Consider the following 109,744-nt stretch of genomic DNA (forward strand, 5'->3'; position numbering starts at 1 on the left):
CGGGGTTGGGGGGGGGCGGGTGGCGCGGGGGGGGGGAGCGCGGCCGCCGCCGTACGGAGGGTGGGGAGCCGTCAGGCGCCCATCGCGTGCAGGCCGCCGTCCACGTGGACGATCTCGCCGGTGGTCTTCGGGAACCAGTCGGACAGCAGGGCCACGATGGCCTTGCCCGTCGGCTCCGGGTCACTCATGTCCCATTCCATCGGGGAGCGGTGGTTCCAGACGTCCGCCAGCTCACCGAAGCCCGGGATGGACTTCGCGGCCATGGAGCCGATCGGACCGGCCGAGACCAGGTTGCAGCGGATCTTCTCCTTGCCCAGGTCGCGGGCGAGGTAGCGGCTGGTGGCCTCCAGCGCGGCCTTGGCCGGGCCCATCCAGTCGTACTGCGGCCAGGCGAACTGCGCGTCGAAGGTGAGGCCGACGACGGCCGCGCCCTCCGCCGGGAACAGCGGCTTGCAGGCCATGGTCAGCGACTTGAGCGAGAACGCGGAGACGTGCATCGCGGTGGCCACCGACTCGAACGGCGTGTTGAGGAAGTTGCCGCCGAGGGCGTCCTGCGGCGCGAAGCCGATCGAGTGCAGGACCCCGTCGAGGCCGCCGAGCTCCTCGCGGACGAGGCCTTCGAGGCGGGCCAGGTGCTCGTCGTTGGTGACGTCGAGTTCGATCACCTTCACCGGCTTGGGCAGCTTCTTGGCGATGCGTTCGGTCAGCGACGGCCGCGGCCACGCGGTGAGGATGACCTCGGCGCCCTGCTCCTGGGCCAGCCGGGCGGCGTGGAAGGCGATGGAGGACTCCATCAGCACTCCGGTGATGAGGACGCGCTTGCCCTCGAGAATTCCGCTCATGGTGATCAGTGACCCATGCCCAATCCGCCGTCAACGGGAATGACGGCTCCGGTGATGTACGCGGCGTCGTCGGACGCCAGGAAGCTCACGGCTGCCGCGATCTCCTCGGGCCGCGCGTAGCGGCCCAGGGGCACCTGGCCCACGATGCCCGCGCGCTGCTCGTCGGTGAGCACCTTCGTCATGTCGGTGTCCACGAAACCGGGGGCGACCACGTTGAAGGTGATGTTGCGCGAGCCCAGCTCACGGGCGAGCGAGCGGGCGAAGCCCACCAGCGCGGCCTTGGAGGCCGCGTAGTTGGCCTGTCCCGCCGAGCCCAGCAGGCCCACGACCGAGGAGATCAGGACGACGCGGCCCTTCTTGGCACGGAGCATGCCACGGTTCGCGCGCTTGACCACACGGAAGGTGCCGGTGAGGTTCGTGTCCACGACCGAGGCGAAGTCCTCCTCGGACATGCGCATCAGCAGCGTGTCCTTGGTGATGCCGGCGTTGGCCACCAGCACCTCGACCGCTCCGTGGGCGTCCTCGATCTCCTTGTAGGCCTGCTCCACCTGCTCGGAATCGGTAATGTCGCAACGGACCGCCAGAACGCCGAGGGAGGTGAGCGCCTCCGGCGGCTCGCCCGAGCGGTACGTGATCGCGACCTTGTCTCCGGCTTCCGCGAAGGCACGGGCGATGGCGAGGCCGATGCCCCGGTTTCCTCCGGTGACGAGAACCGAGCGGCTCAACGGATCACCCTTTCGCTAGCGGTCTGAATACCAAAAACCTATAGGCCGTACCCCCTGTACGGAGAATCGGGCTCCGACAGGGCCTGGCGACCCGCTCTGTCGATTCCCTACAGAAACATGTAGGTACTTGAGCTCCGATCGCGACATGATCGGGGCGACCGGCCCCGACCCCGGGAGGACTTCCGTGCCCCATACCATCGACGCGGCCTTCACCGCGCTGCCCCTGCGGGCGCTCGCCGACGCGGCGCTCGCCCGGGCGCGTGCGCTGGGCGCCGAGCATGCCGACTTCCGGCTGGAGCGGATCCGCAGCGCCTCCTGGCGGCTGCGGGACGCCAAGCCCTCCGGCGGCTCCGACACCACCGACCTCGGGTTCGCGGTCCGGGTGGTGCACGGCGGCAGCTGGGGGTTCGCCTCCGGTGTCGACCTGACCATGGACGCCGCCGCGAAGGTGGCCTCGCAGGCCGTGGCCATGGCGAAGCTGTCCGCCCAGGTGATCAGGGCCGCGGGATCGGACGAGCGGGTGGAGCTGGCCGGCGAGCCGGTGCACTCCGACAAGACCTGGGTCTCCGCCTACGACGTGGACCCTTTTGCGGTCCCCGACGCGGAGAAGGCGGCGCTGCTCGCCGACTGGAGCGCCCGGCTGCTGGCGGCCGACGGGGTGGCGCACGTGGACGCCTCCTTCCTCGCCGTCCACGAGAACAAGTTCTACGCCGACACCGCGGGCACCTCGACCACGCAGCAGCGGGTGCGCGTGCACCCGCAGCTCACCGCGGTCGCCGTGGACGCCACCACCGGCGAGTTCGACTCGATGCGCACCATCGCCCCGCCCGCGGGGCGCGGCTGGGAGTACCTGACCGGTACCGGCTGGGACTGGAACGACGAGCTGGAGCGGATCCCCGGTCTGCTCGCCGAGAAGATGCGGGCCCCGAGCGTCGAGGCCGGCCGCTACGACCTCGTGGTGGACCCCTCCAACCTGTGGCTCACGATCCACGAGTCCATCGGCCACGCCACCGAGCTGGACCGGGCGCTGGGCTACGAGGCGGCGTACGCGGGGACCTCCTTCGCCACCTTCGACCAGCTGGGCAAGCTGAAGTACGGCTCGTCGATCATGAACGTGACGGGTGACCGCACCGCGGAGCACGGACTGGCCACGGTCGGCTTCGACGACGAGGGCGTCGCGGCGCAGAGCTGGGACCTGGTCAAGGACGGCACCCTGGTCGGCTACCAGCTGGACCGGCGGATCGCGAAGCTGACCGGCCTCGGGCGCTCCAACGGCTGCGCGTACGCCGACTCCCCCGGGCACGTGCCCGTCCAGCGGATGGCGAACGTCTCGCTGCGGCCCGACCCGGGCGGTCTGTCCACCGAGGACCTGATCGGTGGGGTGGAGCGCGGCATCTACGTGGTCGGCGACCGCTCCTGGTCGATCGACATGCAGCGCTACAACTTCCAGTTCACGGGGCAGCGGTTCTTCCGGATCGAGAACGGCCGGCTGGCCGGGCAGCTGCGCGACGTCGCGTACCAGGCGACGACCACCGACTTCTGGGGCTCGATGGAGAAGGTCGGCGGCCCGCAGACCTACGTCCTGGGCGGCGCCTTCAACTGCGGCAAGGCCCAGCCGGGGCAGGTCGCGGCGGTCTCGCACGGCTGCCCGTCCGCGCTGTTCCGCGACGTGAACATCCTCAACACCACGCAGGAGGCCGGACGCTGATGTCGACCCGAACCAAGCCCCACGAGATCGTCGAGCGGGCGCTGGAGCTCTCCACCGCCGACGGCTGCGTGGTCATCGCGGACGAGGAGTCCAGCGCCAACCTGCGCTGGGCCGGCAACGCGCTCACCACCAACGGCGTCACCCGCGGCCGGACCCTGACCGTCATCGCGACGGTCGACGGCAAGGAGGGCACGGCCTCGGGGGTCGTCTCGCGCTCCGCCGTCACCGCCGCGGACCTGGAGCCGCTGGTACGGGCCGCCGAGGCGGCCGCCCGCGGGGCCGGTCCGGCCGAGGACGCGCAGCCGCTGGTGACCGGGACCCCGGCCTCGCCGGACTTCGCCGACGCTCCGGCCGAGACCTCCTCGGCGGTGTTCGCGGACTTCGCGCCGGCCCTCGGCGAGGCCTTCGCCCGGGCCCGGGCGGGCGGCCGGGAGCTGTACGGGTTCGCCCACCACGAGCTGGTCTCCACGTACGTCGGCACCTCCACGGGCCTGCGGCTGCGCCACGACCAGCCCAACGGCACGCTGGAGCTCAACGCGAAGTCCCCGGACCGGCAGCGCTCGGCCTGGGCCGGCCGCGCCACCCGGGACTTCAAGGACGTGGACCCGACCGTGCTGGACGCGGAGCTGGCCGTCCGCCTGGGGTGGGCCGAGCGGAAGGTCGAGCTGCCCGCCGGGCGGTACGAGACCCTGCTGCCGCCGACGGCTGTGGCCGATCTGCTGATCTACCAGATGTGGTCGGCGGCCGCCCGCGACGCGGTGGAGGGCCGGACGGTCTTCGCCAAGCCGGGGGGCGGCACCCGGGTCGGCGAGCGCTTGTCGCGGCTGCCGCTGACGCTGCGCAGCGACCCGAACGCGCCAGGCCTGGAGTCCGCGCCGTTCGTGATCGCGCACAGCTCGGGCGACGACGCCTCGGTGTTCGACAACGGTCTGCCGGTCCCGGCGACCGAGTGGATCCGGGACGGCGAGCTGGCCCGGCTGACGACGACCCGGCACAGCGCCGCGCTGACCGGCCTGCCGCTGTCCCCGGCCTTCGGGAACCTGGTCCTGGACGGGGGCGGTGACAAGTCGCTGGAGGAGCTGGTGGCGGGCACCGAACGGGGCCTGCTGCTGACCTGCCTCTGGTACATCCGCGAGGTGGACCCGGCCACGCTGCTGCTCACGGGTCTGACCCGGGACGGCGTCTACCTGGTGGAGAACGGGCAGGTCGTCGGCGAGGTCAACAACTTCCGGTTCAACGAGTCCCCGGTGGACCTGCTGTCGCGGGCCTCGGAGGCGGGGCGGACGGAGAAGACGCTGCCGCGCGAATGGGGCGACTGGTTCACCCGGGCCGCAATGCCCGCCCTGCGCATCCCGGACTTCAACATGAGCTCGGTCAGCAAGGGCGTCTGACCCACCTAGACTGAGCCACGGCAATTCAAGGCATCGAAGGAGTCGAGAGACCGTGACGGACATCGTCGACGAACTGAAGTGGCGCGGGCTGTTCGCCCAGTCCACCGACGAAGAAGCGCTGCGCAAGGCGTTCGCGGACGGTCCGGTCACGTTCTATTGCGGCTTCGACCCGACGGCGGCCTCGCTGCACGTCGGTCACCTGGTCCAGGTGCTGACCGTACGCCGGCTCCAGCAGGCCGGGCACCGGCCGCTGGCGCTGGTCGGCGGGGCCACCGGGCAGATCGGCGACCCGCGGCCGACGGCCGAGCGGACGCTGAACGACCCGGAGACCGTCGCGAACTGGGTGACCCGGCTGCGCACCCAGATCGAGCCGTTCCTGTCCTTCGAGGGCGAGAACGCGGCGGTCATGGTGAACAACCTCGACTGGACGGCGGGCCTCTCCGCCATCGAGTTCCTCCGGGACATCGGCAAGCACTTCCGCGTCAACAAGATGCTGACGAAGGACTCGGTCGCCCGCCGACTGGAGTCCGACCAGGGCATCAGCTACACCGAGTTCAGCTACCAGCTGCTCCAGGGCATGGACTTCCTGGAGCTGTACCGGCGCTACGGCTGCGTACTGCAGCAGGGCGGCTCCGACCAGTGGGGCAACCTGACGGCCGGTCTCGACCTGATCCACCGGCTGGAGCCGGGCGCGGTCGTGCACGCGCTGGCGACGCCGCTGATGGTCAAGGCGGACGGCACGAAGTTCGGCAAGTCCGAGAGCGGCGCCGTCTGGCTCGACCCGGAGATGACGACGCCGTACGCGTTCTACCAGTTCTGGCTGAACGTGGACGACCGCGACATCTCCACCTACATGCGCATCCTGTCGTTCCGGAGCCGTGAGGAGCTGGAGGCGCTGGAGGCGCAGACCGCCGAGCGGCCGCAGGCGCGTGCCGCGCAGCGGGCGCTGGCGGAGGAGCTGACGACGCTGGTGCACGGCGCCGGCCAGTGCGCCGCCGTGATCGCCGCGTCGAAGGCGCTGTTCGGCCAGGGCGAGCTGGCGGAGCTGGACGAGGCCACGCTGGCCGCGGCCCTCTCCGAGCTGCCGCACGCCCGGGTAGCCGGGCTCGGCCAGGTCGTGGACCTGTTCGCGGAGACCGGACTGGTCGCCAGCAAGTCGGCCGGCCGCCGGACCGTGAAGGAGGGCGGTGCCTACGTGAACAACGTCAAGGTCACCGCCGAGGACGCGGTCCCGGCCGCGGAGGACCTGCTGCACGGGCGCTGGCTGGTGCTGCGCCGCGGGAAGAAGAACCTCGCCGCGGTGGAGGTCACGGGCGCCTGACGCCCGGGACGCGCCGCGGGTACGGCGGAGGGGCCGGTTCGGACACGTGGTCCGGCCGACCCCTCCGTCGCGCCCCGGCCACCCGCGCGGGCGGGTCCGGGTCCGCCGGGGTCCCTCAGGTCGTGTGCCGCTTGTTGCCGCGGACCGCGTTGTAGAGCAGGTCGCCGAGGCCGACGATGAGGACCGCTCCGGCCAGTTGCAGCAGGTGCCGGATCCAGTCGATGCCCTTGGTGTCGTTGACGCCGATCCAGGTGGCGACGGCGTTGCCGAGGACGGCGCCGAGGATGCCGAAGATCGTGGTCAGCCAGAGGGGCTGGTGCTGCTTGCCCGGCAGGATGGCCCGGGCAATCAGGCCCAGCACGAAACCGACGATGATCGCCCACAACCAACTCATGTCGAGCCTCCTCCTGGCGCGTTGTGCGCACGTGCGCCCAGTCTCGGGCAGGAGCGTGTACGACGCATTTCGGACAGGGCCGTCAGGGGGCACCCCCTCTCCCCACGTCGGGAGGGGCGGCGTACGGTGGGAGGGTCCGGACCGGGAGCGTCCGGCGGGTGATCGGGTGGTGGAGCATGGAGCGGACCAGGCGGCGGAAGCGGAACGGGGCCGAGGTCTTCCGGATCACCGGTGCCCGGATGGGGCTCGCCGAGGACGTGCGGGGACGCCAGCGCCGGTACGTGATCTCGATGGTCGTCCGGACCCTGTCGGTCATCGCGACGGTGGTGTTGTGGAACGTCCAGCGTCCCGTGGCGATCGTGACGCTCGTCGCCGGCGCGCTGCTGCCGTACGTCGCCGTGGTCATCGCCAACGCGGGCCGCGAGTCGACGCCGTCGCTGCCGTCGCACTTCGTTCCGGCCCCTGTGCGCCCCGCACTGGACGCCGGAAAGCTCACGAACGGCTCGGATCAATCGTGAAGTTCCGGTGCACCGCACCGGGTCCTGCGTGACATACTGCCTACGCGCTCCGCATCCCCCGTCGGAGCGACGGACCGACGCCGGGCAGCTCCCCCCGTGGCTGCTCGGCGTCGCCTTTCCGTTCTAGGGTTGAGCCGTGAACTTCCCCAGCTTTTCCGGCCCTGGATCCTCCGGCCCCGAGGCCGACTCCCCCACCTGCTCCGCCAAGGGCTGCCGCGACGCGGCCGTCTGGGTCCTGGCGTGGAACAACCCGAAGCTGCACGCGCCGGAGCGGCGCAAGACGTGGCTGGCCTGCGAGGAGCACCGCGAGCACCTGTCCCAGTTCCTGGGGGTGCGCGGTTTCCTCAAGGACGTCGTGAACCTCGACGAGTGGGTGCAGCCGGAGGGCTCGGAGCGGGCCTGACCCGGTCGGGCCCGACCCGCCCGGGGTTCGTCCGCCCGGGATTCGTCCGCCCGGAGCTCAGCCGCCGATCGCCGACATCGGGCGGTCGGGCTGCAGGAAGGACGGGTCGTCCAGACCGGAACCGGCCTTCTTCCCCCACATCGCGACCTTCCACAGCCGGGCGATCTCCTCGTCCGGGGCGCCCGAGCGCAGGGCGGCCCGCAGGTCGGACTCCTCGGTGGCGAACAGGCACGTACGGACCTGGCCGTCGGCCGTGAGCCGGGTGCGGTCGCAGGCGCCGCAGAAGGGCCGGGTGACCGAGGCGATGACGCCGACGGTGGCCGGGCCGCCGTCGACGACCCAGCGCTCGGCCGGGGCGGAGCCGCGTTCGTCGGCGCCCTCCTCGGTGAGCGTGAAGCGGGTGCGCAGGGACCGCAGGATGTCCCCGGCGGTGATCATGCCGTCGCGCTTCCAGCCGTGCTGGGCGTCGAGCGGCATCTGCTCGATGAAGCGAAGCTCGTACTCGTGTTCGACGGCCCAGGCCAGCAGGTCGGGGGCCTCGTCGTCGTTGAGGCCGGGCATCAGCACCGCGTTGACCTTCACCGGGGTGAGGCCGGCCTCGCGGGCGGCGGCCATGCCGTCGATGACGTCCTTGTGCCGGTCCCGACGGGTGAGGGTCTTGAAGACCTCGGGCCGCAAGGTGTCCAGGGAGACGTTCACCCGGTCCAGGCCCGCGGCCTTGAGGGCCTGCGCGGTGCGCTTGAGGCCGATGCCGTTGGTGGTGAGCGACATCCGGGGGCGCGGCTCCATGGCCGCGCACTGCTCGACGATCCCGACCAGGCCGGGCCGCAGCAGCGGCTCGCCGCCGGTGAAGCGGACTTCGGTGATGCCGAGCCGGGTGACCGCGATGCGGATCAGCCGGACGATCTCGTCGTCGCTCAGCAGGTCGGACTTTCCGAGCCACTGCAGGCCCTCTTCGGGCATGCAGTACGTGCAGCGGAGATTGCACCGGTCGGTGAGCGATACGCGCAGGTCGGTGGCCACGCGGCCGTAGGTGTCGAGAAGCACTGTGGGCCCCCTCCCCTGTCCAGGTTCAGTAGGGTTCGCGCAGCTGAGGACGTACCGCGCGCGCTGTGTTTCGAGCCTACGCGACTCCGGTGGCCCACAGGGGTGCCCGAAAGAACGAGAGGCGCCGCGGCCGCGTCGTAGGGACGTACGACGCGGCCACGCTGGGTGTTCGTACGATCTCAGTGCGCCCCTGTTCCGGTGAGCGAGCGGACCTCCAGCTCGGCGAACTTCTGGGCGTCGGCCTTCTCCTTGGACAGGACGGTTCCCAGCCAGCCCAGCAGGAAGCCGAGCGGGATGGAGATGAGACCGGGGTTCTCCAGGGGGAACCAGTAGAAGTCGGCGTCCTTGAACATCGAGGTGGGCTTCCCGGAGACGACCGGGGAGAACAGCACCAGGCCGACGGCCGAGATCAGGCCGCCGTAGATGGACCAGAGGGCGCCCTGGGTGGTGAAGCGCTTCCAGAAGAGGCTGTAGAGGATCGTCGGCAGGTTGGCGGAGGCGGCGACCGCGAAGGCGAGCGCGACCAGGCCGGCCACGTTCAGGTCGCGGGCGAGGGCGCCCAGCCCGATGGCGACGGCGCCGATCACGACGGTGGACCAGCGGGCGGCGCGCACCTCCTCCTTCTCGGTGGCCTTGCCCTTGCGGATGACGTTGACGTAGAGGTCGTGGGCGAAGGACGAGGAGGAGGCGAGGGTGAGGCCGGCGACCACGGCGAGGATGGTGGCGAAGGCGACCGCCGAGATCACGGCGAGCAGGACGGCGCCGCCGGTGGAGCCGGCTCCGCCGCCGATCTCCTGGGCGAGCAGGGGCGCCGCGGTGTTGCCCGCCTTGTTCGACGCCAGGATGTCGGCCCGGTTGAGCAGGGCGGCGGCGCCGAAGCCGAGGGCGATGGTCATCAGGTAGAAGGCGCCGATGATCCCGATGGCCCAGTTGACGGACTTGCGGGCGGCCTTGGCCGTCGGGACGGTGTAGAAGCGGATCAGGATGTGCGGGAGTCCGGCGGTGCCGAGGACCAGGGCGAGGCCCAGCGAGATGAAGTCGAGTTTCGTCGTGGAGTCCTGGCCGTACTTCAGGCCCGGTTCGAGGAACGTGGCGCCCTGTCCGCTGTTCTCCGCGGCCTTGCCCAGCAGCTCGGAGACGTTGAAGTTGAACTTGACCAGCACGAGCACCGTGATGAGCAGGGCGCCCGCGATCAGCAGCACCGCCTTGATCATCTGCACCCAGGTGGTGCCCTTCATGCCGCCGATGGTCACGTAGACGATCATCAGGACGCCGACCAGCGCGACCACGGCCACCTTGCCGCCGTCGCTGGTGATGCCGAGGAGCAGCGAGACGAGCACGCCCGCGCCGGCCATCTGGGCGAGCAGGTAGAAGATCGAGACCACGATGGTGGAGGTGCCGGCGGCGGTCCGTACGGGGCGCTGGCGCATCCGGTACGCGAGGACGTCGCCCATCGTGTAGCGGCCGGAGTTGCGCAGCGGCTCGGCGACGAGGAGCAGGGCCACCAGCCAGGCGACGAGGAAGCCGATGGAGTACAGGAAGCCGTCGTAGCCGAAGAGGGCGATGGCTCCGGCGATGCCGAGGAACGACGCGGCGGACATGTAGTCGCCGGAGATGGCGAGGCCGTTCTGGAAGCCGGTGAACTGGCGGCCGCCCGCGTAGAAGTCGGCGGCGCTCTTGGTCTGGCGGCCGGCCCACACGGTGATGATCAGCGTGGCGACGACGAACAGGCCGAACAGGGTGATGATCAGCGGCCGGTGCTCGGTGGCGCCCGCGGCGGTCGTGGTCAGGTGGAGGGCGCTGCTCATTCTCCGGCCTCCATACGGGACTTGATCGCGAGGGCCTTGGGGTCGAGGCGGCTGGCGGCGTGCCGCGAGTACAGCCACGCGATCAGGAAGGTCGTGGCGAACTGGGCGAGGCCGAGCACGAGGCCGACGTTGATGTTCCCGACGAGCTTGGTGCCCATGAAGTCGGCCGCGTAGCTGCAGAGCAGGACGTACAGCAGGTACCAGGCGATGAATGCCACGGTGAGCGGGAAGGCGAACGAGCGGAAGGAGCGCCGCAGTTCCGCGAACTCGGCGCTGTCCTGGACGCGCGTGAACTCCTCGGCCGTGGGACCCGTCCGGGACGTGTCCTCGGCCTCCGGTGGTGGCGCTGCTGCTTCGGTGGTCACGGGGGGCTCTCCTTGCGGCGCGGGTGCGGTCGGGACGACGGACAAAACAACCTCCGTGGGGGGACGGTGGCGCCGATCCCCCCGGTCGACGGCACGGCCGGCGCGGCGGGACGGTTCAACGCCTTCTGCTTCTTTGCAGACTGATTTCTCGAACTGATGGCACAGAAGGGAACAGCGGTACTAGGTTTCTGTGTCATGAACCCGTCCGGCGCAACCGCGTCAGGGCGGCTTTTTCACGGATGATGTGGAGAACCCATGGCGCATCTGGGGTCGCGTACCGCCCGGAAGCACGGCCGTCTGGCCGTTCCGGTCGGCCTGGCGCTCACCGCCTCGCTCGCCTTCCTGCCCGCGATAGCCGCCTCCGCGGCCCCGCTGGGCAACACGGCGGGCGCCGCGGCGGCTTCGAAGCCCGACACCTCCGGGCCCAAGCTGTCGTACGTGGCGAACCTGACCTCGTACGGCACGGTGAAGCAGGCGAAGAAGGCCATCGAGCGGGCCGGCGGCACGGTGGTGACGTCCCATCCGCAGATCGGGGTCGTCGTCGCCCACTCCCAGAACCCGGAGTTCGCCCAGCAGCTGCGCGCCCAGCGCAGCCTCTTCGTGTCGGTCGGCGCCACCCGTACGGCCCCGCTGACGACGGTGCAGACCACCGAGGAGGGCACCACGCAGCGACTGAGCACGGCGGACGCCGCCAAGGCCGCGGCGCAGGCCGCGCCGGGGCAGGAGCCGCTGGAGTCCAACCAGTGGGACCTGCGAGCGATCAAGGCCGACGAGGCTCACAAGATCAACGATGGCAGCCGGAACGTCACGGTGGGCGTCATCGACACGGGTGTGGACGACACCCACCCGGATCTCGCGGCGAACTTCTCCAAGGAGCAGTCCGCCAACTGTGTCGGCGGCGTCGCGGACACCTCCGAGGGCGCGTGGCGTCCGTACGTCGACGGCAGCGACCACGGCACGCACGTGGCCGGCACCATCGCCGCCCCGCGCAACGGCGTCGGCGTCAGCGGTGTCGCGCCGGGCGTGCAGATCGCCGCGATCAAGGTGAGCGAGCCGGCGACCAGCCTGTTCTACACCGAGGCGGTCGTCTGCGGCTTCATGTTCGCCGCGGAGAAGGGGATCGAGGTGACCAACAACAGCTACTACGTCGACCCCTGGTACTTCAACTGCAAGACCGACGACGACCAGAAGGCGCTGGTGGAGGCCCTCAGCCGGGCGAGCAAGTACGCCGAGCGCAAGGGCGTGCTGCACGTGGCGGCGGCAGGCAACGAGAACTACGACCTGTCGGCCGACTCGATCACCGACGAGACCAGCCCGAACGACACCACCCCGGTGCCGCGCACCATCGACCCGCGCGTCTGCCTCGACGTCCCGACGCAGCTGCCGGGCGTCGTGACGGTGACCGCGACCGGTGACAAGGGCTTCAAGTCCTACTACTCCAGCTACGGCCTGGGAGTCGCGGACGTCTCGGCCCCCGGCGGCGACAAGTGGCAGGTCCCGGCCACCCCGGACGCCAACGGCCGCATCCTGTCCACCGTCCCCGGCGGCTACGGCTACAAGCAGGGCACCTCCATGGCGACCCCGCACGTCGCGGGCGTCGCGGCGCTGCTGAAGAGCGCGCACCCGAAGGCCACGCCGTCGCAGCTCCAGACGATGCTCAAGGGCCAGGCCACCAAGACGGCCTGCCCGGCGCAGGTCTACGACGCCACGGGCGTCCTGATCGACGCCACCACCTGCGAGAGCAAGTGGGGTCAGACGGGCTACTACGGCCACGGCGTGGTCGACGCGCTGAAGGCAGTCAAGTAGCGCGTAGCACGCGCGGCGGTACCCGGTACGTGAGAGGGCCGGGCGGGGGTCACCCCGCCCGGCCCTCCCGCACGTCCGGCGTGATCCCACACGTCCGGCGTGCTCGCGCGTCCCGGCGGCGCCCGCGGCGGGGGCGTGCTCGCGCGTCCCGGCGGCGCGGCCGGCGGCGTCAGGCCTTGATCAGGACCTTCAGCGCGGAGCGGTCGTCCATCGCGCGGTACCCGTCCGGGACCCCGTCCAGGGTCACCGCCCGGTCGAAGACCGGAGCCGGGTCGATCGCGCCGCTGAGCACGTCCTCCAGCAGCTCCGGGATGTACGCGCGGACGGGGGCGACGCCGCCGCGCAGGGTGATGTTGCGGTCGAACATCAGGCCGAGGTCGAGGCCGGTGCCGCTGCCGTGCGGGACGCCGACGTAGCCGACCGCCCCGCCGTCGCGGGTGATGTTCACGGCGGTGCGCATGGACTGCTCGGTGCCGACCGCCTCGATGACCGCGTGGGCGCCCCGGCCGCCGGTGAGCTCGCGCACGGCCGCCTCGGCGGCCTCGCCGCGCTCGGCGACGACGTCGGTGGCCCCGAAGAGCTTGGCGATGTCCGTACGGGCGGTGTGCCGGCCCAGCGCGATGATCCGCTCGGCGCCCAGGCGCCTGGCGGCGAGGACCCCGCACAGGCCGACCGCGCCGTCGCCGACGACGGCGACCGTGGCACCGGGGCGCACGCCCGCGCCCAGCGCGGCGTGGTGCCCGGTGCCCAGGACGTCGGAGAGCGCGAGCAGCCCGGTCAGCAGGTGGTCGTCGGAGGCGGCCGCGGCGGGCAGCTTCACCAGGGTGCCGTCGGCGTGCGGTACGCGGACGGCTTCGCCCTGGCCGCCGTCGTGGCCGACCGAGCCCCAGAAGCCGCCGTGCTCGCAGGACGTGTACAGGCCCTCGGCGCAGAAGTCGCAGGTGCCGTCGGACCACATGAAGGGCGCGACGACCAGGTCGCCCGCGCGCAGGCCGGACACGGCCCGGCCGGTCTCCTCCACGACGCCGAGGAACTCGTGGCCGATGCGCTGCCCCGGCTGGCGCGCGGCCTCGCCCCGGTAGGCCCAGAGGTCGCTGCCGCAGATGCAGGAGCGCAGGACGCGGACGACGGCGTCCTCGGGACGCTGGATCGCGGCGTCGGGCACCTCCTCCACGCGGATGTCGTGCGGGGCGTGGATGACGGTGGCGCGCATGGTGGTGCAGTCCTCCGGCTCGGGGGGTCAGTCCTGTATGACTTCCCTACGGTACGCCCGCCCCGCGGCCAGGACGCCCGTGGCCAGCAGGTACTGGGCGGCCAGGTAGGTGGCCATGATCCAGAAGTCCGGGCGGGGCAGCTGCGGCCACTCGGCGACCCCGGTGGCGATGAGCGTGTCGGAGAGCAGGAACAGCGCACCGCCGAGTCCGGCCCGCAGGCCGAGGGTGCTGGAGCGCAGCGCCATGGCGGTGAGCAGCAGGCTGTACCCGGCGACGGGGATGCGCAGGCCGGCGGGGAGGTCGCCCCACATCAGGCCGACGGTCCCGAGGAGGGCGAGCGCGTACCCGCCCGCCAGCAGCGGGTTCGCCGGCCGCCGGCCGAAGAGCACGAGGTAGCAGACGTGCCCGGCGGCGAAGGAGCCCATGCCGACGAGGAAGGCCGGCTCCGCGTCGAAGAGCAGCGCCAGGTCCCCGCCCCATCCGAACAGCAGGGCCGCGACCAGCAGCCGGGGTGCGCCGCGGGTGAGCGCGTACGCGACGAGCAGCGGCATCAGCAGCGGCTTGAAGATCAGGTGCCCGGGGTCCCAGCCGATGAGCAGGGAGCCGAGGTCGGCGGCGGTGGCGAGGGCCAACCCGGCGAGGGCGGCCCGGCCGAGCCGGTCCCGTCCGGCGGGCGCCCGGCCGGCGGCCCAGGAGGGGGCGGGCCGGCCGGCCGACTCTGCGGTGCTCACGCGGTGGTCTCCCGTACGGGCTGGGGGGCGGCGTCGGTCACGGGGGCGGTCGCGGAGGCCGGGGCGGGGGTCTGCGGGGGCGCGGCCCGCGTGGCGGGGGCCTCGGGGGCCGGGGCGGAGGCCTGCCGGGCCGCGGCCGGGGCCGGCTGCCAGCCGGGACCGCGGAAGACCCGGCCGGCGCGCTCGCTCCAGCTGCCGGCGGCGCGTACGTCACGGGCGATGGCGGCGTACTCGTGGGTGGCCACGCGCAGCGGGTTGTGGGTGTCGATGTTCTTGGTGAGGCCGTAGACGGGCCGGTCGGTCTCCCCCACCCAGGACCCGAACATCCGGTCCCAGATGATCAGGATGCCACCGTAGTTGCGGTCCAGGTAGCCGCCCTGCGAGGCGTGGTGGACACGGTGGTGGGAGGGGGTGTTGAAGACGTACTCGTAGGGCCGCGGCAGCTTCCCGATGCGCTCGGTGTGGACCCAGAACTGGTAGAGCAGGTTGAGTCCGTAGCAGAACGGGATCGCCGCCGGGTGCACGCCGAGGGCCACCATGGGCAGGTAGAACCACCAGGTGGTGGCGCTGGTCCAGGGCTGGCGCAGGGCGGTGGTGAGGTTGAACCGCTTGCTGCTGTGGTGGACCACGTGGCAGGCCCACAGGATGCGGATGACGTGGTGGAGGCGGTGCTGCCAGTAGTACAGGAAGTCCTGGGCGAGCAGCATCAGCAGGGCGGTCCACCACAGGAACGGCACGCGCAGCGGGGTCAGTTCGTAGACCGCGGTGAAGACCGCGACGACCGGGATCTTCCAGAGCAGGTCGAATCCGATGCTGCCGAGCCCCATGGTGATGCTCGTGGCGGCGTCCTTGGTGTCGTAGCCGGCGGCATCCTCGTCCGGACGGAGCCGGTAGCTCACCACCTCGATGACGGTGAGCAGCACGAAGGCTGGTATGGACCACAGCACGACATCGGGCAGGTTCGGCATGACCGCACCATAGAGGCGGCCTCACGGGCGCCGCTAGGGGTTGTTACCGATCGGTATCCATCGGTGTTACCGACGGTTCACCGGACGGCGCGGCAGCACGGGTCCCCGGCGCCGCCCCGGGCCGGGCCGGACCGCCGGAGCGGCTCCGCTACCTGAGCTGAGCCGCCCCGGCGGCGGTCGCCGGTCACCACACGCGGACCGAGCCTCCGCGGGCGAAGGCCGGGCTAGTGGCCCGCGCGGGGATCTCGGTCAGCGGTTCGGCGATCTCCGAGACCAGCGGGCCGTGCTCGGCGGCCAGCGCGTCCAGGAGGGCGAGGTCGAAGCCGTAGACGCGGGCCGCGTTGCCGCCGACCATCGCCGCGACCTCCTCGCGCGGCAGGCCCGCGTACGCGATGCGCAGGCCCTCTCGGGAGAACGGGGCGGTGCCCTCGTCGTGGGGGTAGTCGCTGCCCCACATGATCTTGTCGAGGCCGATCCGGTCCCGCAGCGGGACCTCGTGGGGGCGCATGAAGCTCGCGCCCACGAAGCAGTTGTCCCGCCACACCTCGCTCGGGCCCTTGCCCATGGAGTCGGCGAGGCCCGCGCCGAACTTGGACTCGGCCGTGGCCGAGGCCGCGACCAGGCGGCCGTGGTAGTAGTCCAGCATCTGCATCACGCCCGGGATCCAGCCGGAGCCCTGCTCCGTCAGGACCAGCTTGAGGCCCGGGTGGCGGCGGAAGGCGCCGCCGAAGATGAGGTGCCACAGGGCCCGGTGCGAGAACCAGGTCGTCTCCACCATGAAGACGGCCCGCGCGGCCGGTTCGTCGCCCAGCGGCGGGGACGCCGAGCCCCCGTGGTGGTTGACCGGTACGTCCAGCTCGTCGCAGACCGCCCAGATCGGGTCGTACGCGGCCGAGTAGAGCTCCGGGACCCCGCTGCCGGGCGGGGCGCCCGGCAGCAGGACGCCGCCCGTCAGGCCGGCCTCCTTCGTGCGGCGGATCTCCTTCACGGCCTCCCCGACGTCGTTCAGCAGGATCTGCGCCACGCCCGCCCGCCGGCCCGGGGCGTCCGCGCAGAAGTCCGCCAGCCAGCGGTTGTGGGCCTGGAGCCCGGCCCAGCGCAGGGTGAACTCCCCGGCCGTCGGGGGCTGGGCCATCAGCGAGGCGTTGGGGAAGAACGGCGGGATGGTGTTGGGGAAGAGGACCTCCGCCACGATCCCGTCGGCCTCCATCTCGGCCAGCCGGCGCCGGGAGTTCCAGTTGCGGTCCGCCGTGTCCGCGAGCAGGTCCTCGTACGGGTTGGTGTACGCGGCCGCCCAGGCGTCGAACTCGTCGTGGTGGCGCTTCTCCAGGTACGGCTTGTAGTCCAGCAGGTCGGCGCCCGCGTGGCAGTCCGCCGAAATGACGGTGTAGCGGTCCGCCGCGCTCACGGGTTCACCCCCAGCACGGGGAAGTCGTGCTGGGTCAGCCAGTGCCGGCCCACCTCCCGGGAGCGGGACCAGGAGGCCTCCACCGCGCCCTGGTCGGCGGGCTGTCCCAGGTCGGCCGGGGTGGGGCCGATCCGGCGGGCGATCGGGGCGAGCGCGTCCGTGTCGAAGCCGAAGACCTCCGCGGCCGCCAGACCGAGCATGCGCCGGGTCTCGGCGACCGGGATGTCGTGGAACGTGTTCCGCAGCCAGGCCCGGGTGTTCGGCCAGGTGCCCTCGGGGTGCGGGAAGTCCGAGCCCCACAGGATGTTGTCCACGCCGATCTCGTAGCGCTGTGCCAGCTCCCGCCGCTTGGTGTTCGTGGCGCAGACGAACACCTGCCGGTCCAGGTACTCACTGGGCGGGCGCTTCAGCTCCTCGAACGGCGAGAGCTTCTTGCCGCCGTGGGCACCGAGGTAGAGGCGGTCCATGAACCACAGCTGGTTCGGCAGCCACCAGCAGCCCGACTCCGCGACGCCGAACATGAGGCCCGGGTGCCGCTCGAAGACGCCCGACCAGAGCAGGAACCACAGCGGGCGGGCAGGCCACCAGGTGACCTCGGAGACGAAGATGCCCAGGTGGTCGCCGTACTCGTGGCGCGGCGAGGAGCCGGAGTGGGTGACGACCGGCATCCGCGTCTCGGCCGCCGCCGCCCACACCGGGTCGTAACGGCGGTCGTGGTAGGGCGCCTTGTCGACCCACATCGCGGGGATCATCAGCGCGCCCAGCCCGGACTCCCTGGCCCGGTGGATCTCCGCGACGACCGTGTCCGGTTCCCCCGTGATGGGCAGCAGGGCGACGCCGCAGTGGCGCGCCGCGTTCTTGCCGGCCCCGGCGCCGACGAACTCGGCCAGCCACCGGTTGTGCGCCTGGGCGCCCGCCATGCCGAGTTCGGGGTCCAGGTCGCCGGAGAGGCCGAGACCCACCCCGAAGGGGGCCGCGGTCTGGCTGTCGACGGCGTCCGCGTCGGGGAAGACGACCTCGGCCGCCACGCCGTCGCCGTCGAGTTCCTTCAGCCGCTGTCCGATGTCCCAGCCGCCCTTGAGTCCTTCCTCGTGGTCGCGGAACCACTTCTCCGCGAAGGCCTCGTTGCGCACGCCGAGGCGGGTGGCCTCCTCGCGGCGGGCGTCGCGCTGGCCCAGGAACTCGTCGAACCGGCGGTGGAAGCGGGAGTCGAGGTAGGGGCGGTACTGCTCGGTCGGCAGGCCCGCGTGGCAGTCGGAGGAGATGATCAGGTACGGGTCTTCACTGGTGTCGTCAGGCACGGCGGGCCCCTCAGTCGAGGATGAAGCTTTCCAGGTAGGCGGGGTTGGCGCGGTCGAGCATCGACTGCGACCGGGCGCGGATCTGCCGGTCGCTGTGCGCGCTCGCCGGGAGCATCCAGAAGCGGTCGGCGCGGATGCCGTCGACGACGTGCTCGGCGACCTCCTCGACGGGGGTGAACTCCACCGCGTGCCCGGCGCGCTCCATGGCGGCCTCGTACTGGTCGAGGCTGCGGTACGGGGTCTTGCGCGGGCGTTCCTTCGCGTAGCGCTCGGGCCGGTTGCGGTGGGACTCCCACAGGCCGGTGCGCAGCATGTGCGGTCCGGGGAAGAGGACGGAGGCGCCGATGGCCGCGCCCTCCGCCCTGAGGTGGGCGTACAGCGACTCGGTCATGGTGACCACGGCCGCCTTGGTGACGGCGTACACGGAGGCGGTGGGCAGCGGGGCGATGCCGCCGTCACCGGAGGAGGTGTTGACGACGTGGCCGGGGTCGCCGGCCGCGATCATGCGGGGGACGAAGGCCTGGATGCCGTGGAAGACGCCCCAGACGTTGACGGAGAAGGCCCATTTCCAGTCGTTGGGCTCGTGTTCCCACATCCGGCCCTCGGCGCCGGACCCGACGCCCGCGTTGTTGCAGAGGACGTGGACGGCGCCGAAGGCCTCGTACGCGGCGTCCGCGAGGGAGAGGACCGCATCGCGGTCGCTGACGTCGACGGCCTGGGCCAGCACCTCGGCCCCGTCCGCGGCGAGTTCGCCGGCGGCCTTGCGCAGGGCGCCCGCCTCTACGTCGGCGAGGACGACCTTCAGGCCCTCGGCGGCGAAGCGGCGGGCCATCGCGAGGCCGATGCCGCTCGCGGCGCCGGTGACGACGGCCACCTGTCCGGGTTCGAGCCGCATCTCAGACGCTCCCCTCGGGCGGGCCGTCGAGGATCTGCAGGGGGTCGTCGTAGCGCTGGTGGATGTACGGGAGCAGGGCCTGCGCGCTGACCCGTTCGACGACCCGGCCCCGCTGGTCGGTGGTCTTCTCGCCGATGGTGATCTCCACGATCCGCAGGACGGGGAGGTCGGCCACGGGGTCGAACATCGACTCCCGGAGCACCACGTCACCCGTGATGTGCTCCAGTTTGCGGACCTTCTCGTTGCGCGTGCAGTGGACGAGGACCGGGTCGGCGTCGAAGCCCGAACCGTCCACAGCGGGCGAGAACTTGAAGTAGAAGTCGGTCTTGCGGGTCGGCTCGGGCAGCGGCAGCGCGCGGTCCACCGCCCCGCGGACCTCGACGAACGCGATGCCGTGGCGGGCGAGCGCGGCCCGGACCACGAGGCCGTCGCGTTCCACGGTGACCTCACCCAGCTTCTTCGGCTCGCCGAAGACCTCGCGCCCGCCGATCAGGGCGCGCTCGTGCGTCATCGGCATGACCAGCGGGTACCAGCCGTCGACCCCGCCGTGCCGGGCGGCGACGGCCACCGAGCCCGCGCCGAGCGGGTAGCCGGTCAGGTCGACCTTGCTGATGTTGGCCCGCACCAGGGGCCGGTCGGCCGGCCCCAGCGGGGGCGGAAGGACCGCCGCCACCACGTCGGGGTCGCTCTCCCAGACCGCCACCACGCCCGTGGACCAGATGTCGGGGAGCTTGGAGCTCTTCTCGCGCGACGCCGCGATCTCGGCCTTGGTCCGCGCTCCGTACCGTACGCGTGCCATCTCTCGCACCACCCTTCGGTCGGTTCTGTAACACAGTTACACCGCCGCCGATGAAGGGTAAATAGCCTTGCACGCAGCAGAACTGACGGATCAACAGATGGGCGAAACGGGAATGGCCAGAAGCACACTGACCCGAGCGGAGGTCCTGGACGCCGCCGCGTTCCTGGTCAGACAGCACGGTCCGGCCTCCCTCACCATGCGGGGGCTCGCCGCCGAGCTGGGCACCGCGGTGACGTCCATCTACTGGCACGTGGGCAACCGCGAGTCCCTGCTGGACGCCCTCGTGGAGCGGACCGTCGAGGAGATGGGCGCGATCCGTCCGGCCGGGCGCACCCCCGGTGCCCGCATCCTGTCGGTGGCCCGGATCCTGCGCCGCGAACTGCGGGCCCGGCCGCACCTGATCGCGATGGTCCACGAACGCGGTCTCACCGAGCGGATGTTCCTGCCCGCGCAGCAGGCCCTCGTCCACGAGGTGCACGCCGCCGGACTGCGCGGTGCCCGGGCGGCCGACGCGGTGCGCGTGATCCAGTTCCAGGCCGTCGGCTTCCTGCTGGTCGAGCGCAACCGCGAGCGCTCCCCCGCCCAGTCCCCCGCCGAGAGCGACCTCTGGGACCCGGCCGCCGCGCCCCGTGATCCCGCCCTCGCCCGGGCCCTGGCCCGCCCGGCCGATCCGGAGCGGATCTTCCTGCTCTCGGTGCGGTCCCTGGTCACGGCGCTGCTTCCGGAGGCCGCCGGGCCGTCCCGCCGGGCCGCCGGGCCCTGCCGTTGATTCGCTGGGCACGCTCCGGCGCCCGTGGTGGTATCCGCGGCGCGGCTTCCCGTGGACCCGTGGCCGGTCGGTGTTCCTCGCGCCGGTGGACACGAGGTGGTGCCGACCGGTGCGCGCGGCTCGGTGTACCGGCTGCTGCCGGGCCCGTTGACGGCCGCGGGCTCGAACAACTCGCCGCGGGCGACCCGGTCGCCGCCCTGGGCCGAGCGCCGCCCGGCGCCCGCGCGCACCCGCCGCGGCCACCGCTGTCGGTCGGGGCCGATATCCTCTGTGACCATGCTCGACGACCGTACGACCGCAGACACGATGTGGCCGACCGCGTACCCACAGGGGTACGCGGTCGTCGACGTGGAGACCACCGGGCTCGCTCGCGACGACCGGATAGTCTCCGCCGCCGTCTACCGGCTCGACGCGCAGGGCAATGTCGAGGACCACTGGTACACCCTGGTCAACCCGCAGCGGGACCCCGGGCCCGTGTGGATCCACGGCCTGACCAGCGACCTGCTCCAGGACGCCCCGCTCTTCGGGGACATCGCCGAGGAGTTCGCCGGCCGGCTCGCGGACCGGGTGCTGGTCGCGCACAACGCCATCTTCGACTGGCAGATGATCGCCCGGGAGTACGCGCGGGCCGCCGGCGCCGCGCCGGTCCGTCAGCGGCTGTGCACCATCGCCCTGTCGAAGGAGCTCGCCCTGCCGCTCCCCAACCACAAGCTGGAGTCGCTGGCCGCGCACTTCGGCGTGGTCCAGCAGCGTGCCCACCACGCGCTCGACGACGCCCGGGTGCTCGCGGAGGCCTTCCGCCCCTCGCTGCACGCGGCCGCGCGGGGCGGCGTACGGCTGCCCCTGCTGGAGTGCCGGCCGCTGACGGAGTGGTCGGACTCCCCGGCCGCGCCGCGGATCGGACACCAGGCCTCGTACGGGGGCGGCAGCTGGCGCGCCTCGCGCAGGCGGCCGCCGTGCCCGCACCCGAACCCGGGGCGCTTCGAGGACGGCAAGCCGCTGAAGCAGGGCATGAGGGTCGCCTTCTCCGGGGACACCTCGGTGGACCGGGACCTGTTGGAGGACCGCGCCGTCGAGGCGGGGCTGCACGTGGCGACGAGCGTGTCGAGGCTCACCAGCCTGCTGGTGACGAACGACCCCGACTCGGCGACCTCCAAGACCCTCAAGGCACAGTCCTTCGGCACCCCGGTCGTCGACGAGGCGGCCTTCACCCAGCTGCTGCGCGACGTGGCCGCCGCCGAGGACTGAGGACCGGCGCGCGGCGGGCGGGCCCGCCCGGGCCGCGCGTTGCTCCGGCCGGGTGCAGGCACGGCGACTCACCCCGGTGGATCTTGTTCCGACCGGCCGCCGTGCGCAGCATTCGGCGCATGGCACGTTGTGAGGTCTGCGGAAACGATTACGGCATGTCGTTCGAGGTGCACGCGCAGGGCGCCGTGCACGTCTTCGACTGCTTCGCCTGCGCCATCCACCGCATGGCGCCCATCTGCGAGCACTGCCGGGTCCAGATCATCGGGCAGGGCGTCGAGGTCGAGGACCAGTGGTTCTGCGGGGCGCACTGCGCCCGTGCGGAGGGGAAGGTGGGCGTCGTCGACCGCGTCTGACCCCCCTCGTCCCGGGCGGTGTCCGCCGCCGCTCCCGGCACCGCGTCCCCCCGCGCCCCGACCCCGGACGGCCACCCGGCCGCCGGGGTCCCTCCGGCTGGGGGTACCGTCGTGGGCGTGTACCGCTTTGTGCTGACCCGGCAGTGGGTGTGCCTGACCCTCGTCGCCCTGGCCTTCATCCCCGCGACGATCAAGCTGGGGTTCTGGCAGTTCCACCGCCATGAGCACCGGGTCGCGCAGAACGAGCTCATCGAGGCGAACCTGCGGGACGAGCCGGTGCCCGTGACCGAGGTCACCTCTCCCGGCCACCGGGTCCCCCGCGCGGACTTCTGGCGCGCCGTCACCGCGACCGGTACGTACGACACCGCGCACGAGGTGGTCGTGCGGATGCGGACCGACGGGGACGACAAGGTCGGCTTCCACGTCCTGACCCCGCTCGTCCTCGCCGACGGCCGGGCCGTCCTGGTCAACCGGGGCTGGGTACCGGGCGGCGACGACCCCCGCGCGTACCCGCCGGTGCCGGCCGCCCCCGCGGGCGAGGTGACGCTCACCGGCCGGCTGAAGGCCGACGAGACGAGCGGCAGCAGCGGGATCAAGGACCGCAAGGGCCTCCCGGACCGCCAGGTCATGCTCATCAACAGCACCCGGCAGGCGGAGTACCTGGGCCGCCCGGTCCTCGGCGGCTACATGGAACTCACCGGCCCGGCCCCCGCGGACGGCGGCCCCCGGATGATCGGCGACCCCGACCACGACTCCATCGGCCCCCACATGGCGTACGCCGTCCAGTGGTGGCTGTTCACCGCCGCGGTTCCGGTGGGCTGGGTGATCCTCGTACGGCGCGAGAAGCGCGACCTCGACGAGCAGGCCGCCCGATCCGCCGAGCGGGAGCCCGCGACGGCGTAGCGTGTCGGCATGGATCTTGGACTGAAGGACCGTGTCTACGTCGTCACCGGGGCCACGCGCGGCCTCGGCTATGCCTCCGCCCGTGAACTGGCCGCCGACGGCGCGAAAGTGCTGCTCACCGGCCGTGACGAGAAGCGGGCGGCCGACGCCGCCGCCTCGCTCGGCCCGAACGCGGCCGGAGTCGCCGCCGACAACTCCGACCCGGCGGCGGCGCGACGGCTCGTCGCCACGGCGCGCGAGCGCTTCGGCCGCTTCGACGGCATCCTGATCAGCGTCGGCGGCCCGGCCACGGGCAGCGCGGCCGACACCACCGACGAACAGTGGTCGGCGGCCTTCGAGTCGGTCTTCCTGGGCGCGGTCCGCCTCGCGCGGACGGCCGCCGCCGAGCTGGGCGAGGGCGGGGTCATCGGCTTCGTCCTGTCCGGTTCGGTCCACGAACCGATCCCCGGGCTGACCCTCTCCAACGGCCTGCGCCCGGGCCTGGCGGGCTTCGCGAAGTCCCTGTCCGTCGAGCTCGGTCCGCGCGGCATCCGTGTCGTGGGCCTGCTCCCGGCGCGCATCGACACCGACCGGGTGCGCGAGCTCGACGCGCTCTCCGGCGACGCGGACGCCGCGCGGGCGGGGAACGAGTCCCGCATCCCGCTGCGGCGCTACGGGACCCCGGAGGAGTTCGGCCGCACGGCGGCGTTCCTGCTGTCCCCCGCCGCGTCCTACCTGACGGGCGTCATGCTGCCGGTCGACGGGGGCGCGCGGCACGGCTTCTGACGAACCTTCCGGGCGGCGCTACCGGGCGGGACTTCCGTGCGGGCGTCCGCAGCGCCGTCCGGGGCCGGCCACACGGCCGTGGGCCGGGCCCGCGGTGTTCGCCGGGCCCGGCCCACTCCGTCACGGGGTCCGGTTCACGTCACCCGCCGGGCCCGGTGGGACGTGACCTTCAGGCGGGCCTCCGCCGGCAGCGCCGGAAGCCCCGCCGAGGTGCGGGCATTGGCCAGGACCGGGCCGGCCAGTGCGGCGAGGGCGTCGGCCGGGACCGCGTACGGCTCGAGTTCCAGCGCGACCCGCAGCGCGGGCGATCCGCGCCGGCGGCGCAGCGCCACCCGGCAGCGGGCGACGCCGTCGAGGGCGCCGGCCTCCGCGGCCACCGCCTCCTCCAGCGCCCGGCCCCGCACCACGGCGAAGGCCCCGTCCCCGGTGTCGACGGCCAGGGTCTGCAGGCGCGAGCGCCTCAGCTGGGCCAGCAGCCACCACAGGGCCAGCAGCACGCACAGCCCGAGCCCGGCGGCCACCGCCCACCAGTACCAGCCCTCGCCGTGCCCGTACCGCTGCCGGGTGGCGGCGGTCAGCAGCGGCGCGTGCCGACCGCCGAACGGCCACGATCCCGTCAGCACCGCGGCTCCGGCCGCCATCAGGGCCAGCCCGAGCAGCCCCAGCACGATCCGGTTCACCACCTTGAGCACGCCCCGCTCACCTCCCGACCCGTACGCGCGTCCGCGGCGGGCGCGCGAGACCCAGTTCCCCGATGCCGACCGCGAGCACCGCGTCCAGGTCGGCCCGTACGTCGTCCAGCTCCCGGAAGTGCGAGGTGGCCCGGACCCCGATGCGGGAGCGGCCCACCTTCACCCGGACCGACCGCACCCCGGACACCTCCATGGCCCGGTCCCGCAGCACCTGGGCCGCGTCCTTGCGGCCGAGCGCGGCCCGTACGCCCGTGGCCGGGTCCGGGTCGGGGGTGCGCATCGGCAGGATCGACCGGAGCCCGGGGGCGAGGGCCAGCACCAGGAGCAGCAGCCCGGCCGCGGCCAGCACGGCGCCGCCGGCGATCACGGCCGGATCGGCCGGGGCGTGCCGTTCGAGCTGGTGGGCGAGATCACGGCGCCAGCTCATCCCGGGGCGGTGGACCCGTACGGCGATCAGGTCGTACAGGAGCAGGCCCGCCGCGCCCAGTACCACGCAGGCGGTGAGGGCGGCCGGGACGCGCCGCGCGGAACGCAGCCGGGCCGAGGGGGCGGTGCCGTCGGGCGGCGGCGGAGCGGTCACCGCAGCCGCCGGTCCCGCCCGGCGGGGAGCCGGGTGTGCGCGGAGTGCAGGTGCTCGACGTCGATGTCCACCTCGGGCACGGACATCGACGCGCACTCCTCGACCCGCCGGGCGACCTGGCTGCGCACGGCCGCGCACTGCGCGGCGAGGTCGGAGGGGTAGTCCAGCTCCAGGCTGATGCGGACCCGGGCGATGTCGTGGTGCACCGTGACGGTGGCGTGCGGGGCCGCCCCGGGCGCCGCCGGCCGGCCCGGCCGCGTCGCGAGCGCCTCCCGGGCGGCCTGGGCGGCGATCTTCGCGACGACCCGGTCGGCGATGCGGGTGGCGCCCCGGTCCGCGGGGTCCACCCCCGGCGCGGTGGTCTTGGGCGTGCTCATCCCGGCCTCACCTGCCCCGGTCGTCGCGCCCGCGACCCTGCCCGTGCCCCCGGGGGCGGAGCAGGTCGGCCGCCTCCAGGTCCCCGTCGAGGAACCGGCCCAGGACGAATCCGATGGCGCCGAGGGCGGCCACCAGTAGGAAGGCCCCGAAGCCGCCGAAATACCCGGCGAACCCCAGTGCCATGCCGGCCAGCAGGCCGACGACCGCCATGCTCATGCGGGTTCCTCTCGGCGGAGCGAAGTGGGGAGGGGGTGGGGTACCGCCTAGTGGAGCCGGGACTCCGGTTCCTCGTCTTCCTCGTCGGGCAGTTTGACGTCGCTGACGGCGATGTTGACCTCCACCACCTCCAGGCCGGTCATCCGCTCGACCGCGGAGATGACGTTCTCACGGACGGCCCGGGCCACGTCGCGGATCGACACGCCGTACTCGACGACGATCTCCAGGTCGAGGGCGGTCTGGACCTCGCCGACCTCCGCCTTCACCCCGCGGCTCACGCCGGCCTTGGCTCCCCCGGGCACCCGGTCGCGCACGGCCCCGAACGTACGGGAGAGGCCGGTACCGCTGCCCATGGCGTGGACCCCGACCACCTCGCGCGCGGCCAGTCCGGCGATCTTCTCGACCACCCCGTCGGCGACGGTCGTACGGCCCCGGTCACCGGGCTCCCGTGCGTGTCCCCCTGCTACGGATTCAGTCATCGCTTGTCCTTAGAAGTGGAAGCTTGGACTCCCGACCACGGTAGGCGGGCACCCCCAACAACGCACCGGGGACTACGCCGGTCGGCCGCAGCCGGTCACGGAGCACGTGCCCCGCACCGGTCCGGACATGCCGCCGCCCCGCCCCCGGGCGGGGGGCGGGGCGGTGAGGCCGACCGGCGGGGCAGCTGCCCGGATCAGTCCGAGAGGCCCGCCAGGTCGCGCAGGCGGCGTGCCTGGGCGGCGCGCTCGGCGGCGCGCTGCTCGTCGTACGGGCGGGAGGGGGCGTCGCGGAGCAGGGCCTTGGTCTCGATCACGGCGTCCCGGGGCGGGGCCAGCAGCGCGGTCGTGAGGTCCTGGACGGCGGCGTCGAGTTCGTCAGCAGGGACGACGAGGTTGGCGAGGCCGATCCGCTCGGCCTCCTCGGCGTGCACGAAGCGGCCCGTGGCGCAGATCTCCAGCGCGCGGGCGTAGCCCACGAGGGAGGTCAGGGGCTGGGTTCCGGTCAGGTCGGGAACCAGGCCCAGGCTGGTCTCGCGCATGGCGAACTGCACGTCGTCCGCGACGACGCGCAGATCGCACGCGAGAGCGAGCTGGAAGCCGGCGCCGATCGCGTGCCCCTGCACCGCGGCGACGGAGACGATGTCAGTGCGCCGCCACCAGGTGAACGCCTCCTGGTACTCGGCGATGGTGGAGTCGAGCAGTTCGTCCGAACCGCGTGCCAGATCGAGGAAGGACGGCTCGCCCTCGAAACCCTCGGGGGTGAACGCCTGCCGGTCGAGCCCGGCGGAGAAGGACTGTCCCTCGCCGCGCAGCACGACGACCCGGACGGTGCCCGGCAACGACCTTCCGGCCTCGGCCAATGCCCGCCAGAGCGCGGGGGACTGGGCGTTTCGCTTGGCCGGATTGGTCAGTGTCACCGTGGCGACCGTGTCGTCGACGGTGAGTCGTACGCCGTCCTTGTCGAGCAGAGCCATCTGTATGCCTCCGGTGTGCAGTTCGGCCGCAAGCCCGGCCCAAGTGACTGCACAGTAACCACCCAGCCGACCGGAGGGCCGACCGGGGGTCACCGAAGGAACCGCTGGTTCAGTGGAGCGGTGGAGCGTCGGAACGGATGGGACCGGGGGGAATCAGGCCGTGGCGGCCTTCTTGCCGCGTGTCGCGCCTCCGCGACCGCGCAGCGAGACCCCGGACTCACTGAGCATCCGGTGGACGAATCCGTAGGACCGGCCGGTCTCTTCGGCCAGCGCCCGGATACTCGCACCGGAGTCGTACTTCTTCTTCAGGTCTGCCGCGAGCTTGTCGCGCGCGGCGCCGGTTACCCGGCTGCCCTTCTTCAGAGTCTCGGCCACCCGTGCCTCCTCGTGGGAAGTGCGCTCTGGACTTCTCATGATCACCCCTCCCACGCTTCCTGGCCACCCATTCCGCAAGGTCGGTACGACCGCATTTCCCGAGGGGTGGACACGCGAGCGGAACGGAATCTTCACTTCCGCTGCATGACCTCCGTCACACTTCGCAGCTCCCGCCGAAAAGCACCAGGTCAGGGGCCGGGCGAGGGAAAGCGGAAGGCCCCGGCCGCGCACCTGCAGAAGTGCGGCCGGGGCCGTCGAACGACGCGCGACGGTACGAGACCGCCTCACTCAGATGATGGATCACCGCTGAGCCGAATGATCCATAAGGGATTCGATCAGAAGCGGAACCCCGATCGGGCGCCGGGTCAGGCGAGGGAGACGAGGTCGCGGTAGTCCGGTCCCCAGAGGTCCTCGACGCCGTCCGGGAGCAGGATGATCCGCTCCGGCTCCAGCGCCTCGACGGCGCCCTCGTCGTGCGTGACGAGGATGACGGCGCCCTTGTAGGTGCGCAGCGCGCCCAGGATCTCCTCGCGGCTGGCCGGGTCGAGGTTGTTCGTGGGCTCGTCGAGGAGCAGCACGTTCGCCGAGGAGACGACCAGCGTGGCCAGGGCCAGCCGGGTCTTCTCGCCGCCCGAGAGCACTCCGGCGGGCTTGTCCACGTCGTCGCCGGAGAACAGGAAGGATCCGAGCGTCTTGCGGACGGCGACCAGGTCCAGGTCGGGGGCGGAGGAGCGCATGTTCTCCAGGACCGTGCGCTCCGGGTCCAGGGTCTCGTGCTCCTGGGCGTAGTAGCCGAGCTTGAGGCCGTGGCCCGGGGTGACCTGGCCGGTGTCGGGCTTCTCCGTGCCGGACAGCAGGCGCAGGAGGGTGGTCTTGCCGGCGCCGTTGAGGCCGAGGATGACGACGCGGGAGCCCTTGTCGATGGCCAGGTCGACGTCGGTGAAGATCTCCAGCGAGCCGTACGACTTCGAGAGGCCCTCGGCGGTCAGCGGGGTCTTGCCGCAGGGCGCCGGGTCGGGGAAGCGCAGCTTGGCGACCTTGTCGGAGACGCGGACGGCGTCCAGGCCCGCGAGCAGCCGGTCGGCGCGCTTGGCCATGTTCTGGGCGGCGACGGTCTTGGTCGCCTTGGCCCGCATCTTGTCGGCCTGCGAGTTCAGGGCCGCGGCCTTCTTCTCGGCGTTCTGGCGCTCGCGCTTGCGGCGCTTCTCGTCGGCCTCGCGCTGCTGCTGGTAGAGCTTCCAGCCCATGTTGTAGACGTCGATCTGGGAGCGGTTGGCGTCCAGGTAGAAGACCTTGTTCACGACGGTCTCGACCAGGTCGACGTCGTGGGAGATCACGATGAAGCCGCCGCGGTAGTTCTTCAGGTAGTCCCGGAGCCAGACGATCGAGTCGGCGTCGAGGTGGTTGGTGGGCTCGTCGAGGAGCAGCGTGTCGGCATCCGAGAAGAGGATCCGGGCGAGCTCGACCCGGCGGCGCTGGCCGCCCGAGAGGGTGTGCAGCGGCTGGCCGAGGACCCGGTCGGGCAGGCCGAGGGCGGCCGAGATGGTCGCGGCCTCCGACTCGGCGGCGTACCCGCCCTTGGTCAGGAACTCGGTCTCCTGGCGCTCGTACTGGCGCATCGCCTTGTCGCGGGTGCCGCCGGAGCCGGTGGCGATCCGCTCCTCGTTCATCCGCATCTTCTTGATGAGGACGTCGAGGCCGCGGGCCGACAGGATGCGGTCGCGGGCCAGGGTGTCGAGGTCGCCGGTGCGCGGGTCCTGCGGGAGGTAGCCGACCTCGCCCGAGCGGGCGATGGAACCCGCGGCGGGCTGTCCCTCACCGGCGAGGCACTTGGTGAGGGTGGTCTTGCCGGCTCCGTTGCGGCCGACGAGGCCGATGCGGTCGCCCTTGGCGATGCGGAACGAGGCGGACTCGATGAGGACGCGGGCGCCGGCGCGCAGCTCGACGCCGGTGGCGGTGATCACGGAAATACTCCAGGGCGGTGTGGACGGCGGAAGGGGGGCAGGACGCGATGCTTCGACGCCGCTAATCCGCGAGGAGATTTGCCATGAGGACCATTCTACCGGGGGTCCGCAACTACTTTCCGGGCATGCGGACGGGGGACGCCGGCTCCCCCGCGTCCCCCGTTCGGCCCAGCGAGCGCACCGGTCGGCCGGAGCGCACATCAGGATGAACGGGTTGATACTCGCCGCAGGGCGGACACGTGGATGAGGGCGGTGCGGGATGCAGTTCGACGACAACGCCAATCTGGACACTTCCGAGGTCAGCGATGTGCGCGGCAGCCGCATCCCCGGCGGGAGGGCCACGGTCGGCGGCGGCATCGTCGGCATCATCGCGCTGATCATGGGCCTGCTCTTCGGCGTGGGCCCCGAGCAGCTGGGGCTGTCCTCCGGGAACGAGGAGCCGGACCCGGCCGCCTCCTCCGTCAACCAGGTGCAGCAGGCCTGCCGGACGGGGCAGGACGCGAACGCGCGGGAGGACTGCCGGCTGGTCGCGGTGGTCAACAGCACGCAGGACTTCTGGAGGCAGGAGTTCACCCGGCGCGGCGGGCAGTACAGCCCGGCGCAGACGGTCTTCTTCTCCGGCCGCGTGGGCACGGCCTGCGGGACGGCCACCTCCGCGGTCGGCCCCTTCTACTGTCCCGCGGACCGGAAGGTCTACCTGGACCTGAGCTTCTTCCAGGAGCTGCGGACGAAGTTCGGCGCGAGCGGCGGCCCCTTCGCCCAGGCGTACGTCGTCGCCCACGAGTACGGGCACCACATCCAGAACCTGACCGGCACGCTCCAGCGGTCGCAGGACGGGCAGCAGGGTGCGAACAGCAACGCGGTGAAGGTGGAACTGCAGGCGGACTGCTACGCGGGGGTGTGGGCGCGCAACGCGACGAAGACCCCGGACGAGTCCACGGGCCGCCCGCTGATCACCAGCCTGACCGACCAGGACATCAAGGACGGCCTGAACGCGGCGGCCGCGGTCGGCGACGACCGGATCCAGGAGAAGATCCAGGGCCGGGTGACCCCGGAGTCCTGGACGCATGGATCGGCCGAGCAGCGCCAGCAGTGGTTCTACCAGGGCTACCGCACCGGGGACATGGCCCAGTGCAACACCTTCCGCTGACCGTCGGCGGCGCCTGCCATGCTGTGCCGTGGGTCACTTTCACGGCCGATGACATGCACCAGCGAGAGGGAGTGATCGTCATGGCAGGCGTTCCGTCGATCTGTCCGACCCTGCTGTACCGCGACGCCAAGGCGGCGATCCGGCAGCTGACGGAGGCGTTCGGGTTCCACCAGGTCGCCGTGTACGAGGGGGACGACGGCTCGGTGGCGCACGCCGAGCTGTCGTACGGCAGCGGCATCGTGATGCTCGGCAGCAAGGGCCGGGGCGGGCTCTTCGACAAGGCCATGGAGGAGGCCGGCCCCGCCGGGGTCTACGTCGTGGTCGACGACGTGGACGGCCACCACCGGCGGGCCGTCGAGCACGGCGTGGAGATCCTGATGGAGCCCACCGACCAGGACTACGGCTCGCGGGACTACATGGCCCGGGACGCCGAGGGCAACGTCTGGAGCTTCGGGACGTACGCGCCGCAGGCCTGAGGCCGGCGGCGCGTCCGCGGTGTCACTCGCCGCCGGTGTGCACCTGGAACGCGGCCCGGCGGACCGCTTTGGCGAGCGCCGGGTCGGGGTGGGCCGCGGCCAGCGCCACCAGGACCTGCACGGTGCGCGGGTGGCCGACCGCGCGGACCTCGTCCAGCAGCCGGGGGACGGTGGTCCGTACGGCGGAGTCGAGGTGGCGGGCCAGCAGGTCCGCCTCCCCGTGGTCGGCGATGGCGGCCGCGGTGTCCACCCAGAGCCAGGTCGACTCCTCGGCGGTGAGCACGTGTTGCGCCTCGTCCGGGTCGACCCCGTCGTGCTCGGCGAGCCAGAGCAGGGCGTACGGCCGCAGGGCGGCCTCGCGGACCGCGGCGCGGACCTCGGGCTCCGCGGGGGCCCCGACCACGCGCAGCGCCTCGAAGGCGAGCCCGCGCAGCAGCGCGTCCTCGCCGCGGGCGGCGTGCAGGAGTTCGCTGACCGCGTGGCCGACGGGCCGGGCGGCGAGCCAGGCCTGGTACTCGGCGCGGGCCGGCCCCGGGGTGAGGCGGGCGCAGCCGTGCAGCATGGCGGCGGCGGACTGCTCGATGTTCCCGGCGGGGCTCTGCGCGGCGACGCAGATCTGCTCCAGCTTGACCCAGACGGCCCAGCTCCCCAGCGGGGTGAGGGTGGCCCGCGCGGGGCCCAGCGTGACGGCGTCCACGGCGGCGAGGCCGCCGAGCGCCCAGCGCAGCAGCCTGGCGAGCGGGAACGGTCGGGTCTCGGTGGCGGGCACCGGGGCGGGTCCGGGGACCCGGTCGGCCGGTGCGGAGGCGGACTCGGCGCCGTACGGAACCTCGCACCGCTCGCCGCGCAGCTCGGTGACGCGCTGCCCGAGCAGGTCCAGGAGGTCGGGCACGGTCACCGGGCCGGCCGACAGCTGCAGCAGGGAGAGCAGCTGGGGCATCGCCTCGACGACTTCGGCGACCACCGCGGGGGCGATGTCGGCGGGGGCGGGGTGGACCAGCGACCAGGCGTCGAAGAGCGCGACCCAGCCGCGCAGCACGGCGGTGTCGTCGCGGTCCCAGGCGCGCAGCCGCCAGCCGGGCCGGGCGTGGCCGCCGTGCACCTCGACGAGGCCGGCGAGCCGGGCGCGGTCCCAGCCGACCCGGATCTGGCCGTGGGTCAGGTTCAGTTCCGCGGCGGCGCGTTCGACGTCGGAGGCCGGCAGCGCGCCCGCGGGTGCGGGGCGGCCGCCGTCGCCGGCTCCGAGGTTGCGCTCGGCCCAGCGGGTCAGGCGTACGGCGTCGACGAGCGAGGCCCTGGCCCGGTTCGCGAGGTCCGCCGTGGCGGGCGTACCGGCCGGGGGCCGCGGGGTGGTTCTGGTCCGTCGGTCGGTCACCGCCTTGCGGGCCGTGGCGACGGAACGCGGGGAGACGAGTCGGAGTCTGGAGTCGCGAGCCAACTGCTCATCAGGCTTTCGGGACGTCACGGAAGCAGTCTCGCCCGTGACGGGCCGAAAGCCCAAACGGAACCGGCGGTTACCGCTGCTCACCGGGGAACAGACCGGGACAACCCACCCCCTGGAACCCGGCCGCCACCGGGCCTTCACATGACGGAAACCCCCGCGGGCGCGCTCACATGAGCGGAGTGAGGAAGCGGCGCAGAACCTCTTCGTAGCCGGTCGGGTCCGCGTTCCACATCGCCCCGTGCCCGGCCCCGGTCACGGTGTGCAGGGTGACGAGGTCGGGGCGGGCGGCGGCGAGCCGCCGGGAGGGCCCCCAGGGTGCGAGCGTGTCGTCCGGGCCGTGGAAGACCAGGACCGGGACGCGCAGCGCGCCGGGGTCGGCGCCGGGCGGCGGCCGGTCGGCGCCCAGCCCCGCGCGGCTCTCGGCGGCCCGCACCGCCAGCGGCAGCACCGCGGCCGGGATACGGCGCGCGGCCGCCAGCGAGCGCAGCGTCGCGCGCCGGTCGAGGACGGGCGAGTCGAGCACCAGCCCGGAGATCCGGTCCGCGAGCGCCGAACGCTCGGCGGCGCGCAGCGCCATGGTGGCCCCGGTGGACCAGCCGTGCAGGATCACGCGGCGGGCTCCGTAGCGCAGGGCGTAGCGGATGGCGGCGTCCAGGTCCCGCCATTCCGATTCGCCGAGGTGTCCGAGACCGTCGGGCGGGGCGGGCGCGCCGAGGTCGCCGCGGTAGGCGAGGTCGAGGACGGGCAACCGGTGGCGGTGCAGGAAGGGGATGACCACCATCGGGTGTTCGCGGCTGCTGCCGAGCCCGTGCGCGGTGATGACCCAGGTGTCCCGGGCCGCGGGCACGAACCAGGCGGGCAGGGCGCCCAGCTCCCCCGGGATGTCCACGTCGGCGTGGTCGAGCCCGAGGGCGGTGCGCGGGTTGCCGAGGTGGACCTGGGGGGTGAGGGTGACCCGGGTTCCGGGGGCGAGGCTGCCGTGGGTGACGGCGACGAGCCGGCGGACCACGGTGTCGGGGCCGTGCGGGGCGTCGGGCAGGACGGGGCCGACGACCGCGTGCACCCCGGGGGCGTCCAGGCCGTACGTGCCGGGGCGCAGGGAGCCGAGGGAGCGGGTCAGCTCGACCCGGCCGGGGGCCGTGGAGTGCACGCTGAGCCGGGGACCGCCGGGCAGGGGGCACCCCGGTTCGGGGCGCAGGGCCGCGCCGGCGGCGTAGCGGCCGGCCGCTACCGCGGCCGCGCCGGCGCCCAGGAGCGTCGTGGTGACGGCCGCTGCCGTCGCTGTGGCGGTTCGCACCGCTCCAGTGTCGGCGCGCGGGTCCCGGCGGGCCACCGGAGGGGACCGCTCCGCGGGAGGCGGCGAGCTCGGCTCGCGGGGACCGGAAGCGGAGTGAGCTAGCTCTCCTTCCGGTGACGGGAGGGACTGCCGGGGCAGGCGGCCCTGTTGGCGGAGGGACGCATTCACCCGGCTTTGACGTGCATTAATCGCTACATCTACGGCAGAACCCGGACGAAGGTCCCGATCGGGTGGCGCACCAGTACACCGCCCCGCCCGGGTCAGTTCACCTTCCGTTCATCCAGGTTGCCTACGGTCGCCGAGCCACTGACGTCAAACAGAAGCCTGGGTAAATGGAGCACATAACGCTTCTCCTCGGGATCGTGATCATCACCGCTCTCGTGTTCGACTTCACGAACGGTTTTCACGACACGGCCAACGCGATGGCCACCACCATCTCGACCGGCGCCCTCAAGCCCAAGACGGCGGTGGCCATGTCCGCCGTACTCAACCTCGTCGGCGCGTTCATGTCCGTCGAGGTCGCCAAGACGATCTCCAAGGGCCTGGTCAACGAAGAAGGCATCCAGCCAGAGGTGATCTTCGCCGCCCTGGTCGGAGCCATCCTCTGGAACCTCGTCACCTGGCTGGTCGGCCTGCCCTCCAGCTCCTCCCACGCCCTGATGGGCGGCCTGATCGGTGCCGCGGTGGCCTCGGCCGGCATGGGCGCGGTCAACGGCAGCGTCGTCGTCACCAAGGTGCTCATCCCCGCGATCGCCGCCCCCCTGGTGGCCGGCCTGGCCGCGCTGCTGGCGGCGAAGATCACCTACAAGCTCGGCAACAAGGTCGGTGAGAAGACCTCCGCGAAGGGCTACCGCGCCGGACAGATCGCCTCGGCCGGCCTCGTCTCCCTCGCGCACGGCACCAACGACGCGCAGAAGACGATGGGCATCATCACGCTGGCGCTCATCGCCGGCAACGCGCTGCCCGCCGGCGCCAACCCGCCGGTCTGGGTCATCGTCTCCGCCGGCCTGGCCATCGCGATGGGCACCTACCTGGGCGGCTGGCGCATCATCCGCACCATGGGCAAGGGCCTGACCGACCTCCAGCCGCAGCAGGGCTTCGCAGCCCAGACCTCCGCGGCGAGCGTCATCCTGGCCTCCTCGACCCTCGGCTTCTCCCTCTCCACCACCCACGCGTGCTCCGGCGCGGTCATGGGTGCGGGCCTGGGACGCAAGGGCGGCGTGGTCCGCTGGTCCACCGCCACCCGCATGTTCATCGCCTGGGGCCTGACCCTGCCGGCCGCCGCCCTGGTCGCCGCCGGAGCCGAGCTCGTCATGCGGACCGGTGACATCGGCATCGCCGCCGTCACGGTCTTCCTGGTCGCCTCCTGCATCGCCATCTGGCTCATCTCCCGCCGTCAGGTCGTCGACCACCACAACGTCAACGAGGTGGAACCGGCCGGCGCCCCGGCGCCGGAGGCGGGCGTCGTGACCACGGCCATGGCCGCCGTCACCGTCCCGCCGACCACCGCCGCCGCCGCGGCCATGGCCGACGACGACCTCCGGGCCACCATCCCGGCCGCGACGACGACCCCGGCGGCTCCGGCCGCCGCGGTCTGACCGAGACCTGCAGAGGAACGGCAGTATGAAGATCGACTGGGAAGCCCTCGGCTCCGTCTTCGGGGTCAGCCTCTCCGCCACCGTCGCCCTCGTGGCCCTCTTCACCCTGGGCCTGGTGGGCCTGTCCAAGCACGAGGCCGCCACCGAGCAGGGCGGCAGCGCCACCCTGGCCCGCAGCGGGGCGTACGCCTGCTTCGCGCTCGTCACGGCGGCCGTGGCGTACGGGATCTACCTGATCGTGGCCTGAGACACACGGCGCGCGGGCTCCCTCCGGGTTTCACCCGGGGGGAGCTTTCGCATGACCGGCCCCGCGCCCGCCGTACGCCCGGCGCGGGCGGCACCGTACCCCGTCCGCGGCCCCGCCGCAGGTCAACGGCGAGTTGACGGGCCTTCGCGGTGCGTGGTGGACTGCCCGAGCCATTACGGCGGCATGGAGAGGAAGCCGGTGCGAATCCGGCGCGGTCCCGCCACTGTCACCGGAGCACTCGACCGAGTGCGACCCGGGAGCCAGGAACTCTCGCCGCCGGTCACGTCGAACCAGGGCGCGGACCCTGAGTGAGGACATGCCTTCCACCATGCGTGCCGACCGCGTCTTCGCGTACGGCGCCGCGGCGGGCCTGATCGGCGACCGGATCCTCGGGGATCCCCGCCGCGGGCACCCCGTGGCCGCCTTCGGACGGGCCGCCGCCGCCGTCGAGCGCGCCCTGTGGCGCGACGACCGCGCCCGGGGCGTCCTGCACACCCTGGTGTGCGCGGGGGGCGCGACCGCCGTCGGCGTGCTCGGCGCCCGCGCCGTGCGCTCCCGGCCCGCGGCCGCCCGTATCGCCCTGACCGCCGCCGCCACCTGGGCCGTCGTGGGCGGCACCTCGCTGGGCCGGGAGGCCCGCACCATCGGCGGGTCGCTGGCCGCCGGGGACGGCGAGGCGGCCCGGAAGCGGCTGCCGCACCTGTGCGGGCGCGATCCGCAGGCCCTGGACGAGCAGGAGATGGCCCGGGCCGTCGTGGAGTCCGTCGCCGAGAACACCTCCGACGCGGTCGTCGGGGCCCTGGTGTGGGGCGCCGTCGCCGGGGTCCCCGGCCTGCTGGCCTTCCGCGCCGTGAACACCCTGGACGCGATGGTCGGCCACAGGTCCCCCCGCCACCTGCGCTACGGCTGGGCCTCCGCCCGGCTCGACGACGTGGCGGGCTGGCCCGGCGCCCGGCTGACCGCGCTCGCCGCCGTCCTGGCCGGCCCCGACCGGCGGGGGGCCGTACGGGCCTGGCGCGCGGACGCGGCCCGGCACCCCAGCCCGAACGCCGGCCCCGTCGAGTCCTCCTTCGCGGGGGCGCTCGGCGTGCGCCTGGGCGGCACCCTGGCGTACGGCGGCCGCGTCGAGCACCGGGCCGTGCTGAACGGCGCGGCCGGACGTCCCGTCGAGGTCGCCGACATCGAGCGGGCGGTACGGCTGTCGCGGAACGTGACCTGGCTGGCACTGGGGGCCTGCGTGGCCGCCCGGACGCTGGCCGCGCGCGCCTCCCGCGGCGCCCTCCTCCCCCGCATCCCCCGTACGAGGAAAGGACGCCCGTGAGCGGCGCGAAGCGCGGCGGCGGACTACTGGTCGCCGGTACGACGTCGGACGCGGGCAAGAGCGTGGTCACGGCGGGCATCTGCCGCTGGCTGGCCCGCACCGGCGTGAAGGTGGCGCCCTTCAAGGCGCAGAACATGTCGCTGAACTCCTTCGTCACCCGGGAGGGCGCCGAGATCGGGCGCGCCCAGGCGATGCAGGCCCAGGCGGCCCGCGTGGAGCCGACCGCGCTGATGAACCCGGTGCTGCTCAAACCGGGCAGTGACCAGAGCAGCCAGGTGGTGCTGCTGGGCAGGCCGGTGGGCGAGATGAGCGCCCGCGGGTTCTTCGGGACGGCCGGGGGCGCCGCCCCCGGGGCGGCGCCGCAGGGCGGCCGGCGGGAACAGCTGCTCGGCGTCGTCACGGACTGCCTGGAACAGCTGCGGGGCACGTACGACGCCGTGATCTGCGAGGGCGCGGGCAGTCCGGCGGAGATCAACCTGCGCCGGACCGACATCGTGAACATGGGGATCGCCCGGGCCGCGCGGTTCCCGGTGGTCGTGGTCGGGGACATCGACCGGGGCGGGGTCTTCGCGTCCTTCTTCGGGACGACGGCGCTGCTGTCCCCGGAGGACCAGTCGCTGATCGCGGGGTACCTGGTGAACAAGTTCCGCGGCGACGTGTCGCTGCTGGAGCCCGGCATGGAGATGCTCCGCGGCCTCACGGGCCGGGGGACGTACGGGGTGCTGCCCTTCCGGCACGGCCTCGGCATCGACGAGGAGGACGGGCTGCGGGTCTCGCTGCGCGGCGCCGTCCGCGAGTCCGTGGTGGCGCCGCCGGTCGGCGAGGACGTGCTGCGGGTCGCGGTGTGCGCGGTGCCGTTGATGTCCAACTTCACCGACGTCGACGCGCTCGCCGCCGAGCCGGGGGTCGTGGTGCGGTTCGTGGACCGGGCCGAGGAGCTGGCCGACGCGGACCTGGTCGTCGTACCCGGCACGCGCGGCACGGTGAAGGCGCTGGCCTGGCTGCGCGAGCGCGGTCTCGCCGACGCGCTGGCGCGGCGGGCCGCCGCGGGCCGGCCGGTGCTGGGAATCTGCGGCGGGTTCCAGGTGCTCGGCGAGCACATCGAGGACGAGGTCGAATCGCGGGCCGGCGCGGTCGACGGCCTCGGCCTGCTGCCCGTACGCGTCCGCTTCGAGCGGGAGAAGACCCTCGCCCGGCCGACGGGCACCGCGCTCGGCGAGCCGGTCGAGGGGTACGAGATCCACCACGGCGTGGCCGAGGTGCTGGGCGGGGAGCCGTTCCTGGACGGGTGCCGGGTCGGGTCCGTGTGGGGGACCCACTGGCACGGCTCGCTGGAGTCGGACGGCTTCCGCCGGGCGTTCCTGCGCGAGGTCGCGGCGGCCGCCGGGCGGCGCTTCGTCCCCGCGCCGGACACCTCGTTCGGGGTGCTGCGCGAGGAACAGCTCGACCTGCTGGGCGACCTGATCGAGGAACACGCCGACACCGGCGCGCTGCTGCGGCTGATCGAGGACGGCGCCCCGGCGGGGCTGCCGTTCCTGCCGCCGGGCGCACCGTGACGGGCCCGGGCGCCGGCGCGCCCGGCACGGCGGCGGTCCGCGCCCTCACGCTCCCTGTGCCGCACATATCCCTAGAAGGAGTGAGCAACCGATGAGCACGCCCTATCCGTTCACCGCAGTGGTCGGCCAGAACGACCTGCGGCTGGCGCTCCTGCTCAATGCCGTGAGCCCGGCGGTCGGCGGCGTGCTCGTGCGCGGCGAGAAGGGGACCGCCAAGTCCACCGCCGTGCGTGCGCTGTCAGCGCTGCTGCCTCAGGTCGACGTCGTGTCCGGGTGCCGGTTCTCGTGCGCGCCCGCCGCGCCGGACCCGGCCTGCCCGGACGGCCCCCACGGACAGGCCCCCGGCGGCGTCCGGCCCGCACGGATGGTGGAACTGCCGGTGGGCGCCTCCGAGGACCGGCTCGTCGGCGCCCTCGACATCGAACGGGCCCTCTCCGACGGCGTGAAGGCCTTCGAGCCGGGCCTGCTGGCCGACGCCCACCGCGGCATCCTGTACGTGGACGAGGTCAACCTCCTCCACGACCACCTGATCGACCTGCTGCTGGACGCGGCCGCGATGGGCGCCTCGTACGTCGAGCGCGAGGGCGTCTCGGTCCGCCACGCCGCCCGCTTCCTGCTGGTCGGGACCATGAACCCGGAGGAGGGCGAGCTCCGCCCGCAGCTCCTGGACCGGTTCGGTCTGACGGTGGAGGTCGCCGCCTCCCGGGAGCCCGCCCAGCGCGTCGAGGTGGTGCGCCGCCGGCTCGCGTACGAGGACGATCCCGCGGGCTTCGCGGACCGCTGGGCCGGGGACGAGCACGAGGTCCGGGCCCGCGTGGTGGCGGCGCGGTCGCTGCTGCCGAAGGTGGTGCTCGGGGACGGCTCCCTGCTCCAGATCGCGGCGACGTGCGCCGGCTTCGAGGTCGACGGCATGCGCGCCGACATCGTGATGGCGCGGACCGCGACCGCGCTGGCCGCCTGGGCCGGCCGGACCGAGGTGCGCAAGGAGGACGTGCGGCAGGCCGCCCTGCTGGCCCTCCCCCACCGCCGGCGCCGCAACCCCTTCGACGCGCCGGGCCTGGACGAGGAGAAGCTGGACCGCATCCTGGACGGCTTCCCGGACGACGAGCCGGATCCGGAGCCGCAGGGCCCGGACGACGGCGCCCCGCAGGACGGCGGCCCCGACGACGGAGGCCCGGACGACGGAGGCTCCGACAACGGCGGCCCCGACGGCGGCGGCGGGCTCCCCCCGCGGGACGGCGGCCCCGACGCGCCCGAGCGGCAGCAGCACCCCGAGGACGGCCGGCCCCAGGAGACGGCCGGGGAGCAGGACGCCCCCGAGGGCCCGCAGCCGTCCGGGGCGGCCGAGGCCGCGCCCGAGCAGGCCGCGGTGCGCGCCGCCGAGCCGTTCCGCACCAAGGTGCTGAGCGTGCCGGGCCTAGGCGAGGGCGCGGCCGGGCGGCGCTCGCGCGCCCGCACCGCCCACGGCCGTACCACCGGCGCCCGGCGCCCTCGCGGCCAGCTGACCAAGCTGCACCTGGCGGCGACCGTGCACGCGGCGGCCCCGCACCAGAAGGCCCGCGGGCGCAGCGGGCGCGGCCTGGTGATCCGCAAGGACGACCTGCGGCAGGCGACCCGGGAGGGCCGCGAGGGGAACCTCGTCCTCTTCCTCGTCGACGCCTCCGGCTCCATGGCCGCCCGGCAGCGGATGAGCGCGGTCAAGGGCGCCGTGCTGTCGCTGCTGCTGGACGCCTACCAGCGCCGCGACAAGGTCGGCCTGATCACCTTCCGGGGCTCCGGCGCCGAGCTGGCGCTGCCGCCGACCTCCTCGGTCGACTCGGCCGCCGCGAGGCTGGAGCAGCTGCCGACCGGGGGCCGCACCCCACTGGCCGCCGGTCTGCTGAAGGCCCGTGAGGTGCTGCGGATCGAGCGGCTGCGGGACCCCTCGCGGAGGCCGCTGCTGGTCGTGGTCACCGACGGGCGGGCCACCTCGGCGGGCGGGCTCGGCGGCGGGCTGCCGGGGGACACGCCCCGCGAGCTGTCGGGCCGTGCCGCCCGGCTGCTGGCGGCCGAGGGCCTCACCTCCGTGGTCGTGGACTGCGAGTCCGGACCGGTCCGGCTGGGGCTGGCGGGGGTGCTGGCCGCGGACCTCGCGGCGCCCGCCGTGACCCTGGACGGGCTGCGGGCCGACTCGCTGGCCGGGCTCGTGAAGGACGTGCGTACCGCCGTGACCACCACCTCATCACCGCAGAACCGCAACAGGAGGGCCGCGTAATGCCGCAGGGACAGCCGTCCGTCGTTCCGGACGACGGACTCACGACGCGCCAGCGCCGCAACCGCCCGCTCGTCTTCGTCCACACCGGCCCCGGCAAGGGCAAGTCGACGGCGGCCTTCGGGCTGGCGCTGCGCGCCTGGAACCAGGGCTGGCCGATCGGGGTGTTCCAGTTCGTCAAGTCGGCGAAGTGGAAGGTCGGCGAGGAGAACGCGCTCAAGGTGCTCGGCGCCTCCGGCGAGGGCGGCTCCGTCGTCTGGCACAAGATGGGCGAGGGCTGGTCCTGGGTGCAGCGCGACGCCCAGCTCGACAACGAGCAGGCGGCCAGGGAGGGCTGGGAGCAGGTCAAGCGCGATCTGGCCGCCGAGACGCACAAGCTGTACGTCCTCGACGAGTTCGCGTACCCGATGCACTGGGGCTGGATCGACGTCGACGAGGTCATCGAGGTGCTGCGCAGCCGCCCCGGTGCCCAGCACGTGGTCATCACGGGGCGCAACGCACCGCAGAAGCTGGTCGAGTTCGCGGACCTGGTCACCGAGATGACCAAGGTCAAGCATCCGATGGACGCCGGCCAGAAGGGCCAGAAGGGCATCGAGTGGTGACGTCCCTCGGCATACCGCGGCTGGTCGTCGCCGCTCCGTCCTCCGGGAGCGGCAAGACCACCGTCACCACGGGCCTGATGGCCGCCTTCGCGGAGCGCGGCCTCGCCGTGTCCCCGCACAAGGCCGGGCCCGACTACATCGACCCCGGGTACCACGCGCTGGCCACCGGCCGGCCGGGGCGGAACCTGGACGCGTTCATGTGCGGGCCGGACCTGGTCGCGCCGCTGTTCGCGCACGGGGCCGCCGGGTGCGACCTCGCGGTCGTCGAAGGCGTGATGGGGCTCTACGACGGCGCCGCCGGGCGGGGCGAGCTGGCGTCCACGGCGCAGGTCGCGAAGCTGCTGCGGGCGCCGGTGGTGCTGGTCGTCGACGCGTCCTCGCAGTCGCGGTCGGTGGCGGCGCTCGTGCACGGCTTCGCCTCCTTCGACCCGCAGGTGCGCCTGGGCGGCGTGATCCTCAACAAGGTCGGCTCCGACCGGCACGAGGTGATGCTGCGGGAGGCGCTGGAGGAGGCCGGGATGCCGGTGCTCGGCGTGCTGCGCCGGGCCCCGCAGGTGGCCGCGCCCTCGCGGCACCTGGGGCTGGTCCCGGTCGCCGAGCGGCGGGCCGACGCCCTGGCCTCGGTGGCGGCGCTGGCGGAGCAGGTGCGCCGGGGCTGTGACCTGGACGCCCTGATGGCCCTGGCCCGGACGGCCCCGCCGCTGCACTGCCAGCCCTGGTCGCCGTCGGCCGCCCTGGCGGGTGCGGGGGGCGGCTCGGCGCGACCGGCGGACGGCTCGGCGCGACCGGCGGACGGCTCGGTGAGCGCTGCCGGACCGGCGGAGGCCGTCCCCGGGCTCCCCGGCGGGCGGCCGGTCGTCGCCGTCGCGGGCGGTCCGGCGTTCACCTTCTCGTACGCCGAGCACGCGGAGTTGCTTGCCGCGGCGGGTGCCGAGGTCGTCACCTTCGATCCGCTGCGGGACGAGGAGCTCCCCGAGGGCACCGGCGGTCTGGTGATCGGCGGCGGCTTCCCCGAGGTGTACGCGCCCGAACTGTCCGCCAACGAGGCGCTGCGCCGGTCGGTGGCGGCCTTCGCCGCGGCGGGCGGCCCGGTGGCCGCCGAGTGCGCCGGGCTGCTGTACCTGGGGCGGTCGCTGGACGGGAAGCCCATGTGCGGGGTGCTCGACGCCGACGCCCGGATGTCGGAGCGCCTCACCCTGGGCTACCGCGAGGCGGTGGCGGTGTCCGACAGCGCGCTCGCGGCGGCCGGGACCCGGCTGCGCGGGCACGAGTTCCACCGGACGGTGATCGAGCCGGGTGCCGGCGCCGCTCCCGCGTGGGGGTTCACGCACCCGGAGCGCCGGGTCGAGGGCTTCGTGCAGCAGGGCGTGCACGCCAGTTACCTGCACACGCACTGGGCGGCGGAGCCGTCCGTCGCCCGCCGCTTCGCGCGGGCGGCCGCGGGCCGGCCGTGAGCTCACTCCGCGAGGCCGACCACCAGCCAGATCCCGGCCACCCCGCCCACCGTGCACATCAGCGTGGACAGGGCGGGGTGTTCGTGGTGCGCCTCGGGCAGGATCTCGGCGGCGGCCAGGTACAGCAGGACCCCGCCGAAGAACCCGAGGTACGCGCCGAGCGTTTCCTCCGGAAGGGTGAACAGCAGGGTGGACGCCGCGCCCACGACCGGGGCCAGGGCGTCCGCGAAGAGCATCGTCACCGCCTTGCGGCGGTCGTTCCCGTACAGGCTGGTGAGCGTGTACGTGTTGAACCCGTCGGCGAAGTCGTGGGTGATGACGGCCAGCGCCACGGCGACGCCCATGCCCCCGCCGACCTGGAACGCCGCGCCCAGCGCGACCCCGTCGGCGAGGCTGTGGCCGACCATCGCGGCGGCCGCCGTGAGCCCCACCTCGGGTGTGCGGGCCCCGTTCCGGGCGCCGTGCGAGGCCCGGCGTACGGCCAGCACGCGTTCCACGACGTGCGCGACGAGGAAACCGGCCACGAAGAGCAGCAGGGCGAGCGGGACGCCGAAGACCTCGTCGCCCGCCGCGTGCAGGGCCTCCGGGAGCAGGTCCAGGCCGACGACGCCGAGCATCAGCCCGCCGGCCAGGCCCAGTACGAGGTGTCGGCGGTCGGTGACGCGCTGCGCCGTCCATCCGCCCGCCAGGGTCATCAGGAACGCGCCCAACGCGACGATCACGGCCATGTCCCCCTGGATACCGACTCCCGGCCCCGCGCGCACGTCCGCGCCCAGGTACCGGGGGGCGGCCGGTTGACGAACGGACGGCGGCGGGCGAGGTTCGGGGGGTGCGCGGTGGACGGTTCCGGGTGGTGCCCGGGTGACGGTGACGACGGAGGGAGGCTTCCCGGTGGGTGAGTACGCGACGCGGTTGGTGGTCGGGGTCGGCGGACGCGCGGGGGTCTCCGTGGCGGAGGTCTGCGCGCTGGTCGAGGAGACGCTGCGGGGGGCCGGTCTGGCCGCCGCGGCGGTGACGGCGCTGGCCACGGTGGAGTCGAAGGCGGACGAGGCGGGGATCGTCGGCGCGGCGAAACGTTTCGGCGTGCCGCTCATCGGCTACTCCGCCGAAGTACTGGCCGAGGTCCCGGTGCCGCACCCCTCGGAGGCGGCGCGCGCGGCCGCCGGAACCCCGTCGGTGGCGGAGGCCGCGGCGCTGGCGGGGGGCGGACACCTCCTCGTGCCCAAGCGCCGGTCGGTGGCGGCGACCTGCGCGGTGGCCACGGCGCAGGGGCACGACCTGCGCCACCACGGCGATGCGGAGGTGCGGGACGCGGACGCCGCGCTGGTGGACCTCGCGGTCAACGTACGGGCGCACACTCCCCCGGAGTGGCTCACGCGGCGGATCGCGGCGTCCCTCGGGGATCTCGCGGCGTACCCCGACGGCCGGGCGGCCCGCGCGGCCGTCGCGGACCGGCACGGGCTGCCGGTCGAGCGGGTGCTGCTGACGGCCGGGGCGGCGGAGGCGTTCGTGCTGATCGCGCGGGCCCTGGACGCCGTGCGGCCGGTGGTGGTGCATCCGCAGTTCACCGAGCCGGAGTCGGCCCTGCGGGACGCGGGCCACCGGGTCGAGCGGGTCGTGCTGCGGGCGGAGGACGGGTTCCGCCTGGACCCGGCGGCGGTGCCCGAGGACGCGGACCTGGTGGTGGTCGGCAATCCGACGAACCCGACCTCCGTGCTGCACCCGGCGGACACCCTGGCCGCACTGGCGCGGCCGGGCCGCCTCCTGGTGGTGGACGAGGCGTTCATGGACGCGGTCCCGGGCGAGCGGGAGGCCCTGGCCGGACGGATGGACCTGCCGGGCCTGGTGGTGCTGCGGAGCCTGACGAAGACCTGGGGGCTGGCCGGGCTGCGGATCGGCTACGTCCTGGCCGAGCCCGCGGTGATCGCGAAGCTGGCGGCCGCGCAGCCGCTGTGGCCGGTGTCGACCCCGGCGCTGGTGGCCGCCGAGGCCTGCGTGGCCCCGGCGGCACTGGCCGAGGCGGAGGAGGCGGCGCGGCAGGTCGCGGTGGACCGGGCGCACCTGCTGGCCGGGCTCGCGGAGTTCGAGGAGATCACCATCACGGGAGTGGCGCAGGGGCCGTTCGTCCTGATCCGGGTGGACGGTGCCGCGGAGGTCCGCCTCCGGCTGCGCGCCCTCGGGTTCGCGGTCCGGCGCGGGGACACCTTCCCCGGGCTGGACCGCTCCTGGCTGCGGCTGGCGGTCCGCGACCGGGTGACGACGGGCCGGCTGCTCCAGGCCCTGGACCACGCGCTGGCCCTCACCGGCGGCCGCTGACCCCGGGGCGGACCTCCCGCCACCGCCGCGCGCCCGCGGTCCCCGTACGGGCGGCGTACCCTGACGCCGGAGCGCAGGGGGCGGCGACGAGCCCCGCGGCGGACGGACGCACCGGGGGTCGGACATGAAGGCAACCGTCGGGATCTGCGCGGCACTGGCCGCACTGGCCGTGGTGGGCGGCGGCGTCTACGCCGCGCCCCGGCTGCTGGACCGCGGCGGTGCGCCCGCCGCGCAGCAGCGGCTCCAGGACGGGGCGGGGCGGGGCGGCGACGCGTCCGAGACGCCGTCCCCGCGGGCGCCGGCCGCCCCGGCGGGTCGGCCGTTCACCCTGGTGGCGACCGGCGACATCATCCCGTACCCGTCGATCATCCAGCGGGCGGCCGACGACGCGGGCACGGCCGGGGGGTACGACTTCCGCCCGATCCTCGCCGGGGTCAAACCCCTCGTCTCCGCGGCCGACCTGGCGATATGCCACCACGAGATACCGTACGGGCGGCCCGGCGGACCGTACACGGGCTACCCGCTCTTCAAGGCCCCGCACCAACTGGCCGACGCCCTCGGGGACGCGGGCTACGACAGCTGTTCCACGGCCTCGAACCACACCCTGGACGACGGCTTCGAGGGCCTCGCCCGCACCCTGGAGCACCTCGACCGCGCCGGGGTCCCGCACGTCGGTTCGGCCCGCAGCGCCCAGGAGGCCGCCGCGCCGGCCGTGATGTCGGCCGGCGGCGCCAAGGTGGCGCAGCTGTCGTACACGTACGGCACGAACGGCATCCCCCTCCCCCCGGACAAGCCGTGGGCGGTGAACCTCGTCGACCGGGACAGGATCGTCGCCGACGCCCGCGCCGCCCGGGCCGGGGGTGCGAACGTGGTGGTGCTGAGCGTCCACTGGGGCACCGAGTGGCAGACGGCCCCCGACCAGCAACAGCGTGAGCTGGCGCAGGCGCTGACCGCGTCCCGCGGCGCCGACGGGCTCCCCGACATCGATCTGGTCCTGGGCACCCACAACCACGTGCCGCAGCCCTACGAGAAGATCAACGGCATCTGGGTGGTCTTCGGCATGGGCGACCAGGTCGCCAGCTTCGTGCCAGCGGACAAGCTGCGCGGCAACCAGTCCTCGGTGCCCCGGTTCACCTTCGCCCCGGCGGCGGACCGCCCGGGTCGCTGGGAGGTGGTCAAGGCCGAGTACCTGACGCAGTTCTCGGACACGGGGCCGCCGTTCCGCGTCGTCTGCGCGTCCTGCGCGGCGGCCGACACCGGGCTCGGGGCGGCCAAGCGCGCCGAGTACGCGCGGATCGACCGGCAGGTCACGGAGGCCGTGCTGTCGCGCGGCGCGGCGGGACAGGGGCTGGAGCACGCCACCCGCTGAGCCCCCACCCGTGGCGGCCGTGCCCCTGCCTCCTGCCCCGCCCGGAACCGGTAGCCCCTCCGCCCCGGCTCCGGCTTCCCCCGGCTCCGGCTTCCCCCGGTTCCGCCGGGCGCATCCCGTTGAGCACTCCCCTCCGGGTGCTCCTCGGGACGGCGCTCCCCTAGGGGGTCACGAGGTCCTGCGCCGCCGGGTCAGGACCAGGGCGCCCCCGCCGATGCCGAGCAGGACCAGGGCGGCGCCCGCGACGTACGGGGCCGTCGAACCGCCGCCGGTCTCGGCCAGGTTGGCGCCGGTGGTGACGGTGCCGGTCCGGGTGTCCGCGACCGCCTGCGGCCTCACGTCGGGCTTCCCCTCCGGCTTCGGCGGGATCGGGGCGGGCGCCGGCGGGGACGTGCAGTGCGCCTCGGCGAGCACGATCTCGCCCTGCACCTCGGCCACGTTCAGGTTCAGCGGGTTGACCGAGATCGTGAGCCGGAGCGCCGACGCGGCCGCCGCGTCGGAGGTGGTCTCGGTGCCGGACAGCTCCATGGTGACCAGGCCCATGCCCGGGACCTCGACCTTGGTCGGCCCGCCGGCGGACAGGGTGACCTTCTTGCCGAGCGCGGTGACCTTGCCGAGGACGTTCGCGCTCGCCACGGGCTTCCTGCCCGCCTCGCAGACGGCCTTGGAGGTGACCTGCTCCACCTCGACGAGCGAGAGGGCCGGCAGCCCCGGCACGTGCACCCGGGCCTTGGCGAGGTTGACCTCGGCCTCGGCCTTGTTCTTGTCCGCGGTCGCCTCGGACGTGGCCACGTCGGCGCGGAGCACGCTGACCGGGGCGCCTCCCTCGACGCCGTCCAGGGTGACGGTCAGCGCCGTCTTCTGCGCCGGGGCGGCCGGGGCGGTGACCTCGTTGAGCGTCGTTTTCAGGGGGATGTCGACGGTCTTGTCGAGCAGGCCCACGTCCAGGCCGGCCCGCAGGACGACGGCTCCGGCCTTGCCCGCTCCCCCGGGCCCCGCGCCGCCGCCTCCCGTGGCGGAGGCGGGGGGAGCGGCGAGCAGGGCGACGGCTCCCGTCGCGAGCAGGACGACCGCGGGCATGCGGAGGGTGTTGCTGTTCAAGGTGGTGGAACCCCCGGGGAGATGGGTGCCGTCGCGGCGCCAATGGGGGACATCGCACGCGCCGACGGCTTCGACCCTCGGAATCTTTACGCACTGTGGGTGAACGGGCGGCAACCTGACGTCAGTTCACCCCAATGGGTGGTTTCCACGCATACATTCGATTTTCCACGCCCCAGGAGGAACGCGAGTGCGCTCTTTTCGCAGGCGCCCCGGCACGGGGAGCCTCGCGGGCGTGCACAACGACGCCGGAGCCCCCGATGTCACGCCCCGTCAACGCGGCGCCACCGGCCCCGGGGTCCGGTCCGCCCCCCGGCCCGCACCACCCCCGGCCCGGAACCCGGACCCGGACACCGGTCCGCGGGCGGCCTCAGGCGCGGACCGTGCCGTTCACCACGACCCGCAGCGGCCGCGCGAGCGCGCGCACGTCGGCCCGCGGGTCCTCGGCGTACACCACGAGGTCCGCCGGCGCCCCCTCGACCAGGCCGGGCCGGCCGAGCCACGCACGGGCGGCCCAGGTGGTGGCCGAGAGCGCCTCCAGCGGCGGGATGCCGGCCTTGACCAGCTCGGCCACCTCCGCCGCGACCAGCCCGTGCGGCAGCGAGCCGCCCGCGTCCGTGCCGACGTACACGGGAACCCCTGCGTCATAGGCCGCCCGGACGGTGTCGTACCGGCGCTCGTGCAGCCGTCGCATGTGCGCCGACCAGCGCGGGAACTTCGCCTCGCCGCCCGCCGCCATCTTCGGGAACGTCGCGATATTCACCAGGGTCGGGACGATCGCGACGCCGCGCTCCGCGAACAGCGGGACGGTGTCCTCGGTGAGCCCGGTGGCGTGCTCGACGCAGTCGATGCCCGCCTCGACCAGGTCCCGCAGCGAGTCCTCCGCGAAGCAGTGCGCGGTGACGCGGGCGCCGAGCCGGTGCGCCTCGGCGATGGCCGCCTCGACCTCCGCGCGGGGCCAGCAGGCCGTCAGGTCGCCCGCCTCGCGGTCGATCCAGTCCCCCACCAGCTTCACCCAGCCGTCGCCCCGCAGCGCCTCCCGGCCGACGTACTCGACGAGGTCGGCCGGCTCGATCTCGTGGGCGTAGTTGCGGATGTAGCGGCGGGTGCGCGCGATGTGGCGACCCGCCCTGATGATCTTCGGGAGGTCCTCGCGGCCGTCGATCCAGCGGGTGTCCGAGGGCGATCCCGCGTCGCGGATCAGCAGGGTGCCCGCGTCCCGGTCGGTGAGTGCCTGGCGCTCGGCCGTCCCGGCGTCGACCGGGCCGTGGGAGTCGAGCCCGACGTGGCAGTGCGCGTCGACCAGGCCGGGCAGGGCCCAGCCGGTCACCGTGGTGATCTCGCGGGCGGTCGGCGGGCGTTCCCAGGAGATCCGCCCGCCGACCACCCAGAGCTCGTCGCGGACGTCGTCGGGGCCGACGAGCACCCGCCCCTTCACGTGCAACACCGCGACGTCCCGCGGGACGTCGGCATCTGTGTCGGTGTCGGTCACATCGGCATCGGTCATGTCGGCACTGTACGTGCGTGCTCGGTACGCTCTCCCGGTACATCCGGACGACCCCGGACGAGCCCGGACGAAGAGAGCGCCGCCGTGACCCACCCCCTCCTGGACTTCCCGCCGCTGACCGCGGAGCGCTTCGCGTCGATCGAGCGTCGGGTCGCCGAACTCCTCTCCACCCGGCAGGACGTGGTGATCACCCAGGGCGAGGCGCTGCTGCCCCTTGAGGGGTGCATCCGGTCGGGAGCACGGCCCGGTTCGACGGCGCTGAACGTCGTGACCGGCCCGTACGGGACCACCTTCGGCAACTGGCTGCGCGACTGCGGGGCCACGGTGGTGGACCTGGAGGTGCCCTTCGACACCGCGGTGACGGCCGGGCAGGTGGCGGCGGCGCTCGCCGAACGCCCGGAGATCGACTTCGTCTCCCTCATCCACGCCGAGGCGGCCACCGGCAACACCAACCCGGTCGCGGAGATCGGCGAGGCCGTACGGGCCCACGGCGCGCTGTTCATGCTCGACGCGGTGGCGTCGGTGGGCGCCGAACCGCTGCTCCCGGACGCGTGGGGCGTCGACCTGTGCGTGATCGGCGCGCAGAAGGCGATGGGCGGCCCGGCGGGGGTCTCGGCGGTGTCGGTGTCGGAGCGCGCCTGGGCCCGCTTCGCGGAGAACCCGGCGGCCCCGCGCCGCTCGTACCTGTCCCTCCTGGACTGGAAGGAGCGCTGGATCGACGGCGGTCGCACGGCGCTGCTCCACGCTCCGGCGCAGCTGGAGATGCTGGCCCTGGAGGCCTGCCTGGACCGGATCACCGCCGAGGGCCTCCCCGTGGTGGAGGCCCGCCACGCTGCCGCGGCCGCGGCGACCCGGGTGGGCGCGGCGGCCCTGGGCCTCGCCCCGTTCGTGGGCCGGGCGGCGGAGGCGGCCCCGGTGGCCACCACCCTGCGCGTCCCGGACGCCTCGCTGGTGGCGGCCAAGGCGCTGGCCGCCGATCCGGCGGCCCCGCTCGCCGCCGGGGGCGGCGCGCTGGCGAAGGAGATGGTCCGGGTCAACCACTACGGACGGGCGGCCTCGCTGCCGGTGGTGCGCAGCGCGCTGGCCGCCCTCGCGACGGCTCTGGGCGTCGAGCCGGGCCCGGCGCTCGACGCGGCGGGCGCGGCGTGGGAGGCGGCCCTGCGCTGACCCGCGGGGTCGGCGCGGACGGCGGGCGGCCGGGCGGCGGCTCCGCGGGCGCACGCCCCGGTGCCGGCCCGTCAGGACAGGGCGTCGAGCAGCCGGTCCACGTCGGCCTCGGTGGTGTAGAGGTGGAACGAGGCCCGCAGGGCGCCCGCGCGGGCGGCGGTGGCGATGCCGGCCGCCTGGAGGGCGGGCAGGCGGTCGGCGAGGCCCGGAACGGAGACGATGGCGGCGTCGCCGGGCACCGGTTCGTGGCCCAGCCGGGCGAGCCCGGACCGGTAGCGGGCGGCCAGGGCGGTGTCGTGCGCGTGCACCGCCCCGATGCCGACGCCCTCCAGCAGCGCCAGCGAGGGCTCGGCCGCGTGGTAGGCGAGGAAGGCCGGGGACTCGTCGAACTTCCTTGCGCCGTGGGCCAGTTCCGGCATCGGCCCGTACGTGGCGTCCCACATGGACTCGGCCGCGACCCAGCCGGCGTGCAGCGGGGTCAGGGTGTGCTCGGCGTCCTCCGAGACGGTCAGGTAGGAGGCTCCGCGGGCGCCGAGCAGCCACTTGTACACCCCGCCGGACCAGTTCGCTGACGAGGCCAACGAGCACCAGGACCACGGCGAGCACCAGGCCGTGTCAACCAAAACTGACGCTATCTGGTAGCACCCTTTCCGCCCGCTGACCCAACGGCAGAGGTGCGCGGTACCGGCCCCGACTCGGGGATATCGCCCGCAGAGTTCCGAGGTTCGAGCCCTCGGGCGGGCACTAGTCGATGACGTGCATCCCACGTACCGGCTCGCAGTACGTCTGTCCGTTGCTGTCGACCAGCGCGGTTCGGCTGTACGCCTCCCACTGGAGACCAAGACCGCACGTTTGGCAGCGTCCGGCAAAACGGCGGTAGCCCGGAGCGGGCTCGGCTGCCTCATTGGTTGTTGTCATCCGACCAACGTAAGACACGACACTGACAGGGAGCCGCATGCGCTGTATCGACTGCACTGAGCCCGCGACATATCGGGGCCGCTGCAAGACGCACCACGGGGCCTACGAGGACCGGATTACGGTCCGTACACGACGAGCCCGGAGCCGACACCGTGCGGCCCGCTATGACGCTGCTGCGCGACTCCGTCGACTCGTGACGGACCGGGGCTCGGGATGGTGTGACTGGTGCCTGAACGACTTCCCCGCTTCCGGGGTGGACGTGGACCACGTGCGTCCGCTGTCCCTCGGTGGCGAGGACGTAGACGGCAACGTGCAAGTGCTGTGCCACGGCTGCCACGGGCTCAAGACGCGTACAGAGTTCGGGGCCGCTGTTCCGTCGCGCTGAGGCGTCCTACTGGTGCGCCCACCACGTGGCAACGGTGCCTGCGGCTGTGGCTACCAGCGAGACGAGCCACACGGGCACGCGCTGAACGGTCAAGTGCAGTCCGCCGCAGCGGATTTCGAGTGCTGGAAGCGAGGTGGTGGCTTTCGTGCTGCGGCTCATCTTGTCGTCCTCCCTCTTGGCGTCGCCCTGTTGGCGTCGCTGCCCTCTGGCTCCTGTCGCGCGCCATTGCGTGACGCAGGTGTTGAAGGAAGAATGAGGAAGCACCGCAACGCCACGGCCGGTTCCGCTCAGAGCTATGCCGTTACGTGAGGCACCCGAGAGCCTATGGACAGTTTTGGTACGACTGGTCCGGGGGCTCGGGTACAGCTGGGCCGGAACGCCTGGGCACTGTGCAGGTAGGAGCGCTGGAGGTATCCGAACGGCACGGACCTGCATCGACGTGAGCTCGGCAGAATGGTCGAAGGCGGCGACGGAGCGCATGTGTTCGGTAAGCCGGAGGCGTTGCTGCCCCCGAGGACTATCGCGCTGATCACGTCATCGGGCTATCGCGCTTGCCGGTGACGTCGCGGCGGACGACGACCTGCGGGTGGATCACGACGTGGATGCAGTGGCCCTGACTGCACTGCTCATTGCGCCAAGGGTCAGGAGGACGTACACGCCAATGGTTGGCCACCTTCGTACCGGGTGAGCCTCACCTTTGTGGTTCCTCCGACGATCTCGACGACGGAGTGGCTGGAGGTCCAGCCGTTCTCCTCCCCGTGGGGGTGCGCACTCACATGTTCGCCGTGCCCCGTAGATCCCGCCCCCGCGCTCTGTCCCGGGTGCACCAGTCCGCCATGAGCCGGCGAGCGCTGCGGCTAGCGGGTCGTCCACCATGTTGCAGCGGCGCCGCTGGCTGTGGTGATCAGTCCGACGAGCCAACCGGGGATGCGTTGCACGGTCAAGTGCAGCCCACCGAAGCGCAGTTCGAGCACGGGGCGGCTCGTGGTCTCTGGATTCATGCCTCAAGTGAAGCACCGCCTACCCCCTATGCGTCATGCGCCGCATCTGTACAAAGCCGAGAGTCGCAACTTGACACTCTGGATAAGCGAGCCTCTCACCTTGTGTTTTTCGTCGGCTGTTACCGCCCCAACCTCACGAGTGCTGCCCGAGCTCATGACGTACCACCGACAAAGAAGCTCACGTGACGTCGAACGTGCGCGTGTACGTCCCCTGACCCTGCCTAGGAGGTGTCCCCCATGCCGCGTAAGCCCCGCCCCCCATGCTCGGTACCCGACTGTCCTGAGCTCACCCGAGCCGGCGGACGCTGTGCCGCTCATGAGCGCGAGGCGAACGCGGACCGTGCTTCACGGGGTGGCGCTGTCTATGACACACGCTGGCAGCGCATGCGCAGGGCCTACCTGTACCGGCATCCGTGGTGCGTGCTGTGTGGCCGCCTGGCCAACGTGGCGGACCATTACCCTTTGTCCCGGCGCGAGTTGATTGCACGGGGCGACGCGAACCCGGACGGGCCGAACCATCTGCGTCCGCTGTGCATCGCGTGCCACAACCGCGAGACCGCACGCAATCAACCGGGCGGGTTCGCTGCGGAAGCACGTTCACGGCGCGAATCGCGCGAGGCTCCGCCGTTCTGACCAGGGGGGTACCCCCGACCCCTCCCACGCCCGAGCGGCAGGGAGGGAAAAAGTTAGCGTGGCTAAACAAGTCGTTTCTGTGGGCTACCCCTGTCGTGCTCCGCGAATCAGCAGCGTGCCAATCCGGCGCTTACCGGTGGCGGGGGCCGGTAGCACCACGGCCGTCACGTCCTCAAACCCGTATCCCTTGAACATGGAGGCCCACGTTTCCGGCGGATAGTCCCAACGCTTGACCACCGCGGGGTCTTCATCCGGACCGCGTGGGATGTACGACGCCTGGCAGCCGTAGCAGCCATCAACGGCCGGATGCTGCGACATGGCGAAGACCCCACCCGGTGCGAGCCGACTGTGAACGGCGGGAAGCATCAGCCCGGGATCGGTGAAGTAGGCGGCGCCGAAGACGGAGTAGACCGCATCGAAGCTCACGGGCGAGTCCGCGAGGAAGGCCAGCGCCTCGCTCTGGTGCAGCTCCATACCGCCTACGTCGTCCCAGCGCTGCCGGGCCTTGCCGAGCTGTGCGGGCGACAGGTCCACCCCTACCGCGCGCATCCCCAGAGTGGCCATGTGGGCCAGGTTCCCGCCCGATCCGCACCCCAGGTCGAGCACACGGCTACCAGGCTCCGCGTCAAGCACTTCGGCGCCCGGTCCGTGGTCGGCATGCTGAGTCCAGTTGAACCATGTGGTCTCGCCCTTGGCATTCGTCGCGCGCCGTTGGGGCTTGCTCTGCGAATAGGTGTCCCACGCAGCACTACGGGTGTCTGCCACTTCGCTTCCGTTCTTGCTCATGGGCACAGCCGCCCGGCGTGAGGAACCGGGCGGCTGGCCGACTGGGGTGCGGTGGTGCTACTTCACCGACCTCGATCTCCGGGCCTGGGTGCTGTCCCCCACGGGCCGGCATTTGATGTTGCCTCTGCGCACAGGTCGGAACGACGACGTTCCGGGCGTCGTCCGGGCGTCACTCGGAGGGACGTCAATGACACCCCCAGGGGCGTCAAACCGGTGTCATTGGCAAGCGGTTAGGTCTAGCTTTGACGGTCATGACGACGACCGCAATCGTGCCGAATGATGTGCTGCGGGCCGTGCGTATCGGCCTGCGCTTAAGCCAAGACGACTTCGCCAAAGCCCTGCGCCGGGCGGGGCAGGAACTCGGGGAACCCAACGAGGCGTCAAAGCGGTTGGTGCAGCGCTGGGAATCGGGTACGAGCAAGACACCTCGGGGCGTGTACTCCAGGGCGCTGGAGCGGGTCACAGGGCGCCCGGTGGAGGCACTGGGGTTCACCTTGCCGGTACCCATGGCGAGAGTCACCACAGACAAGGCAGGAGGGCACGACATGGACGCTGGAGCAGGTGGGGTTGCCTCTGCCGCCGTAAGCGCTCAGACAGCCGCACAGGCGGGCGACGGGACGTTCGCGGGAGTGTGGCTCAGCCGGTACGAGTTCTACTCGTCCAGCCGGGGCGAGACGTACGAGGGGAAGCACTACGTCGTTCTCGTCCAGCACGGGAACCGGCTGACCGCGCAGAGTCTGCCGGGGGCGTCCAGCAACCCGGACAGCCCGCTCACCCTGGACCTGACCGTGGACCGGAACGTGGTCACCGGGTCGTGGGTCGAGCAGACCGCAGCGGATGGGTACTACAACGGCGCCCGGTACCACGGCGCCATTCAGTTGCTGGTCGAGCCGACCGGGCGGCGCATGGCCGGTAAGTGGGTCGGGTTCGGGAAGGACTTCGACGTGAACACCGGACCCTGGGAACTGCGCCTGGTCGACCGGTCCACCAGCAAGGCGACGTTGGAGCGGTACAGCAGCCCGCCGGAGTAGGAACCGCCCCGCTCCACAGCCCCGTCATCCTGCTTCTCCGCGGGGTGGCGGGGCCTTCTGCTGCCCTCAACTGCCAAGCCATAGACGCAGGTCAGAGCCTCGCGGTAACCTGTGGTTCCGTTGGTTCACGGGCAGGCGATGTCGCTCCAGATCTCGACGCGCATGATCCTTCTTCTCTCCGGGGTCGGAACGGGATGAAACAGTTCCCCCTTCAACGACCTGAGAGTACGTCCCATTCCCCGGTTCGTTCCCCGGTCGGCGGGGTCACCGCGAGCCACAGGACGCGGTGGGAACCCGAGGCGGCGGGCTCCGGTTCCGGGAGCCAGCCCCTGCGGGCGTAGAAGGCCCGGGCGCGCAGGTTGTGTTCGTAGACCTCCAGCCGGACCCTGGCCGCCCCGGCCCGGCGCCAGGCGTCGAGGCAGGCCGCGTGCAGGGCGGACCCGGTGCCCCGGCGCCAGTGGTCCGGGTCGACGTGGAGCTGGGTGAGGGTGGTCTCGCCGTCCGCGGTGCGGAACGCGGCGACGCCGGTGACGCGCCCGTCCCGCTCGGCGCAGAGCACGCTGCCGTCGGCCGCCGACCGGGCGACGGCGCGGGACCAGCCCTCGCGGGTCCGCGCGAGCTCGGCCGCGCCGCCGTAGGCCTCCTCGGGGAGGCGGCCCTGGTAATAGGTGGCCCGCGCCCGGCTGTGGAGGGCGGCTATGGCGTCGAGGTCGGCGGGTCGCGCGGTCCTGATCATGGAATGACCGACGCGCCGGGAACCGCGAAGGTTCCCGGCGCGCCGGCCGTGCGGTCCGCGTGGCCCCTACTTCAGCCACGCCTCCATCATCTTCTGCGCGATGGGGGCGGCGAGCTTGCCGCCGCCGATCTCGGAGCGGTCGGTGTCCGAGTTCTCGATCACGACCGCGACGGCGATCTGCTTGCCGTTCAGCTTTCCGTACGAGGTGAACCAGGCCAGCGGCGAGAGGCTGTTGTTGACGCCGCGCTGGGCGGTGCCCGTCTTGCCGCCCACCTCGGCGCCGCTCACCTGGGCGGGCCTGCCGCCGCCCTCGCTGACCACCGTCTTCATCGCGTCCCGCAGCATCGAGGCGGTCTTGGCCTTCATGACCTGCTCGGACTTCGGGTCCTTGAAGCTCTCCAGGACGTTGCCGTTGGCGTCGGTGACCTGGGAGACCATGTGCGGCGCGACGAGCTTGCCGCCGTTCTCGACGGCGGCCGTGACCATGGCCATCTGGAGCGGGGTGGCCTGGACGTCGAACTGGCCGATGCCCGTCTGCGCGACCTGGTCGATGGACATCTTCGCCTTGGGGTACGAGCTCGGCGGGTTGGTGCGGACCGGGGTGTCGATCTGCGTGTTGAACCCGAGCTTCTCGGCCATGGCCCGCATCTTGTCCTGCCCGAGCCGGTGCGCCAGCTCCGCGAAGACGTTGTTGCACGACAGCCTCAGGGCCACGCGCGCCGAGACGTTGTCGCACATCGGCGCGGGGGCCTCGCTGCGCAGGTCGGTGCGGGTGCCGGGGATCGTGTACGGGGCCTTGACGCCGGTCGGCGTGTCGATGTCCGTGACCAGGCCGTTCTCGATCGCCGCCGCGAGGGTGACGAGCTTGAAGGTGGAGCCGGGCGCCTGCGGTTTGCGCAGGGCCACGTTCTCCAGCGCCTTGCCCTGGTCTGCGGACAGCTCCGCCCAGGCCTCCTTGTCGTTGGCGCCGGCGATCCGGCCCGGGTCGAAGGAGGGGTTGTTGACGATGCCGAGGATCTGACCGGTCGCCGGGTCGATGGCCACGGCGGCGCCCTGCTTGCCCTGGAGGGCGTCGAAGCCGGCCCTCTGGACGTCCTTGTCGATGGTCGTCAGCACGTCACCCGGGGCGGCGCGCTTGTTGGTCAGCGTGTCCATCATGGTCTTCAGGCGGCTGTCGGAGCCGTTGAGGACGTTCTTGTAGACGCCCTCCAGCATGCTCGTCCCGAAAGCCTGGGAGCTGTACCCGGTGACGGGCGCGTACAGCGGGCCGTCGGTGTACGTGCGCTTGAACCCGAAGTCCTTGCCGCCCGTCTTCGTCGAGCCCGTGACCGCCTCCCCGCCCACGATGATGTTGCCCAGCGGGTTCTCGTACTGCCCGATGAGGTTCCGGCGGTTGTTCTTGTCGTCTGCGAGGGCCTGGCCTTGGTATGCCTGCACCCAGGTGACACGGACCAGCAGGGCCAGCACCAAGAGCAGACAGAAGACCGACGCACGCCTGATCGTCTTGTTCATCCCCCGGAAAGACGCCCCGGCGGCCCCGGTCGTTCCGCTCTGCCCCGATTGTGGCGGAGTTCTCAGCCTTTCCTCATGAAGCCGCCCTCGTAGGCGGCGATCACCGCCTGGGTCCGGTCACGGGAGCGGGTCTTGGCGAGGACCGCCGCCACGTGGGTCTTCACGGTCTGCGGTCCGACGCCCAGAAGCTCGCTCATCTCCTGGTTGGACAGACCGGTGGCGATGAGGCGCAGGACGTCGGCCTCCCGGTCGGTGAGCCGGGCCACCCACGGCGCAGCGCCCGCCGCCCGGCCCCCGCCCCCGCCGCCTCACATCCGCCGCGTCACCACCGACAGCCGGTCCCGTGCCTCGAACAGCGCCGCCTTGATGCCCTGCTCGTGCCCCGGCGTCAGCCGCGCCACCGGCACCGAACAGCTCACCGCGTCCCGCGCCGGCGTCCGGTACGGCACGGCCACGCCGAAGCAGCGCAGCCCCAGCGTGTTCTCCTCCCGGTCCACCGCGTACCCCTGCTCCCTCACCAGCGCCAGCTCCTCCACGAGCTGCTCCCGGTCGGTGATGGTGTGCTCGGTGACCGCCTCCAGCCGCCTCGGCAGCAGCCGCCGCACCTCTTCGTCCGTGTGCGTGGCCAGCAGCGCCTTGCCCAGCGCGGTCGAGTGCACGGGCAGCCGGCGTCCGACCCGGGTGAAGGGCCGCAGGTAGTGCCGGGACTGCCGGGTGGCCAGGTACACCACGCTCGTGCCGTCCATCCGGGCCAGGTGGATGGTCTCCGTCGTGTCGTCGGACAGCCGGTCCAGGGTCGGCCGGGCCGCCGCCACCACCTCGTCGCCGTCGATGTAGGAGCTGCCGACGAGCAGGGCCCGTACGCCGATGCCGTACCGGGTGCCCGTGGCGTCGGTCTCCACCCACCCGAGGTTCACGAGCGTGCGCAGCAGCATGTAGAGGCTGGACTTGGGCAGGGAGAGGTCGTTCTGGATGTCGGCCAGGCTGTGCAGACCGGGCCGGGCCGCGAAGTGCTCCAGCAACAGCACCGTCCGCACCGCCGACTTGACCGGCGCGGTCGGTCCGGCCGGCCCCCCGGGCTCGGCCGGTCCCCGCACTCCCTGTACCGCGCTCCCCGGCTCGGTCGTCGTCATAGGCCTGCTTCCCCTCTGGGCGCCCCTTGTCACGCGGAGGACGCGGAAATAGAGTCCACAGCAGATGTGATCATTCATCCACCGGAACGACGTTCAGAATACTGAACGTTCCAGGAGGCAGTGGGCCATGACAGCGACACCAGTCTGGAGTGTGGACCCCCGCACCGGGAAGCAGCGCGAGCAGGTTGCGGTGGAAGCCACACCCCGTGAGGTGGACGGGGCCGTCCGCGCGGCCCACGCCTCCCGCGGCGCCCTCGCCGACGCGACCGCCCGCGCCGCCTTCCTGCGGGCCGCCGCCGACCACCTCGACGAGGCCGCCGCCCACGTCGTCGAGGCCGCCGACGCCGAGACCGCACTCGGTCCGGGCCGGCTCACCGGCGAGCTGGCCCGCACCACCGGTCAGCTGCGCGCCTTCGCCGACGCCGTGGACGAGGGGTCCTACCTCGACGTCCGGATCGACCGCGCCGACCCCTCCCTCAGCCCTCCGCGCCCCGAACTGCGCCGCTACAAGGTCCCGCTGGGCGTGGTCGCGGTCTACGCCGCCTCCAACTTCCCGCTCGCCTTCTCCGTCCCCGGCGGGGACACCGCGAGCGCGCTGGCCGCGGGCTGCCCCGTGGTGGTCAAGGTCCACCCGGACCACCCGGCCACCTCCGAGCTGTGCGCCTCGCTGCTGCGCCGTGCGGCGGTCTCCGCCGGGCTGCCCGCCGACGTGGTGTCCGTGCTCCACGGGTTCGACGCCGGTCTGGAGCTGATCCGGCACCCGCTGGTGGCCGCCGCCGGGTTCACCGGTTCCATCCGCGGCGGGCGGGCCCTGTTCGACGCGGCCGCCGCGCGGCCCGTACCCATCCCCTTCCACGGCGAGCTCGGCTCCCTCAACCCCGTCGTGGTCACGCCCGCCGCGGCCGCGGAGCGGGCCGAGGAGATCGGCGCCGGTCTCGCGGGCGCGGTCACCCTCGGGGTCGGCCAGTTCTGCGTGAAGCCCGGCCTGGTCCTCGTCCCCGAGGGCCCGGACGGCGACCGCCTCGCCGACGCGCTCACGAAGGCGCTCGGCGAGACCGAGCCGGGGGTGCTGCTGGACCACCGGATGCGCGAGAACTTCGTCGCCGGCGTACGGGAGCGGGCCGCGCTGCCCGGCGTCGGGGCGCCCGTCACCCCGGGCTCCGGCGGGGAGCACACCGTCGGCGCCGGATACCTCACCGTGCCCGCCCGCAGCCTCGTGGGGGACGGCGCGCACGAGCTGCTGCTGGAGGAGTGCTTCGGCCCGGTGACCGTGGTCGCCCGGTACGCCTCCCGCGCCGAGGCCGCCGCGGTGCTCGGGCGCCTCCCCGGGAACCTGAGCGCCACGCTCCAGCTCTCGTCGGCCGAGACCGAGGGGGCTCCGGGGCCGGCCGCCGAACTGATCGCCCAGGTCACCGGGCTGGCCGGCCGGATCGTGGTCAACGGCTGGCCGACCGGGGTCGCGGTGGCCCCGGCCCAGCACCACGGCGGCCCGTACCCGGCGGCCACCTCCCACTCCACCTCGGTCGGCGGGACCGCGATCGAGCGGTGGCTGCGCCCGGTGGCGTACCAGTCGGTGCCGGACGCCCTCCTTCCGCCGGAGCTGCGCGAGGCCAACCCGCTGGGGCTGCCGCGCCGGGTCACGGGCGGCTGACCGGGGTCCGGGCCGCCCCACCGCCGGCGCACCCGCCCCACCCCGCCGGCGCACCCTTCCGGCCGGCCCGGACCGGCCTTCCCCCGCCCCCCGCCCCCGCGGCCGCCCGCAAAAGCCGTTGCCGTCCCGGCCCCCGGCCGGGCAGGCTGCGGCCCATGCCGAGACCACACGGGTTCACGTACGAACAGCTGGGCGAGCACTGCGTCGCCATCACCCATCAGGGGCGCGCCGCGGCCACCCTGCGCGGGAGCCGGGCCGACACGTTCCTCGCCGAGGTGGGGTCCGGGGACCCGCAGCTCGTGATGGCCCGCTGGACCGGCTCGTACAAGTTCGGCAACGAGCGCACGGCGAAGAACCATCCGCGCAACCGCCGCTGAAATCTCTCGCGAGGGTAAGGGAACGGCAAAGCACCTCCGGTCGTTCTCCCGGCATGACCGCTATGACCCCTGGATCCAACCTGCCGCTCAACGCCGTCCGCGTGACGGTCGACGTGGCGGCGCCGGTACGGCTCGACGTATCGGCCCTGCTCCTCACGGCGGACGGCAAGGTGCGCTCCGACGAGGACTTCATCTTCTTCAACCAGCCCTCCGGGCCCGGTGTCGGCTACCGGTCCGGCGGCGGGTCGGCACCGGACTCGATCACTGTGGACACCGCCTCGGTACCGCCGGGCATCGAGCGCATCGTGGTCACGGCCAGCCCCGACGCCGCCGGGCAGTCCTTCCAGGGCATCGAGCCCACCGCCACCGTGCGCGACGCGGACGGCGGCGCCGTGATCTCCACCTTCACCCCGCCGCAGCTGGGCACCGAGACCGCGCTGGTCGTCGTCGAGATCTACCAGCGCGGCGGCGTGTGGAAGGTCCGCGCGGTCGGCCAGGGCTACGCGAACGGCCTCGCCGGCATCGCCACCGACTTCGGTGTCTCCGTGGAGGAGGAGCCGGCGCCCGCGGCGGCGGCCCCGGTCGCCCCGCCCGCGCCGCCCGCGCCGCCCGTCCAGCCCGCGGCGCACCCCGTCTCCCCCTGGCTCGGCGGTGCGACGACGCCCGCCCCGGCCGCTCCGGTCCCCGCCGCCGCTCCGCCGGCCCCCGCGGCCGCCCCCGGCGCCGGGAAGGTCAACCTCGACAAGGGCCGGGTCACCCTCCAGAAGAACCAGACCGTCTCCCTGGTCAAGGGCGGCCGCCCGCTCCTGTCGCAGGTCAAGATGGGTCTGGGCTGGGAGCCCGCGTTCCGCGGCAAGGACATCGACCTCGACGCCTCGGTCATCGCGTACGGCCCGCAGCGCAACCACATCGACAGCTGTTACTTCGGCAAGCTGTCCATCCTCGGCGGCGCCGTCAAGCACTCCGGTGACAACCTCACCGGCGAGGGCGCGGGCGACGACGAGGTGATCGTCGTGGACCTCGGCCGCCTGCCCGCCGACGCGACGGGCCTGGTCTTCACCGTCAACTCCTTCTCCGGCCAGAAGTTCAGCGAGGTCGCCAAGGCGTACTGCCGCCTGATCGACGCGGCGAGCGGCGAGGAGCTGGTCCGCTTCGACCTCACGGGCGCCGAGCCGCAGACCGGCGTGATGATGGCGAAGCTCATCAAGCAGTTCAGCGGGGAGTGGGAGATGACGGCGATCGGCGATTTTGTGAAGTCGCGCACAGTGCGCGGCATGGTCAAGCCCGCCGCGCAGGCACTCTGAGCAGGTGGGCGGGCACATGGTGCCACCGGGCGGCGGCGCGGGTGATGGAAGCCACGCGTAATCCGGAGGTGGCTGTCAGTGCCCGCCCGTAGCCTTGGACTCATGCACGAGTCACTCACACCCGCGGGTCCGGCCCGCCCGTCCGCCTCAGAGGCGAACGAGGCGATCCGGCACCTCGTCGAGACCGGTGTGGGCGGCGAATGGCCCTCGGAGGCGTATGAATTCCTCCTCGCCGAGTGGGCCGTCGCCTCCCGCGCGGAGGTCTCCGCAGCCCAGTGAGCCGGCGGGCCGTCCGATGCGGCGGCCCCCGGCCCTCCGAAGGCGACTCCTGCGACAGGGCGCCCCGAGGGCTCGCGCGGCAAAGGCCGTGTCCGTCCGGCCTGCGTCGGCGTGTCCCGTCGGCGGAGCCGTTCTCAGTGTCCGCGCCGCCACGGGCCGGTGACGGCCAGCATGATCCCCGGGTCCTGGATGCTGGCGTACAGCGTGCGCCCGTCCGGTGAGAAGCAGACGCCCGCGAACTCCGAGTACTCCGGGTCCTCCGCCGACCCGATGTTCAGCTCGTTGCGCGCCAGCGGGTACGTCCGGCCCGAGTCGGTCGCGCCGAAGAGGTGCTGCAGCCCCGAACCGTCCTCCGCGATGACCAGGCCTCCGTACGGCGACACGGTGATGTTGTCGGGGCCGTCGTAGCCGCCGTCCGCCGACGGGTCGGCGTTCACCCCGATCAGGACGGTCAGCCGGAGCGTGCGCCGCTTGGGGTCGTAGAACCACACCTGGCCGTCGTGCGCGGTGCCCGGGCTCTCCGCGCGCGCGTAGGACGAGACGAAGTACGCGCCGCCGTCGGCCCACCACATGCCCTCCAGCTTGCGGCCGCGCGTCACGACGCCGTCCGCGAACTGCCCGCGCACCGGCACGGTCCGCGCGTCCCGGTCCGGCACGTCCACCCAGTCGACCCCGTAGACGGTCCCGATCCGCGTCGCGCGCGAGAGGTCGTCGACGAACCGGCCCGTACGGTCGATGCACTTGGCGGCCTGCAGCGCGCCGGCGTCGTCGGCGAGCGTACGGAGCATGCCGCGCCCGTGCCGGAAGCCGCGGGGCGGGGTCCAGCGGTAGAGCAGCCCGTTGGGGCCGGAGGCGTCCTCCGTCAGGTAGGCGTGGCCCTGGCGCGGGTCGATGACCACCGCCTCGTGGTCGTAGCGCCCGAAGGCCTTCACGGGCCGCGGGTCGCGGTTGGCGCGCCGGTCGTGCGGGTCGACCTCGAAGACGTAGCCGTGGTCCTTGGTCATCCCGTTCTTGCCGGCGAGGTCGGAGTTCTCCTCGCAGGTCAGCCAGGTGCCCCACGGGGTGGCGCCGCCCGCGCAGTTGGTCGACGTACCGGCGATGCCCACCCATTCGGCGACCTCGCCGCCGCGCCGGACCTCGACGACCGTGCAGCCGCCGGCCGCGGCAGGGTCGTAGACGAGGCCCTCGGCGAGCGGGACGGGGCGGGGCCAGGTCTCGCGCCTGCCCTTGAGCTCGTGGTTGTTGACGAGGAGGGTGACCCCGCGGTGCCCTTCGAAGGCGGCCGTGCCGTCGTGGTTCGAGGGGGTGGTCTCCCCGGACTCCAGCCGCGTCACCCCGCTGTGGGTGATCACCCGGTAGCGGAACCCGGCGGGGAGGGCGAGCAACCCGGCCGGGTCGGGGACGAGCGGTCCGTAGCCGGGGTCGCAGGGCTTTCCGTCCGCGTCCCGGAGCGTGCCGCCGTCGGCGGCGAGCGCACCCGGCGCGGTGGCCAGCGCGCCGACCGCCCCGGTGAGCGCGACTCCCGCTCCGGCGATCACGGTGCGGGCGGTGAAGTCTCTGCGGGTGAGCGGCATCGGGTCTCCAGGGTGGGGAGGTGGTGCGCCTGTCGTGCGGTCGTCGGCGCACACGCTCCCGCCCGCACGTGAACGGCGGCTGAACTACCCAGGAAGACGAAGCGGCCCCTTGCCGGGGCCCGGAATGGCGAAGTCCGGCCCAGGAACGGCGCGTTGTCACCACCCGTGGGACCGATGCCGCCCGTCCGGCCGTGCCCCGGGCACGCCCCCGGCCGCGTCCCGGCCGCGTCCCGGACCGACCCGCCAACCGGACCGCCGGCGCGCGTCCGGGACCCTCCGGCACGTCCCACGCCCCCGCACCCGGCAGGGGCCCGGCTCAGGCCTGTCGGGACCGGGCCCTGAACGCGGCCTTCCGGGCCTCCTTCGCCGCCTTCTTGTCCGGGTGCAGCCGCCCCATCGCCTCCAGTACGCGGGCGGTCGCCGGGTGTTCCACCCGCCACGCCTTCTCGAAGAAGCCCGTGTGATGGGCGGTCAGGGTCTCCATCAGCAGCGGCAGCTCCTGCGTCGCGTCGTCCGCGGCGAGCTGCGCCGCGATCGTGTCGACCGCCAGCCAGAACACCAGGGCCGCGTCCGGCGCCGGTACGTCGGTCGCCCCGCGCTCGGCCAGCCAGACCCGGGCGAGCCCGCCGAGCTCCGGGTCGTCCAGTACGGCGCGCACCGCCCCCTCCGCCTCCGGCCCGGCCGGCGCGAGGGCCTGCTGGCAGCGCAGCCGGCGCAGCGGGGCGGCCTCGTCGCCACCGCGGGCCGCGGCGAGCAGCTCGGCCACGGCCGCGGGCAGTTCGCGGCCGCTCAGCCACTGGTCCATCTCGGCCTGGGCGGCGCCCTCCGGGTAGGAGCAGACCGCGTCGAGCAGCGCGTCCGCGCCCTTGTCGGCCAGGTCGCCGACGGCCGGCGCGTCGACCCCGGCCTCCAGCATCCGGGCGCGTACGCCGTAGAGGCCCAGCGGTGTCAGGCGGACCATGCCGTAGCGGGACACGTCCTCGTCCCCGTCCCCGCCGTCGTGGTGTCCGGCCGTGGCGTCCGCGTCGTCCGCCCCCGCCATCAGCGCCTCGTCGACGGGCCGGAACTCCACCAGCCCGATGGGCTCCAGCTGCCGGAACTGGTCGTCCAGGCGCATCATCGCGTCGGATACCTGCTCCAGTACGGCGTCGGTCGGCTCGCCCATGTCGTCGGGCACCACCATGGAAGCGGCGAGCACGGGCAGCGGGACCGGGCCGTTCGCGGCTCCGCCCTCGGCGACGGTCAGCAGGTAGAGGTTGGCGAGGACGCCGTCGAGGAAGTCCGCCTCGCGGCCCGGGTTCCAGTCCAGCTCGTCGAGGTCGATCTCGCCGCCCGCGTCCAGCGCGTCGACGAGGTCCTCGAGGTCGGGCACCGCCGCGTCCGCGAGCACGGTGTCCAGGGCCGCCAGCCACAGGTCGAGGACGTCGCCGGGCGTGCCGCTCGTCACGAGCGCCAGGTCCTCGCCGGGCGCGGCGGTGCCGTGGTGCGCCGCGGTACCGCCCTCCCCGACCGCGGGGGCGTGAGCCCCCGCACCGGAGTCGTCAGCCCCCGTCCCGGAGGCCGCGGTCCCCGCACCGGAGACGTCCGCGCCGTCGTCCTCCGGCTCGGTCACGTCGACCAGGCCGGTGTCCACGGCCACCCGCCACGCCTGGCCGGCGTACATGACGGAGTCCGCGTCGCCGGCGTCGAGCCCGAGGGCCGCGGCGGCCTCGGGCAGCTGCTCGGCGACGAGTTCGCCGCCGACGTCGACGCGGGTGGCGGGCCCGGCCCAGCGGGCCAGCCGTACGGCGCGCGCGAACAGCGGCGCGGCCAGGGCGGCTCCGGCCAGCTCCGCGTCGGAGTGCAGCCGGACCGGCGGCAGAGTGGCGTGCGGCTCTGCGGACATGGGGTGGTTCTCCTCGCGGACGCGGTGGGGCGGGCCGTTGCGATCGGCCGGGCCGGACGGGTACGGCGGTCCGGCCCGCCGGGCGGGCCGTCCGGGCCGCTCCGGGGCGGTCGCGGCCCCCGTACGGCGACCCAGCGTAGACGCATTTCGGGCGCGTCCGGCGAGCCTGCGCCTTTGGTTCATCACACAGTCAGCTGTCGTATTCCCTGGACCCCTTGACAACTTTGCTGGCCACACAGGAAATTGACGCGCGTAGATGTATCGGGAGCCGCAAACTCCCCGGACGTCTTCGCGCCGCACCTCCTGCCGTTCCCTCATCCCACACCGGAGTCCCTGACCATGCGCTCCTCGCATCCCCGTTCCGCCGCCGTCGCGGCCCTCGTCGCCACCGCCCTGGCCACCGGCCTGCTCGTGGGCTCCGCCGACGCGGCCGAAGGCGGCGCCGCCGCCGATCCGATACGCGTCCACGACATCCAGGGCACCACCCGGATATCCCCGCTCAACGGCAAGCCGGTCGCGGACGTCGAGGGCATCGTGACGGGCGTGCGCACGTACGGCTCGCGCGGTTTCTGGATCCAGGACCCGGACGCCGACGACAACGACGCGACGAGCGAAGGCGTGTTCGTCTTCACCAGCTCGGTCCCGACCGTCGCCGTGGGCGACGCGGTCAAGGTCTCCGGCACGGTCGGCGAGTACGTCCCCGGCGGCGTCAACTCCGGCAACCAGTCCGTGACCCAGATCTCCAAGCCCGTCGTCACCGTGGTCTCCTCGGGCAACGCCCTGCCCGCGGCCACCGCGATCAACGAGTACACGGTCCCCGCCGAGTACGCCCCGGCCGGCGACCCGGCCGCCGGCGGCAGCATCAACGGCCTGACCCTGGAGCCCTCCCGCTACGCGCTGGACCACTACGAATCCCTCGAGGGGATGAACGTCCGCATCGGCACCTCGCGCGTCGTCGGCGCCACCGACCCGTACGCGGAGCTGTGGGTCACGGTGAAGGGCTGGGAGAACGCCGCCAAGCGCGGCGGGACGGTCTACGGCTCGTACGAGTCCCAGAACACCGGCCGCCTCCAGATCCAGCAGCTCGCGCCCCTCGCGCAGCAGCCCTTCCCGGTGGCCAACGTCGGCGACCGCCTGACCGGCACCACCGAAGGCCCGCTGGACTTCAACCAGTTCGGCGGCTACACCCTGGTGGCCCGCACGCTCGGCACGGTCAAGGCGGGCACCCTCGCCCCCGAGAAGACCAAGGCGCAGGCCTCCAACGAGCTCGCGGTGGCGACGTACAACGTCGAGAACCTCGACCCGAGCGACCCGCAGGAGAAGTTCGACGCGCTCGGCAAGGCGGTCGTGGAGAACCTGGCCTCCCCCGACATCCTCGCCCTGGAGGAGATCCAGGACGACAACGGCGCCAAGAACGACGGCACGGTCTCGGCCGAGCAGACGATCACGAAGTTCACCGCGGCCATCGCGGCGGCGGGCGGCCCGGCCTACCAGTGGCGGACCGTCGACCCGGAGGACAAGAAGGACGGCGGCGAGCCCGGCGGCAACATCCGCCAGGTGTTCCTCTACAACCCGGCGCGGGTCTCCTTCACCGAGCGCGCCCCGGGCGACGCGGTGACGGCGACCGGCGTGGTCAAGGAGAAGGGCAAGGCCGCCCTGACCCACTCCCCCGGCCGCATCGACCCCGCGAACCCGGCGTGGGCGGACAGCCGCAAGCCGCTGGCCGGCGAGTTCACCTTCCGCGGCAAGACGGTCTTCGTGATCGCCAACCACTTCGGCTCCAAGGGCGGCGACGAGGGCCTGACCTCGCACCACCAGCCGCCGGTGCGCTCCTCGGAGGCCAAGCGGCTGCTCCAGGCGCAGTCCGTGAACGGCTTCGTGAAGGAGATCCTCGCGGCGGAGAAGAACGCGAACGTCCTGGTCGTCGGTGACATCAACGACTTCGAGTTCTCGGCGACGACGAACGCCCTGGCGGACGGCGGGGCCCTGTACCCGGCCATCAAGTCGCTGCCCAAGGCGGAGCGTTACTCGTACGTGTACCAGGGCAACGCGCAGGTGCTGGACCAGATCCTGACCAGCCCGGCGATCAAGAACTTCACGTACGACAGCGTGCACATCAACGCGGAGTTCTCGGCCCAGAACAGCGACCACGACCCGCAGGTGCTGCGCTTCCGTCCGTAACCACCGGACCGCAGAGGGCCCGGCCGACTCCCCCGACCGCCATGAGGGGGCACCCCCGCGGCCGGGCCCCTGCCCCGCCATCGGACCCCGCCACCGGACCGCCACCGGCCCCGTCACGGCCCGCGCGGACGCCGTCCCCTTCCCGCCCTTCACGGGCGAGTTGGGGACTTTCGGCCCTGGCGTGACACTCGACACATCCCTACCGAATCTGCCGGTTGTGGTGTTGAGTGTCTGCACGCCCGGTCTTGTACCGCCTTGTACCGTCCGCTCTCCCTGGAGGACCGCGTGTTCCCCTCCATCTCCCTCGCCCAGGAAATCGGCCTCGCCGTCCTGTTCGTGGCCGCTCTCGTCTGGGTCGTCGGCCTCGGACACATGCTGTGGGACAGCCGCTTCCACCAGCCGGAGCCGGGCGTTTTCGACGGCCTGTCGGCCATCCCGGCGCAGCGCACCTCCGCCGCGCACCCCATGGAGTCGGTGGAGCTGACGGAGGCGGAGCAGCAGGCGTTCGCGGGCCTGATCCGCACGATCCCCCTGCACTAGGCCACCGGGCCGATCCGGACCCCGAGGCATCGCCCGGTCCAGGAAACGCCGCTGAGCGCCCTCCCGGAGTCCGGGAGGGCGCTCAGCGGCGTTTCGGCACCGACCCCCGGGAGCGGCGGCTCGGCCGCGGCCCCCTCCCTGGGGTGGTGCGTCAGTTGTGGCTGTGCAGGACCTCGTTCAGGCCGCCCCAGGCAGCTTTGTACGGGCGGGCCTCGACGGCGCCGGTCACCGAGTTGCGGCGGAAGAGGATGTTGTGGGCGCCGGAGAGCTCCAGGGCCTTGACGATCTGGCCGTCCGGAAGGGTGACGCGGGTGCCCGCGGTCACGTAGAGGCCGGCCTCGACGACGCATTCGTCGCCCAGCGCGATGCCCACGCCCGCCTCGGCGCCGATCAGGGTGCGCTCGCCGATCGAGATGATCTGCTTGCCGCCGCCCGACAGGGTGCCCATGGTGGACGCGCCGCCGCCGATGTCCGAGCCGTCACCGACCACGACGCCCGCGGAGATGCGGCCCTCGACCATGGAGGTGCCCAGGGTCCCGGCGTTGAAGTTGACGAAGCCCTCGTGCATCACGGTGGTGCCCTCGGCGAGGTGCGCGCCGAGGCGGACGCGGTCGGCGTCCGCGATCCGCACGCCCTTGGGGGCGACGTAGTCCGTCATCCGCGGGAACTTGTCGATCGAGGTGACCTGGAGGTGCAGGCCCTCGGCGCGCGCGTTGAGGCGGACCGTCTCGACCTGGTCGACCGCGACGGGACCGAGCGAGGTCCAGGCGACGTTGGCGAGCAGGCCGAAGACGCCGTCGAGGTTCTGGCCGTGCGGCTTGACCAGGCGGTGGCTCAGCAGGTGCAGGCGCAGGTACGCGTCGTGCGCGTCCAGCGGCTTGTCGTCGAGGGAGGCGATGACGGTGCGGACGGCTACGACCTCGACGCCGCGGACCGCGTCCGAGCGGACCGCCTTCGGCGCGGTGGCGCCGAGCAGCTCCACGGCCTGCTCGGCGGTGAGGCGCTCGGTGCCGGCCGGGCCGGGCTCGGCGACCAGCTGGGGGGCGGGGAACCAGGTGTCGAGGACGGTGCCGTCGGCGGTGATGGTGGCAAGTCCGGCGGCGACGGCGCCGGTGGTACGCGTAGCAGTCATGCCCGAAACCTAACCGGCGACGGGCCGCGGTCGCGAACCGGTCTCATGTGCCGGTCCGTGTCCCCCGCACGGGAACGTGCACGGAACGCGCGCACGGCCGCCCGCACGAGCCGGGTACCGCCGGTCAGCACCGCCCCAGGACCCGTCCCAGGACCTCGCGCGCGTACGGTTCGTCGTACTCCGCGTCCGTGAGCAGCACCTGCAGGCCGATGCCGTCCACCACCGCCACCAGCGCCCGCGCCGTCACCGGATCCGTCCGGGCCTCCAGCGCCCGCGCCACCGCCTCGCACCACTGCGCGGCGACCGGGCGCAGTGCGGGCCGCCGCAGGGCCTCCAGGTACAGCTCGTACTCCAGCTCCGCCCGGCCGCGGTCGGCCGTCAGGAACTCGCCCAGCAGCCGGGCCAGCGCCTGCGCGAGGTCCGCGTCCGGGTCGGCCAGGGCCCCGGAGTCCTCCACCGCCCGCGCGAAGCCCTCGTTGGCCTGGCGCAGCGCCGCGACCAGCAGGTCGTCCAGGGTCCGGAAGTGGTACGTGGTCGACCCGAGCGGTACGTCGGCCTCGGCTGCCGCCGTGCGGTGGCTCAGCCCCGCGATGCCCTTGGCCCCGACCACCCGGATGGCCGCGTCGACGATCCGCTGCCGGCGGCCGGGGTCGTACCTGCGGGCGCCCGGGGCCATCAGTGCGCCGCCCCGCCGAGGTTGAGCAGGACCACCCCGCCGATCACCAGCGCGATGCCGCAGATCTTCGCAGCACTGGCCGCCTCCCCCAGGAACAGCATGCCGATGGCGGCGATGGCGGCCGTTCCCACGCCCGCCCAGATCGCGTAGGCCGTGCCGACCGACATCGTCTTCAGCGTCTGCGCGAGCAGGGTGAAGGCGATGGCGTACCCCAGCAGCGTGCCGAGCGACGGCCACAGCTTCGTGAACCCGTCGCTGTACTTCATGGCGGTGGTCCCGGCGACCTCGGCGGCGATGGCCGCGGCGAGCAGTGCGTATGGCATGTGTACGAGCGTACACAAAGCTGCGTACGCCCGTACACATCGAGTGGGATCACCTCAGGGTGAACCAGGCCGCCCGCGCCTTCTTCCACTCCGCGTGCGACAGGTCCTTGGCCTCGGTCCCGTCCCCGTACAGGTCCGCGGACCCGCTGTCGGTGATCAGCTGGACGCGGGCGCCGGGCACGCGCAGGTCGGGCACGTTCACGACGGCCTCCCAGCCGCCGGGGTCCGTCGTCGGCAGGTCCGCCCGCTTCCTCGGGGCGTGGCCGGGGACGCCGTCCCACTGGTAGAGCGCGTACGGGTCGGAGTTGTCGTCGGCCGCGAACGAGCCGGCGAGGATCAGGTACTGCCCGGCCGCGTTCTTGCGGAGGTCCCGGACGGCCAGGCCGCCGAGGTCCATCTCGACCGGCTCGCCGAAGACCGCCGTGACGCCGTCCGCCAGGACCCGGTCGATGTTCGTGACCGGTACGACCAGTGCCCTGCCGCCCGGCACCGCCGGTGCGAGCGGGGCCCGGAAGCCCAGGTAGGCCGTGGTCGTGGAGCCCGGGGCGAACTCCAGCCCCTCCACGTTGAAGCCGTCGATCCGCTTCGGCACCTGGCCGTTCGCCACCCCGGCCGCGAAGCCGTAGCGGTTGCCGTGCGCCGCGTCCCAGGCGACCAGGTCCTCGCGCAGGCCCTTGTAGGCGCTGCCGAAGGAGACCTCGGTGGCGGCGCCCGACCCGGTGATCCTGGTGGTGAAGACGGTGTTGCGCTCCGCCTTGTACTTGCCGTCCTTGTTGTTGCCGAGCGAGCCCGTCCAGTAGACGGTGTCGCCCACCCGGGCGGCCGCCTCGATGTCGGCCTCCTTCTTCCAGCCCAGGGCCGGGCCGAGGTCCCAGGTCTTCACCGGCGCGCCCGAGCGGGAACGGTCGTACAGCCGCAGCACGTTGGACTCGTCGTCGGCCACCAGCACGTGCCCGCCGCCCGCGTCGATCGCGGCGGAGGCGTCCGAGGACCCGGTGAAGTAGCGGGTGGCCGACGCCCCGGCGACCCGCGCCGACGCGGCGTAGGACAGCGTCGCGGTCGCGGTCTTCCCGCCGCGGCCGGTCACCTCCAGGACCAGGTCGGTGTACCCCTGCGCCCGGGCCCGCACGGTCAGGGTCCGGTCACCCGTCCGGGTCCGCTCCTGCCGTACGTCGCCCGCGCCCGCCACCGAGGGGTTGCTGGACGACAGCACCCTCAGCCGCAGCAGGCCGGCCGGCAGCCCGGCCTGCTCGACGTCCACCGTCACGGACGGGTCGCCGTACGCGCCCACCGCGCCGCTGAGGTGCGTGGCGGACAGCGCGATCGTCGGGTCGGCGTACCCGGCGGCGTGCGCGGGGGCGCCCAGCCCCGCGACGAGCAGGGCCGCGGCCCCCGCGGCGCCCGCGGCGCCCAGGCGGCGGGCCGGTGAAAGGCGAACGGTCACAGGGGGTCCTCTCCAGTGCTGCGTCACGTCGTGACGACCGTCGAGAAGATTCGGCCACCGTGGCCAACTCCCGGTGCACGCCACCCGTCCACCCGGAGAACAGCGGCCGCGGGAACGCGCCGGCGGAGCACCGGCCGGAAAACAGGGAGGGCCCCCGGCACGACCGTGCCGGGGGCCCTCACACGCGGGCGTCGATCAGACGTTGAAGCCGAGCGCGCGAAGCTGCTCACGACCGTCGTCCGTGATCTTGTCCGGGCCCCACGGGGGCATCCAGACCCAGTTGATGCGAAGTTCGTTGACGATTCCGTCCGTCGCCGACTTCGCCTGGTCCTCGATGACGTCCGTCAGCGGGCACGCCGCGGACGTCAGCGTCATGTCGAGGGTGGCGATGTTCGCGTCGTCGACGTGGATGCCGTAGATCAGACCCAGGTTGACGACGTCGATGCCCAGCTCGGGGTCGACCACGTCGTAGAGGGCCTCGCGGACCTCCTCCTCGGTGGCCGGCTTGATCGACGCCTCGGGCGTCGCGTTGTCGGTCATGCCGTCTCCCTCTCCGCGCTGCCCAGAGCCTGGGCGGTCGCGTCCTTCCAGGCCATCCAGCTCAGCAGAGCACATTTCACGCGCGCCGGATACTTGGAGACGCCGGCGAACGCGACCGCGTCCTCCAGCACCTCCTCCATCTCCTCGGTCGGCTCCAGCTTGCCCTTGGACTGCATCAGCTCCAGGAACACTTCCTGGATCTTCCGCGCCTCGGCGAGCTCCTTGCCGACGAGCAGCTCGTTCAGCACGGACGCGCTGGCCTGGCTGATGGAGCAGCCCTGGCCCTCGTAGGAGACGTCGGTCAGCGTCTCGCCGTCGTACTTCACGCGCAGCGTGATCTCGTCACCGCAGGTGGGGTTGACGTGGTGCACCTCGGCGTCGCCGTCGCGCAGGCCGCGCCCGTGCGGGTGCTTGTAGTGGTCCAGGATCAGTTCCTGGTACATCGAATCCAGCTTCACTGCGGCCCCAACACCTTCGTCGTGTCCTTCGTCATCCGAAGAAGTTACGTACGTGCTCCAGGCCGTCGATCAGCGCGTCGACCTCGGCCGGAGAGGAGTACAGGTAGAAAGACGCCCGCGTCGTCGCAGGAATTCCGTACCGCAGGCAGACCGGGCGCGCGCAGTGGTGTCCCACGCGGACCGCGATGCCCTGCTCGTCCAGAACCTGGCCGACGTCGTGCGGGTGGATGTCACCGAGCGTGAAGGAGATCGCGGCGCCGCGGTCCTCGGCCGTGGTGGGGCCGATGATCCGCAGGTCGGGCACCTCCAGGAGGCGCTTGACCGCGTACTCCGTGATCGCGTGCTCGTGCGCGGCGATCTTGTCCATGCCGATCGCGGTCAGGTAGTCCACGGCCGCGCCGAGGCCGACGGCCTGGGCGATCGGGGGCGTGCCCGCCTCGAACTTGTGCGGCGCCGGGGCGTACGTCGACGCGTGCATCGACACGGTCTCGATCATCTCGCCGCCACCGAGGAACGGCGGCAGGTCCTCCAGCAGCTCCTGGCGGCCCCAGAGGACGCCGATGCCGGTCGGGCCGCACATCTTGTGGCCGGTGAAGGCCACGAAGTCGGCGCCGAGGGCCTGCACGTCCAGCGGCATGTGCGGAGCGGCCTGGGAGGCGTCGATCAGCACCAGCGCGCCGACGTCCTGGGCGCGCCGGACGATCGCCTCGACCGGGTTGACCGTGCCCATGATGTTGGAGACCAGCGTGAAGGAGACGATCTTCGTCTTCTCCGTGATGACCTCTTCGATGTTGGACAGGTCGAGCCGGCCGTCGTCGGTGAGGCCGAACCACTTCAGCTTCGCTCCGGTGCGCTGCGCGAGCAGCTGCCACGGGACGATGTTGGAGTGGTGCTCCATCTCCGTGATGGCGATCTCGGTGTCGCGGTCGACCCGGTAGGGCTCGTCCGCCCAGCCGAGCATGTTCGCGACCAGGTTGAGCGACTCCGAGGCGTTCTTGGTGAAGATCACCTCGTTGCGGCTCGGAGCGTTGATGAAGGCGGCGACCTTGTCGCGAGCGCCCTCGTACAGCGCCGTGGCCTCCTCGGCGAGCACGTGCACGCCACGGTGGACGTTGGCGTTGTGCTGCTCGTAGTACTCGTTCAGCGCGTCGAGCACCTGGCGCGGCTTCTGCGAAGTCGCCGCGTTGTCCAGATAAACGATCTTCTTCCCGTCGTGGACCACACGATCCAGCAGGGGGAAGTCCTTGCGGATCGCCTCGGTGTCGAGGAGGCCAGGCAGCTGTGTCACGCGGTCGCGCCACCCTTCACGTACTTGTCGTAGCCCTCGGCCTCCAGCTGGTCGGCGAGCTCGGCGCCACCGGACTCGGCGATGCGGCCGTTCGCGAACACGTGAACGAAGTCGGGCTTGATGTAGCGCAGGATGCGCGTGTAGTGGGTGATCAGCAGCGTGCCGACCTCGCCACCCTCGCGGACCCGGTTGACGCCCTCGGAGACGACGCGCAGGGCGTCGACGTCCAGGCCGGAGTCGGTCTCGTCGAGGATCGCGATCTTCGGCTTGAGGAGCTCCAGCTGGAGGATCTCGTGGCGCTTCTTCTCACCGCCGGAGAAGCCCTCGTTCACGTTGCGCTCGGCGAAGGAGGTGTCCATGGAGAGCTGCTCCATGGCGGCCTTGACCTCCTTCACCCAGGTGCGCAGCTTCGGCGCCTCGCCGCGGATGGCGGTGGCCGACGTGCGCAGGAAGTTGGAGACCGAGACGCCGGGGACCTCGACCGGGTACTGCATGGCGAGGAACAGGCCGGCGCGGGCGCGCTCGTCTACGGACATCTCCAGGACGTCTTCGCCGTCGAGGGTCACGGTGCCACCGGTGATGGTGTACTTCGGGTGACCGGCGAGCGAGTACGCCAGGGTGGACTTGCCGGAGCCGTTCGGACCCATGATGGCGTGCGTCTCACCCTGCTTGACGGTGAGGTCGACGCCCTTGAGGATCTCGCGGGCACCAGTCGCCGAGTCGCCGGTCTCGACGGTGACGTGCAGGTCGTGGATTTCAAGCGTTGCCATGGATACCTCAGGACTCCTGGGTGAGGGAGACGAGCACGTCGTCCCCTTCGATCTTTACGGGGTATACGGGTACGGGGCGCGTCGCGGGCAGGCCGGACGGCTTTCCGGTGCGCAGGTCGAAGGACGACCCGTGCAACCAGCACTCGATCATGCAGTCCTCGACCTCGCCCTCCGAGAGGGACACGTTCGCGTGCGAGCAGACGTCGTTGATCGCGAACACCTCCCCCTCGGTGGAGACGATGGACACCGGCGTGCCGTCGAGCTCGACCCGCTTGGGGGTGTCCGCTTCCAGCTCGCTCAGCGCACAGGCCTTGACGTAGTTCATCAGACGGAACCCTGGAGCTCGGTCTCGATCTTGGAGAGCAGGCGCTCCTCGATGTCGTCGACACCGATCTGCTGGACGAGCTCGGCGAAGAAGCCGCGCACGACCAGGCGGCGGGCCTCGTCGGCCGGGATGCCGCGGGACTGGAGGTAGAAGAGCTGCTCGTCGTCGAAGCGGCCGGTCGCGGAGGCGTGGCCGGCGCCGACGATCTCGCCGGTCTCGATCTCCAGGTTCGGCACCGAGTCGACGCGCGCGCCGTCCGTGAGGACGAGGTTGCGGTTCATCTCGTAGGTGTCGGTGCCCTCGGCGGTCTTCTCGATGAGCACGTCACCGATCCAGACCGCGTGGGCGTCCTGGCCCTGGAGCGCACCCTTGTAGACCACGTTCGACTTGCAGTGCGGGGCACTGTGGTCGACCAGGAGGCGGTGCTCCTGGTGCTGCCCGGCGTCCGTGAAGTACAGGCCGAAGAGCTCGGCTTCGCCGCCGGGGCCGGCGTAGGTCACGCGCGGGTGCAGCCGTACCAGGTCGCCGCCGAAGGTGACGACGATCGACTTGAAGGTCGCGTCGCGGCCGATCAGCGCGTTGTGCTGGGAGACGTGGACGGCGGTGTCGTCCCAGTCCTGCACGGACACGACGGTGAGCTTGGCGCCGTCGCCGACGAGGAAGTCCACGTTGGCGGCGCGCACGCCGTCACCGGTGTGGTCGATGACGACGACGGCCTCGGCGAACGCCTGGACGTCGAAGACCGTGTGGCCGAAGGTCGTGCCGCCCTCGCCGTGCAGCGCGACGCGCACCGGCTCGGTCAGGACGGCCTCCTTGGGCACGGTGACGACCGTGGCCTTGGTGAAGGACGAGAACGCCTGGGCGGCGACCCGGTCCACCGGGGCGCCGGCCTTGCCGATGCGCGCGTCGCCGCGCTCCACCGACTCGACCGTCACCACGTCGGGCGCGTCGATCTGGGCCTTCATGGTGCCGTTGGCGACCGCGGTGCCGTCGTGCAGGCCCTTGAGGCGGGCGAGCGGGGTGAACCGCCACTCCTCCTCGCGGCCGTTCGGAACCGGGAAGTCGGCCACGTCGAAGGACGGGGGCGCGCTCATCCGGGTGGCGACGGTGGACTCGGCGGCCACCGCGATCGCGCCGGCAGTGGTGGAACCCGCCGGAATGTTCTGAGCCTCAGCCATGGCTGTCGTCTTGCTCACTCTCTTGTAAAGCGTGCCTACGTCGAAGAATCCGCTGCGGATGCGCGGGGCGGTCGGGGACTAGCCGACCGAGCCCTCCATCTGCAGCTCGATCAGCCGGTTGAGCTCCAGCGCGTACTCCATCGGGAGCTCGCGGGCGATCGGCTCGACGAAGCCGCGCACGATCATCGCCATGGCCTCGAACTCGGTCAGTCCGCGGCTCATCAGGTAGAAGAGCTGGTCGTCGGAGACCTTGGAGACGGTCGCCTCGTGGCCCATGGACACGTCGTCCTCGCGGACGTCCACGTAGGGGTACGTGTCGGAGCGGGAGATCGTGTCGACCAGGAGCGCGTCGCACAGCACGTTGGACTTCGAGCCGTGGGCGCCCTCGCCGATCTCGACCAGACCGCGGTACGAGGTGCGGCCGCCGCCGCGGGCCACCGACTTCGAGACGATGTTCGAGGAGGTGTTCGGCGCCATGTGGACCATCTTGGAGCCGGCGTCCTGGTGCTGGCCCTCGCCCGCGAAGGCGATGGAAAGGGTCTCGCCCTTGGCGTGCTCGCCCATCAGGTAGACGGCCGGGTACTTCATCGTGACCTTGGAACCGATGTTGCCGTCGACCCACTCCATGGTCGCGCCCTCGTACGCCACGGCGCGCTTGGTGACCAGGTTGTAGACGTTGTTCGACCAGTTCTGGATGGTCGTGTAGCGGCAGCGGCCGCCCTTCTTCACGATGATCTCCACCACGGCGCTGTGCAGCGAGTCCGAGGAGTAGATCGGGGCGGTGCAGCCCTCGACGTAGTGGACGTACGCGTCCTCGTCGACGATGATCAGCGTCCGCTCGAACTGGCCCATGTTCTCCGTGTTGATGCGGAAGTAGGCCTGGAGCGGGATGTCGACCTTCACGCCCTTGGGGACGTAGATGAAGGAGCCGCCGGACCACACCGCGGTGTTCAGCGACGCGAACTTGTTGTCGCCGACCGGGATGACCGTGCCGAAGTACTCCTGGAAGAGCTCGGGGTGCTGCTTGAGCGCGGTGTCCGTGTCGAGGAAGATGACGCCCTGCTCCTCCAGGTCCTCGCGGATCTGGTGGTAGACGACCTCGGACTCGTACTGGGCCGCGACGCCCGCGACGAGGCGCTGCTTCTCCGCCTCGGGGATGCCGAGCTTGTCGTACGTGTTCTTGATGTCCTCCGGCAGGTCCTCCCACGAAGCGGCCTGCTTCTCGGTGGAACGCACGAAGTACTTGATGTTGTCGAAGTCGATGCCCGAGAGGTCGGAACCCCAGTTGGGCATGGGCTTCTTGCCGAACAGCTTGAGGCCCTTGAGACGGAGGTTCAGCATCCACTCCGGCTCGGACTTCTTCGCCGAGATGTCGCGGACGACCTCCTCGGACAGACCTCGCTTGGCAGCGGAGCCGGCCGCGTCGGAGTCGGCCCAGCCGTATTCGTAGGTGCCCAGGCCATCGAGCTCAGGGTGAGCAGTCTCCGTGGTCATGCGGGGTTCCTCCCGGCCGTACGTGCAGATGCTGATGTGTCGGTCTGTGTCGCGCTCGCGCTGCGCGGAATGAACGTCGTGCACACTCCGTCGCCGTGGGCGATCGTGGCGAGGCGCTGCACATGTGTCCCGAGCAGGCGGGAGAAGACCTCGGTCTCCGCCTCGCAGAGCTGCGGGAACTGCTCGGCTACGTGTGCGACCGGGCAGTGGTGCTGGCAGAGCTGTTCGCCGCTGTGCGGACCGGGAGCGCTCTTCGCCGTAGCAGCGTACCCGTCCGCGGTCAACGCCTTGGCCAGGGCCTCCGTGCGGCCGTCCGGAGCGGCCGCTTCCACGGCGTCCCGGTAGGCCAGCGCCTGCGTCTCCATCCGCGACCGGGCGAAGGCGGCGACCGCCGCCTCCCCCCGCTCCCCGCCTCCGACGGACTGCGCGATCCAGCGCAGGGCGTCGGCGGCGAGCGTGTCGTAGGACTGGTCGAAGGCGTCGCGGCCGCAGTCGGTCAGCGCGAAGGCCTTGGCGGGCCGGCCCCGGGCGCGCGTGCCGTACACGCGCTGCTCACGGGGTGCGACCACGTCGTCGGCGACGAGCGTGTCGAGGTGGCGGCGAACGGCGGCCTGGGTGAGGCCGAGGCGCTTGGCGAGGTCGGCGACGGTGGACGGACCGTGGTCCAGGATGGACCGCGCGACCCGGTTGCGGGTTGACCGCTCCCCGGTCGCGAGCTCCCCCTGGGGGGTCTCGATCTGCCGTTCGCCGTATTTCACAACGCTATTGTTGCGTAATTAACCGCCGTGCGACAAGCGGTGTCCACGGCCGCCTCTGGTGGCCTCCATCACTAAGGGTTACCTTATTTGTCGACGCAGAGTGATGAAAAGTTATTCGGAGGGAAACACTCCGCTCTCTCGCCGGAACCCTCCCGTGACCCGGTACACCGGCTCCCACCAGCAGACTTCCGCCCACGACGTTCCCCGGCACGATAAACATGAGGTTCCGGAAAAGATCACCGAAACCGACTGATCCATCCAGGATCGCAAGGCTGAAAAGAGCCGTATTCGCGACGCGGTGTTCGAATCCCACGGCCACGAAGACCGCCCGTGGCCCCTCGACCCCGGGACCGAGGACCCCTCCCGCGGCTCCGTAGACTCATCCCCCATGAGCAACGACCCCGCCGTGGAGATCCGCGGACTGGTGAAGCGCTACGGCCCCAGGAACGCGGTGGACGGCCTGGACCTCACCGTCCGGAGGGCCTCCGTCACCGCGGTCCTCGGCCCCAACGGCGCGGGCAAGACGACCACCGTGGAGACCTGCGAGGGCTACCGCCGGCCCGACGCCGGAACCGTCCGCGTCCTCGGCCTCGACCCGGTGGCCCAGGCCGCCCGGCTGCGCCCGCGGATCGGCGTGATGCTCCAGTCCGGCGGCGTCTACTCCGGGGCCCGCGCCGTCGAGATGCTGCGCCACATGGCCACGCTGTACGCCCGTCCGCTCGACGTGGACCCCCTGGTGGAGCGCCTCGGCCTCGGCGGCTGCGGCCGCACCCCCTACCGCCGGCTCTCCGGCGGGCAGCAGCAGCGCCTGGCGCTGGCCATGGCCGTGGTCGGCCGACCCGAGCTGGTCTTCCTGGACGAGCCCACCGCCGGACTCGACCCGCAGGCCCGGCGCGCGACCTGGGACCTCGTACGGGAGCTGCGCGCCGACGGGGTCACCGTCGTCCTCACCACCCATCACATGGACGAGGCGGAACAGCTCGCCGACGAGGTCGCCATCGTGGACGCGGGCCGGGTCATCGCCCACGGCAGCCCCGAGCAGCTGTGCCGCGGCGGCGCCGAGAACACCCTGCGCTTCACCGGCCGCCCCGCCCTCGACCTCGGCTCGCTGCTGAAGGCGCTCCCCGACGGCACCGGGGCCGTCGAGCTGACCGCCGGCGTCTACCGGGTCACCGGCGACGTCCACCCTCAGCTGCTGGCCACCGTCGCCTCCTGGTGCGCCCAGCACGGCGTGATGCCGGACAGCCTCTCGGTGGAGCGGCACACGCTCGAAGACGTCTTCCTGGAACTGACCGGCAAGGAGCTGCGCGCATGAGCGCCGGTACGTTCACCCCCGCCCCGGGGGCCGCGCCCGTCTCCCGCATGATCCTCGCGCAGACGGCACTGGAGACCCGGATGCTGCTGCGCAACGGGGAGCAGCTGCTGCTCACCGTGATCATCCCGGCGCTGCTGCTGGTGCTGTTCTCCGCCGTCGACATCATCAGCGTGCCGGCCGGCCGGGACGGCACGGGCACGTCCGTGGACTTCCTGGCCCCGGGGATCCTGGCGCTCGCCGTGATGTCCACCGCCTTCACCGGCCAGGCCATCGCCACCGGGTTCGACCGCCGCTACGGGGTCCTGAAGCGGCTCGGGGCCTCCCCGCTGCCGCGCTGGGCGCTGATGGCCGCCAAGACGCTGTCGGTGCTGGTCACCGAGGTGCTGCAGATCGCTCTGCTGACGGTGATCGCGCTCGCGCTCGGCTGGTCCCCGCACGGGAACCCGCTGTCGGTCCTCGCCCTGATCCTGCTGGGCACCGCGGCGTTCTCCGGGCTCGGACTGCTGATGGCCGGCACCCTCAAGGCCGAGATGACCCTGGCCGCCGCCAACCTCGTCTTCCTCCTGCTGCTGGTCGGCGGCGGGGTGATCGTGCCCCTGGAGAAGTTCCCGGACGCGGTCCGCTCCGTACTGGAGCTGCTGCCCATCTCGGCCCTGTCCGACGGGCTGCGCGCGGTGCTCCAGGACGGCGCCGCGCTGCCGTGGGGCACGGCCGCCGTCCTGGCGGGCTGGGCCGTGCTCGGCCTGGGGGCCGCGGCGCGGCTGTTCCGCTGGGAGTGAATCCCTTCCGCTGCGGTCCGCCCTCCCGCGACTATGGATCCCGACCCATGAGGTGCGCGGACCACGACGCCGGGGGGCGGGCATGGCGGAGCGAGAGGCCGTTCTTCGGCTGGACGAGCAGTGGGCGCGGGTGCGGGCGGGCGACGCGCACGTCGAGCCGGCGGAGCGCGAGCGGCTGCTGGACGAACTGATCGGCGCTCTGCGCACCCACCCGGAGGACCCCCGCTGTACGGCCCTGCTGGGGCTGCGCCTCGCCGACCGGGCCGCGCTGCGGTTTGCCGAGGGGGACCGCGCGGCCGCCCTCGCCACGATCGAGGAGGCGCTGCGCAGCTCCGAGCGCGCGGCGGCCTACTCCCCCGACTTCGCCCGCTGGTACGCCCGGGGGCTGATCAACCACGGGGTGTGGCTCGCCTGGCCGCTGAGCGACGGGGCCCGGCTGCCGCGGCACCCGCTGGGCCGGGCCGCCACCGGCGGGCCGAGCGCGACGGAGCGGGCGGACGGCGAACGCGCCCGCGACCTGACCCGGACGGCGGTCGGGGTGTGGGCGGGGCTCGACCAGCGGGACCCCGTCAACCGGAGCGGCCTCGCCCAGGCCAAGGTCTTCCTCGGGGACCGGCTCGCGGAGCTGGGGCTGGCCGAGGACGCGGTGGCCTGGGCGGTGGACGCCGAGTCGGACTTCCGCCAGCTGCTGCTGGCGGACCCGGGCACGGCGGAGTCCGCGGACGCCGAGGAAGCGCTCGACCACATCGGCCGCCAGCTGGAACTGCGGTTGCGCTTCCTGGCGTTCGGCTCGCTGGTCAGCCTGCGCGCGCGGCGGCTGCTGCCCGAACGCCTGCTGCCCCAGGCCGTGGTGGCCGCCCGGATCCAGGGGGTGCCGGAGTCGGAGATCGCGGCCCGGCTGCACCTCGGCGCCGATCAGGTGCACACCATGCTGGAGGTCACTCCCTGGCTCGCCGTGTGGCGCGTCGAAGTGCTCGGGCCCGACGGGCAGTGGAACGTACAGGAACATCCGTGGCACAGCACCACAGAAGTACGAAACAGGACAGCTGAGGACGTAGCGTCGGAATTAGTGCGCGGCTTCACCGACTCGGCCGCCTATCCGGGCGATGGCGTCCCTTGGCGGCTGCGACTGTGGTGGCACGAGGAGGGCGATCCGGCGGCGGCGCGGTTCCGCCTGGTCGTCGGCCCCGACCCGGCGCCGGGCACCCCCTCGTGAAACTTTGCACAAGGCTCGGCATACGATAGGCACCGTGTTGAACCCATTCACCTACCTCGCCGGCCGCTGGACTCCGTCACCCCGGATCGTCCGGCGGGCCGCACTCGCGGCGCTCGTCATGAGCGTGGCCATCGTCGTCACCGGCGGCGCCGTGCGGCTGACCGGGTCGGGCCTCGGCTGCGACACCTGGCCCAAGTGCACGGACGACAGCCTGATCGCGACCCGGGAACAGGGCTTCCACGGAGCCGTCGAGTTCGGTAACCGGATGCTGACGTACGTGCTCTCCGCAGCCGTCGGCTGGTACATCCTCGCCGCACGCGCGGCCAAGCCGTGGCGGCACTCCCTGACCAGGCTCGGCTGGACCCAGTTCGTCGTCGTGATGTCCAACGCGGTGCTCGGCGGGATCACCGTCAGGACCGGGCTCAACCCGTACAGCGTCGCCGGGCACTTCCTCCTCGCCACCGCGCTGATCGCGGTGACCACCGTCAGCTGGCAGCGCGTCGCCGAGGGCGACGCCGCCCCCCGGCCGCGCGTGCCGGGGCCGGTGCGCAAGCTGTCGTGGGCGCTGATCGCGGCCACCCTCGTCCTGATCGCCGCGGGCACCGTCGTCACCGGTTCCGGACCGCACGCCGGCGACAGCAGCGAGATCGAGCGGATGCCGTTCGACTGGGCGGCCACCGCGCACGTGCACGCGGTCGCCGCCTGGGCGGTGTGCGCGCTCGCCGTCGCGATGTGGCTGGTGCTGCGCGTGGTCGACGCCCCGTCCGACACCCGGGCCCGCGCCCGCGACCTGCTGGTCGTGCTGCTCGCACAGGGCGCCATCGGCTACGTGCAGTTCCTCACCCAGCTGCCCGAGGTGCTCGTCGCCGCCCACATGCTGGGCTCCTGCCTGGTGTGGATCGCGGTCCTGCGCGTCGCGCTGAGCCTGCGCGAGCGGCCGTCGGACCAGCCGGAGATCCCGGCCCAGGACGCGCCGCAGCTCTCCGCCGCCTGACGTCACCCCGCGCGGGGCACGCCCGCCGCGTTCACCCCGGCCCGTCCAGCCGGTAGACGCGGCGGGCGTTGCCCGACGCGATCATGGCGGCCACCCGCTCCGCGTCCCGCCGGGACCAGGCGCCGTCGGCGGCCCACCCGCCGAGCACCCGGCCCAGCGCCTCCCGGAACACCAGGGCGCCCACCGCGTGCAGTTCGGGCAGCCGGCGCCCGCCGCTGGAGAACAGCAGCTTCCCGAAGGGCGCCAGCTCCAGCAGCTCGGCCAGGACCGCGTCGGCCCGGCTCCCGGTCAGCGCCAGGGCCGCGCCGGCGTCCGCGTACACGTGCGGGAAGGCCCCCGCCAGCTGCGCCGCGTGCCGGTGGTACGGGTATCCGCCGAGCAGCACCAGCCGCGCGCCCAGCCCCGCCGTGGCCCGTGCGAACTCGGCGAGGAGCCCCGGGTCCCCCCGGTCCGGCCGCTGCCCCGGCTCCCCCGCGTCCGCCCCGGTGTGCAGCTGGAGCGGGAGCCCGGACTCGACCGCGCTCCACAGCAGGTGCCGCAGGAGCACGGGGTCCCGTAGGGCTTCGCCCCGGGTCCGCCGGGCCAGCCAGCGGCCGGCCGCCCCGCGGACCTCGCCCGCCCCCGGCGGCCCGGGTGCGAAGGCGAGGAAGGCGCCGAGGGCGGGGGCCGTGCTCCCGGGGGCCTCGCCGCAGGTGAAGGCGGCCGCCCCGGCGGCGCAGTGGTGGACGGCCTCGGCGAGGTTGGCCAGGAAGGCGGCCACGGTTCCGGAGGTGTCGGCGACCTGCTCCGCCAGCAACTCCAGCCGTACCGCCTCGAAGGCCTCCGCGTCCGCGGCCGACGCCAGCTCCTTGGCCCCCGTGAGGTCCCCGGGCGCCCCGGTGTCGACCAGGTAGGCGGCGACCCCCGAACCCCGCAGCAGCCGCCGCGCCGACTCCGCCGGGCCCAGCTCGCGCCGGCGGGCCAGGTAGCGGGCGGGCGCGCAGTGCGGCTCCAGCCCGAGCAGCGGCGGGCACCAGCGGCGCACGGCGAAGCCGGTCTGCGTGTCGAAGAAGGTGGTGCCCGCGGCGGGCGGGCCGGCCGATCGGAGCAGCTCGGCCTCGAAGGTGCCCAGGCCCAGCTCCGTACGGATCACTCCATGGCAGTACTGGTCGACCAGGGGCGGCGTTTCGATCATCCGGGCATCCCGTTGCGGACGTGGGGAAGGCGCTTCCACACGTCCTAACGGATGAGCGGGGTGTGAGGTGTTGCTCGCGCTGTTGACCGAGACGGCGCCCACGGCCCGGGAGGAGGTCGCGGCAGGGGTCGCGGCGGGTGCCGCGGAGGCCGCCGCTCGGGGCGCCGGGGCGGTCAGACCGCCGGGTTCGCCGGTCCGCCGAGCTGGATGCCGGCCATCCGGGTCCATTCGTACGGGCCGGTGCGCACCCGGGCGGCGAACTCGCCGTCGAACTCGTCGTGGAGGGTCAGCGCGGCCTTCTCGGCGGCCAGCTCGGCCGCGGCGTACGTGGGGGCCACCAGGTCGCCCCAGCCGCCGTCCGTGCCGACGAGCACGATCCGGGTGCCGGCCTGGCCGATGTGGGCGAGCTGGCCCTCGGCGCCGCCGTGCTGCTTGGCGAACGCACCGATCTGCTTGGCCAGCTTCGCCGCCGTACGGTCCAGCTTCTTGTCTGCGGTCTGCGCGGTTTCTGCCATGGACAGCATGCTACCGGTGAGTAATCAGTGGAGGAAGGGATCCACGGCCACCGCCACGAAGAGCAGCGACACGTAGGTGATCGACCAGTGGAACAGGCGCATCTCCTTGAGCTTCGCGCCCGTCATGCCGGACTTGGCCCGCGCGTGCAGGGCGTGCGCCTCCCACAGCCACCAGCCGCCGGCGACCAGTGCCACCGTGGTGTAGAACCAGCCGGTGTAGCCGAGCGGCGTCAGCAGCAGCGAGACCGCCACCATCACCCAGCTGTAGAGGACGATCTGACGGGCCACGACCCTGTTCCCGGCCACGACCGGCAGCATCGGCACGCCGACCCGCGCGTAGTCGTCCTTCACCTTCATGGACAGCGGCCAGTAGTGCGGCGGCGTCCAGAAGAAGATGACGAGGAAGAGGATGACCGCGGCCCAGGAGACCTCGTTCTTGACCGCGGACCAGCCGATCAGCACCGGCATGCAGCCCGCGATGCCGCCCCAGACGATGTTCTGGGAGGTCCGCCGCTTCAACAGCATCGTGTAGACGACGACGTAGAAGAGGAGCGCACCGAGCGCGAGGGCGGCCGACAGCCAGTTGATGAGCAGGCCGAAGAACAGCGTGGAGAGCACCCCGAGCGCGATGCCGAAGACCAGGCACTCGCGCGGGCTGACCATGCCGGTCACCAGCGGGCGCTGCGAGGTCCGGTCCATCAGCGCGTCGATGTCGCGGTCGATGTACATGTTCAGCGCGTTGGCGCCGCCGGCCGACAAGTAGCCGCCGAAGCAGGTCGCGAGGACCAGCCACAGCGACGGCACGCCCTGCTCGGCGAGGAACATCACCGGCACGGTCGTGATGAGCAGAAGCTCGATGATCCGCGGCTTCGTCAGTGCCACGAAAGCCATGGCCCGGGCCCCGAGGGGCCGGCGACCGGGGCTCGTCCCGAGCACCCCCGCTGGACGGGATTCGACGGCCGTCACGCACACCCCTGACAGAGAATCCAGCAAGCTCGGCCCGGACCAGGGAAGACATGAAGGTCCGGTAAAGGCTTGCGCGTACCACGCCACTCTAGACGTTGCACTTACGTCGCCCCGCGCGGGGGTCGGTTCGTGTTGGGCCGATCGGATCGGGCATACGGGACGGTACGACCCCGCGCGCACCCCCGGCGCTCAGAGGGCGCCCCAGGCGCTCAGGTGAACGGCGGGCACCGGCGACGTGACCGACGTACGGCACTCGAATAGCTGCACGCCGTGGCGGGGGTAGGCTCGGAATCGCGCCGGTGCACCGCCTCGTCACCGGGAACAGACATGTGGAGAGGAGCCCTGAAAAACGGTGAGCACCAAGCCGACCACCACAGAGCTCGAGTGGACCGAACTGGACCAGCGGGCCGTCGACACCGCCCGCATCCTGGCCGCTGACGCGGTCCAGAAGGTCGGAAACGGCCACCCCGGTACGGCGATGAGCCTGGCCCCCGCCGCGTACACCCTCTTCCAGAAGGTGATGCGGCACGACCCGTCGGACCCCGAGTGGGTCGGCCGCGACCGCTTCGTGCTCTCCGCGGGGCACTCGTCCCTCACCCTGTACACCCAGCTGTACCTCGGCGGGTTCGGGCTGGAGCTGGAGGACCTCGAGGCGTTCCGCACCTGGGGCTCCAAGACCCCCGGCCACCCGGAGTACGGTCACACCAAGGGCGTCGAGACCACCACCGGCCCGCTGGGCCAGGGCATCGCCAACGCGGTGGGCATGGCCATGGCCGCCCGCTACGAGCGCGGCCTGTTCGACCCGGAAGCCGCTCAGGGCTCCTCCCCGTTCGACCACATGATCTACGCGATCGCGGGCGACGGCTGCCTCCAGGAGGGCATCTCCCACGAGGCGTCCGCGCTGGCCGGCCACCAGAAGCTCGGCAACCTGGTGCTGCTGTGGGACGACAACCACATCTCCATCGAGGGCGACACGGAGACGGCCGTCTCCGAGGACACCCTCAAGCGGTACGAGGCGTACGGCTGGCACGTCCAGCGGGTCGAGCAGCAGGAGAACGGCGACCTCGACCCGAAGGCGCTGTACGCCGCGCTCCTGGCCGCGAAGGCCGAGACCGGCCGCCCGTCCTTCATCGCCGCGCGCTCGATCATCGCCTGGCCCGCCCCGGACGCCCAGGGCACCGAGGCCGCGCACGGCTCGGCCCTCGGCGACGACGAGGTGGCGGCCACCAAGCGCGTGCTCGGCTTCGACCCGGAGAAGTCCTTCGACGTCGCCGACGAGGTCCTCGCGCACACCCGGCAGGCCGTCGACCGCGGCCGCGAGGCACGGACCGCGTGGGAGAAGGAGTTCTCCGCCTGGCGCACCGCCAACCCGGAGCGCGCCGCCGAGTTCGACCGCATCAACGCCAACGAGCTGCCCGCGGGCTGGGAGGACGCCCTCCCCGTCTTCGAGACCGGCAAGGCCGTCGCCACCCGCGCGGCCTCCGGCAAGGTGCTCCAGGCGCTCGGCGCGATCGTTCCGGAGCTGTGGGGCGGCTCGGCCGACCTCGCCGGTTCGAACAACACCACCATCGACAAGGACTCCTCGTTCCTGCCGGTGGGCAACCCGCTGCCGGAGGCCGATCCGTACGGCCGCACCGTCCACTTCGGCATCCGCGAGCACGCCATGGCCGCGTCCATGAACGGCATCGCGCTGCACGGCCACACCCGCGTCTACGGCGGCACCTTCCTGGTGTTCTCCGACTACATGCGCAACGCCGTCCGCCTCTCCGCGCTGATGCACGTGCCGGTCACCTACGTGTGGACGCACGACTCCGTCGGCCTCGGCGAGGACGGCCCCACCCACCAGCCGGTCGAGCACCTCGCCTCGCTGCGCGCCATCCCGGGCCTGAACGTGGTCCGTCCGGCCGACGCCAACGAGACCGTCGTCGCCTGGCGCGAGATCATGCGCCGCCACACCAGGGTGTACGGCAAGGGCGCTCCGCACGGCCTGGCGCTCACCCGCCAGGGCGTGCCGACGTACGACCTCAATGACGACGCCGCCAAGGGCGGCTACGTGCTCCTCGACGCGACGGGCCCCGACGGCGCGGCCGCCGAGCCCCAGGTCCTGCTCATCGGCACCGGCTCCGAGGTCCAGCTCGCCGTCGCCGCGCGCGAGGCACTCCAGGCCGGGGGCGTCCCGGCGCGCGTGGTCTCGATGCCCTCCGTCGAGTGGTTCGAGGAGCAGAGCCAGGAGTACAAGGACAGCGTCCTGCCGCCCTCCGTCAAGGCCCGCGTCGCGGTCGAGGCCGGCATCGGCCTGACCTGGCACCGCTACGTCGGCGACGCCGGCCGGATCGTCTCGCTGGAGCACTTCGGTGCCTCGGCCGACGCGAAGGTGCTGTTCCGCGAGTTCGGCTTCACCCCCGAGGCCGTGACCGCCGCCGCCCACGAGTCGCTCGCCGCCACCGCGCGCTGACGCCCGTACCAGACCAGTAGGAGATGCAATTCCCATGACAGACGCACTCAAGCGCCTCTCCGACGAGGGCGTGGCGATCTGGCTGGACGACCTGTCCCGCAAGCGCATCACGTCCGGCAACCTCGCCGAGCTCATCGACCAGTCGCACGTGGTCGGTGTCACCACCAACCCGGCGATCTTCCAGAAGGCGATCAGCGAAGGCGACGGGTACGAGCAGCAGCTCGCCGACCTCGCGACCCGCAGGGTCACCGTGGAGGAGGCCCTGCGCATGATCACCACGGCGGACGTCCGCGACGCCGCCGACATCCTGCGCCCGGTCTACGACCGCACCGACGGCCAGGACGGCCGGGTCTCGATCGAGGTCGACCCCCGGCTCGCCCACAGCACCCCGGCGACCGTCGCCGAGGCCAAGCAGCTGGCCTGGCTGGTGGACCGCCCGAACACGCTCATCAAGATCCCGGCGACCAAGGCCGGCCTGCCGGCGATCACCGAGGTCATCGGCAGGGGCATCAGCGTCAACGTCACGCTGATCTTCTCGCTGGAGCGCTACCGCGAGGTCATGGACGCGTACCTCGCGGGTCTGGAGAAGGCCAAGGCCGCCGGCCTGGACCTGTCCCTGATCCACTCCGTGGCCTCCTTCTTCGTGTCGCGCGTCGACTCGGAGATCGACAAGCGCCTGGACGCCGTCGGCACCGACGAGGCCATGGCCCTCAAGGGCAAGGCGGCGCTCGCGAACGCCCGTCTGGCCTACGAGGCCTACGAGGAGGTCTTCTCCTCGGACCGCTGGGCCGCGCTGGAGCGCGTCGGCGCCAACAAGCAGCGTCCGCTGTGGGCCTCGACCGGCGTCAAGGACCCGGCGTACAAGGACACCCTGTACGTGGACGACCTGGTCGCCCCGAACACGGTGAACACCATGCCGGAGGCCACCCTGGAGGCCGCGGCCGACCACGGGCAGATCACGGGTGACACCGTGCGCGGCACCTACGACCAGGCCCGGGCCGAGCTGGACGCGGTCGCGAAGCTGGGCATCTCGTACGACGATGTGGTGCAGCTGCTGGAAGACGAGGGCGTCGAGAAGTTCGCGGTGTCCTGGAACGACCTGCTGAAGTCGACCGAGGCGGAGCTTGAGCGCCTCGCCCCCACGGAGGCCTGAACACTTTGTCTGTGAACGGAGCGAACCCGCTTCGTGACGCACAGGACCGGCGGCTCCCGCGCATCGCGGGGCCGTCCGGCCTGGTCATTTTCGGCGTTACGGGTGACCTGTCGCGCAAGAAGCTGATGCCTGCCGTCTACGACCTGGCCAACCGCGGCCTGCTCCCGCCGGGCTTCTCGTTGATCGGGTTCGCCCGTCGTGAGTGGCAGGACGAGGACTTCGCCCAGGAGGTCCACGACGCCGTCAAGGAGCACTCCCGCACGCCCTTCCGCGAGGAGGTCTGGCAGCAGCTGGTGCAGGGCTGCCGGTTCGTCCAGGGCGACTTCGACGACGACGCCGCCTTCGAGACGCTGAAGGCCACGATCGAGGAGCTCGACAAGGCCCAGGGAACGGGCGGGAACTTCGCCTTCTACCTGTCGGTCCCCCCGAAGTTCTTCCCCAAGGTGGTCCAGCAGCTCAAGGACCACGGGCTGGCGCAGAAGGAGGGTTCGTGGCGGCGCGCCGTCATCGAGAAGCCCTTCGGCCACGACCTGAAGAGCGCGGAAGAGCTGAACAAGGTCGTCCACGAGGTCTTCCCCCGTGACGAGGTCTTCCGGATCGACCACTACCTCGGCAAGGAGACCGTCCAGAACATCCTGGCGCTCCGCTTCGCCAACACCATGTTCGAGCCGATCTGGAACCGGTCGTACGTCGACCACGTCCAGATCACCATGGCCGAGGACATCGGGATCGGCGGCCGTGCCGGGTACTACGACGGCATCGGCGCCGCCCGCGACGTCATCCAGAACCACCTGCTGCAGCTGCTCGCGCTGACCGCGATGGAGGAGCCCGGCTCCTTCCACCCCAAGGCGCTGGTGGCGGAGAAGCTCAAGGTGCTGACCGCCGTGGAGCTGCCCGAGGACCTGGGCAAGCACACCGTGCGCGGCCAGTACTCGGCGGCGTGGCAGGGCGGCGAGAAGGTCGTCGGGTACCTCGAAGAGGACGGCATCGACCCCAAGTCGAAGACCGACACCTACGCGGCCATCCGCCTGGAGATCAACAACCGCCGCTGGGCGGGCGTCCCCTTCTACCTGCGGACGGGCAAGCGCCTGGGCCGCCGGGTGACGGAGATCGCGGTGGTCTTCAAGCGGGCCCCGTACCTGCCGTTCGAGTCGGGCGCGACCGAGGAGCTGGGGCAGAACGCCCTGGTCATCCGGGTCCAGCCGGACGAGGGCGTGACGGTGCGCTTCGGTTCCAAGGTTCCCGGCACCTCGATGGAGGTCCGGGACGTCACGATGGACTTCGCCTACGGCGAGTCCTTCACGGAGTCGAGCCCCGAGGCGTACGAGCGGCTCATCCTCGACGTGCTCCTCGGCGACGCGAACCTCTTCCCGCGCCACCAGGAGGTCGAGCTCTCCTGGAACATCCTCGACCCGATCGAGCAGTACTGGGACAAGCACGGCAAGCCCGCGCAGTACCCGGCGGGCACCTGGGGACCGGTCGAGGCGGACGAGATGCTCGCACGAGACGGACGGAGCTGGCGCCGGCCATGAAGATCGACCTCACGGAGACCAACTCCAGCAAGATCAACGCCGCGATGGTGCAGGCACGCCGGGACATCGGCACGCCGGCCATCGGCATGGTCCTCACGCTGGTGATCGTGACCGACGAGGAGAACGCGTACGACGCGCTCAAGTCGGCGAACGACGCGTCCCACGAGCACCCCTCGCGGATCATCGTCGTCATCAAGCGGGTCAGCCGCTCGCCGCGCAGCCGCCGCGACGCCCGCCTCGACGCGGAGGTCCGCGTCGGAGCGGACGCCGGCTCCGGCGAGACGGTGGTGCTGCGCCTCCACGGCGAGCTGGTCGACCACGCCCAGTCGGTGGTCCTCCCGTTGCTGCTGCCGGACGCCCCCGTGGTGGTCTGGTGGCCGGAGGGTGCTCCGTCGGACCTGGCGGGCGACCCGCTCGGTTCGCTGGGGCAGCGCCGGATCACGGACACGTACTCGTGCGAGAACCCGATCGGCGCCCTGGCCGGCCGGGCCTCCGCGTACGCCCCCGGGGACACGGACCTGTCCTGGACCCGGATCACCCCGTGGCGCTCGATGCTGGCGGCCGCGCTGGACCAGCAGACCCTGTCGGTCGACACCGCGGTCGTCGAGGGCGAGGGCGACAACCCGAGCTGTGAGCTGCTGGCCATGTGGCTGGCGGACCGGCTGGGCGTCCCCGTCAAGCGCACGCTGTCGTCCGGGCCGGGTCTGACGGCCGTCCACCTGGAGACCAAGGACGGCGACATCGTCCTGGACCGGGCGGACGGGGCCCTGGCGACGCTCTCGATGCCCGGGCAGCCCGACCGTGCGGTGGCGCTCAAGCGCCGCGACACGGCCGAGTTGCTGGCGGAGGAGCTGCGCCGGCTGGACCCGGACAACACGTACGAGGCCTCGCTGAAGTTCGGCGTGGCCAAGCTGCAGGCCGCCCGGCCGGCCGAGGCTCCGGCGAAGCCGGCTCCGGACAAGGCCGCTGCGGACAAGGCCGCTCCGGCGCCGAAGCCGGCGAAGAAGCCCGCGGCGAAGTAGCGAGAACGCCGGCGGGGCTGGAGGATCCAGCCCCGCCGGCGTTTGAGTCGCGGGGCCGGGGCGGATCCCCGGGAAACGGAGAAAGGGCGGGGCGGGGACCCGCTCCGCGCAGCGGCACCGCACCCGCACCGGGCACCCGCACCAGGCACACCCTCCGAACTACCGACAAGGCGGCAGCACATGGGTATGACGACTCCCCAGGTCGTCGTCCACCGGGACAAGGAGCTGATGGCCCGCGCCACGGCCGCCCGGCTCATCACCAGGATCGTGGACGCGCAGGCGGCCCGCGGCAGCGCCTCGATCGTGCTCACCGGCGGCCGCAACGGCAACGGTCTGCTCGCGGCGCTCGCCGACGCCCCGGCCCGGGACGCGGTCGACTGGCACCGGCTCGACCTGTGGTGGGGCGACGAGCGGTACGTCCCCGCCGACGACCCCGAGCGCAACCACACCCAGGCCCGCGAGGCCCTCCTGGACTCCGTTCCGCTGGACCCCGCGCGCGTGCACGTCATGCCCGCCTCCGACGGCCCGTACGGGACCGATGTGGACGCGGCGGCGGCGGCGTACGCGGCCGAGCTGGCGGCGGCCGCCGGCCCGGAGGACCACGGTCCGGTCCCCCGCTTCGACGTGCTGATGCTGGGCGTGGGCCCGGACACCCACGTGGCGTCCCTCTTCCCCGAGCACCCGGCCTCCCGCGAGACCGAGCGCACGGTGGTGGGCGTCCACGGCGCACCGAAGCCGCCGCCCACGCGGATCTCCCTGACGCTCCCGGCGATCCGGGCGGCCCGCGAGGTCTGGCTGCTGGCCGCGGGCGAGGACAAGGCCGGAGCGGTCTCCATCGCCCTCGGCGGCGCGGGCGGCGTCCAGGCCCCGGCGGCGGAGGCCCACGGCCGCTCCCGCACGCTGTGGCTGCTGGACCGGGCCGCGGCCGCCAAGCTCCCCCCCGGGATGTACCCGCCGGCCTCGGCCTGAGCCGCGGCGCGCGGCAGAGCACGTACGGCAGAGCGCCCCGCACCTCGAAGGTGCGGGGCGCTCCGTCGTTCCCGACGGGCTCAGGCGCGGTCGCGCAGCTCCCGGTACCCGGCGACCAGGGCCCTCGTCGAGGAGTCCATGCCCGGAACGTCCGCGCCCTCGGTCAGCGCCGGCTCGATCCGCTTGGCGAGGACCTTGCCGAGCTCGACGCCCCACTGGTCGAAGGAGTCGATGTTCCAGACGGCGCCCTGGACGAACACCTTGTGCTCGTACAGCGCGATCAGCTGGCCCAGCACCGCCGGGGTCAGCTCCGCGGCCAGGATCGTGGTCGTCGGGTGGTTGCCCTGGAACGTCTTGTGCGGGACCAGGTCCTCCGGGACGCCCTCCGCGCGCACCTCCTGCGCCGTCTTGCCGAAGGCGAGCGCCTGCGTCTGCGCGAAGAAGTTCGCCATCAGCAGGTCGTGCTGGGCGGCGAACGACGGTTCCAGGTCGGCCGCGGGTCGCGCGAAGCCGATGAAGTCCGCGGGGATCATCCGCGTGCCCTGGTGGATGAGCTGGTAGTAGGCGTGCTGCCCGTTGGTGCCGGGCGTGCCCCACACCACCGGACCGGTCTGCCACTCCACGGGATCGCCGTCCCGGTCCACGGACTTGCCGTTGGACTCCATGTCCAGCTGCTGCAAGTACGCGGTGAACCGCGAGAGGTAGTGGCTGTACGGCAGCACGGCGTGCGCCTGGGCGTCGAAGAATCCGATGTACCAGATGCCCAACAGGCCCAGCAGCAGCGGCGCGTTCTCCTCGGGGGGCGCCGTCCGGAAGTGCGTGTCCATGGCGGCGAAGCCGCCGAGCATCTCGCGGAAGGCGTCCGGGCCGATCGCGATCATCAGGGAGAGCCCGATGGCGGAGTCGAAGGAGTAGCGTCCGCCGACCCAGTCCCAGAACTCGAACATGTTGGCCGTGTCGATGCCGAACGCGGAGACCTTCTCCTCGTTCGTCGACAGCGCCACGAAGTGCCGCGCCACGGCCTCGTCGCCGGCTCCCAGACCCGTGAGCAGCCAGTTCCGCGCCGAGGTGGCGTTGGTGATGGTCTCGATGGTGGTGAAGGTCTTCGACGCGATGATGAACAGCGTCTCGGCCGGGTCCAGGTCCCGCACGGCCTCGTGGAGGTCGGCGCCGTCCACGTTGGAGACGAAGCGCAGGGTCAGTGCCCGGTCGGTGAAGGCGCGCAGCGCCTCGTACGCCATCGCCGGACCGAGGTCGGAGCCGCCGATGCCGATGTTGACGACGTTCTTGATCCGCTTGCCGGTGGAGCCGGTCCACTCCCCCGACCTGATCCGGTCGGCGAAGGCGGCCATCTTGTCGAGGACCGCGTGCACGCCGGGGACGACGTTCTGGCCGTCCACCTCGACCACGGCGCCCTCCGGCGCGCGCAGGGCGGTGTGCAGGACCGCCCGGTCCTCGGTCGTGTTGATCTTGTCGCCGCGGAACATCGCCTCGCGCAGCCCGGCCACGCCCGTCGCCGCCGCGAGCTCGCGCAGCAGCGTGAGCGTCTCGTCCGTCACGAGGTGCTTCGAGTAGTCGATGCGCAGGTCACCGGCGCGCACGGTGTAGCCGGAGCCGCGGCCCGGGTTCTCCTCGAACAGCTCTCGCAGATGCGTCTGCCCGAGCTCCTCCCGGTGCTTGCCGAGTGCGAGCCACTCCGGCGTCCGGGTGAGCTTCGTACGGCTGTCTGCATTCATCCTGGCCATCAACCCATTTCTCGCGTCCTGTCGTGCCCCGCCGATCTCCAACTTAAAGGATGCGAAGCGGCAATGCCGGACAGGCGCAGTCGGCACGGGCGGACGTGAAGAGGCCCGGTACGGCGGGAGTCTCCCCTGCCGCACCGGGCCTCTGCGCACGCTTCTGACGACCGTTCAGATCTCGCCGCGGAGTTTGGCGAGCGCTTCGGCGAGGATCGCCTCCCCGTCGGCGTCCGTGCGCCGCTCCCGTACGTACGCCAGGTGCGTCTTGTACGGCTCGGTGCGCGGTGGTGCCGGCGGGTCGTCCCGGTCCTGGCCTGCCGGGAACCCGCAGCGCGGGCAGTCCCAGGTGTCCGGCACCTGTGCGTCGCTGGCGAAGCTCGGCTGCGTCTCGTGCCCGTTCGAGCACCAGAAGGAGATGCGCAGGCGAGGCGCGGACTCGCCGCGCTCGGCCTCACCCATCGGCCCCGCTCCGACCCGGCTACCACGGATCGCGTTGCCACTTGCCACGGTCGTAACTCCCTGCGTAATGGTGCCGCGGAGCGTGAGTGGAATTCCGCCGCGGGCGCCCAAGTCTACGTAAGGCCCAACGCACGCCCACGGACCGGAGTTACTCATTCCAGGCGATGGACGCCGGACTCATAGTAGGCCGGACGGCACCGACCGGACTGGCGGAATGGCCAGAACGGTCAGCTGGCGCTGGACTTCATGAGAAGTCCCAGCGCCAGGATGCAGGCGAACCACAGCAGACCGACGACCACGGTGATCCGGTCGAGGTTGCGCTCCGCGACGGAGGAACCGCCGACCGACGACTGCATGCCGCCGCCGAACATGTCGGAAAGGCCGCCGCCCTTGCCCTTGTGCATCAGCACGAGGAGCATCAGCAGGGCGCTGAAGACGATCAGGGCGATCGAAAACCCCATAATCACGGCTGATTCCTACTTTCTGGCTTTTCTGGCTTGCCGGGCTCCGCTGGGACGTGCGCGGGGGCCAGCGGCTGTTTGGTTCAGCCTCTGGCCCCCGCAAGGGTACGACGGATCCGCCCTACCGCATACTCACCGCAGTCGCTACGCGTCGCCGAAGCGGACGATCCCGACGAACTCGTCCACGTCCAGCGCGGCGCCGCCGATCAGGGCGCCGTCCACGTCGGGCTGGGCCATGATCGCGGCGATGTTGCCGGACTTGACCGAGCCGCCGTACTGGATGCGGACCTTGTCGGCCAGCTCCTGCGAGTACAGTTCCGCGAGGCGGCCGCGGATGGCTCCGCACACCTCCTGGGCGTCCTCGGGGGTGGCGACCTCGCCGGTCCCGATCGCCCAGACGGGCTCGTACGCGATCACGACGGACTCGACCTGCTCGGCCGGGACGTCCTTGAGACCGCCGTCGAGCTGGGCCAGCGTGTACGGGACCTGCTGTCCGGCCTTGCGGACGTCCAGGCCCTCGCCGACGCACAGGATCGGGGTCAGCCCGTGCCGGTAGGCGGCCTTGACCTTGGCGTTGCAGGTCTCGTCGTCCTCGCCGTGGTACTGACGGCGCTCGCTGTGGCCGACGGCCACGTACGTGCACTTCAGCTTCGACAGCATCGAGCCGGAGATCTCGCCGGTGTAGGCACCGGAGTCGTGCGCCGAGAGGTCCTGGGCACCGTACTTGATCTTCAGCTTGTCGCCGTCGACCAGGGTCTGCACCGACCGGAGGTCGATGAAGGGCGGGAGGACCACGACCTCGACGGCGTCGAAGTCCTTGTCGGCGAGCGCGAAGGCCAGCTTCTGGACGTGGGCGATGGCCTCGAGGTGGTTGAGGTTCATCTTCCAGTTGCCCGCCATCAGCGGGGTGCGGCCGGCGGAAACGGGTGCAGTCATGCGGTGTCAGCCCTCCAGGGCGGCGAGGCCGGGGAGCGTCTTGCCCTCGAGGTATTCGAGGGAGGCGCCGCCACCGGTGGAAATGTGGCCGAAGGCATTCTCGTCGAAGCCGAGCGTGCGCACGGCCGCGGCCGAGTCTCCGCCGCCGACGACGGTGAAGGCGCTGCTGTCGACGAGGGCCTGCGCGACGGCCTTGGTGCCGTTGGCGTAGTCGGGGTGCTCGAAGACGCCCACGGGGCCGTTCCAGAAGACGGTCTCGGCATCGGCGATCTTCGCAGCGTACAGCTCGCGCGTCCTGGGGCCGATGTCCAGGCCCTCCTTGTCGGCCGGGATCTTGTCCGCGTCCACGGTCTCGAAGTCCGCCGGGGTCTTGCCCTTGAGGTCGGGGAAGTCCGTGGAGACGAGGACGTCGACCGGGAGCACGAGCTCGACGCCCGTGGCCTTGGCGCGCTCCATGTACTCGGTGACCTTCTCCAGCTGGTCCTTCTGGAGCAGGGAGATGCCGACCTCGTGGCCCAGGGCCTTGAGGAACGTGTAGGCCATGCCGCCGCCGATGAGGATGCGGTCGGCCTTGCCGAGCAGCTCGTCGATGACGGCGAGCTTGTCGGAGACCTTGGCGCCGCCGAGGACCACGACGTAGGGGCGCTTGACGTCGTCGGTCAGCTTCTTCAGGACGCCGACCTCGGTGGCGATGAGGTAGCCGGCCGCGTGCGGGAGGCGCGCGGGGAGGTCGAAGACCGAGGCGTGCTTGCGGTGGACGGCGCCGAAGCCGTCGCCGACGTAGACGTCGGCGAGCTCCGCGAGCTGGTCCGCGAAGGCGCCGCGCTCGGCGTCGTCCTTCGAGGTCTCACCGGCGTTGAAGCGCAGGTTCTCGATGACGGCGACCTGGCCGTCGGCGAGGGCGGCGACGGTCTCCTTGGCGGAGTCGCCGACGGTGTCGGCGGCGAACGCGACGTCCGCGCCGAGCAGTTCACCCAGGCGCTTGGCGGCCGGGGCGAGCGAGAAGGCCGGGTCCGGGGCGCCCTTGGGGCGGCCCAGGTGCGAGGCCACGATGACGCGGGCGCCGGCGGCGGCGAGCTTCGCGATCGTGGGCTGGACGGCGCGGATGCGGCCGTCGTCGGTGATGGTGCCCTCGGCCAGCGGGACGTTCAGGTCCGCGCGGACGAAGACCCGCTTGCCCTTGACGCCTTCGGCGAGCAGTTCGTCGATCGTCTTCATGTGTTTCTACTCCTTTGGAGCCCTTCACCCTGAGGGCGAGGAAGGGAGAACGAGGCAAGCGACAGGGCCCGTGCGGCGCTTCGTCGCGCTGCCCGGACCCTGTGCTCACATCGTGGTGCCTTGCCTTGGAACCGGGGCGACCTTAGAGCTGGCCACCGACGAAGACCGTAAGGTCCACGAGACGGTTGGAGTAGCCCCACTCGTTGTCGTACCAGCCGATGACCTTGACGCTCTTGCCCTGGACCATGGTCAGGGAGGAGTCGAAGGTGCAGGACGCCGGCCAGTTCACGATGTCGGAGGAGACGATCGCGTCCTCGGTGTAGTCGAGGATGCCCTTGAGCTGGCCCTCGGCCGCCTTCTGGAACGCCGCGTTCACCTCGTCCCGGGTGACTTCGCGCTCCAGCTCGATGACCAGGTCGGTCACGGAACCGGTCGGGACCGGAACGCGCATCGCGATGCCGTCGAGCTTGCCGGCGAGCTCCGGGATCACCAGGGCGGTGGCCTTGGCGGCACCGGTGGTGGTCGGGATGATGTTCTCGGCGGCGGCGCGGGCGCGGCGCAGGTCCGAGTGCGGGAAGTCCAGGATGCGCTGGTCGTTCGTGTACGCGTGGACCGTCGTCATCATGCCCTTGACGATGCCGAAGTTCTCCAGGAGGACCTTGGCCATCGGCGCCACGCAGTTGGTGGTGCAGGAGGCGTTGGAGATGACGTGGTGGCTGGCCGCGTCGTACTTGTCCTGGTTGACGCCCATCACGATCGTGATGTCCTCGTCCTTGGCCGGAGCCGAGATGAGGACCTTCTTCGCGCCCGCGGCGATGTGCTTCGCGGCGTCGGCCTTCTTGGTGAAGATGCCGGTCGACTCGATGACGATGTCGGCGCCCAGCTCGCCCCAGGGGAGGTTCGCGGGGTCGCGCTCGGCGAAGGTCTTGAAGGTGTTGCCAGCGACCGTGATGGTGTCTGCGGTGTGGGAGACCTCGGCCTTGAGGCGGCCCAGGATGGTGTCGTACTTGAGCAGGTGCACCAGGGTGGCGTTGTCCGTCAGGTCGTTGACACCGACGATCTCGATGTCCGCTCCCTGCTCCAGGAGCGCACGGAAGTAGTTGCGGCCAATTCGGCCAAAACCGTTGATGCCTACGCGGATCGTCACGAACCGATCTCCTCGTTGGTGCGCCGGTAAAGTCCGCCGGCGAGCTGTATGGGATGTCCCCGACCGCTTACGACCCTACCTCTCCGTGAGCTTTTGAGTGACATCGGCGTGGGCCTGACACTCCCCCTCCCCCCGGGGGGAGGCCCGGGAGGGCCCCGCACCAGCCGTTCCGGCACGGGGTTCCGGGGACCTTGGGTCCGTCACTCAGAGTGAGGGTGGGACGGGGTTGCCTGTCAGTGGTTCAGTGTGCGTAGCGCCTTACCGACGAGTACGGCGCGGTCCCTCGCGGCCGGCAGGTGTTCCAGGCCGAAACCGAGGAGAACCGTGTCACGCGTAGTCACCGCCGCGTAGGACCTGAACAGCTCTCCGGACCGGGACCAATCGCCCGGAACGTCGGGGCTTCCGGCGGGCGCCCCCTGGGCCGCCCAGGCGCCGAGCGAGGTCTCGAAGCCCTCGACGGCGCGGTCCGCGCCGCCCACGGAGAGGCGCGCCTCGTCCGCGAAGACGCCGCGGCCGCCCGAGCCGGGGTCGGTGATGTAGGCGAGCGAGAGCTCCACGCTCCTGCCCGCGTACGCGCTCAGGTCGAAGGAGACCTGCTTCCAGCCGCCGGAGGACCCGGTGAAGCTGTTCCAGGCTCCGCTGGTGCCCCGCGGGGTGCAGCCCGCGGCGTCCAGCGCGAGGTAGCGGCGCAGGAACGGGTGGCCGTTCACGAAGAACCCGGCCGCGCACTCCTCCGGTACGGCGGAGCTGCTCAGGCCGCCCGCGTCCGGCAGGGTCGTCCAGTCGTCCCCGCCGGCGGTACGGGCCTCCAGGGCCGCGTGGTCGTAGCCCTCCTCGGTGTTCCAGTTCAGGGCGAGCTTCAGCTCCGGCCTGTCCGCGGCCGAGACGCCGGTGAGGTCGATCGTGCGGACCAGCCGCTTCCAGTCGTCGTCCGTGTGCAGCGCCGAGGCCATCCCGGTGCCGGCGTAGGGCGCGTACGGGTTGACGACCCCGGTGAACTGGCCGGCCTGCGCGCTCTTGAACTGCGGGAACTGCGCCGGCGCCAGGGTTTCGGAGGTCACCGTGTAGGAGCCGGGGGCGTTCAGCGGGTTGCCCGCGGCGTCGCCGAGGCCTCCGCGGGCTCCGGCGAGGGAGGCGGCGCCGGTGAATCCGGTGGCGCCGGAGGTGCTCGTACGGCCGTAGGCGCCGAGCCAGTACTGGCTGAAGTCGTTGGTCACGGCGCGCCCGACCTGGGCGTTGCCGCCGGCGAGCTCACCGGCCTCGATCAGCTTGCCGCCCTCGTTGAGGAAGTCGCGGACCGCCAGCTGGGTGTCTCCGCCGGGTGTCTTGGCCCCGGTGTAGTGGACGGCCGTGCGGAAGTGGGAGAGCGTCCCGAGGTGGTGCGGCGCCCCCTGGGTCGCGACGTCCCAGACCGCGGCGGACCTGCCGTTGGCGCGCAGGGCGTCCACGTAGGTCCGGGAGTGCTGGGCCGTGGCGCCCTCCTCGGCGATCACCAGCACGTCCGCGCGCGGCCGCTCGGCCACGGTGTACGTGAAGTGCTCGCTGGAGACCTGCCGGCCGGTGCGGTCGCGTCCGGTGAACCAGACCTCGACCTTGTCGCCGGGCCTGGTGCCGTCGACGTCGGCGCGGTACTCGTCGAACCAGTTGTTGTCCTCGCCGCCGTAGACGTCGCCGCCCTTCCAGGCCTTGAGGTCCTCGTCGTGCACGCGGCCGCCGTTGATCCGGAAGTTCAGCTCCTTGTCGCGCAGCGACTTGCGGGCCGTGACGGCGACCTGCTGGTCCTGGCCGCGGGCCGCATAGGAGGTGGTGAAGGGGTCGAGGGTGAAGTCCGCGGCGGTCAGGCCCACGGTGGAGGCGGGCCGGTCCGGGTGCGCCGCGCTCTCGCCGACCGAGAGGGCGAAGGGGACGTTCTTGGCGAACTCGGCCTGGATGAGCTTCTCGTCGTCCGGGAAGTTGAAGCCGGAGGCGCAGTCCTCGGGCTTCCACCGGTCGTTCGGGTCGATCGCGGAGGCCGTCTGGCAGGTGGTCATCTCCGGCGTGAACATCATGATGCCGTTGGTGTTGGAGGCGTGTCCGTCGGCCTCGCCGTTGGTGGTGTAGAGCTCCGAGGACACCTGCGGGTAGTAGCCGGGGACGGCCGGGTTCTCCGGCGTTCCGGCGAGCGTCCTGTAGGCGACGTCGTCGGGGGTGGGGGTGGCGACCTGCCAGCCCACGCCGTAGAGCAGCAGTTCGGCGGCCGAGTGGTAGTTGATGGCGTACTCGAAGCCGATGCGCTTCTGGAAGCGGTCGACGGCGACGGTCTCCGGCTCGGAGGAGGCCTTGGGCCCGCGGTAGGTCTCGCTGGCCTGGTTCGGCGAGGAGCCCTCGTTGTCGTAGCCCCACTTGTAGGCGAAGTTCCGGTTCAGGTCGACCCCGTCGCCCGCGGTGATCCTGCCGTCGCCGTTGTTGTCGCGGAGGTTCTTGCGCCAGAGCCGCTCGCCGTCCGCGGCGAAGGTGTGGTCGTACCCGTCGGGGTTCGCCGACAGCAGGAACCACAGCTCGCTGGAGTCGACCAGCTTCGTGACGCGCGGGTCCTTGCCGTAGTTGTCCAGCGTGTGGTGCATCAGCCGCCGGGTCATCTCCGGGGTGATCCACTCGCGGGCGTGCTGGTTGGACATGTAGAGCACGGACGGCTTGTCGCCGTCCCGGGTCTTCCCGGCGTTCTTGCTGACCTTCAGGGCGAGGATGTCCTTGCCCTGGACGGTCTTGCCGATGGAGACGACCTTCGTGAGCCCGGGGTTCTCCCGGGCGGTCCGCAGGATCTCCTCCTGGAGGCCGTTCTTGCCGCTGTAGGGCCGGAACACGCCGTCCCCCGCGGCCTCGGTGCGGGCCAGGCCCGCGGCGGGGACCTTGCGCTCGGCGAGGCGGATCCCCTGCGCGGCGAGCTCCTTCGCCTGGCCGCCCGTGAGGAAGAGCTCGACCTTGGCGGTCCCGGTCTCCGGGGCGCGCTCGGTGAGCTCGTGGGCGTCCTGGCCGGCGGCGAGGACGAGCGGTACCTGCTCACGGGTGATGTCGGCGTCGTAGACCCGCACCTCGTCGGCGCCGGACGGGGCGCCGGTCGCGGCCCGGTCCTGGGCTGCCGCGGGCAGCGCGGCCAGTGTGCCTGCGAAGACGAGTGCGCTTGCGGCGAGGATCGATCTCGCGCGGTGCCTCATGTGCCCCCCTGGGCGTCGTCTGCCACGAAAGCGTTCGGACGACAGGCTCACGACCAGCCCATGCACATGTCAATGGGGCCTACCGAAAGGGGCCCCCACGATCACTCGTGCGGGCCCCTCGGGGTGTGCGTGCGCCGACTGCGGCGCGGCCGCTTAGCCGGCCATGTTGTCGGCCATCTCCTCGCTGAGGTCCAAGTTCGACTCGGTACCCGGGATCCCGAGGTCCTGGGCCCGCTTGTCGGCCATGGCCAGCAGCCGGCGGATCCGGCCCGCGACCGCGTCCTTCGTCAGCGGCGGGTCGGCGAGCGCGCCCAGCTCCTCCAAGGAGGCCTGCTTGTGCTCCATGCGCAGCCGGCCGGCCGCGGCGAGGTGCTCGGGGACCTCCTCGGCGAGGATCTCCAGCGCACGCTGCACGCGGGCTCCGGCGGCCACCGCGGCGCGCGCCGAGCGGCGCAGGTTGGCGTCGTCGAAGTTGGCGAGGCGGTTGGCGGTGGCGCGCACCTCGCGCCGCATCCGCCGCTCCTCCCAGGCCAGCACCGACTCGTGCGCGCCGAGCCGGGTGAGCAGGGCCCCGATCGCGTCGCCGTCGCGGACCACGACCCGGTCCACGCCGCGCACCTCGCGCGCCTTGGCGGCGATGGAGAGCCTGCGGGCGGCGCCCACCAGGGCCAGGGCGGCCTCCGGGCCGGGGCAGGTGACCTCCAGGGAGGAGGAGCGGCCCGGCTCGGTGAGCGAGCCGTGGGCCAGGAAGGCGCCGCGCCAGGCCGCCTCCGCGTCACAGGTGGCCCCGGAGACCACCTGGGGCGGAAGACCCCGGATGGGGCGTCCGCGGCCGTCCACGAGGCCCGTCTGGCGGGCCAGCTGGTCACCGCCGGCCACGACCCGGACCACGTACCGGCTGCCGCGGCGCAGACCGCCGGGGGCCATGACGACCAGGTCCGAGGAATGGCCGAAGATCTCCAGGATGTCCTTGCGCAGTCTTCGCGCGGCGATGCCCGTGTCGAGCTCCGCCTCGATGACGATGCGGCCGCTCACCAGGTGCAACCCGCCCGCGAACCGGAGGATCGCCGAGACCTCGGCCTTCCTGCAGCAGGTCCGGGTCACGGGCAGACGAGAGATCTCGTCCTTCACCGCGGGCGTCATCGCCATGGGCCGATCCTTCCATGCATCCGAAAAATACGGTCGTACGCGGCGGCCAGCAGCTCCGGATCGTGCTTCGGAGAGCCGTCCTGCCTGGCCACGGGAGCCAGCTCGACCGCGGCGCCGAAGCGTTTCGCGGCATCGGCGAGGGACTCGCGGTCGGGTACGGCGGCCTCGTCGGCCAGCACCACGTCCAGGGCGAGTTTAGGGGCGTGTCGGGCCAAAACCTCCAAATGACGCTGCGGAGAGAAGCCCTCTGTTTCACCGGGTTGCGGCGCGAGGTTCAGCGACAGGACCCGCCGGGCCTTCGTCTCGACCAGCGCGTCGAGCAGTTCCGGCACCAGCAGGTGCGGGATCACGGAGGAGAACCAGGAGCCGGGTCCGAGCACCACCCAGTCGGCGTCCAGCACCGCGGCCACCGCCTCCGGCACGGCCGGCGGGTCGCTCGGCACCACCTGGACGGAGAGCACCTCGCCGGGGGTCAGGGCCACCGTGGCCTGCCCCCGTACGGTGTCGACGTCCTCGGGGCGGTCCGGATCGTGGCCCTTGACCAGGGCCTGGAGCTCCAGCGGTACCGCCGACATGGGCAGCACCCGGCCCTGCGCCCCGAGGAGCCGGCCGACCAGGTCGAGGGCCTGGACGGGGTCGCCGAGCTGCTCCCACAGGGCGACGATCAAGAGGTTGCCGACCGCGTGCCCGTGCAGGTCCCCCTCGGACTGGAAGCGGTGCTGGATGACGCGGGCCCAGGTCTGCCCCCAGTCGTCGTCGCCGCACAGCGCGGCCAGCGCCTTGCGCAGGTCGCCGGGGGGCAGCACGCCGAGCTCCTCCCGGAGCCGGCCGCTGGAGCCCCCGTCGTCGGCGACGGTGACCACGGCCGTGAGGTCACCGGTGATGCGGCGCAGGGCGGCGAGCGAAGCCGACAGGCCCTGGCCGCCGCCGAGGGCGACCACCTTGGGAGCGGCGCCGCGCCGACGGCCGGAGCGGCCCGCGCCGTCCTCGCCCCGTCCCGGGGTGAGGCGGCGCAGACGGCTCAGCCGGGGGGTCCGTGAGGTCACTCGCGCCCCATGTCCCGGTGGACTACGACGGTCTCGACTCCCTCGGAGGCGAGGCGGGCTGCGAGCTTCTCGGACATGGCCACGCTGCGGTGCTTGCCGCCCGTGCACCCGACCGCGATGGTCACGTACCGCTTGCCCTCGCGGCGGTAGCCGGTGGCGATGAGCTGGAGCAGCTCGGTGTAGCGGTCGAGGAACTCCTTGGCGCCGGGCTGGCTGAAGACGTACCCCGACACCTCCTCGTTGAGCCCGGTGAAGGGGCGCAGCTCCGGGACCCAGTGCGGGTTGGGGATGAAGCGGCAGTCGACGACGAGGTCGGCGTCGACGGGGAGGCCGTACTTGTAGCCGAAGGACATGACGGTCGCCCGCAGCTCGGGCTCCTCGTCGCCGGCGAACTGGGCGTCCATCTTGGCGCGCAGTTCGTGCACGTTCAGGCTGGAGGTGTCGATCACCAGGTCGGCGTCGCCCCGCAGCTCGCGCAGCAGGTCGCGTTCGGCGGCGATGCCGTCGGTGATGCGACCGTCGCCCTGGAGGGGGTGCGGGCGGCGGACCGACTCGAAGCGGCGGACCAGCGCGTCGTCGGAGGACTCCAGGAAGACGATGCGCCGGGTGACGCCCTTGCTGTCGAGGTCCGCGAGGGACTCGCGCAGGGCGTCGAAGAACTGGCGGCCCCGGACGTCGACGACGACGGCGATGCGCGCCACGTTGCCCTGGGAGCGGGCGCCGAGCTCCACCATGGTGGGGATCAGCGCCGGCGGGAGGTTGTCGACGACGAACCAGCCGAGGTCCTCCAGACACTTGGCCGCCGTACTGCGGCCGGCCCCGGACATGCCGGAGATGATCACCAGCTCGGGGATGGCCGCCTCGGCGGTATCTCCGGGCTCCACTGTCGTGCCCGTACTCACCTGTGCTCCGTCTCGGTCGTGCGTGGTCTCGTGCTCGGTCATTGCTCGGTCCCCCGTTCGGACGATGCTCCCGCGGGCGCGGGTGCCTCATCCTCAATGATCTCTCCTGTGGCCGTGTTGACCGCAGGGCCGGCGGGCACCGCTCCGGCGAGGGCCGCGGCCACGGTCTCGGCCGTCTTGCGGCCTATGCCCGGGACCTCGCAGATCTGGTCGATTGTCGCCTGTCTCAGCTTTTTCACCGAACCGAAGTGTTTGACCAGGGCCTGCTTGCGGCTCTCGCCGAGGCCGGGCACCTCGTCCAGCGGCCCGGACGTGAAGCGCTTGCCGCGCTTGTTGCGCTGGTACTGGATGGCGAAGCGGTGGGCCTCGTCGCGGATGCGCTGGAGCAGGTACAGGCCCTCGCTGGTGCGGGGCAGCACGACCGGGTCGTCCTCGCCCGGCAGCCAGACCTCCTCCAGCCGCTTGGCCAGGCCGCACACGGCGACGTCGTCGATCCCGAGCTCCTCCAGAGCCCGCTTGGCAGCGGCCACCTGCGGCTGGCCGCCGTCGACCACGACGAGCTGGGGCGGGTAGGCGAAGCGCTTGGGCCGCCCGTCGTCCTCCGGGCCGGCCGCCCCGGCCGCCGCGCCCGCGCCGTCGGCGTCCTCGGGGGACCACTCGCCCGTCTTGAGCTTCTCCTGGAGGTAGCGGCGGAAGCGGCGGGAGACCACCTCGTGCATGGAGCGAACGTCGTCCTGCCCCTCGAAGGTCTTGATCTGGAAGCGGCGGTACTCGCTCTTGCGCGCCAGGCCGTCCTCGAAGACGACCATGGAGGCCACCACGTCGTCGCCCTGCAGGTGGGAGATGTCGAAGCACTCGATGCGCAGCGGCGCGCCGTCCAGGTCCAGGGCTTCGGCGATCTCCTCCAGGGCCCGGGAGCGGGTGGTGAGGTCGCTGGCGCGCTTGGTCTTGTGGAGGGCGAGGGACTGCAGGGCGTTGCGGTGAACGGTCTCCATCAGGGCCTTCTTGTCGCCGCGCTGCGGGATGCGCAGGCTGACGTTCGAGCCGCGGCGCTCGGCGAGCCACTGGCTCAGGGCCGGCGCGTCCTCGGGGAGGGCCGGGACCAGCACCTCCTTGGGCACGGCCTCGCCCTTCTCCTCCCCGTACAGCTGCTGGAGGGCGTGCTCGACGAGTCCGGCGGTGTCGACGGCCTCGACCTTGTCGGTGACCCAGCCGCGCTGGCCGCGGACCCGGCCGCCGCGTACGTGGAAGATCTGCACGGCGGCTTCGAGCTCGTCCTCGGCGACCGCGACGAGGTCGGCGTCGGTGGCGTCGGCGAGCACCACGGCGTTCTTCTCCATGGCGCGGCGCAGCGCACCCATGTCGTCGCGCAGCCGGGCGGCCTTCTCGTACTCCATCTCCTCGGCCGCCTCGTGCATCTGCCGTTCGAGGCGGGAGAGGTAGGTGCCGGTGCGGCCGGCCATGAAGTCGCAGAAGTCGTCGGCGAGTTCGCGGTGTTCCTCGGGGGTGACCCGGCCGACGCAGGGCGCGGAGCACTTGCCGATGTAGCCGAGGAGGCAGGGGCGGCCGATCTGCGCGGAGCGCTTGAAGACCCCGGCGGAGCAGGTGCGGACGGGGAAGACGCGCAGCATCAGGTCGACGGTCTCGCGGATGGCCCAGGCGTGCCCGTACGGGCCGAAGTAGCGCACGCCCTTCTTCTTGGGGCCGCGCATGACCTGGACCCGCGGGTACTCCTCGTTGAGGGTGACGGCGAGGGAGGGGTAGCTCTTGTCGTCCCGGTACTTGACGTTGAACCGGGGGTCGTACTCCTTGATCCAGGAGTACTCCAGCTGGAGCGCCTCGACCTCGGTGGAGACGACGGTCCACTCGACGGAGGCGGCCGTGGTCACCATGGTGGCGGTGCGGGGGTGCAGGTTGGCGACGTCCTGGAAATAGCTGCCGAGCCGTTGGCGCAGGTTCTTGGCCTTCCCGACGTAGATCACCCGGCGGTGCTCGTCGCGGAATCGGTAGACCCCCGGGGAGTCGGGGATCTGTCCCGGCTTGGGGCGGTAGCTGGAAGGGTCGGCCATGCCGCCCACCCTACTTGCGCCCGCCGACAACGGGCCGTACGCCCGGACCCCCGGCGGGGGCGCCAGGTGTTCGGGGCGCGGGCGGCCCGATCCCGGCGGGACACGGCGGGACACGGCGGGTCCTGCGGGACACGGCGGGACACGGCGGGACACGGCGGGGTCCGGCCCCCGGTTCGGGAGCCGGACCCCGCGCGCGGGGTTACGCCGCGGCGGCGGTGCGCCGCCGGGAGCGTGCCAGGGCCAGTGACCCCGCACCGCCCAGCGCGAGCGCCCCGGCTCCGGCGACCAGTTCCACCGGAACCCCTGCGGACCCGGCGGGCGAGGGGGCCTCGTCGAAGCCCCCCGCCATGCCCCCCTCGGCATAGGCCGAGCCCGGCAGCTTGTTCCCGTACGCCTGCACGACCCGCGACCGGTAGCCGTCGAGGCTGGTGCCCCCGGCGCCCACGGCCCGGACCGCGTCCTCGTCCAGCGGCAGCACCCTGGTGCCGCCGGTGACGTACCAGGCGTCGATCTGCGGCTCCCGGAACACGGTCCCGCCCGGGAGCTTCGCGGCGCCGAGGCGGGCGTAGCGGAACTCGTCGTCCCCGGTGGCGATGTTCACCACCTGCCAGCCGGCCTCCGTACGGGCGGTCCACAGGGCGGCCCGCTGCCCGTCGGCGGAGACGGCCTCGCTGGCGAGGAACTCCAGGCGGGCCACCGGCGCCCCCGCCTTCCCCGCGACGAACTCCGGGGAGAGGTGGCTGACCGGGATCGCCGCGCCCTCGACCCGGGGCCGTACGGCGGCGGCCGCGATCCTTCCCTCCCGGGCGAAGAAGCGGGAGAGGGTGGCCAGGGTCTCGGGGGCGGTGGCCGCCCGGTCGGCGGCGGCCAGGACCTCGGCGGTGGCAGCCCCGGGCTGCGGCACGGGAGCGGCGGCGGCCTGTCCGCCGAGGCCGAGGAGGGCGGTGGCCGCGAGGACCGCGGCGGCGGCTGTGGCGCGCAGGGTCATGGCGCTCACGCCCCGATCCGGTAGAGGGAGTGGGTCCAGGAGAAGGTGCTGTTGTTCACGTACCAGGCGTGGGAGGCCCAGTTGTAGCGGTCGCTGGAGGGCCACGGGTCGCCCCAGTAGACCCAGTTGCTCGCGGTGTCGTAGCCGTAGACGACGTGCATGTGGCCGCCGCCGTTGGACCACTGGATCCGGGTCTCGATCGGGCGGTTGGCGTTGATCTCGGTCTGGACGGTGGAGTACTGCAGCCAGCCGGTCACGTAGGAGCCGGGGTTGACACCGGCCCAGCGCAGGCCGGTCTGGACGTTGCCGAGGGTCGCCTGGTTGTTGGGGCATTCGGAGCCCTGCTGGCGGTTGAAGGCGGCGTTGCAGAACTGGTTCTGGGTGTGGCTGCGGCCGAACCAGGCGGCGATGGTGTTGCCGCCGGCGGCCCAGCACCAGTTGGTCTTGACCTGCGCCTGCATGGTGATGTTCAGGCGCTTGGTGGCGAGGGCAGCGCTCGCGCTGTCCGTACCGGCGCCGACGGCGGTGGCGGTGCCGGTACTGAAGGACAGGGCGAGGAGCAGGGCGGTGAGGAGGGCGGCCGGGTACGGCCACCGCTTTCTGTTGCGCATCGCGTTCCTCCCGAGGCGGGGATGTGGGGGTGGAGGAGCGCGTCCGGACGCTGTGGAGGAGCATCGGGGTGTTGTCGCGATCAGGTCAACACGCTTCAATACGCGGTGACATTGCAGTGTGAATGGTGGGACTGCGGTGTGAACGGTTGCTGTCGTTTCACCTGGTCCCCCGGAGCCACCGGCTCAGGCCCCGCTCCGACGCGTGTGAACGTTCACAGAGGAGTCGCCATGCGACCGGCCGGGGACACGGCGGATATCGGACACCTGCTGCGCGCCGGACCGTTCCACCTCGCCCTGCGCGCCGCCCTCGCCGCCCGCGGTCTTCCGCTGCACCGCGTGCAGCACCGGCTCGCGGCGCGCGGCATCAAGGTCGGCGTCACCAGCCTCAGCTACTGGCAGCAGGGCGCCCGGCGGCCCCGCCACCCGGAGTCCCTGCGGGCCGTCGCCGCCCTGGAGCAGATCCTGGAGCTCCCGGAGGGATCCCTGTCACGCCTGCTCGGCACGCCGGAGGCGGCCGCAGGCCCGGCCCGTCCGGCCTCCCGCTCGTACCGGGCCCTGGTCGGGGTGGGCGCGACCGTGGAGCAGCTGCTGGAGGGGATGGAACTGCCGGCCGACGGCGGGCTGCACTCCGTCGGCCACCACGAGCGGGTGCGCATCGGCGCCGCCGGGGAACTGCGGTCCCGGGAGTCCCAGCAGATCGTCCGGGCCCACCGCGACGGGGTCGACCGCTACCTCGCCGTCCACCACGGCGATCCGGGCTGCGACGCCTCCCGGGTGGGCGTGACGGCGTACGAGAACTGCCGCACCGGCCGCGTGCGCCGCCACCCGGCGGCCGGGGTCGTGGTGGCCGAGCTGCTGTTCGACGCCCGGCTGCGGTGCGGGGACACGTACGTCTTCGGGTACGGCGTCGAGGACGGCACGGGCACCCGCAGCGACGAGTACGTGCGCGGCTTCAGCTACGCGGGCGGGCAGTACATGCTCCAGGTCCGCTTCGACGAGGCGGCCCTGCCGGTGCGCTGCCGGCGCTTCGCCCGCAGCGGCCCGCAGGCACCGCGCACCGGCTTCGCGGACCTGACCCCGAGCGGCCGCCACCGGGCCGTGCACCTGCTGGAGCAAGGCGTGCGGCGGGGCATCCTCGGCATCGCGTGGGACTGGGACTAGACGGTTCGGCGCGAACTCCGGCGAAGCCGACGGGACCGTCTTCGTCAGCCCGGACGGCCTCGAAGGCCG

104 protein-coding genes, 2 pseudogenes and 1 riboswitch are annotated in these 109,744 nt (G+C 72.4%); of the genes and pseudogenes, 42 read left to right on the top strand and 64 right to left on the bottom strand.

Features of this window, described 5'->3' with window-relative positions:
* Positions 1-71: 71 nt before the first annotated feature.
* Together fabI and fabG are read right to left on the bottom strand one after the other, a co-directional pair.
* The gene (gene fabI / locus ACFWW8_RS00005) at positions 72-842 is read right to left on the bottom strand and encodes an enoyl-ACP reductase FabI (protein WP_386521404.1); all 771 of its coding nucleotides are present in this window, start codon (positions 840-842) and stop codon (positions 72-74) included.
* 5 nt (positions 843-847) lie between these two features.
* Positions 848-1,567 carry a 3-oxoacyl-[acyl-carrier-protein] reductase gene (fabG, locus tag ACFWW8_RS00010; RefSeq protein ID WP_386521407.1) on the bottom strand — a complete coding sequence of 240 codons (720 nt, stop codon included), beginning with the start codon at positions 1,565-1,567 and terminating at the stop codon, positions 848-850.
* A 145-nt stretch (positions 1,568-1,712) separates the two neighbouring features.
* Between fabG and ACFWW8_RS00015 the strand changes: the two genes are divergently transcribed.
* Genes ACFWW8_RS00015 through tyrS form a run of 3 tightly spaced genes read left to right on the top strand, consistent with a single transcriptional unit; the run spans position 1,713 to position 5,987 of the window.
* Positions 1,713-3,275 carry a TldD/PmbA family protein gene (locus ACFWW8_RS00015; RefSeq protein ID WP_386521410.1) on the top strand — a complete coding sequence of 521 codons (1,563 nt, stop codon included), beginning with the start codon at positions 1,713-1,715 and terminating at the stop codon, positions 3,273-3,275.
* Positions 3,275-4,666 carry a metallopeptidase TldD-related protein gene (locus ACFWW8_RS00020; protein ID WP_386521412.1) on the top strand — a complete coding sequence of 464 codons (1,392 nt, stop codon included), beginning with the start codon at positions 3,275-3,277 and terminating at the stop codon, positions 4,664-4,666. The genes ACFWW8_RS00015 and ACFWW8_RS00020 overlap by 1 nt, the downstream gene beginning before the upstream one ends.
* A 52-nt stretch (positions 4,667-4,718) precedes the next feature.
* On the top strand, positions 4,719-5,987 hold the full coding sequence (tyrS, locus tag ACFWW8_RS00025) for a tyrosine--tRNA ligase (RefSeq protein WP_386521415.1): 1,269 nt from the start codon (positions 4,719-4,721) through the stop codon (positions 5,985-5,987).
* Positions 5,988-6,102: 115 nt separating this feature from the next.
* Here tyrS and ACFWW8_RS00030 read toward each other — a convergent pair whose 3' ends face one another.
* On the bottom strand, positions 6,103-6,381 hold the full coding sequence (locus ACFWW8_RS00030; RefSeq protein WP_386521417.1) for a GlsB/YeaQ/YmgE family stress response membrane protein: 279 nt from the start codon (positions 6,379-6,381) through the stop codon (positions 6,103-6,105).
* A gap of 176 nt (positions 6,382-6,557) precedes the next feature.
* On the opposite strand from ACFWW8_RS00030, the gene ACFWW8_RS00035 reads away from it, so the two are divergent.
* Both ACFWW8_RS00035 and ACFWW8_RS00040 read left to right on the top strand, forming a co-directional pair.
* Positions 6,558-6,899, top strand: coding sequence for a DUF3099 domain-containing protein (locus ACFWW8_RS00035; RefSeq protein ID WP_386521420.1), 342 nt, complete (start codon positions 6,558-6,560; stop codon positions 6,897-6,899).
* A gap of 136 nt (positions 6,900-7,035) precedes the next feature.
* Positions 7,036-7,302, top strand: coding sequence for a hypothetical protein (locus tag ACFWW8_RS00040; protein ID WP_386521422.1), 267 nt, complete (start codon positions 7,036-7,038; stop codon positions 7,300-7,302).
* 57 nt (positions 7,303-7,359) lie between these two features.
* On the opposite strand, the gene moaA is transcribed toward ACFWW8_RS00040, so the two are convergent.
* The 3 genes from moaA to ACFWW8_RS00055 all read right to left on the bottom strand — a co-directional run bounded on the left by moaA (position 7,360) and on the right by ACFWW8_RS00055 (position 10,522).
* A complete protein-coding gene (moaA, locus tag ACFWW8_RS00045) occupies positions 7,360-8,349 on the bottom strand; it encodes a GTP 3',8-cyclase MoaA (protein ID WP_386521424.1) in 990 nt (329 codons plus the stop codon).
* A gap of 179 nt (positions 8,350-8,528) precedes the next feature.
* Positions 8,529-10,157, bottom strand: a complete 1,629-nt coding sequence (locus ACFWW8_RS00050; RefSeq protein ID WP_386521426.1) for a cation acetate symporter — start codon at positions 10,155-10,157, stop codon at positions 8,529-8,531.
* Positions 10,154-10,522 (bottom strand): DUF485 domain-containing protein, encoded by a 369-nt coding sequence (locus ACFWW8_RS00055; RefSeq protein WP_386521429.1) that lies wholly within the window; start codon positions 10,520-10,522, stop codon positions 10,154-10,156. The genes ACFWW8_RS00050 and ACFWW8_RS00055 overlap by 4 nt, the downstream gene beginning before the upstream one ends.
* 255 nt (positions 10,523-10,777) lie before the next feature.
* Here ACFWW8_RS00055 and ACFWW8_RS00060 point away from each other — a divergent pair, with 255 nt between their 5' ends.
* Positions 10,778-12,328, top strand: coding sequence for a S8 family serine peptidase (locus ACFWW8_RS00060; protein WP_386521432.1), 1,551 nt, complete (start codon positions 10,778-10,780; stop codon positions 12,326-12,328).
* Positions 12,329-12,497: 169 nt separating this feature from the next.
* Here ACFWW8_RS00060 and ACFWW8_RS00065 read toward each other — a convergent pair whose 3' ends face one another.
* The 7 genes from ACFWW8_RS00065 to ACFWW8_RS00095 all read right to left on the bottom strand — a co-directional run bounded on the left by ACFWW8_RS00065 (position 12,498) and on the right by ACFWW8_RS00095 (position 19,644).
* Positions 12,498-13,541: a zinc-dependent alcohol dehydrogenase family protein gene (locus ACFWW8_RS00065; RefSeq protein ID WP_386521434.1), complete on the bottom strand. Its 1,044-nt coding sequence runs from the start codon at positions 13,539-13,541 to the stop codon at positions 12,498-12,500.
* Between the two features lie 27 nt (positions 13,542-13,568).
* Positions 13,569-14,273, bottom strand: coding sequence for a lysoplasmalogenase (locus ACFWW8_RS00070; protein WP_386521437.1), 705 nt, complete (start codon positions 14,271-14,273; stop codon positions 13,569-13,571).
* A complete protein-coding gene (locus ACFWW8_RS00075) occupies positions 14,270-15,241 on the bottom strand; it encodes a sterol desaturase family protein (protein ID WP_386521440.1) in 972 nt (323 codons plus the stop codon). Before ACFWW8_RS00075 ends, ACFWW8_RS00070 begins: the two co-directional genes overlap by 4 nt.
* Positions 15,242-15,425: 184 nt before the next feature.
* Complete coding sequence (locus ACFWW8_RS00080) at positions 15,426-16,649, bottom strand: amidohydrolase family protein (protein ID WP_386521442.1); 1,224 nt, start codon at positions 16,647-16,649, stop codon at positions 15,426-15,428.
* On the bottom strand, positions 16,646-17,950 hold the full coding sequence (locus tag ACFWW8_RS00085) for an amidohydrolase family protein (protein WP_386521445.1): 1,305 nt from the start codon (positions 17,948-17,950) through the stop codon (positions 16,646-16,648). The genes ACFWW8_RS00080 and ACFWW8_RS00085 overlap by 4 nt, the downstream gene beginning before the upstream one ends.
* Positions 17,951-17,960: 10 nt before the next feature.
* Entirely contained in the window at positions 17,961-18,845 is an 885-nt protein-coding gene (locus ACFWW8_RS00090) for an SDR family NAD(P)-dependent oxidoreductase (RefSeq protein ID WP_386521447.1), read from the bottom strand.
* A gap of 1 nt (position 18,846) precedes the next feature.
* Positions 18,847-19,644, bottom strand: a complete 798-nt coding sequence (locus tag ACFWW8_RS00095; protein ID WP_386521449.1) for an acetoacetate decarboxylase family protein — start codon at positions 19,642-19,644, stop codon at positions 18,847-18,849.
* A 112-nt stretch (positions 19,645-19,756) separates the two neighbouring features.
* On the opposite strand from ACFWW8_RS00095, the gene ACFWW8_RS00100 reads away from it, so the two are divergent.
* From ACFWW8_RS00100 to ACFWW8_RS00120, 5 genes are all read left to right on the top strand, one after another.
* Entirely contained in the window at positions 19,757-20,413 is a 657-nt protein-coding gene (locus ACFWW8_RS00100; RefSeq protein WP_386521452.1) for a TetR/AcrR family transcriptional regulator, read from the top strand.
* Between the two features lie 270 nt (positions 20,414-20,683).
* Positions 20,684-21,661 (top strand): DEDDh family exonuclease, encoded by a 978-nt coding sequence (locus tag ACFWW8_RS00105; RefSeq protein WP_386521455.1) that lies wholly within the window; start codon positions 20,684-20,686, stop codon positions 21,659-21,661.
* Between the two features lie 119 nt (positions 21,662-21,780).
* Positions 21,781-22,014, top strand: coding sequence for a hypothetical protein (locus tag ACFWW8_RS00110; protein ID WP_386521457.1), 234 nt, complete (start codon positions 21,781-21,783; stop codon positions 22,012-22,014).
* Between the two features lie 117 nt (positions 22,015-22,131).
* Positions 22,132-22,917 carry an SURF1 family protein gene (locus ACFWW8_RS00115; RefSeq protein WP_386521459.1) on the top strand — a complete coding sequence of 262 codons (786 nt, stop codon included), beginning with the start codon at positions 22,132-22,134 and terminating at the stop codon, positions 22,915-22,917.
* Between the two features lie 9 nt (positions 22,918-22,926).
* Entirely contained in the window at positions 22,927-23,682 is a 756-nt protein-coding gene (locus ACFWW8_RS00120; protein WP_386521461.1) for an SDR family oxidoreductase, read from the top strand.
* A 134-nt stretch (positions 23,683-23,816) separates the two neighbouring features.
* On the opposite strand, the gene amaP is transcribed toward ACFWW8_RS00120, so the two are convergent.
* From amaP to ACFWW8_RS00160, 8 genes are all read right to left on the bottom strand, one after another.
* Complete coding sequence (amaP, locus tag ACFWW8_RS00125; RefSeq protein ID WP_386521463.1) at positions 23,817-24,374, bottom strand: alkaline shock response membrane anchor protein AmaP; 558 nt, start codon at positions 24,372-24,374, stop codon at positions 23,817-23,819.
* A 7-nt stretch (positions 24,375-24,381) separates the two neighbouring features.
* Positions 24,382-25,050 carry a DUF6286 domain-containing protein gene (locus tag ACFWW8_RS00130; protein WP_386521466.1) on the bottom strand — a complete coding sequence of 223 codons (669 nt, stop codon included), beginning with the start codon at positions 25,048-25,050 and terminating at the stop codon, positions 24,382-24,384.
* The gene (locus tag ACFWW8_RS00135) at positions 24,951-25,331 is read right to left on the bottom strand and encodes a hypothetical protein (protein ID WP_386521469.1); all 381 of its coding nucleotides are present in this window, start codon (positions 25,329-25,331) and stop codon (positions 24,951-24,953) included. Before ACFWW8_RS00135 ends, ACFWW8_RS00130 begins: the two co-directional genes overlap by 100 nt.
* 7 nt (positions 25,332-25,338) lie before the next feature.
* Positions 25,339-25,548, bottom strand: coding sequence for a hypothetical protein (locus ACFWW8_RS00140; protein WP_386521471.1), 210 nt, complete (start codon positions 25,546-25,548; stop codon positions 25,339-25,341).
* A 47-nt stretch (positions 25,549-25,595) separates the two neighbouring features.
* Positions 25,596-26,027 carry an Asp23/Gls24 family envelope stress response protein gene (locus ACFWW8_RS00145; RefSeq protein ID WP_386521474.1) on the bottom strand — a complete coding sequence of 144 codons (432 nt, stop codon included), beginning with the start codon at positions 26,025-26,027 and terminating at the stop codon, positions 25,596-25,598.
* A 194-nt stretch (positions 26,028-26,221) separates the two neighbouring features.
* A complete protein-coding gene (locus ACFWW8_RS00150) occupies positions 26,222-27,001 on the bottom strand; it encodes an enoyl-CoA hydratase/isomerase family protein (RefSeq protein ID WP_386521476.1) in 780 nt (259 codons plus the stop codon).
* A gap of 153 nt (positions 27,002-27,154) precedes the next feature.
* Entirely contained in the window at positions 27,155-27,376 is a 222-nt protein-coding gene (locus ACFWW8_RS00155) for a helix-turn-helix domain-containing protein (RefSeq protein ID WP_030010789.1), read from the bottom strand.
* Between the two features lie 365 nt (positions 27,377-27,741).
* Entirely contained in the window at positions 27,742-29,340 is a 1,599-nt protein-coding gene (locus tag ACFWW8_RS00160) for an ABC-F family ATP-binding cassette domain-containing protein (RefSeq protein WP_267722406.1), read from the bottom strand.
* A gap of 259 nt (positions 29,341-29,599) precedes the next feature.
* Here ACFWW8_RS00160 and ACFWW8_RS00165 point away from each other — a divergent pair, with 259 nt between their 5' ends.
* Positions 29,600-30,490 (top strand): neutral zinc metallopeptidase, encoded by an 891-nt coding sequence (locus ACFWW8_RS00165; RefSeq protein ID WP_386521479.1) that lies wholly within the window; start codon positions 29,600-29,602, stop codon positions 30,488-30,490.
* A gap of 80 nt (positions 30,491-30,570) precedes the next feature.
* Positions 30,571-30,966, top strand: coding sequence for a VOC family protein (locus ACFWW8_RS00170; RefSeq protein ID WP_386521482.1), 396 nt, complete (start codon positions 30,571-30,573; stop codon positions 30,964-30,966).
* Between the two features lie 22 nt (positions 30,967-30,988).
* Here ACFWW8_RS00170 and ACFWW8_RS00175 read toward each other — a convergent pair whose 3' ends face one another.
* Complete coding sequence (locus ACFWW8_RS00175; RefSeq protein WP_386521485.1) at positions 30,989-32,431, bottom strand: hypothetical protein; 1,443 nt, start codon at positions 32,429-32,431, stop codon at positions 30,989-30,991.
* A gap of 145 nt (positions 32,432-32,576) precedes the next feature.
* A complete protein-coding gene (locus ACFWW8_RS00180) occupies positions 32,577-33,707 on the bottom strand; it encodes an alpha/beta hydrolase (protein WP_386521488.1) in 1,131 nt (376 codons plus the stop codon).
* Positions 33,708-34,039: 332 nt separating this feature from the next.
* Here ACFWW8_RS00180 and ACFWW8_RS00185 point away from each other — a divergent pair, with 332 nt between their 5' ends.
* From ACFWW8_RS00185 to ACFWW8_RS00215, 7 genes are all read left to right on the top strand, one after another.
* The gene (locus ACFWW8_RS00185) at positions 34,040-35,305 is read left to right on the top strand and encodes an anion permease (RefSeq protein WP_386521491.1); all 1,266 of its coding nucleotides are present in this window, start codon (positions 34,040-34,042) and stop codon (positions 35,303-35,305) included.
* A gap of 25 nt (positions 35,306-35,330) precedes the next feature.
* Entirely contained in the window at positions 35,331-35,552 is a 222-nt protein-coding gene (locus ACFWW8_RS00190) for a hypothetical protein (protein ID WP_267722397.1), read from the top strand.
* A gap of 162 nt (positions 35,553-35,714) precedes the next feature.
* A riboswitch (cobalamin riboswitch) is annotated at positions 35,715-35,845 on the top strand.
* 35 nt (positions 35,846-35,880) lie between these two features.
* Positions 35,881-36,873, top strand: coding sequence for a cobalamin biosynthesis protein (locus ACFWW8_RS00195; RefSeq protein WP_386522184.1), 993 nt, complete (start codon positions 35,881-35,883; stop codon positions 36,871-36,873).
* Entirely contained in the window at positions 36,870-38,429 is a 1,560-nt protein-coding gene (locus tag ACFWW8_RS00200; protein WP_386521493.1) for a cobyric acid synthase, read from the top strand. Before ACFWW8_RS00195 ends, ACFWW8_RS00200 begins: the two co-directional genes overlap by 4 nt.
* Before the next feature lie 91 nt (positions 38,430-38,520).
* A complete protein-coding gene (locus tag ACFWW8_RS00205) occupies positions 38,521-40,683 on the top strand; it encodes a putative cobaltochelatase (RefSeq protein ID WP_386521496.1) in 2,163 nt (720 codons plus the stop codon).
* Positions 40,683-41,282, top strand: coding sequence for a cob(I)yrinic acid a,c-diamide adenosyltransferase (gene cobO, locus ACFWW8_RS00210; protein WP_386521498.1), 600 nt, complete (start codon positions 40,683-40,685; stop codon positions 41,280-41,282). Before ACFWW8_RS00205 ends, cobO begins: the two co-directional genes overlap by 1 nt.
* A complete protein-coding gene (locus tag ACFWW8_RS00215; protein ID WP_386521501.1) occupies positions 41,276-42,736 on the top strand; it encodes a cobyrinate a,c-diamide synthase in 1,461 nt (486 codons plus the stop codon). The genes cobO and ACFWW8_RS00215 overlap by 7 nt, the downstream gene beginning before the upstream one ends.
* A gap of 2 nt (positions 42,737-42,738) precedes the next feature.
* Here the strand turns inward: ACFWW8_RS00215 and ACFWW8_RS00220 are convergent, their stop codons facing one another.
* The gene (locus ACFWW8_RS00220) at positions 42,739-43,464 is read right to left on the bottom strand and encodes a ZIP family metal transporter (protein WP_386521504.1); all 726 of its coding nucleotides are present in this window, start codon (positions 43,462-43,464) and stop codon (positions 42,739-42,741) included.
* 163 nt (positions 43,465-43,627) lie between these two features.
* Here ACFWW8_RS00220 and cobC point away from each other — a divergent pair, with 163 nt between their 5' ends.
* Both cobC and ACFWW8_RS00230 read left to right on the top strand, forming a co-directional pair.
* On the top strand, positions 43,628-45,052 hold the full coding sequence (cobC, locus tag ACFWW8_RS00225; protein ID WP_386521507.1) for an Rv2231c family pyridoxal phosphate-dependent protein CobC: 1,425 nt from the start codon (positions 43,628-43,630) through the stop codon (positions 45,050-45,052).
* Positions 45,053-45,176: 124 nt separating this feature from the next.
* Positions 45,177-46,421 (top strand): CapA family protein, encoded by a 1,245-nt coding sequence (locus ACFWW8_RS00230; RefSeq protein ID WP_386521510.1) that lies wholly within the window; start codon positions 45,177-45,179, stop codon positions 46,419-46,421.
* Between the two features lie 168 nt (positions 46,422-46,589).
* Here ACFWW8_RS00230 and ACFWW8_RS00235 read toward each other — a convergent pair whose 3' ends face one another.
* Both ACFWW8_RS00235 and ACFWW8_RS00240 read right to left on the bottom strand, forming a co-directional pair.
* On the bottom strand, positions 46,590-47,522 hold the full coding sequence (locus tag ACFWW8_RS00235; protein WP_386521512.1) for an SCO1860 family LAETG-anchored protein: 933 nt from the start codon (positions 47,520-47,522) through the stop codon (positions 46,590-46,592).
* Between the two features lie 367 nt (positions 47,523-47,889).
* On the bottom strand, positions 47,890-49,026 hold the full coding sequence (locus ACFWW8_RS00240) for an amidohydrolase family protein (protein ID WP_386521515.1): 1,137 nt from the start codon (positions 49,024-49,026) through the stop codon (positions 47,890-47,892).
* Positions 49,027-49,110: 84 nt separating this feature from the next.
* Here ACFWW8_RS00240 and ACFWW8_RS00245 point away from each other — a divergent pair, with 84 nt between their 5' ends.
* Positions 49,111-50,193, top strand: coding sequence for a pyridoxal-phosphate-dependent aminotransferase family protein (locus ACFWW8_RS00245; protein ID WP_386521517.1), 1,083 nt, complete (start codon positions 49,111-49,113; stop codon positions 50,191-50,193).
* Positions 50,194-50,264: 71 nt separating this feature from the next.
* Here ACFWW8_RS00245 and ACFWW8_RS00250 read toward each other — a convergent pair whose 3' ends face one another.
* Positions 50,265-50,774, bottom strand: coding sequence for a hypothetical protein (locus ACFWW8_RS00250; RefSeq protein ID WP_386521520.1), 510 nt, complete (start codon positions 50,772-50,774; stop codon positions 50,265-50,267).
* Positions 50,775-51,148: 374 nt separating this feature from the next.
* Here ACFWW8_RS00250 and ACFWW8_RS00255 point away from each other — a divergent pair, with 374 nt between their 5' ends.
* Positions 51,149-51,496, top strand: a complete 348-nt coding sequence (locus tag ACFWW8_RS00255) for an HNH endonuclease (protein ID WP_386521523.1) — start codon at positions 51,149-51,151, stop codon at positions 51,494-51,496.
* 550 nt (positions 51,497-52,046) lie between these two features.
* Here the strand turns inward: ACFWW8_RS00255 and ACFWW8_RS00260 are convergent.
* Positions 52,047-52,260: pseudogene (locus ACFWW8_RS00260) on the bottom strand (hypothetical protein); the annotation flags it as partial.
* 621 nt (positions 52,261-52,881) lie between these two features.
* On the opposite strand from ACFWW8_RS00260, the gene ACFWW8_RS00265 reads away from it, so the two are divergent.
* Entirely contained in the window at positions 52,882-53,130 is a 249-nt protein-coding gene (locus ACFWW8_RS00265; protein ID WP_386521524.1) for a hypothetical protein, read from the top strand.
* An 84-nt stretch (positions 53,131-53,214) separates the two neighbouring features.
* Here the strand turns inward: ACFWW8_RS00265 and ACFWW8_RS00270 are convergent, their stop codons facing one another.
* On the bottom strand, positions 53,215-53,895 hold the full coding sequence (locus tag ACFWW8_RS00270) for a class I SAM-dependent methyltransferase (RefSeq protein ID WP_386522187.1): 681 nt from the start codon (positions 53,893-53,895) through the stop codon (positions 53,215-53,217).
* Positions 53,896-54,167: 272 nt separating this feature from the next.
* Between ACFWW8_RS00270 and ACFWW8_RS00275 the strand changes: the two genes are divergently transcribed.
* A complete protein-coding gene (locus ACFWW8_RS00275) occupies positions 54,168-54,947 on the top strand; it encodes a helix-turn-helix domain-containing protein (protein ID WP_386521526.1) in 780 nt (259 codons plus the stop codon).
* A 211-nt stretch (positions 54,948-55,158) separates the two neighbouring features.
* On the opposite strand, the gene ACFWW8_RS00280 is transcribed toward ACFWW8_RS00275, so the two are convergent.
* The 4 genes and pseudogenes from ACFWW8_RS00280 to ACFWW8_RS00295 all read right to left on the bottom strand — a co-directional run bounded on the left by ACFWW8_RS00280 (position 55,159) and on the right by ACFWW8_RS00295 (position 58,328).
* On the bottom strand, positions 55,159-55,683 hold the full coding sequence (locus tag ACFWW8_RS00280; protein ID WP_386521529.1) for a GNAT family N-acetyltransferase: 525 nt from the start codon (positions 55,681-55,683) through the stop codon (positions 55,159-55,161).
* A gap of 66 nt (positions 55,684-55,749) precedes the next feature.
* On the bottom strand, positions 55,750-57,195 hold the full coding sequence (locus ACFWW8_RS00285; RefSeq protein WP_386521531.1) for a peptidoglycan D,D-transpeptidase FtsI family protein: 1,446 nt from the start codon (positions 57,193-57,195) through the stop codon (positions 55,750-55,752).
* Between the two features lie 62 nt (positions 57,196-57,257).
* Positions 57,258-57,485 (bottom strand): annotated as a pseudogene (locus ACFWW8_RS00290) (response regulator transcription factor); the annotation flags it as partial.
* Positions 57,486-57,503: 18 nt separating this feature from the next.
* Entirely contained in the window at positions 57,504-58,328 is an 825-nt protein-coding gene (locus ACFWW8_RS00295) for an IclR family transcriptional regulator (protein ID WP_386521533.1), read from the bottom strand.
* Between the two features lie 127 nt (positions 58,329-58,455).
* On the opposite strand from ACFWW8_RS00295, the gene ACFWW8_RS00300 reads away from it, so the two are divergent.
* From ACFWW8_RS00300 to ACFWW8_RS00315, 4 genes are all read left to right on the top strand, one after another.
* A complete protein-coding gene (locus tag ACFWW8_RS00300) occupies positions 58,456-59,979 on the top strand; it encodes an aldehyde dehydrogenase (NADP(+)) (protein ID WP_386521536.1) in 1,524 nt (507 codons plus the stop codon).
* Between the two features lie 155 nt (positions 59,980-60,134).
* Positions 60,135-60,356: a hypothetical protein gene (locus tag ACFWW8_RS00305; RefSeq protein ID WP_386521539.1), complete on the top strand. Its 222-nt coding sequence runs from the start codon at positions 60,135-60,137 to the stop codon at positions 60,354-60,356.
* Positions 60,357-60,418: 62 nt separating this feature from the next.
* Positions 60,419-61,660, top strand: a complete 1,242-nt coding sequence (locus ACFWW8_RS00310; protein ID WP_386521541.1) for a TerD family protein — start codon at positions 60,419-60,421, stop codon at positions 61,658-61,660.
* A 102-nt stretch (positions 61,661-61,762) separates the two neighbouring features.
* On the top strand, positions 61,763-61,939 hold the full coding sequence (locus ACFWW8_RS00315; protein WP_386521543.1) for a hypothetical protein: 177 nt from the start codon (positions 61,763-61,765) through the stop codon (positions 61,937-61,939).
* Between the two features lie 134 nt (positions 61,940-62,073).
* Here the strand turns inward: ACFWW8_RS00315 and ACFWW8_RS00320 are convergent, their stop codons facing one another.
* Complete coding sequence (locus tag ACFWW8_RS00320) at positions 62,074-63,513, bottom strand: alkaline phosphatase PhoX (protein WP_386521546.1); 1,440 nt, start codon at positions 63,511-63,513, stop codon at positions 62,074-62,076.
* 316 nt (positions 63,514-63,829) lie between these two features.
* A complete protein-coding gene (locus tag ACFWW8_RS00325; protein WP_386521549.1) occupies positions 63,830-65,398 on the bottom strand; it encodes a hypothetical protein in 1,569 nt (522 codons plus the stop codon).
* 339 nt (positions 65,399-65,737) lie between these two features.
* Between ACFWW8_RS00325 and ACFWW8_RS00330 the strand changes: the two genes are divergently transcribed.
* A complete protein-coding gene (locus tag ACFWW8_RS00330) occupies positions 65,738-67,579 on the top strand; it encodes an endonuclease/exonuclease/phosphatase family protein (protein ID WP_386521552.1) in 1,842 nt (613 codons plus the stop codon).
* Between the two features lie 255 nt (positions 67,580-67,834).
* The gene (locus tag ACFWW8_RS00335) at positions 67,835-68,119 is read left to right on the top strand and encodes a hypothetical protein (protein ID WP_386521555.1); all 285 of its coding nucleotides are present in this window, start codon (positions 67,835-67,837) and stop codon (positions 68,117-68,119) included.
* A gap of 151 nt (positions 68,120-68,270) precedes the next feature.
* Here ACFWW8_RS00335 and dapD read toward each other — a convergent pair whose 3' ends face one another.
* From dapD to ACFWW8_RS00400, 13 genes are all read right to left on the bottom strand, one after another.
* Complete coding sequence (gene dapD / locus ACFWW8_RS00340) at positions 68,271-69,251, bottom strand: 2,3,4,5-tetrahydropyridine-2,6-dicarboxylate N-succinyltransferase (protein WP_386521557.1); 981 nt, start codon at positions 69,249-69,251, stop codon at positions 68,271-68,273.
* Positions 69,252-69,375: 124 nt separating this feature from the next.
* On the bottom strand, positions 69,376-69,927 hold the full coding sequence (locus tag ACFWW8_RS00345; RefSeq protein ID WP_386521560.1) for a TetR/AcrR family transcriptional regulator: 552 nt from the start codon (positions 69,925-69,927) through the stop codon (positions 69,376-69,378).
* Positions 69,927-70,250: a DMT family transporter gene (locus tag ACFWW8_RS00350; RefSeq protein ID WP_386521563.1), complete on the bottom strand. Its 324-nt coding sequence runs from the start codon at positions 70,248-70,250 to the stop codon at positions 69,927-69,929. Before ACFWW8_RS00350 ends, ACFWW8_RS00345 begins: the two co-directional genes overlap by 1 nt.
* Positions 70,251-70,299: 49 nt before the next feature.
* Positions 70,300-71,694 carry a hypothetical protein gene (locus ACFWW8_RS00355; protein ID WP_386521565.1) on the bottom strand — a complete coding sequence of 465 codons (1,395 nt, stop codon included), beginning with the start codon at positions 71,692-71,694 and terminating at the stop codon, positions 70,300-70,302.
* 195 nt (positions 71,695-71,889) lie between these two features.
* A complete protein-coding gene (locus ACFWW8_RS00360; RefSeq protein ID WP_008741046.1) occupies positions 71,890-72,234 on the bottom strand; it encodes a metal-sulfur cluster assembly factor in 345 nt (114 codons plus the stop codon).
* Entirely contained in the window at positions 72,231-72,692 is a 462-nt protein-coding gene (gene sufU / locus ACFWW8_RS00365) for a Fe-S cluster assembly sulfur transfer protein SufU (protein ID WP_386521569.1), read from the bottom strand. Before sufU ends, ACFWW8_RS00360 begins: the two co-directional genes overlap by 4 nt.
* A gap of 31 nt (positions 72,693-72,723) precedes the next feature.
* Positions 72,724-73,980 (bottom strand): cysteine desulfurase, encoded by a 1,257-nt coding sequence (locus tag ACFWW8_RS00370; protein ID WP_386521572.1) that lies wholly within the window; start codon positions 73,978-73,980, stop codon positions 72,724-72,726.
* Positions 73,977-74,750 carry a Fe-S cluster assembly ATPase SufC gene (sufC, locus tag ACFWW8_RS00375; protein ID WP_267722352.1) on the bottom strand — a complete coding sequence of 258 codons (774 nt, stop codon included), beginning with the start codon at positions 74,748-74,750 and terminating at the stop codon, positions 73,977-73,979. The genes ACFWW8_RS00370 and sufC overlap by 4 nt, the downstream gene beginning before the upstream one ends.
* Positions 74,751-74,757: 7 nt before the next feature.
* The gene (locus ACFWW8_RS00380; RefSeq protein ID WP_386521575.1) at positions 74,758-75,075 is read right to left on the bottom strand and encodes a bifunctional 3-phenylpropionate/cinnamic acid dioxygenase ferredoxin subunit; all 318 of its coding nucleotides are present in this window, start codon (positions 75,073-75,075) and stop codon (positions 74,758-74,760) included.
* The gene (sufD, locus tag ACFWW8_RS00385) at positions 75,075-76,253 is read right to left on the bottom strand and encodes a Fe-S cluster assembly protein SufD (RefSeq protein WP_386521578.1); all 1,179 of its coding nucleotides are present in this window, start codon (positions 76,251-76,253) and stop codon (positions 75,075-75,077) included. Before sufD ends, ACFWW8_RS00380 begins: the two co-directional genes overlap by 1 nt.
* Before the next feature lie 78 nt (positions 76,254-76,331).
* Positions 76,332-77,747, bottom strand: a complete 1,416-nt coding sequence (gene sufB, locus ACFWW8_RS00390) for a Fe-S cluster assembly protein SufB (protein ID WP_386521581.1) — start codon at positions 77,745-77,747, stop codon at positions 76,332-76,334.
* Positions 77,744-78,505, bottom strand: a complete 762-nt coding sequence (locus tag ACFWW8_RS00395; protein ID WP_386521584.1) for a helix-turn-helix transcriptional regulator — start codon at positions 78,503-78,505, stop codon at positions 77,744-77,746. The genes sufB and ACFWW8_RS00395 overlap by 4 nt, the downstream gene beginning before the upstream one ends.
* Positions 78,506-78,509: 4 nt before the next feature.
* The gene (locus ACFWW8_RS00400) at positions 78,510-78,824 is read right to left on the bottom strand and encodes a hypothetical protein (protein ID WP_386521587.1); all 315 of its coding nucleotides are present in this window, start codon (positions 78,822-78,824) and stop codon (positions 78,510-78,512) included.
* 69 nt (positions 78,825-78,893) lie between these two features.
* On the opposite strand from ACFWW8_RS00400, the gene ACFWW8_RS00405 reads away from it, so the two are divergent.
* The 4 genes from ACFWW8_RS00405 (at position 78,894) to ACFWW8_RS00420 (ending at position 82,809) form a co-directional block, all read left to right on the top strand.
* On the top strand, positions 78,894-79,820 hold the full coding sequence (locus tag ACFWW8_RS00405; RefSeq protein ID WP_386521589.1) for an ABC transporter ATP-binding protein: 927 nt from the start codon (positions 78,894-78,896) through the stop codon (positions 79,818-79,820).
* Positions 79,817-80,599 carry an ABC transporter permease gene (locus ACFWW8_RS00410; protein ID WP_386521591.1) on the top strand — a complete coding sequence of 261 codons (783 nt, stop codon included), beginning with the start codon at positions 79,817-79,819 and terminating at the stop codon, positions 80,597-80,599. Before ACFWW8_RS00405 ends, ACFWW8_RS00410 begins: the two co-directional genes overlap by 4 nt.
* Positions 80,600-80,681: 82 nt before the next feature.
* Complete coding sequence (locus tag ACFWW8_RS00415; protein WP_386521594.1) at positions 80,682-81,815, top strand: hypothetical protein; 1,134 nt, start codon at positions 80,682-80,684, stop codon at positions 81,813-81,815.
* A gap of 4 nt (positions 81,816-81,819) precedes the next feature.
* Positions 81,820-82,809, top strand: a complete 990-nt coding sequence (locus ACFWW8_RS00420; protein WP_386521597.1) for a heme A synthase — start codon at positions 81,820-81,822, stop codon at positions 82,807-82,809.
* A 31-nt stretch (positions 82,810-82,840) separates the two neighbouring features.
* Here the strand turns inward: ACFWW8_RS00420 and ACFWW8_RS00425 are convergent, their stop codons facing one another.
* The 3 genes from ACFWW8_RS00425 to ACFWW8_RS00435 all read right to left on the bottom strand — a co-directional run bounded on the left by ACFWW8_RS00425 (position 82,841) and on the right by ACFWW8_RS00435 (position 85,464).
* A complete protein-coding gene (locus ACFWW8_RS00425) occupies positions 82,841-83,983 on the bottom strand; it encodes an amidohydrolase family protein (protein WP_386521600.1) in 1,143 nt (380 codons plus the stop codon).
* 173 nt (positions 83,984-84,156) lie between these two features.
* Positions 84,157-84,498, bottom strand: a complete 342-nt coding sequence (locus ACFWW8_RS00430; RefSeq protein ID WP_386521602.1) for a hypothetical protein — start codon at positions 84,496-84,498, stop codon at positions 84,157-84,159.
* 24 nt (positions 84,499-84,522) lie between these two features.
* Positions 84,523-85,464: a heme o synthase gene (locus tag ACFWW8_RS00435; protein WP_386521605.1), complete on the bottom strand. Its 942-nt coding sequence runs from the start codon at positions 85,462-85,464 to the stop codon at positions 84,523-84,525.
* Between the two features lie 352 nt (positions 85,465-85,816).
* Here ACFWW8_RS00435 and tkt point away from each other — a divergent pair, with 352 nt between their 5' ends.
* The 5 genes from tkt (at position 85,817) to pgl (ending at position 92,595) form a co-directional block, all read left to right on the top strand.
* The gene (gene tkt / locus ACFWW8_RS00440) at positions 85,817-87,919 is read left to right on the top strand and encodes a transketolase (RefSeq protein ID WP_386521607.1); all 2,103 of its coding nucleotides are present in this window, start codon (positions 85,817-85,819) and stop codon (positions 87,917-87,919) included.
* A 34-nt stretch (positions 87,920-87,953) separates the two neighbouring features.
* Entirely contained in the window at positions 87,954-89,072 is a 1,119-nt protein-coding gene (tal, locus tag ACFWW8_RS00445) for a transaldolase (protein ID WP_386521609.1), read from the top strand.
* A gap of 5 nt (positions 89,073-89,077) precedes the next feature.
* Positions 89,078-90,604, top strand: coding sequence for a glucose-6-phosphate dehydrogenase (zwf, locus tag ACFWW8_RS00450; RefSeq protein ID WP_371591348.1), 1,527 nt, complete (start codon positions 89,078-89,080; stop codon positions 90,602-90,604).
* The gene (gene opcA / locus ACFWW8_RS00455) at positions 90,601-91,626 is read left to right on the top strand and encodes a glucose-6-phosphate dehydrogenase assembly protein OpcA (RefSeq protein WP_386521611.1); all 1,026 of its coding nucleotides are present in this window, start codon (positions 90,601-90,603) and stop codon (positions 91,624-91,626) included. The genes zwf and opcA overlap by 4 nt, the downstream gene beginning before the upstream one ends.
* A gap of 186 nt (positions 91,627-91,812) precedes the next feature.
* Complete coding sequence (pgl, locus tag ACFWW8_RS00460; protein WP_386521614.1) at positions 91,813-92,595, top strand: 6-phosphogluconolactonase; 783 nt, start codon at positions 91,813-91,815, stop codon at positions 92,593-92,595.
* Between the two features lie 80 nt (positions 92,596-92,675).
* Here the strand turns inward: pgl and pgi are convergent, their stop codons facing one another.
* The 13 genes from pgi to ACFWW8_RS00525 all read right to left on the bottom strand — a co-directional run bounded on the left by pgi (position 92,676) and on the right by ACFWW8_RS00525 (position 108,514).
* Positions 92,676-94,331, bottom strand: coding sequence for a glucose-6-phosphate isomerase (gene pgi, locus ACFWW8_RS00465; RefSeq protein ID WP_386521616.1), 1,656 nt, complete (start codon positions 94,329-94,331; stop codon positions 92,676-92,678).
* Between the two features lie 174 nt (positions 94,332-94,505).
* Positions 94,506-94,841, bottom strand: a complete 336-nt coding sequence (locus ACFWW8_RS00470; protein WP_386521618.1) for an RNA polymerase-binding protein RbpA — start codon at positions 94,839-94,841, stop codon at positions 94,506-94,508.
* A gap of 179 nt (positions 94,842-95,020) precedes the next feature.
* Positions 95,021-95,254, bottom strand: a complete 234-nt coding sequence (gene secG, locus ACFWW8_RS00475; protein ID WP_386521621.1) for a preprotein translocase subunit SecG — start codon at positions 95,252-95,254, stop codon at positions 95,021-95,023.
* Positions 95,255-95,398: 144 nt separating this feature from the next.
* Positions 95,399-96,190, bottom strand: a complete 792-nt coding sequence (tpiA, locus tag ACFWW8_RS00480; protein WP_386521624.1) for a triose-phosphate isomerase — start codon at positions 96,188-96,190, stop codon at positions 95,399-95,401.
* 6 nt (positions 96,191-96,196) lie between these two features.
* A complete protein-coding gene (locus ACFWW8_RS00485; protein WP_386521626.1) occupies positions 96,197-97,408 on the bottom strand; it encodes a phosphoglycerate kinase in 1,212 nt (403 codons plus the stop codon).
* A 142-nt stretch (positions 97,409-97,550) separates the two neighbouring features.
* Positions 97,551-98,555, bottom strand: coding sequence for a type I glyceraldehyde-3-phosphate dehydrogenase (gene gap / locus ACFWW8_RS00490; RefSeq protein ID WP_383812359.1), 1,005 nt, complete (start codon positions 98,553-98,555; stop codon positions 97,551-97,553).
* Positions 98,556-98,788: 233 nt separating this feature from the next.
* On the bottom strand, positions 98,789-101,749 hold the full coding sequence (locus ACFWW8_RS00495; RefSeq protein WP_386521628.1) for a M14 family zinc carboxypeptidase: 2,961 nt from the start codon (positions 101,747-101,749) through the stop codon (positions 98,789-98,791).
* A gap of 153 nt (positions 101,750-101,902) precedes the next feature.
* A complete protein-coding gene (gene whiA, locus ACFWW8_RS00500) occupies positions 101,903-102,898 on the bottom strand; it encodes a DNA-binding protein WhiA (RefSeq protein WP_267722317.1) in 996 nt (331 codons plus the stop codon).
* On the bottom strand, positions 102,889-103,944 hold the full coding sequence (gene yvcK / locus ACFWW8_RS00505; protein ID WP_386521631.1) for a uridine diphosphate-N-acetylglucosamine-binding protein YvcK: 1,056 nt from the start codon (positions 103,942-103,944) through the stop codon (positions 102,889-102,891). The genes whiA and yvcK overlap by 10 nt, the downstream gene beginning before the upstream one ends.
* A complete protein-coding gene (gene rapZ, locus ACFWW8_RS00510) occupies positions 103,941-104,888 on the bottom strand; it encodes an RNase adapter RapZ (protein WP_267722314.1) in 948 nt (315 codons plus the stop codon). The genes yvcK and rapZ overlap by 4 nt, the downstream gene beginning before the upstream one ends.
* Entirely contained in the window at positions 104,885-106,915 is a 2,031-nt protein-coding gene (gene uvrC, locus ACFWW8_RS00515) for an excinuclease ABC subunit UvrC (RefSeq protein WP_386521634.1), read from the bottom strand. The genes rapZ and uvrC overlap by 4 nt, the downstream gene beginning before the upstream one ends.
* A gap of 199 nt (positions 106,916-107,114) precedes the next feature.
* Positions 107,115-107,903 (bottom strand): hypothetical protein, encoded by a 789-nt coding sequence (locus ACFWW8_RS00520; RefSeq protein WP_386522190.1) that lies wholly within the window; start codon positions 107,901-107,903, stop codon positions 107,115-107,117.
* A gap of 5 nt (positions 107,904-107,908) precedes the next feature.
* Complete coding sequence (locus ACFWW8_RS00525) at positions 107,909-108,514, bottom strand: papain-like cysteine protease family protein (RefSeq protein ID WP_386521637.1); 606 nt, start codon at positions 108,512-108,514, stop codon at positions 107,909-107,911.
* A gap of 228 nt (positions 108,515-108,742) precedes the next feature.
* Here ACFWW8_RS00525 and ACFWW8_RS00530 point away from each other — a divergent pair, with 228 nt between their 5' ends.
* Positions 108,743-109,675 carry a hypothetical protein gene (locus ACFWW8_RS00530; protein ID WP_386521639.1) on the top strand — a complete coding sequence of 311 codons (933 nt, stop codon included), beginning with the start codon at positions 108,743-108,745 and terminating at the stop codon, positions 109,673-109,675.
* The last annotated feature ends 69 nt before the right edge of the window (positions 109,676-109,744 follow it).

Source organism: Streptomyces sp. NPDC058701 (assembly GCF_042715295.1).
Classification (GTDB): domain Bacteria; phylum Actinomycetota; class Actinomycetes; order Streptomycetales; family Streptomycetaceae; genus Streptomyces.

Coding starts and splice junctions, on each gene's coding strand:
- ACFWW8_RS00430 (WP_386521602.1), bottom strand. CDS start 84,498: ATGGCAGAAACCGCGCAGACCGCAGACAAGAAGCTGGACCGTACGGCG.
- ACFWW8_RS00205 (WP_386521496.1), top strand. CDS start 38,521: ATGAGCACGCCCTATCCGTTCACCGCAGTGGTCGGCCAGAACGACCTG.
- ACFWW8_RS00530 (WP_386521639.1), top strand. CDS start 108,743: ATGCGACCGGCCGGGGACACGGCGGATATCGGACACCTGCTGCGCGCC.
- fabI (WP_386521404.1), bottom strand. CDS start 842: ATGAGCGGAATTCTCGAGGGCAAGCGCGTCCTCATCACCGGAGTGCTG.
- ACFWW8_RS00230 (WP_386521510.1), top strand. CDS start 45,177: ATGAAGGCAACCGTCGGGATCTGCGCGGCACTGGCCGCACTGGCCGTG.
- ACFWW8_RS00035 (WP_386521420.1), top strand. CDS start 6,558: ATGGAGCGGACCAGGCGGCGGAAGCGGAACGGGGCCGAGGTCTTCCGG.
- ACFWW8_RS00425 (WP_386521600.1), bottom strand. CDS start 83,983: ATGATCGAAACGCCGCCCCTGGTCGACCAGTACTGCCATGGAGTGATC.
- cobO (WP_386521498.1), top strand. CDS start 40,683: ATGCCGCAGGGACAGCCGTCCGTCGTTCCGGACGACGGACTCACGACG.
- dapD (WP_386521557.1), bottom strand. CDS start 69,251: ATGACTGCTACGCGTACCACCGGCGCCGTCGCCGCCGGACTTGCCACC.
- ACFWW8_RS00185 (WP_386521491.1), top strand. CDS start 34,040: ATGGAGCACATAACGCTTCTCCTCGGGATCGTGATCATCACCGCTCTC.
- opcA (WP_386521611.1), top strand. CDS start 90,601: ATGAAGATCGACCTCACGGAGACCAACTCCAGCAAGATCAACGCCGCG.
- ACFWW8_RS00295 (WP_386521533.1), bottom strand. CDS start 58,328: ATGACGACGACCGAGCCGGGGAGCGCGGTACAGGGAGTGCGGGGACCG.
- ACFWW8_RS00240 (WP_386521515.1), bottom strand. CDS start 49,026: ATGACCGATGCCGATGTGACCGACACCGACACAGATGCCGACGTCCCG.
- ACFWW8_RS00075 (WP_386521440.1), bottom strand. CDS start 15,241: ATGCCGAACCTGCCCGATGTCGTGCTGTGGTCCATACCAGCCTTCGTG.
- ACFWW8_RS00305 (WP_386521539.1), top strand. CDS start 60,135: ATGCCGAGACCACACGGGTTCACGTACGAACAGCTGGGCGAGCACTGC.
- ACFWW8_RS00020 (WP_386521412.1), top strand. CDS start 3,275: ATGTCGACCCGAACCAAGCCCCACGAGATCGTCGAGCGGGCGCTGGAG.
- whiA (WP_267722317.1), bottom strand. CDS start 102,898: ATGGCGATGACGCCCGCGGTGAAGGACGAGATCTCTCGTCTGCCCGTG.
- ACFWW8_RS00380 (WP_386521575.1), bottom strand. CDS start 75,075: ATGAACTACGTCAAGGCCTGTGCGCTGAGCGAGCTGGAAGCGGACACC.
- ACFWW8_RS00275 (WP_386521526.1), top strand. CDS start 54,168: ATGACGACGACCGCAATCGTGCCGAATGATGTGCTGCGGGCCGTGCGT.
- secG (WP_386521621.1), bottom strand. CDS start 95,254: ATGGGGTTTTCGATCGCCCTGATCGTCTTCAGCGCCCTGCTGATGCTC.
- ACFWW8_RS00030 (WP_386521417.1), bottom strand. CDS start 6,381: ATGAGTTGGTTGTGGGCGATCATCGTCGGTTTCGTGCTGGGCCTGATT.
- ACFWW8_RS00110 (WP_386521457.1), top strand. CDS start 21,781: ATGGCACGTTGTGAGGTCTGCGGAAACGATTACGGCATGTCGTTCGAG.
- ACFWW8_RS00090 (WP_386521447.1), bottom strand. CDS start 18,845: ATGCGGCTCGAACCCGGACAGGTGGCCGTCGTCACCGGCGCCGCGAGC.
- ACFWW8_RS00520 (WP_386522190.1), bottom strand. CDS start 107,903: ATGACCCTGCGCGCCACAGCCGCCGCCGCGGTCCTCGCGGCCACCGCC.
- ACFWW8_RS00525 (WP_386521637.1), bottom strand. CDS start 108,514: ATGCGCAACAGAAAGCGGTGGCCGTACCCGGCCGCCCTCCTCACCGCC.
- ACFWW8_RS00300 (WP_386521536.1), top strand. CDS start 58,456: ATGACAGCGACACCAGTCTGGAGTGTGGACCCCCGCACCGGGAAGCAG.
- ACFWW8_RS00330 (WP_386521552.1), top strand. CDS start 65,738: ATGCGCTCCTCGCATCCCCGTTCCGCCGCCGTCGCGGCCCTCGTCGCC.
- ACFWW8_RS00415 (WP_386521594.1), top strand. CDS start 80,682: ATGGCGGAGCGAGAGGCCGTTCTTCGGCTGGACGAGCAGTGGGCGCGG.
- ACFWW8_RS00320 (WP_386521546.1), bottom strand. CDS start 63,513: ATGCCGCTCACCCGCAGAGACTTCACCGCCCGCACCGTGATCGCCGGA.
- ACFWW8_RS00145 (WP_386521474.1), bottom strand. CDS start 26,027: ATGACTGAATCCGTAGCAGGGGGACACGCACGGGAGCCCGGTGACCGG.
- ACFWW8_RS00100 (WP_386521452.1), top strand. CDS start 19,757: ATGGCCAGAAGCACACTGACCCGAGCGGAGGTCCTGGACGCCGCCGCG.
- ACFWW8_RS00220 (WP_386521504.1), bottom strand. CDS start 43,464: ATGGCCGTGATCGTCGCGTTGGGCGCGTTCCTGATGACCCTGGCGGGC.
- ACFWW8_RS00065 (WP_386521434.1), bottom strand. CDS start 13,541: ATGCGCGCCACCGTCATCCACGCCCCGCACGACATCCGCGTGGAGGAG.
- ACFWW8_RS00150 (WP_386521476.1), bottom strand. CDS start 27,001: ATGGCTCTGCTCGACAAGGACGGCGTACGACTCACCGTCGACGACACG.
- ACFWW8_RS00285 (WP_386521531.1), bottom strand. CDS start 57,195: ATGAACAAGACGATCAGGCGTGCGTCGGTCTTCTGTCTGCTCTTGGTG.
- ACFWW8_RS00140 (WP_386521471.1), bottom strand. CDS start 25,548: ATGAGCATGGCGGTCGTCGGCCTGCTGGCCGGCATGGCACTGGGGTTC.
- ACFWW8_RS00310 (WP_386521541.1), top strand. CDS start 60,419: ATGACCCCTGGATCCAACCTGCCGCTCAACGCCGTCCGCGTGACGGTC.
- ACFWW8_RS00350 (WP_386521563.1), bottom strand. CDS start 70,250: ATGCCATACGCACTGCTCGCCGCGGCCATCGCCGCCGAGGTCGCCGGG.
- rapZ (WP_267722314.1), bottom strand. CDS start 104,888: ATGACCGAGCACGAGACCACGCACGACCGAGACGGAGCACAGGTGAGT.
- sufC (WP_267722352.1), bottom strand. CDS start 74,750: ATGGCAACGCTTGAAATCCACGACCTGCACGTCACCGTCGAGACCGGC.
- pgl (WP_386521614.1), top strand. CDS start 91,813: ATGACGACTCCCCAGGTCGTCGTCCACCGGGACAAGGAGCTGATGGCC.
- tpiA (WP_386521624.1), bottom strand. CDS start 96,190: ATGACTGCACCCGTTTCCGCCGGCCGCACCCCGCTGATGGCGGGCAAC.
- sufD (WP_386521578.1), bottom strand. CDS start 76,253: ATGGCTGAGGCTCAGAACATTCCGGCGGGTTCCACCACTGCCGGCGCG.
- ACFWW8_RS00360 (WP_008741046.1), bottom strand. CDS start 72,234: ATGACCGACAACGCGACGCCCGAGGCGTCGATCAAGCCGGCCACCGAG.
- ACFWW8_RS00315 (WP_386521543.1), top strand. CDS start 61,763: ATGCACGAGTCACTCACACCCGCGGGTCCGGCCCGCCCGTCCGCCTCA.
- ACFWW8_RS00135 (WP_386521469.1), bottom strand. CDS start 25,331: ATGAGCACGCCCAAGACCACCGCGCCGGGGGTGGACCCCGCGGACCGG.
- tal (WP_386521609.1), top strand. CDS start 87,954: ATGACAGACGCACTCAAGCGCCTCTCCGACGAGGGCGTGGCGATCTGG.
- ACFWW8_RS00265 (WP_386521524.1), top strand. CDS start 52,882: ATGCGCAGGGCCTACCTGTACCGGCATCCGTGGTGCGTGCTGTGTGGC.
- ACFWW8_RS00060 (WP_386521432.1), top strand. CDS start 10,778: ATGGCGCATCTGGGGTCGCGTACCGCCCGGAAGCACGGCCGTCTGGCC.
- ACFWW8_RS00095 (WP_386521449.1), bottom strand. CDS start 19,644: ATGGCACGCGTACGGTACGGAGCGCGGACCAAGGCCGAGATCGCGGCG.
- ACFWW8_RS00410 (WP_386521591.1), top strand. CDS start 79,817: ATGAGCGCCGGTACGTTCACCCCCGCCCCGGGGGCCGCGCCCGTCTCC.
- ACFWW8_RS00120 (WP_386521461.1), top strand. CDS start 22,927: ATGGATCTTGGACTGAAGGACCGTGTCTACGTCGTCACCGGGGCCACG.
- ACFWW8_RS00165 (WP_386521479.1), top strand. CDS start 29,600: ATGCAGTTCGACGACAACGCCAATCTGGACACTTCCGAGGTCAGCGAT.
- ACFWW8_RS00190 (WP_267722397.1), top strand. CDS start 35,331: ATGAAGATCGACTGGGAAGCCCTCGGCTCCGTCTTCGGGGTCAGCCTC.
- sufB (WP_386521581.1), bottom strand. CDS start 77,747: ATGACCACGGAGACTGCTCACCCTGAGCTCGATGGCCTGGGCACCTAC.
- ACFWW8_RS00495 (WP_386521628.1), bottom strand. CDS start 101,749: ATGAGGCACCGCGCGAGATCGATCCTCGCCGCAAGCGCACTCGTCTTC.
- ACFWW8_RS00325 (WP_386521549.1), bottom strand. CDS start 65,398: ATGTCCGCAGAGCCGCACGCCACTCTGCCGCCGGTCCGGCTGCACTCC.
- ACFWW8_RS00050 (WP_386521426.1), bottom strand. CDS start 10,157: ATGAGCAGCGCCCTCCACCTGACCACGACCGCCGCGGGCGCCACCGAG.
- ACFWW8_RS00255 (WP_386521523.1), top strand. CDS start 51,149: ATGCGCTGTATCGACTGCACTGAGCCCGCGACATATCGGGGCCGCTGC.
- ACFWW8_RS00015 (WP_386521410.1), top strand. CDS start 1,713: ATGATCGGGGCGACCGGCCCCGACCCCGGGAGGACTTCCGTGCCCCAT.
- pgi (WP_386521616.1), bottom strand. CDS start 94,331: ATGAATGCAGACAGCCGTACGAAGCTCACCCGGACGCCGGAGTGGCTC.
- ACFWW8_RS00170 (WP_386521482.1), top strand. CDS start 30,571: ATGGCAGGCGTTCCGTCGATCTGTCCGACCCTGCTGTACCGCGACGCC.
- ACFWW8_RS00485 (WP_386521626.1), bottom strand. CDS start 97,408: ATGAAGACGATCGACGAACTGCTCGCCGAAGGCGTCAAGGGCAAGCGG.
- ACFWW8_RS00405 (WP_386521589.1), top strand. CDS start 78,894: ATGAGCAACGACCCCGCCGTGGAGATCCGCGGACTGGTGAAGCGCTAC.
- uvrC (WP_386521634.1), bottom strand. CDS start 106,915: ATGGCCGACCCTTCCAGCTACCGCCCCAAGCCGGGACAGATCCCCGAC.
- ACFWW8_RS00280 (WP_386521529.1), bottom strand. CDS start 55,683: ATGATCAGGACCGCGCGACCCGCCGACCTCGACGCCATAGCCGCCCTC.
- ACFWW8_RS00345 (WP_386521560.1), bottom strand. CDS start 69,927: ATGGCCCCGGGCGCCCGCAGGTACGACCCCGGCCGCCGGCAGCGGATC.
- ACFWW8_RS00195 (WP_386522184.1), top strand. CDS start 35,881: ATGCGTGCCGACCGCGTCTTCGCGTACGGCGCCGCGGCGGGCCTGATC.